The 115,343-nt window shown below is 36.3% G+C and carries 108 protein-coding genes, 1 riboswitch and 2 other annotated features (2 of these 111 cut by a window edge); of the genes, 30 read left to right on the forward strand and 78 right to left on the reverse strand.

Annotated elements, in window-relative coordinates:
- Window positions 1-1,080, reverse strand: partial view of an argininosuccinate lyase gene (gene argH / locus SM124_RS12170; RefSeq protein WP_322446810.1) — the 5' portion only. The gene continues 321 nt to the left of window position 1, outside the view; only the first 1,080 of its 1,401 coding nucleotides appear in the window; its start codon is at window positions 1,078-1,080; the stop codon falls past the left edge of the window.
- Window positions 1,077-2,282, reverse strand: coding sequence for an argininosuccinate synthase (locus SM124_RS12175; protein ID WP_322446811.1), 1,206 nt, complete (start codon window positions 2,280-2,282; stop codon window positions 1,077-1,079). Before SM124_RS12175 ends, argH begins: the two co-directional genes overlap by 4 nt.
- A 242-nt stretch (window positions 2,283-2,524) precedes the next feature.
- Here SM124_RS12175 and SM124_RS12180 point away from each other — a divergent pair, with 242 nt between their 5' ends.
- A complete protein-coding gene (locus tag SM124_RS12180) occupies window positions 2,525-2,839 on the forward strand; it encodes a hypothetical protein (protein ID WP_322446812.1) in 315 nt (104 codons plus the stop codon).
- Between the two features lie 59 nt (window positions 2,840-2,898).
- Here the strand turns inward: SM124_RS12180 and SM124_RS12185 are convergent, their stop codons facing one another.
- From SM124_RS12185 to sppA, 10 genes are all read right to left on the reverse strand, one after another.
- Window positions 2,899-4,077 (reverse strand): metallophosphoesterase, encoded by a 1,179-nt coding sequence (locus SM124_RS12185; protein ID WP_322446813.1) that lies wholly within the window; start codon window positions 4,075-4,077, stop codon window positions 2,899-2,901.
- Window positions 4,078-4,231: 154 nt separating this feature from the next.
- Window positions 4,232-4,744, reverse strand: a complete 513-nt coding sequence (locus tag SM124_RS12190; RefSeq protein WP_322446814.1) for a MogA/MoaB family molybdenum cofactor biosynthesis protein — start codon at window positions 4,742-4,744, stop codon at window positions 4,232-4,234.
- Entirely contained in the window at window positions 4,741-5,580 is an 840-nt protein-coding gene (locus SM124_RS12195) for an EcsC family protein (RefSeq protein WP_322446815.1), read from the reverse strand. Before SM124_RS12195 ends, SM124_RS12190 begins: the two co-directional genes overlap by 4 nt.
- Before the next feature lie 182 nt (window positions 5,581-5,762).
- Complete coding sequence (locus tag SM124_RS12200; RefSeq protein WP_322446816.1) at window positions 5,763-6,950, reverse strand: acetate kinase; 1,188 nt, start codon at window positions 6,948-6,950, stop codon at window positions 5,763-5,765.
- Between the two features lie 314 nt (window positions 6,951-7,264).
- The gene (locus tag SM124_RS12205; protein ID WP_322446817.1) at window positions 7,265-8,248 is read right to left on the reverse strand and encodes a class I SAM-dependent methyltransferase; all 984 of its coding nucleotides are present in this window, start codon (window positions 8,246-8,248) and stop codon (window positions 7,265-7,267) included.
- A gap of 111 nt (window positions 8,249-8,359) precedes the next feature.
- Window positions 8,360-8,860, reverse strand: coding sequence for a thiol peroxidase (tpx, locus tag SM124_RS12210; protein ID WP_322446818.1), 501 nt, complete (start codon window positions 8,858-8,860; stop codon window positions 8,360-8,362).
- Window positions 8,861-9,026: 166 nt separating this feature from the next.
- The gene (gene ytfJ, locus SM124_RS12215; RefSeq protein WP_322446819.1) at window positions 9,027-9,485 is read right to left on the reverse strand and encodes a GerW family sporulation protein; all 459 of its coding nucleotides are present in this window, start codon (window positions 9,483-9,485) and stop codon (window positions 9,027-9,029) included.
- A 15-nt stretch (window positions 9,486-9,500) separates the two neighbouring features.
- Window positions 9,501-10,196, reverse strand: coding sequence for a DUF2953 domain-containing protein (locus tag SM124_RS12220; RefSeq protein ID WP_322446820.1), 696 nt, complete (start codon window positions 10,194-10,196; stop codon window positions 9,501-9,503).
- A gap of 95 nt (window positions 10,197-10,291) precedes the next feature.
- A complete protein-coding gene (locus SM124_RS12225; RefSeq protein WP_322446933.1) occupies window positions 10,292-10,747 on the reverse strand; it encodes an RDD family protein in 456 nt (151 codons plus the stop codon).
- Between the two features lie 55 nt (window positions 10,748-10,802).
- Window positions 10,803-11,813 carry a signal peptide peptidase SppA gene (gene sppA / locus SM124_RS12230; RefSeq protein WP_322446821.1) on the reverse strand — a complete coding sequence of 337 codons (1,011 nt, stop codon included), beginning with the start codon at window positions 11,811-11,813 and terminating at the stop codon, window positions 10,803-10,805.
- Between the two features lie 306 nt (window positions 11,814-12,119).
- Here sppA and SM124_RS12235 point away from each other — a divergent pair, with 306 nt between their 5' ends.
- Entirely contained in the window at window positions 12,120-12,920 is an 801-nt protein-coding gene (locus SM124_RS12235) for an NAD kinase (protein ID WP_322446822.1), read from the forward strand.
- 50 nt (window positions 12,921-12,970) lie between these two features.
- On the opposite strand, the gene rarD is transcribed toward SM124_RS12235, so the two are convergent.
- The 6 genes from rarD to SM124_RS12265 all read right to left on the reverse strand — a co-directional run bounded on the left by rarD (window position 12,971) and on the right by SM124_RS12265 (window position 20,317).
- Window positions 12,971-13,903 carry an EamA family transporter RarD gene (rarD, locus tag SM124_RS12240; protein ID WP_322446823.1) on the reverse strand — a complete coding sequence of 311 codons (933 nt, stop codon included), beginning with the start codon at window positions 13,901-13,903 and terminating at the stop codon, window positions 12,971-12,973.
- A gap of 132 nt (window positions 13,904-14,035) precedes the next feature.
- Entirely contained in the window at window positions 14,036-15,646 is a 1,611-nt protein-coding gene (locus tag SM124_RS12245; RefSeq protein ID WP_322446824.1) for an amidohydrolase, read from the reverse strand.
- A gap of 125 nt (window positions 15,647-15,771) precedes the next feature.
- Window positions 15,772-17,355, reverse strand: coding sequence for an acyl-CoA synthetase MbcS (gene mbcS, locus SM124_RS12250; protein ID WP_322446825.1), 1,584 nt, complete (start codon window positions 17,353-17,355; stop codon window positions 15,772-15,774).
- Between the two features lie 295 nt (window positions 17,356-17,650).
- Window positions 17,651-17,866 carry an alpha/beta-type small acid-soluble spore protein gene (locus SM124_RS12255; protein ID WP_322446826.1) on the reverse strand — a complete coding sequence of 72 codons (216 nt, stop codon included), beginning with the start codon at window positions 17,864-17,866 and terminating at the stop codon, window positions 17,651-17,653.
- Window positions 17,867-17,966: 100 nt separating this feature from the next.
- Window positions 17,967-19,175, reverse strand: a complete 1,209-nt coding sequence (gene thiI, locus SM124_RS12260; RefSeq protein ID WP_322446827.1) for a tRNA uracil 4-sulfurtransferase ThiI — start codon at window positions 19,173-19,175, stop codon at window positions 17,967-17,969.
- Window positions 19,175-20,317, reverse strand: coding sequence for a cysteine desulfurase family protein (locus tag SM124_RS12265; RefSeq protein WP_322446828.1), 1,143 nt, complete (start codon window positions 20,315-20,317; stop codon window positions 19,175-19,177). The genes thiI and SM124_RS12265 overlap by 1 nt, the downstream gene beginning before the upstream one ends.
- 296 nt (window positions 20,318-20,613) lie before the next feature.
- Here SM124_RS12265 and brnQ point away from each other — a divergent pair, with 296 nt between their 5' ends.
- A complete protein-coding gene (gene brnQ / locus SM124_RS12270) occupies window positions 20,614-21,954 on the forward strand; it encodes a branched-chain amino acid transport system II carrier protein (protein ID WP_322446829.1) in 1,341 nt (446 codons plus the stop codon).
- Between the two features lie 48 nt (window positions 21,955-22,002).
- On the opposite strand, the gene ezrA is transcribed toward brnQ, so the two are convergent.
- The gene (gene ezrA, locus SM124_RS12275; RefSeq protein WP_322446830.1) at window positions 22,003-23,709 is read right to left on the reverse strand and encodes a septation ring formation regulator EzrA; all 1,707 of its coding nucleotides are present in this window, start codon (window positions 23,707-23,709) and stop codon (window positions 22,003-22,005) included.
- Window positions 23,710-24,023: 314 nt separating this feature from the next.
- On the opposite strand from ezrA, the gene hisJ reads away from it, so the two are divergent.
- Window positions 24,024-24,818 (forward strand): histidinol-phosphatase HisJ, encoded by a 795-nt coding sequence (gene hisJ / locus SM124_RS12280; RefSeq protein ID WP_322446831.1) that lies wholly within the window; start codon window positions 24,024-24,026, stop codon window positions 24,816-24,818.
- A gap of 277 nt (window positions 24,819-25,095) precedes the next feature.
- Here the strand turns inward: hisJ and refZ are convergent, their stop codons facing one another.
- The gene (gene refZ / locus SM124_RS12285; RefSeq protein WP_322446832.1) at window positions 25,096-25,728 is read right to left on the reverse strand and encodes a forespore capture DNA-binding protein RefZ; all 633 of its coding nucleotides are present in this window, start codon (window positions 25,726-25,728) and stop codon (window positions 25,096-25,098) included.
- Between the two features lie 296 nt (window positions 25,729-26,024).
- Here refZ and msrC point away from each other — a divergent pair, with 296 nt between their 5' ends.
- Window positions 26,025-26,504 (forward strand): free L-methionine (R)-S-oxide reductase MsrC, encoded by a 480-nt coding sequence (gene msrC, locus SM124_RS12290; RefSeq protein ID WP_322446833.1) that lies wholly within the window; start codon window positions 26,025-26,027, stop codon window positions 26,502-26,504.
- A gap of 51 nt (window positions 26,505-26,555) precedes the next feature.
- Here msrC and megL read toward each other — a convergent pair whose 3' ends face one another.
- The 3 genes from megL to SM124_RS12305 form a co-directional block, all read right to left on the reverse strand.
- On the reverse strand, window positions 26,556-27,743 hold the full coding sequence (gene megL, locus SM124_RS12295) for a methionine gamma-lyase (RefSeq protein WP_322446834.1): 1,188 nt from the start codon (window positions 27,741-27,743) through the stop codon (window positions 26,556-26,558).
- A 210-nt stretch (window positions 27,744-27,953) separates the two neighbouring features.
- Window positions 27,954-29,828 (reverse strand): sensor domain-containing diguanylate cyclase, encoded by a 1,875-nt coding sequence (locus SM124_RS12300; protein WP_322446835.1) that lies wholly within the window; start codon window positions 29,826-29,828, stop codon window positions 27,954-27,956.
- Window positions 29,829-29,986: 158 nt separating this feature from the next.
- Window positions 29,987-30,586 (reverse strand): hypothetical protein, encoded by a 600-nt coding sequence (locus tag SM124_RS12305; protein WP_322446836.1) that lies wholly within the window; start codon window positions 30,584-30,586, stop codon window positions 29,987-29,989.
- 407 nt (window positions 30,587-30,993) lie between these two features.
- On the opposite strand from SM124_RS12305, the gene rpsD reads away from it, so the two are divergent.
- Together rpsD and SM124_RS12315 are read left to right on the forward strand one after the other, a co-directional pair.
- Window positions 30,994-31,596 (forward strand): 30S ribosomal protein S4, encoded by a 603-nt coding sequence (rpsD, locus tag SM124_RS12310; RefSeq protein ID WP_322446837.1) that lies wholly within the window; start codon window positions 30,994-30,996, stop codon window positions 31,594-31,596.
- Between the two features lie 150 nt (window positions 31,597-31,746).
- On the forward strand, window positions 31,747-31,944 hold the full coding sequence (locus SM124_RS12315; protein ID WP_322446838.1) for an IDEAL domain-containing protein: 198 nt from the start codon (window positions 31,747-31,749) through the stop codon (window positions 31,942-31,944).
- Between the two features lie 141 nt (window positions 31,945-32,085).
- Here the strand turns inward: SM124_RS12315 and tyrS are convergent, their stop codons facing one another.
- Entirely contained in the window at window positions 32,086-33,345 is a 1,260-nt protein-coding gene (tyrS, locus tag SM124_RS12320) for a tyrosine--tRNA ligase (RefSeq protein ID WP_322446839.1), read from the reverse strand.
- 267 nt (window positions 33,346-33,612) lie between these two features.
- Window positions 33,613-33,846: a binding site (T-box leader), on the reverse strand.
- Between the two features lie 191 nt (window positions 33,847-34,037).
- Here tyrS and SM124_RS12325 point away from each other — a divergent pair.
- Window positions 34,038-36,917 (forward strand): transglycosylase domain-containing protein, encoded by a 2,880-nt coding sequence (locus SM124_RS12325; protein ID WP_322446840.1) that lies wholly within the window; start codon window positions 34,038-34,040, stop codon window positions 36,915-36,917.
- 103 nt (window positions 36,918-37,020) lie between these two features.
- On the opposite strand, the gene acsA is transcribed toward SM124_RS12325, so the two are convergent.
- Complete coding sequence (gene acsA, locus SM124_RS12330) at window positions 37,021-38,739, reverse strand: acetate--CoA ligase (protein ID WP_322446841.1); 1,719 nt, start codon at window positions 38,737-38,739, stop codon at window positions 37,021-37,023.
- 235 nt (window positions 38,740-38,974) lie between these two features.
- Here acsA and SM124_RS12335 point away from each other — a divergent pair, with 235 nt between their 5' ends.
- The 3 genes from SM124_RS12335 to SM124_RS12345 all read left to right on the forward strand — a co-directional run bounded on the left by SM124_RS12335 (window position 38,975) and on the right by SM124_RS12345 (window position 41,530).
- Window positions 38,975-39,607: an N-acetyltransferase gene (locus tag SM124_RS12335; RefSeq protein ID WP_322446842.1), complete on the forward strand. Its 633-nt coding sequence runs from the start codon at window positions 38,975-38,977 to the stop codon at window positions 39,605-39,607.
- A 106-nt stretch (window positions 39,608-39,713) separates the two neighbouring features.
- Window positions 39,714-40,361: an acetoin utilization AcuB family protein gene (locus SM124_RS12340; RefSeq protein ID WP_322446843.1), complete on the forward strand. Its 648-nt coding sequence runs from the start codon at window positions 39,714-39,716 to the stop codon at window positions 40,359-40,361.
- A complete protein-coding gene (locus SM124_RS12345; protein ID WP_322446844.1) occupies window positions 40,358-41,530 on the forward strand; it encodes an acetoin utilization protein AcuC in 1,173 nt (390 codons plus the stop codon). Before SM124_RS12340 ends, SM124_RS12345 begins: the two co-directional genes overlap by 4 nt.
- Before the next feature lie 101 nt (window positions 41,531-41,631).
- On the opposite strand, the gene motS is transcribed toward SM124_RS12345, so the two are convergent.
- The 4 genes from motS to SM124_RS12365 all read right to left on the reverse strand — a co-directional run bounded on the left by motS (window position 41,632) and on the right by SM124_RS12365 (window position 45,751).
- Complete coding sequence (gene motS, locus SM124_RS12350; RefSeq protein ID WP_322446845.1) at window positions 41,632-42,381, reverse strand: flagellar motor protein MotS; 750 nt, start codon at window positions 42,379-42,381, stop codon at window positions 41,632-41,634.
- Window positions 42,371-43,189 carry a flagellar motor protein MotP gene (gene motP, locus SM124_RS12355; protein ID WP_322446846.1) on the reverse strand — a complete coding sequence of 273 codons (819 nt, stop codon included), beginning with the start codon at window positions 43,187-43,189 and terminating at the stop codon, window positions 42,371-42,373. The genes motS and motP overlap by 11 nt, the downstream gene beginning before the upstream one ends.
- A gap of 127 nt (window positions 43,190-43,316) precedes the next feature.
- Window positions 43,317-44,318, reverse strand: a complete 1,002-nt coding sequence (gene ccpA / locus SM124_RS12360; protein WP_322446847.1) for a catabolite control protein A — start codon at window positions 44,316-44,318, stop codon at window positions 43,317-43,319.
- A 362-nt stretch (window positions 44,319-44,680) separates the two neighbouring features.
- Window positions 44,681-45,751 (reverse strand): bifunctional 3-deoxy-7-phosphoheptulonate synthase/chorismate mutase, encoded by a 1,071-nt coding sequence (locus SM124_RS12365; RefSeq protein ID WP_322446848.1) that lies wholly within the window; start codon window positions 45,749-45,751, stop codon window positions 44,681-44,683.
- Between the two features lie 261 nt (window positions 45,752-46,012).
- On the opposite strand from SM124_RS12365, the gene pilM reads away from it, so the two are divergent.
- On the forward strand, window positions 46,013-48,172 hold the full coding sequence (gene pilM / locus SM124_RS12370; protein WP_322446849.1) for a pilus assembly protein PilM: 2,160 nt from the start codon (window positions 46,013-46,015) through the stop codon (window positions 48,170-48,172).
- Window positions 48,173-48,220: 48 nt separating this feature from the next.
- Here pilM and ytxJ read toward each other — a convergent pair whose 3' ends face one another.
- The 3 genes from ytxJ to SM124_RS12385 form a co-directional block, all read right to left on the reverse strand.
- Window positions 48,221-48,553, reverse strand: a complete 333-nt coding sequence (ytxJ, locus tag SM124_RS12375) for a bacillithiol system redox-active protein YtxJ (protein ID WP_322446850.1) — start codon at window positions 48,551-48,553, stop codon at window positions 48,221-48,223.
- A gap of 130 nt (window positions 48,554-48,683) precedes the next feature.
- The gene (locus SM124_RS12380; RefSeq protein ID WP_322446851.1) at window positions 48,684-49,139 is read right to left on the reverse strand and encodes a YtxH domain-containing protein; all 456 of its coding nucleotides are present in this window, start codon (window positions 49,137-49,139) and stop codon (window positions 48,684-48,686) included.
- A gap of 55 nt (window positions 49,140-49,194) precedes the next feature.
- Window positions 49,195-49,692 carry a DUF948 domain-containing protein gene (locus SM124_RS12385; RefSeq protein ID WP_322446852.1) on the reverse strand — a complete coding sequence of 166 codons (498 nt, stop codon included), beginning with the start codon at window positions 49,690-49,692 and terminating at the stop codon, window positions 49,195-49,197.
- A 261-nt stretch (window positions 49,693-49,953) separates the two neighbouring features.
- Between SM124_RS12385 and SM124_RS12390 the strand changes: the two genes are divergently transcribed.
- Window positions 49,954-51,069, forward strand: a complete 1,116-nt coding sequence (locus SM124_RS12390) for an aminopeptidase (protein ID WP_322446853.1) — start codon at window positions 49,954-49,956, stop codon at window positions 51,067-51,069.
- A 53-nt stretch (window positions 51,070-51,122) separates the two neighbouring features.
- Here SM124_RS12390 and murC read toward each other — a convergent pair whose 3' ends face one another.
- The 11 genes from murC to SM124_RS12445 form a co-directional block, all read right to left on the reverse strand.
- On the reverse strand, window positions 51,123-52,421 hold the full coding sequence (gene murC / locus SM124_RS12395) for a UDP-N-acetylmuramate--L-alanine ligase (protein WP_322446854.1): 1,299 nt from the start codon (window positions 52,419-52,421) through the stop codon (window positions 51,123-51,125).
- Between the two features lie 222 nt (window positions 52,422-52,643).
- The gene (locus tag SM124_RS12400; RefSeq protein ID WP_322446855.1) at window positions 52,644-53,294 is read right to left on the reverse strand and encodes a hypothetical protein; all 651 of its coding nucleotides are present in this window, start codon (window positions 53,292-53,294) and stop codon (window positions 52,644-52,646) included.
- Window positions 53,295-53,354: 60 nt separating this feature from the next.
- Window positions 53,355-54,452, reverse strand: a complete 1,098-nt coding sequence (locus SM124_RS12405) for a nicotinate phosphoribosyltransferase (RefSeq protein WP_322446856.1) — start codon at window positions 54,450-54,452, stop codon at window positions 53,355-53,357.
- An 85-nt stretch (window positions 54,453-54,537) separates the two neighbouring features.
- Complete coding sequence (locus tag SM124_RS12410) at window positions 54,538-57,381, reverse strand: DNA translocase FtsK (protein ID WP_322446857.1); 2,844 nt, start codon at window positions 57,379-57,381, stop codon at window positions 54,538-54,540.
- Between the two features lie 169 nt (window positions 57,382-57,550).
- Window positions 57,551-58,153, reverse strand: a complete 603-nt coding sequence (ytpR, locus tag SM124_RS12415) for a YtpR family tRNA-binding protein (protein WP_322446858.1) — start codon at window positions 58,151-58,153, stop codon at window positions 57,551-57,553.
- A 1-nt stretch (window position 58,154) separates the two neighbouring features.
- Window positions 58,155-58,955: a DUF1444 domain-containing protein gene (locus tag SM124_RS12420; protein WP_322446934.1), complete on the reverse strand. Its 801-nt coding sequence runs from the start codon at window positions 58,953-58,955 to the stop codon at window positions 58,155-58,157.
- Between the two features lie 111 nt (window positions 58,956-59,066).
- The gene (locus SM124_RS12425; protein ID WP_322446859.1) at window positions 59,067-59,381 is read right to left on the reverse strand and encodes a thioredoxin family protein; all 315 of its coding nucleotides are present in this window, start codon (window positions 59,379-59,381) and stop codon (window positions 59,067-59,069) included.
- Window positions 59,378-60,400, reverse strand: a complete 1,023-nt coding sequence (locus SM124_RS12430) for a PTS sugar transporter subunit IIC (protein ID WP_322446860.1) — start codon at window positions 60,398-60,400, stop codon at window positions 59,378-59,380. Before SM124_RS12430 ends, SM124_RS12425 begins: the two co-directional genes overlap by 4 nt.
- Before the next feature lie 346 nt (window positions 60,401-60,746).
- Window positions 60,747-61,250, reverse strand: a complete 504-nt coding sequence (locus tag SM124_RS12435) for a hypothetical protein (protein ID WP_322446861.1) — start codon at window positions 61,248-61,250, stop codon at window positions 60,747-60,749.
- Window positions 61,251-61,353: 103 nt separating this feature from the next.
- Window positions 61,354-61,872 carry a DUF84 family protein gene (locus SM124_RS12440; RefSeq protein WP_322446862.1) on the reverse strand — a complete coding sequence of 173 codons (519 nt, stop codon included), beginning with the start codon at window positions 61,870-61,872 and terminating at the stop codon, window positions 61,354-61,356.
- A gap of 61 nt (window positions 61,873-61,933) precedes the next feature.
- A complete protein-coding gene (locus SM124_RS12445; protein WP_322446863.1) occupies window positions 61,934-63,007 on the reverse strand; it encodes a M42 family metallopeptidase in 1,074 nt (357 codons plus the stop codon).
- Between the two features lie 164 nt (window positions 63,008-63,171).
- Here SM124_RS12445 and SM124_RS12450 point away from each other — a divergent pair, with 164 nt between their 5' ends.
- Window positions 63,172-63,483, forward strand: a complete 312-nt coding sequence (locus SM124_RS12450) for a PepSY domain-containing protein (protein ID WP_322446864.1) — start codon at window positions 63,172-63,174, stop codon at window positions 63,481-63,483.
- 33 nt (window positions 63,484-63,516) lie between these two features.
- On the opposite strand, the gene SM124_RS12455 is transcribed toward SM124_RS12450, so the two are convergent.
- A complete protein-coding gene (locus SM124_RS12455) occupies window positions 63,517-64,359 on the reverse strand; it encodes a YtnP family quorum-quenching lactonase (RefSeq protein ID WP_322446865.1) in 843 nt (280 codons plus the stop codon).
- Between the two features lie 124 nt (window positions 64,360-64,483).
- Window positions 64,484-65,122, reverse strand: coding sequence for a tRNA (guanosine(46)-N7)-methyltransferase TrmB (trmB, locus tag SM124_RS12460; RefSeq protein WP_322446866.1), 639 nt, complete (start codon window positions 65,120-65,122; stop codon window positions 64,484-64,486).
- Between the two features lie 282 nt (window positions 65,123-65,404).
- Between trmB and SM124_RS12465 the strand changes: the two genes are divergently transcribed.
- Window positions 65,405-65,683 (forward strand): YtzH-like family protein, encoded by a 279-nt coding sequence (locus SM124_RS12465; protein WP_322446867.1) that lies wholly within the window; start codon window positions 65,405-65,407, stop codon window positions 65,681-65,683.
- Here SM124_RS12465 and SM124_RS12470 read toward each other — a convergent pair.
- The 5 genes from SM124_RS12470 to thpR all read right to left on the reverse strand — a co-directional run bounded on the left by SM124_RS12470 (window position 65,680) and on the right by thpR (window position 71,701).
- Window positions 65,680-66,453: a phosphotransferase gene (locus SM124_RS12470; RefSeq protein WP_322446868.1), complete on the reverse strand. Its 774-nt coding sequence runs from the start codon at window positions 66,451-66,453 to the stop codon at window positions 65,680-65,682. The genes SM124_RS12465 and SM124_RS12470 overlap by 4 nt on opposite strands.
- A 537-nt stretch (window positions 66,454-66,990) precedes the next feature.
- Complete coding sequence (gene pulA, locus SM124_RS12475; protein ID WP_322446869.1) at window positions 66,991-69,135, reverse strand: type I pullulanase; 2,145 nt, start codon at window positions 69,133-69,135, stop codon at window positions 66,991-66,993.
- Window positions 69,122-70,105 (reverse strand): diacylglycerol/lipid kinase family protein, encoded by a 984-nt coding sequence (locus SM124_RS12480; RefSeq protein ID WP_322446870.1) that lies wholly within the window; start codon window positions 70,103-70,105, stop codon window positions 69,122-69,124. The genes pulA and SM124_RS12480 overlap by 14 nt, the downstream gene beginning before the upstream one ends.
- Window positions 70,106-70,127: 22 nt before the next feature.
- Window positions 70,128-71,105 (reverse strand): nuclease-related domain-containing protein, encoded by a 978-nt coding sequence (locus SM124_RS12485; protein ID WP_322446871.1) that lies wholly within the window; start codon window positions 71,103-71,105, stop codon window positions 70,128-70,130.
- A 29-nt stretch (window positions 71,106-71,134) separates the two neighbouring features.
- Window positions 71,135-71,701 (reverse strand): RNA 2',3'-cyclic phosphodiesterase, encoded by a 567-nt coding sequence (gene thpR, locus SM124_RS12490; RefSeq protein ID WP_322446872.1) that lies wholly within the window; start codon window positions 71,699-71,701, stop codon window positions 71,135-71,137.
- A gap of 215 nt (window positions 71,702-71,916) precedes the next feature.
- On the opposite strand from thpR, the gene cysK reads away from it, so the two are divergent.
- Window positions 71,917-72,849 carry a cysteine synthase A gene (gene cysK, locus SM124_RS12495; RefSeq protein WP_407691404.1) on the forward strand — a complete coding sequence of 311 codons (933 nt, stop codon included), beginning with the start codon at window positions 71,917-71,919 and terminating at the stop codon, window positions 72,847-72,849.
- Between the two features lie 59 nt (window positions 72,850-72,908).
- On the opposite strand, the gene pepV is transcribed toward cysK, so the two are convergent.
- From pepV to SM124_RS12525, 6 genes are all read right to left on the reverse strand, one after another.
- Window positions 72,909-74,327: a dipeptidase PepV gene (gene pepV / locus SM124_RS12500; RefSeq protein WP_322446874.1), complete on the reverse strand. Its 1,419-nt coding sequence runs from the start codon at window positions 74,325-74,327 to the stop codon at window positions 72,909-72,911.
- On the reverse strand, window positions 74,327-74,863 hold the full coding sequence (locus tag SM124_RS12505) for an NAD-binding protein (protein WP_322446935.1): 537 nt from the start codon (window positions 74,861-74,863) through the stop codon (window positions 74,327-74,329). Before SM124_RS12505 ends, pepV begins: the two co-directional genes overlap by 1 nt.
- A gap of 12 nt (window positions 74,864-74,875) precedes the next feature.
- Entirely contained in the window at window positions 74,876-75,343 is a 468-nt protein-coding gene (locus SM124_RS12510; protein WP_322446875.1) for a potassium channel family protein, read from the reverse strand.
- Between the two features lie 34 nt (window positions 75,344-75,377).
- Window positions 75,378-76,544, reverse strand: a complete 1,167-nt coding sequence (locus SM124_RS12515) for an ABC transporter permease (RefSeq protein ID WP_322446876.1) — start codon at window positions 76,542-76,544, stop codon at window positions 75,378-75,380.
- On the reverse strand, window positions 76,537-77,250 hold the full coding sequence (locus SM124_RS12520) for an ABC transporter ATP-binding protein (protein ID WP_322446877.1): 714 nt from the start codon (window positions 77,248-77,250) through the stop codon (window positions 76,537-76,539). The genes SM124_RS12515 and SM124_RS12520 overlap by 8 nt, the downstream gene beginning before the upstream one ends.
- Before the next feature lie 99 nt (window positions 77,251-77,349).
- The gene (locus SM124_RS12525; protein WP_322446878.1) at window positions 77,350-78,624 is read right to left on the reverse strand and encodes a M48 family metallopeptidase; all 1,275 of its coding nucleotides are present in this window, start codon (window positions 78,622-78,624) and stop codon (window positions 77,350-77,352) included.
- A 537-nt stretch (window positions 78,625-79,161) separates the two neighbouring features.
- On the opposite strand from SM124_RS12525, the gene SM124_RS12530 reads away from it, so the two are divergent.
- The gene (locus SM124_RS12530) at window positions 79,162-79,383 is read left to right on the forward strand and encodes a DeoR family transcriptional regulator (RefSeq protein ID WP_322446879.1); all 222 of its coding nucleotides are present in this window, start codon (window positions 79,162-79,164) and stop codon (window positions 79,381-79,383) included.
- A 158-nt stretch (window positions 79,384-79,541) separates the two neighbouring features.
- Here the strand turns inward: SM124_RS12530 and SM124_RS12535 are convergent, their stop codons facing one another.
- A complete protein-coding gene (locus SM124_RS12535; protein WP_322446936.1) occupies window positions 79,542-80,261 on the reverse strand; it encodes a pseudouridine synthase in 720 nt (239 codons plus the stop codon).
- A 71-nt stretch (window positions 80,262-80,332) separates the two neighbouring features.
- Window positions 80,333-81,949, reverse strand: a complete 1,617-nt coding sequence (locus tag SM124_RS12540; protein WP_322446880.1) for a putative polysaccharide biosynthesis protein — start codon at window positions 81,947-81,949, stop codon at window positions 80,333-80,335.
- A gap of 476 nt (window positions 81,950-82,425) precedes the next feature.
- Here SM124_RS12540 and SM124_RS12545 point away from each other — a divergent pair, with 476 nt between their 5' ends.
- Entirely contained in the window at window positions 82,426-83,694 is a 1,269-nt protein-coding gene (locus SM124_RS12545; protein WP_322446937.1) for a BaiN/RdsA family NAD(P)/FAD-dependent oxidoreductase, read from the forward strand.
- Between the two features lie 42 nt (window positions 83,695-83,736).
- Here the strand turns inward: SM124_RS12545 and SM124_RS12550 are convergent, their stop codons facing one another.
- The 12 genes from SM124_RS12550 to SM124_RS12605 all read right to left on the reverse strand — a co-directional run bounded on the left by SM124_RS12550 (window position 83,737) and on the right by SM124_RS12605 (window position 96,663).
- On the reverse strand, window positions 83,737-83,919 hold the full coding sequence (locus SM124_RS12550; protein ID WP_322446881.1) for a sporulation protein Cse60: 183 nt from the start codon (window positions 83,917-83,919) through the stop codon (window positions 83,737-83,739).
- A 110-nt stretch (window positions 83,920-84,029) separates the two neighbouring features.
- The gene (locus SM124_RS12555) at window positions 84,030-84,332 is read right to left on the reverse strand and encodes a rhodanese-like domain-containing protein (protein ID WP_322446882.1); all 303 of its coding nucleotides are present in this window, start codon (window positions 84,330-84,332) and stop codon (window positions 84,030-84,032) included.
- A 25-nt stretch (window positions 84,333-84,357) separates the two neighbouring features.
- Window positions 84,358-86,772: a leucine--tRNA ligase gene (gene leuS, locus SM124_RS12560; protein WP_322446883.1), complete on the reverse strand. Its 2,415-nt coding sequence runs from the start codon at window positions 86,770-86,772 to the stop codon at window positions 84,358-84,360.
- Window positions 86,773-86,824: 52 nt separating this feature from the next.
- Window positions 86,825-87,048 (reverse strand) — a binding site (T-box leader).
- A 428-nt stretch (window positions 87,049-87,476) separates the two neighbouring features.
- On the reverse strand, window positions 87,477-88,253 hold the full coding sequence (locus tag SM124_RS12565) for a 3-hydroxybutyrate dehydrogenase (RefSeq protein WP_322446884.1): 777 nt from the start codon (window positions 88,251-88,253) through the stop codon (window positions 87,477-87,479).
- 15 nt (window positions 88,254-88,268) lie between these two features.
- The gene (locus tag SM124_RS12570) at window positions 88,269-89,588 is read right to left on the reverse strand and encodes a GntP family permease (protein ID WP_322446885.1); all 1,320 of its coding nucleotides are present in this window, start codon (window positions 89,586-89,588) and stop codon (window positions 88,269-88,271) included.
- Window positions 89,589-89,964: 376 nt separating this feature from the next.
- A complete protein-coding gene (locus SM124_RS12575) occupies window positions 89,965-91,326 on the reverse strand; it encodes a sigma-54 interaction domain-containing protein (RefSeq protein ID WP_322446886.1) in 1,362 nt (453 codons plus the stop codon).
- 92 nt (window positions 91,327-91,418) lie between these two features.
- Complete coding sequence (locus tag SM124_RS12580; RefSeq protein WP_322446887.1) at window positions 91,419-92,141, reverse strand: toast rack family protein; 723 nt, start codon at window positions 92,139-92,141, stop codon at window positions 91,419-91,421.
- 105 nt (window positions 92,142-92,246) lie between these two features.
- Entirely contained in the window at window positions 92,247-93,542 is a 1,296-nt protein-coding gene (locus tag SM124_RS12585; RefSeq protein WP_322446888.1) for an ATP-binding protein, read from the reverse strand.
- A 104-nt stretch (window positions 93,543-93,646) separates the two neighbouring features.
- Window positions 93,647-94,783 carry a glycerate kinase gene (locus tag SM124_RS12590; RefSeq protein ID WP_322446889.1) on the reverse strand — a complete coding sequence of 379 codons (1,137 nt, stop codon included), beginning with the start codon at window positions 94,781-94,783 and terminating at the stop codon, window positions 93,647-93,649.
- Between the two features lie 91 nt (window positions 94,784-94,874).
- The gene (locus SM124_RS12595) at window positions 94,875-96,059 is read right to left on the reverse strand and encodes an MDR family MFS transporter (RefSeq protein WP_322446890.1); all 1,185 of its coding nucleotides are present in this window, start codon (window positions 96,057-96,059) and stop codon (window positions 94,875-94,877) included.
- Window positions 96,060-96,204: 145 nt separating this feature from the next.
- On the reverse strand, window positions 96,205-96,381 hold the full coding sequence (locus SM124_RS12600) for a glycogen biosynthesis protein GlgD (RefSeq protein WP_322446891.1): 177 nt from the start codon (window positions 96,379-96,381) through the stop codon (window positions 96,205-96,207).
- A gap of 12 nt (window positions 96,382-96,393) precedes the next feature.
- Window positions 96,394-96,663: a YtzC family protein gene (locus SM124_RS12605; RefSeq protein WP_322446892.1), complete on the reverse strand. Its 270-nt coding sequence runs from the start codon at window positions 96,661-96,663 to the stop codon at window positions 96,394-96,396.
- A gap of 290 nt (window positions 96,664-96,953) precedes the next feature.
- Between SM124_RS12605 and mnmL the strand changes: the two genes are divergently transcribed.
- Together mnmL and mnmM are read left to right on the forward strand one after the other, a co-directional pair.
- Entirely contained in the window at window positions 96,954-97,919 is a 966-nt protein-coding gene (mnmL, locus tag SM124_RS12610) for a tRNA modification radical SAM protein MnmL/YtqA (RefSeq protein ID WP_322446893.1), read from the forward strand.
- Window positions 97,916-98,488: a tRNA 5-(aminomethyl)-2-thiouridylate-methyltransferase MnmM gene (mnmM, locus tag SM124_RS12615; protein WP_322446894.1), complete on the forward strand. Its 573-nt coding sequence runs from the start codon at window positions 97,916-97,918 to the stop codon at window positions 98,486-98,488. Before mnmL ends, mnmM begins: the two co-directional genes overlap by 4 nt.
- Before the next feature lie 18 nt (window positions 98,489-98,506).
- Here the strand turns inward: mnmM and tbcS are convergent, their stop codons facing one another.
- A complete protein-coding gene (gene tbcS / locus SM124_RS12620) occupies window positions 98,507-99,601 on the reverse strand; it encodes a tetraprenyl-beta-curcumene synthase (protein ID WP_322446895.1) in 1,095 nt (364 codons plus the stop codon).
- A gap of 214 nt (window positions 99,602-99,815) precedes the next feature.
- On the opposite strand from tbcS, the gene SM124_RS12625 reads away from it, so the two are divergent.
- Together SM124_RS12625 and SM124_RS12630 are read left to right on the forward strand one after the other, a co-directional pair.
- Entirely contained in the window at window positions 99,816-100,337 is a 522-nt protein-coding gene (locus tag SM124_RS12625) for a gamma carbonic anhydrase (RefSeq protein ID WP_322446896.1), read from the forward strand.
- A gap of 67 nt (window positions 100,338-100,404) precedes the next feature.
- Window positions 100,405-101,223 carry a C39 family peptidase gene (locus SM124_RS12630; RefSeq protein ID WP_322446897.1) on the forward strand — a complete coding sequence of 273 codons (819 nt, stop codon included), beginning with the start codon at window positions 100,405-100,407 and terminating at the stop codon, window positions 101,221-101,223.
- 4 nt (window positions 101,224-101,227) lie between these two features.
- Here SM124_RS12630 and asnB read toward each other — a convergent pair whose 3' ends face one another.
- Entirely contained in the window at window positions 101,228-103,123 is a 1,896-nt protein-coding gene (asnB, locus tag SM124_RS12635) for an asparagine synthase (glutamine-hydrolyzing) (RefSeq protein ID WP_322446898.1), read from the reverse strand.
- Window positions 103,124-103,696: 573 nt separating this feature from the next.
- Entirely contained in the window at window positions 103,697-104,899 is a 1,203-nt protein-coding gene (gene metK / locus SM124_RS12640) for a methionine adenosyltransferase (RefSeq protein WP_322446899.1), read from the reverse strand.
- 274 nt (window positions 104,900-105,173) lie between these two features.
- Window positions 105,174-105,379, reverse strand: a riboswitch (SAM riboswitch).
- 312 nt (window positions 105,380-105,691) lie between these two features.
- On the opposite strand from metK, the gene pckA reads away from it, so the two are divergent.
- Entirely contained in the window at window positions 105,692-107,278 is a 1,587-nt protein-coding gene (pckA, locus tag SM124_RS12645; RefSeq protein ID WP_322446900.1) for a phosphoenolpyruvate carboxykinase (ATP), read from the forward strand.
- Window positions 107,279-107,368: 90 nt separating this feature from the next.
- On the opposite strand, the gene SM124_RS12650 is transcribed toward pckA, so the two are convergent.
- On the reverse strand, window positions 107,369-107,611 hold the full coding sequence (locus SM124_RS12650; RefSeq protein WP_322446901.1) for a DUF2584 domain-containing protein: 243 nt from the start codon (window positions 107,609-107,611) through the stop codon (window positions 107,369-107,371).
- Between the two features lie 79 nt (window positions 107,612-107,690).
- A complete protein-coding gene (locus SM124_RS12655; RefSeq protein WP_322446902.1) occupies window positions 107,691-108,482 on the reverse strand; it encodes an alpha/beta hydrolase family protein in 792 nt (263 codons plus the stop codon).
- A gap of 258 nt (window positions 108,483-108,740) precedes the next feature.
- Here SM124_RS12655 and SM124_RS12660 point away from each other — a divergent pair, with 258 nt between their 5' ends.
- From SM124_RS12660 to SM124_RS12670, 3 genes are all read left to right on the forward strand, one after another.
- Window positions 108,741-109,736: an ABC transporter substrate-binding protein gene (locus SM124_RS12660; protein ID WP_322446903.1), complete on the forward strand. Its 996-nt coding sequence runs from the start codon at window positions 108,741-108,743 to the stop codon at window positions 109,734-109,736.
- A 93-nt stretch (window positions 109,737-109,829) separates the two neighbouring features.
- The gene (locus tag SM124_RS12665; protein ID WP_322446904.1) at window positions 109,830-110,609 is read left to right on the forward strand and encodes an ABC transporter ATP-binding protein; all 780 of its coding nucleotides are present in this window, start codon (window positions 109,830-109,832) and stop codon (window positions 110,607-110,609) included.
- Entirely contained in the window at window positions 110,587-111,396 is an 810-nt protein-coding gene (locus SM124_RS12670) for an ABC transporter permease (protein ID WP_322446905.1), read from the forward strand. Before SM124_RS12665 ends, SM124_RS12670 begins: the two co-directional genes overlap by 23 nt.
- A gap of 33 nt (window positions 111,397-111,429) precedes the next feature.
- Here the strand turns inward: SM124_RS12670 and ytkD are convergent, their stop codons facing one another.
- Window positions 111,430-111,900, reverse strand: a complete 471-nt coding sequence (gene ytkD, locus SM124_RS12675) for an RNA deprotection pyrophosphohydrolase (RefSeq protein ID WP_322446906.1) — start codon at window positions 111,898-111,900, stop codon at window positions 111,430-111,432.
- A 180-nt stretch (window positions 111,901-112,080) separates the two neighbouring features.
- On the opposite strand from ytkD, the gene SM124_RS12680 reads away from it, so the two are divergent.
- A complete protein-coding gene (locus SM124_RS12680; protein WP_322446907.1) occupies window positions 112,081-112,962 on the forward strand; it encodes a DUF6612 family protein in 882 nt (293 codons plus the stop codon).
- A 45-nt stretch (window positions 112,963-113,007) separates the two neighbouring features.
- On the opposite strand, the gene SM124_RS12685 is transcribed toward SM124_RS12680, so the two are convergent.
- Window positions 113,008-113,340 carry a hydrolase gene (locus tag SM124_RS12685; RefSeq protein WP_322446908.1) on the reverse strand — a complete coding sequence of 111 codons (333 nt, stop codon included), beginning with the start codon at window positions 113,338-113,340 and terminating at the stop codon, window positions 113,008-113,010.
- 235 nt (window positions 113,341-113,575) lie between these two features.
- Here SM124_RS12685 and SM124_RS12690 point away from each other — a divergent pair, with 235 nt between their 5' ends.
- Window positions 113,576-113,833 carry a DUF6154 family protein gene (locus tag SM124_RS12690; RefSeq protein WP_322446909.1) on the forward strand — a complete coding sequence of 86 codons (258 nt, stop codon included), beginning with the start codon at window positions 113,576-113,578 and terminating at the stop codon, window positions 113,831-113,833.
- 119 nt (window positions 113,834-113,952) lie between these two features.
- Here the strand turns inward: SM124_RS12690 and SM124_RS12695 are convergent, their stop codons facing one another.
- Window positions 113,953-114,390: a Dps family protein gene (locus SM124_RS12695; protein WP_322446910.1), complete on the reverse strand. Its 438-nt coding sequence runs from the start codon at window positions 114,388-114,390 to the stop codon at window positions 113,953-113,955.
- A gap of 170 nt (window positions 114,391-114,560) precedes the next feature.
- Between SM124_RS12695 and ytzI the strand changes: the two genes are divergently transcribed.
- Both ytzI and cls read left to right on the forward strand, forming a co-directional pair.
- Window positions 114,561-114,719 (forward strand): YtzI protein, encoded by a 159-nt coding sequence (ytzI, locus tag SM124_RS12700; RefSeq protein WP_322446911.1) that lies wholly within the window; start codon window positions 114,561-114,563, stop codon window positions 114,717-114,719.
- Between the two features lie 56 nt (window positions 114,720-114,775).
- On the forward strand, window positions 114,776-115,343 hold the beginning of the coding sequence (gene cls / locus SM124_RS12705) for a cardiolipin synthase (RefSeq protein WP_322446912.1). 881 nt of this gene lie beyond the right edge of the window; only the first 568 of its 1,449 coding nucleotides appear in the window; it begins with the start codon at window positions 114,776-114,778; its stop codon lies off the right edge, out of view.

Raw genomic sequence — 115,343 nt, forward strand, 5'->3', positions numbered from 1 at the left:
TGACTGCTCCATTTTAGTTTTGTTTACCTTTATCGTTTTAATCATACCTGTAAAAATTTTAAGAGAACCGGTAATGGTTTTTACCGTATCAAACATTCCTTCTTTGTCTTCTTGCATATCTTTGTTATAAGCAAGGGGAAGACCTTTTAATACAGTCAGCAATCCTATTAAATTTCCATAAACACGACCCGTTTTCCCACGAATCAGTTCTGCCATATCAGGATTTTTCTTTTGTGGCATAATGCTGCTACCAGTTGTGTAGCTATCATCTAATTCGATAAAGTTAAACTCTTGACTAGACCACAAGATAAACTCTTCACTCAAACGAGATAAATGCATCATTAGAATAGAACTAGCTGACATGAACTCTAAAATAAAATCTCGATCACTAACAGCATCTAAACTATTTTCATATATGCCTTCAAATCCAAGTAGTTCCGAGGTAAGCTCCCGATTTATTGGAAAAGTTGTCCCCGCTAAAGCCCCAGCACCTAATGGAGAGATATTAATTCTCTTTAAACTTTCTACATATCTTTCTTTATCTCGCTGTAGCATCCAAAAGTAAGCCATTAAGTGATGAGCAAAAGAGATTGGTTGTGCTCTTTGTAGGTGAGTGTAGCCTGGCATAACGGTTTCAACGTTTTTCTCTGCTTGTTCTAATAATGCAAGCTGCATATCATTTACTAAACTGACGGTTTCTTCTGTTTTGTTACGTAAATATAAATGCATATCTGTAGCAACTTGATCATTACGACTTCTAGCTGTATGGAGTTTCCCTCCAACAGGGCCAATCATATCAGTCAATTGGCTTTCTAAATTTAAATGAATATCCTCTAGTTCAACAGAATAATCTATTTCATCATTTAATGCTTTTTCCTTTAACTGAAGGAGCCCAGATTTAATTTTTTCTCCTTCAAGGGCAGTAATAATCCCACATTGGGAAAGCATGCTTACGTGAGCCAAACTTCCCTCAATATCTTCTAAAACCAATTCTTGATCAAAAGAAATGGAGGCACCAAATTCATCTACCCATTCTTCTGCTGTTTTAGTAAACCTACCACCCCAAAGTTTTTTATTCACACTGTCACCTTCTTAGATTGGACCATACTTTGCACTTTTGTAGGAAGACCCCACAGATTAATAAAGCCAACCGCAGAACTATGATCAAATTCATCTTCAGCTGTATAGGTTGCAAGCTTTTCGTCATATAGAGAGTAAGGAGACTTTCTTCCTTCAACAATGGCATGACCTTTGAAAAGTTTCACTCGAACAGTACCTGTCACATGCTTCTGCGTTTCTTTTAAGAATGCAACTAAAGCTTTTGTTAGAGGTGAAAACCACAATCCATCATATATGACCTCTGTCATTTTCTTCCCGATAATAGGTTTAAAGTGAGCAACCTCTTTAACAAGTGTTAAATCTTCTAGTTCCTTATGTGCTTTAAGTAATGTAATAGCACCAGGACATTCGTAAATTTCACGAGATTTAATCCCAACTAACCGATTTTCTACATGGTCAATACGCCCAACTCCATGTTTTCCAGCTAGATCATTTAATTTTAAAATTAAATCTGACAGTGAATACTCCGTTCCATTTAGTGCTACAGGAACTCCTTGTTTGAACTCAATTTCAACAATATCTGCTACATCAGGTGCATTCTCTAAACTTTGAGTTAAATCATAAGCTTCTTCTGGAGGTGCTGCCCATGGATCTTCAAGTACGCCACACTCACAGCTTCTTCCCCATAGATTCTGGTCAATAGAAAAAGGACTATCTAAATTAATCGGGATAGGTACACCATGCTGTTTAGCATATTCAATTTCTTCTTCACGTGACCAGCCCCACTCACGAACAGGTGCTAATACTTTTAAGTTTGGGTTAAGTGCTTGAATGGACACTTCAAAACGTACTTGGTCATTCCCTTTACCTGTACAGCCATGAGCGACCGCTACTGCACCTTCCTTCTCAGCCACTTCTACTAGCTTTTGAGCAATAAGTGGTCGAGACAAAGCCGAGACTAAAGGATATTTCCCTTCATACAATGCATGTGATTGCAATGCTATTAAAGCATAATCATTAGCAAACTCCTCTTTTGCATCAATTACGTGTGAAGAAACAGCTCCTACTGTTAAAGCTTTTTCTTTAATAAAGTTTAAATCCTTTCCTTCACCTACATCTAAACAACATGCAACCACTGAATAACCTTGATCTTCTAACCATTTAATTGCAACAGAAGTGTCTAAACCCCCGGAATACGCAAGAACTACTTTTTCTTTCCCCATTTATTAAATCCTCCTATATACGAATAAACATTCATTTATGTTTATATTTATTCTTTGTTTATCTGTTTACCAATTTAACAATTATTTGAGGATATTTCAATACTTATTCGTTAATTTGTATAAAAATTATTTTTTCATAACAGCTTTTCAAGTCAGTAATAGGAATTAGCCTATCTGAACATGGTAGAAATTTGAATAGTATAGTAGAATATGAGTAACAAAATGCTGGGGGCTAAAAATCAATGGAAGATTTTTTTTCTTTTAATGAGAGATTAGGTATACTAGTACCGTCCTACCATAAGGACTTTGATGAATATACAGATTCAACTCAACAACAAATACTGTTTAAGTGGGAAAGAATACGTGGAAGTATACCAGACCGCATCGCTGATTTAGAGAATATTATTAATGAAAAACAAGCCCAACTTTCTGATGAAAGCGATTTTAAGTTATCATGCCAATTAAATAGTGAAATTGCTGAATTGGCATCTATTATTAATGACTTATGGCTATGGTATCGTACCAATCAAGATATTTCGGGGAAAGCACATCTTTAAGATATTAAATAAAAAAGGAAGTGGAGTAATCACGAACGGTACTCTCCACTTCCTTTATTTTATGGACTTAATGGAAAGCCCAAATTACTTTCTTCTAAGTACATTAACGTATTTAAATGACTTTCTTCCATTAGGGCATGTATCTCCGGGTCCGGGTTAACATTTGGTTTCTTTTTTCCATTGATGATTCTGAAAATGGACTGGACCTCTGATTGACTATCCATGACTTTCCATTCACCATTAATATGTTGAAGGTTTAAATCAATAATTCCTAAATGGTTTCCCCAAAAACCGGCCTGTACAGCAGCTACTCCATTAATCGTTCCCTTTTCATTATTAATTCCTGGTCTGTTCTTTAAATCATCTCGTCCAGGGAAAACAGAATGGCTATGGCCAAATAGAATAGCATCTATCCCTTTAACTTTGCTTAGGTTAAATAAATTATTTCCTTCTTGATCTTTTAGGCGTTTATCGGCTCCAATTCCCGAATGTGCTAAAACAACAATAACATCGGCACCCTTTTGCTTCATAATAGGGACAAAGTGTTCTGCAGTTTGGACAAGACTTTTGACCTTTGCCATTCCACGAACGTGTTCTATATCCCACGCATAAAAGATAGGAGTGAGTAGTCCTATCACACCCACTTTAATATTGTGTGTTTGACCATTTGTATCAACAACTTGCTTATTTAATATGACGTATGGATTAAAAAAGTTGATGTCATCCACTTCGACATCATTATGGTCATCCACATAGACATTAGCATTGACATAAGGAAATTTTGCTCCCTTTATGCTATCGAGAAGAAAATCCAACCCATAATTAAATTCATGGTTTCCTAGTGTGGCTGCATCATAATGTAAGCTGTTCATTATCTTATAAACAGGATGAAAAAAGTATTTTGGATTTTCCTTATACTTTTTGACTGCATATTCACCAAGGGCATTTCCTACTAGTAAATCTCCATTGTCAAATAATAGGCTATTTTGTACTTCATTACGAGCCTTTTTAATGAGAGTGGCGGTCCTAGCTAATCCAAATTCAATGGTTTCTCTTTTTTTTCGATAATCATAGTCCAGCATGTTTCCATGTAAGTCTGTTGTTTCTAAGATTCTTAAATGGACGGTAGAAGCCGGTAGTTCCTCTGCTTTAACGACTGGAAAGTGACAAAATAAAGCAATGATAGGAACTATAACCGTGAAAAAAATTATTCTTTTTCGTTTATCCATTCCCATCATGAACACCCCTAGAAGTCTTCGTTTTCTTATTTTCTCTAATGTTTACAAATTTAATCCGATTATTTTTTCGTCTTAAACGTATAAAAACATAAATTGATTACGAAAATGACCAAACAAAAAAAACCAAAACTAAAATAGTTTCGGTTCTATCACATTATAGATCTTTCTGTATTTCTCGTACGATATGTCCGACTTCAGGAATAATTAGCTTACTCATAGCCAATTTAACTGCACCGGTTGAGCCAGGAGTGGAGAAAACCGCTTTGTTTTTTACAACTCCAGCAGTGGCTCTAGATAAAATGGCTGCTGACCCAATATCTTCTTGATAACTTAGCATCCTAAAAAGTTCACCAAATCCAGTAATCTCTTTATCAAATATCGATTGCACGGTTTCGATAGTCACATCCCTTTTTGCAATCCCTGTTCCACCGTTTGTCAAAATGACATCTACAAGAGGATCCTCACACCCCTTGAGAACTTCTTGCTTAATGGAGGATGCATCATCTTTTACAATGATATAATCCACAATAGAATGACCTGCATTTTCTAGAAACTCGATCATTGCCCTTCCACTTCTATCTGTTTCTTTTGTTCTCGTATCACTAATGGTGATTACTTTACATCTTATGTTTTTAGGGGCTTCTATTTTATGTTCACTTACACTCATCCTTTACGGTTCTCCTTCTCTAGTAAATATCTCATTTGATAATATTTATGGGAAAACTCTGTTACTTTCCTTGTTAATTGATAATTCGTGCTAGCACCTATCGCCATACTAACAAGTGGTAACCCTTGGAATGATTTATTTTTAAACAATATAATGGCTAACCCTTTTAAAATCTGTTTTATAGGTTGTTCAAACCAAGTGATGTTCGTTAGCTCCTCATTTCCTTCATAAAAATAATAATCTTCCGTTTGATTAAGGTCATTCATCAGTTCTTCCCAACCAAAATTTTGCATCCTTAGAGGCAAGGTGGATGAATGAAATACTTTTAAAGATGTCATCATTTCAAAAGGGCGATTAACTTCAAAACCATAAGTCATTGCTATTAATTGGACAACTCTTAAGTTAATAACAGCCATAGCAGGCATATCAGCACCTAGGAAAATCGTTCCTCCCGTTCCTGATAGTCCACCCTGAGCGAATGAATATAAGCGGTGTCTAGCAATTTGTTGTTCGGCTATGTATCGTAATTGGTCTATATTTAGCATTTTTAAGTCATCTATATTTTCTATGTTTGGGTTAAAGATACGGCCTGATGACAAAATTCGTTGTTTTGCATCATGCTGTAGTTGACTTCCCTGAATTAATGCGTGTAGATGAAAGAGCCAATTATCAAGCATGGAGAAAAATTGCTTTTGTGTCTGTTCTGGAAGGAGTGAGAATGATCTTTCTAAATATTTATCATATGTAAGTTCAAAATCATTAGGCTGATAGCTATAAAGCTTACTTTCCCATTCTTTAATCTCAGATAATACGGTTTGCTCCCGTTCTGTTAACATGGGATGACCTCCTACTCCGTTATATATATTGGTTATAGTATAGCATAATCCATTCTAACAATACTCAAAACGTAAGGGTCATAGTGCATAAAGTAGATAACACCTATATACCCTCCCTACATTAGAATAACACCTATAAAAAAAGAAAGAACAAAAGCAGCAGCCTTTGTCCTTTTAAAAAATTATTTAGAAAGTCTTACTACATCTCGTGCAATCATAACTTCCTCATTTGTAGGGATGACCATTACTTTTACAGGAGAGTGAGGGTAGTTGATGAACGCTTCTTCCCCACGAGTTTTGTTAAGAGCAGGATCCCAATAAACACCCATGAATTCTAAGCCTCTTAATACGTGCTCACGAATGACATCACTATTTTCACCAATACCAGCTGTGAAAATGATTGCATCCACACCATACATACGTGATGCATATGAACCAATATATTTATGAATACGGTTTGCAAACACATCTAAAGCTAACTGAGCACGATCGTTTCCTTCAGCCGCTTGTGTTTCGATATCACGTAAGTCACTTGAAAAACCGGATACACCAAGCATCCCACTCTTTTTATTTAACACATCTAATACTTCATCAGCTGTTTTATTTGTTTTTTCCATAATAAAAGGAATAAGAGCAGGGTCAATATTTCCTGAACGAGTTCCCATAGTAACACCCGCAAGTGGCGTGAATCCCATCGAAGTATCAATTGATTTTCCACCTTCAATGGCAGCAATACTAGCACCATTTCCTAAGTGACAAGAAATTAAACGGAGTTGCTCTACTGGTCTACCAAGCATCTCTGCTGCACGCTCAGAAACATATTTATGTGATGTACCATGGAAACCATATTTTCGAATTCCAAACTTCTCATAATACTCGTACGGTAAGCTGTATAAGAATGAACTTTCTGGCATCGTTTGATGGAATGCAGTATCAAACACGGCCACTGCAGGAACGTTAGGAAGCACCTCTTGGAAAGCTTGAATACCAGTAATATTCGCTGGATTATGAAGGGGAGCAAGCTCTGATAATTCATTAATCTTATTCAATACTTCTTCAGTTATTAAAACAGAATCTTTGAAAGCTTCTCCTCCGTGAACAACACGGTGCCCAATTCCTTCAATCTCGTTTAATGACTGAATAATTCCTGAAGTAGTTAACTTATCGAGAAGCATTTTTACCGCAACGGAGTGATCAGGAATATCTGTTGTTTCTGTCACTTTTTCGCCATTAACTGTGATAGTAAAAATGGAGTCATTTAATCCAATACGCTCAATTAAACCTTTTGTGATGACTTCTTCACTTGGCATTTCAAACAACTGGAATTTCAGTGAAGAACTACCGGCGTTAATTGCAATTACTTTTGCCATAATATATACCGCTCCTTTTATTTAAACATCTGTTAAAATACAGTGATTTTAATACGAAATTGAACTGGATCTATGTATTTGTCTAAAATAAATCCCTTATTAACAATCATTCAGCTACTTCTATATTTTGTACAAATGTATGTAATTCTATCTCTCAATTCCTCATTTAAACACTGTCCACTTTACATTTCAAGATATACCTTTCTTTGTTATCGTTTACATCATAAAGAAAATATTTTCTGACTTTCTGAAAAATAAATTATTATAAAAATTGATGACAAAAAAACCGATGCATCACATACATCGGTTCACCATTATTTATTCTCCGAAATCCAAACGTCAATTTTTCCAAGCATTTTTTCTACTTCTGCAGCCTTTGTTAGACTAGGCAAATTTGCCAGTAAAACTTGTTTTGGCTTTTTAACGTCTATGCCTTTCTTTTGAAGTATTAAAATGCTTTTTGCAGCCTTTTCATTTTTAAATAAAGATAAAGGAAGTTGAAGGATTCCTTGAATATAGGCTTTTTCGTTTAAGTACTGATGAAGTTTTGGTGCTTCTTCACTCTCAAACAAGCCATTCGGAATAATGAAGAACAAGTAACCCCCATCTTTTGTATAGTTGATGCTTTGTTCAATCAATAAATGATGAGCATAGGAATGGCCAGAATCAGCCTTTAACTGGTATTCTGCTGACCTAACATCATTAGGATAATAGCCGTATGGTAAATCACTAACCACTACATCTACTAAATCAATAAATAGTGGCTCTAAGCTGTCCTGATTAAAGAGTTGTACCGGATGACTTTGTAAGTTTGCATTTATATATGCTAGTTTAATTAGAAGGTCATCTATATCAATACCAACTGAATCAATACTCTTTCCACTTTGCTGATTTATAACTGTAGTCAGCAAATTCCCTGTTCCGATTGTTGGATCGAATAGTCTAAAGGAGGGCTGTTTAACAAATTTATTCACTAGATAGCCGACCAGCATCCCAATCGTATCAGGAGTCATTTGATGATTTGCTTGGATATTTTCCTGCATCCCTTTTAAAATGGCTAATTGAAAGGATCTACGAATCTCTTCCACATTATATTTACTTAAGTTTACGGACTCATAGCTTTTCTTAAGCCTCTTAATCGTTAGTTCACTTAGTTCTTCTTGTAGAACAGACTGATGAAAGATATTTTCACCGGTTTCTGCTAATGCTTCTAAATAGGTACAAGAAAGTTCTTCTTGTAAAATTAACGCTGTTTCGTTAAATAAAGTAAATAAGTCTTCCACCGTGCTAATATTCACTTATATTCCTCCTGCTCTTTTTCTATCCTTTATTGTAACGAGGAATGAACTTGTCCTCAAGTTTTGTGAATATATATAAAAGGCCTCGATTAAATCGAGGCCCCTTTTTTATTAGTTAGCTGCTTTAGCTGCTTCAATTGCAGCTTCGTAATTAGGATGATCAGTTGCTTCACTTACATACTCAACATAAGTAACTGTATCGTTAGAATCAATTACAAATACTGCACGAGCAAGTAAACGTAACTCTTGAATTGCTACTCCATAAGCTTCCCCGAAAGAAAGGTCACGGTGATCGGATAAAGTTTGAACTTTATCGATACCTGCAGCGCCACACCAACGTTTTTGAGCAAATGGTAAGTCAACACTTACTGTTAAGATTTGTACGTTATCTAGGCTTGATGCTGCTTCATTAAAACGACGAGTTTGTGCGTCACAAACTCCTGTATCAATTGAAGGAACAACACTGATTAGACGTACTTGACCTTTAGAAGAATCTAAAGTTACTGGTGATAAATCGTTAGCTAAAACTGTAAAGTTCGGTGCTTTGTCCCCAACTTTAACTTCTGAACCTAAAAGAGTTACTGGGTTACCTTTAAATGTGATTGATGCCATTGGGCTCATCCTCCTTAACAACTTATGTACAGTGTAAATCATAGCGTTTAATGGGCATTTTTGCAAATTTTTAGACAGAGTGGCTATTAATAATTCCTAATTACATGAAAAAAGTTAACTCCTTCTTTTAAGAAGTTAACTTTCTTATATAAAACAAATCAATTGATTAGATTTCTAAATCGGTTTTTGGTCCATCATATTCTTCTGGATTACCTGGTTTACTTTGTGTATTGCTATTTCCTTGGCCTTGATCGTTTTTATTTGAGAACATTTGTTGAATTTTATCCACCGCTTGTGGTGCTAAATCAAGAATTTTTTCGTATAGATGAGTACTTTCATCTAAGTGAACCATTTTCACTTCTCTTGAGTTAACGATTAAAAATGCGATAGGTGTTATGGATACTCCACCACCACTACCTCCACCAAATGGCTTTTTATCACCTTGGCCATCAAGGGAGAAGTCACTTCCACCAGCAGCAAAACCAAATCCTACTTTAGAGACTGTAAGAATTACACTTCCATCAGGTGTTTCTACTGGGTCACCTATAATCGTGTTAACATCAATCATCTCTTTAAGATTTTCCATTGCAGTTGTCATTAACCCTTGAATAGGATGCTCCGTCATATACAACTTCCTCCTCTATATCGATTTAGACTTATTATCAGATAAAATTGATAATGGCTTCGTTTTGAAACGGGGTTTTCCGCCCTTCCAAAATTTTAGTAGTTTAATTCCTGCTAACATAGCATGCCCGATTCGAAATTGAATCATACATTTTATAGCCGTTTGAGATACAGCAAATTGAAAGTTTGGAGTGATTGTTACGGTAGGCATTTTTTTCATTACCATATATCGGCTGACAATTCCAAGTAAACTACTCTTTACAGCCCATATTGAGCCTGTTAATACTCCCGTAATGGCTGCATCTCCAACACCGACAACTGAATGCCATTCCAATTCCTTGACTTGCACTTTTCTCAAAAACTTTTTAACAATTTTATGTAAGCCCAATACATGATTAACTAATTGCTTCGTATCGTTAAAGCCCTTTAATAAATCCTCACCAGCCACTTGCCTTTTTCCTTGTTTTACATTCTTTTCTTTTTTTCCCTTTTCGATTTTATCCTTTACTACAATCGTTGGTGAATTCTCATCTACCTTGATCATCGGAATGGTCATTTTATAGCGAACAAGACCAAATAAAGCCTTAAACTTTATTTCAAGGTGGTCATTATCTTGTCCATGATAGTAATCAATATAAACTTTCAATTTAGAAATGATAACAACTAAAAGGATCAATAAAATAATGGCTAATACAATAAGTACCCATTTCAATTACATTCACACCCTTCAGCCTACTAGTATCCACTAAATTGACAAAAATAAACCTGCCAACCAATAGTTGACAGGTTTATTTTTGCTTAATATGATTATTTTTCATGAACAACAGTGGTATCTGCGAAAATATCATGCAACCCTTGTTTTTTTGGTAAGAATGCAACGATCACATAACTGATTAGAACGGTTGTAGAGATGAACCTTCCAATCCATTCCCTAAACAAAATCGTACTCCAAGACAATGAATTACCATCGAGATTAACAACCTTTAATCCAAAAGCCATTTTACCTAGTGTCTGACCGAAGAATTTTGTCATCAGTACGAAATATCCATAAAAGGTAATCGCAGTTGCAATGGTAATAGGTGAAAATATATTTACTTCAAATAAGTTTATGTCCAATGCTCTAAAGGCTGGATTAATGATGATTCTATCAATGCTTCCAATGACAACTAAATCAAGTAAATAAGCCCAAAATCTCATCCAAAAACCTGCGAATTGAGGTTCAATTGAAGACAGATTCTTTGAGGGTTCAGTCTGTTTTTCCATTTGATTGATTTCATTTTCGTACTCAACTTGATTTTCTTCCATAACTTCCCCCTCCTTATTCAGCATATAAGTACATCAAACGTGGAGAGTTCGGCTGAGATAGTAATTTCATTAAACCTGCCATCTCAAAGTCTTCTCCCATGATTTTTTGTGCTCCCATACTAAATAAAGAACCAAATCCAAAGTTTTCTGTATAACTTACTACTTGAGCACCTTTTAAATTGTTATCTTTTTTCATTACATCAATAACATCTTCTAAATATCCGAACTCATCAATCAGGTTAACGTCTTTCGCTTGACGCCCATCATAAATACGACCGTCTGCTATTTTCTTAACCTCAGCTTCAGACATTCCTCTACCTTCCGAAATGACCTTAACAAAGCCTTCATAAGAATTATCAATCATGGATTGTAAAATGTCTCTTTCTTCTTTGGTCATATCTCTAGTTGGGCTCATTATGTCTTTGTATGGACCGCTTTTAATGGTTACAAACTCGACTCCATATTTTTCAGCGAGGCCAGCATAGTTATAACCTTGCATGATTACACCTAGTGAACCAGTTAAAGTTTCAGGACTCGCGAAGATTTTATCAGCAGGTGCAGCTATGTAATATCCTCCCGAAGCGGCCATAGACCCCATCGACACATAAACTGGCTTCTTAGCTTCTTTTTGTATCACAATAATTTTTCGATGAATTTCTGCACTTTCTACTACACCCCCACCAGGAGTGTTTACCTTTAAAACAACAGCCTTAACCGTTGGATCATCTTTTACGTGTTCTAAGCTTTTAATAAAAGATTTATGATTATACCCTGGGCTTGTAAAAAGAGATCCTGCATCAGTTGTATCCTGAATGACCCCATTCACTTCTAAAATCGCAATTTTCTTTGATGAATTTCCCTTTTCTACTACCTCTTCAATAAACGGTGTATCTGCCACTTCAAACATTTCTTTAAATGAACTTTCAAAGTCGGTGAAAGCAAATGCAGATAACATGTTTACCACAATCGAGAAAAATAATAACGCACCAGCAATTCCTAATGCTGCCCAACGTTTCCCATTCATGTTGCCATCCTCCTTATAACTATTAGCCAACTTCGTACTAATTTGGCTCAACTATACCACTAATACATATAAAATTGGAGTACGAAAAAGAACTATATATCCAATTAAGTTATACGTCTCTCCTTTTAAAATGTTTCAAAAAGATGTACACTATTTTCCAATAACCATTTTAACAAAAGGTGAATTTTCCATCTACAAATTTTCTTTTTAATAGTAATTTAAAAAGTTCACTAAAAAGAGCCTAGCAAAAATATGAGAAATTGGGTAAAGATATAATAGAAATCAATTAGTTTGGAGGAAATAACTGTGCCTAATCGTCGTAATCTTTATTTTTATCATAAAAAAGATAAAGACATGCTTGAAAAAATAAAACCTCTTTATGAGCTAGCAGATAATCACGGATTTAACATTGTTAAAGATTTTAAACAAGCAAACATTATAGTGAGTGTTGGAGGAGATGGAACGTTTTTACAAGCCGTAAGAAAAACTGGCTTTAGAGAAGATTGTCTTTATGCAGGCATCTCAACAACAGGAAAATTAAACGTTTATTGTGACTTCCACATTGATGACACGGATAAAATGATAGCTGCAATGACAAACGAAGAGATAGAGGTAAGACGTTATCCTACCATTGATGTGACCATCGATGACGAAATTTCTTTCCATTGTTTAAATGAGTTTAGTATACGTTCAGCTATTATTAAGACGTTTGTTCTTGATGTGTACATAGATCAATTACACTTTGAAACATTTAGAGGTGATGGAATGATTGTTTCCACGCCAACAGGTAGTACGGCTTATAATAAATCCGTGAACGGTGCTGTGGTCGATCCTACTTTGCCATCTATTCAAGTAAGTGAACTGGCTTCCTTAAATACAAATCAGTATAGAACACTTGGTTCTCCGTTTATACTTGGGGCTAATCGTGTCCTAACTTTAAAAGTCGTACAAGATGGTAACGACCACCCAACCATGGGAATGGATAACGAAGCACTTAGTATTCAACATGTTGAGAAAATTGAAGTAAAACTTAGTAATAAACAGATTAAAACGGTAAAACTAAGAGATAACTCCTTCTGGGAGAAAGTGAAACGAACTTTCTTATAATCATGAAAAAAAGAGTTCATCAGAGAATTGATGAACTCTTTTTCCTGTAGCTATACCCCTAGTCCTTTTCCTTTTTTCCACTTTGTTTCTAGATTAATAAATAGCTTTGTCTTAGAAATAGAGTAGATGGTTAGTGCCGTCCAAATACACATGAATGACAGTAAGTGAAGTTTGGTAAAGTGCTCACCGTAGAAAAAGATACCTAGCATTAATGTAAGGGTCGGTGCAATGTATTGTAAAAATCCTAACATGGATAAAGGAATTTTTTGTGCACCCTTAGCAAAATACAGAAGAGGTAAAGCTGTTGCAGCACCCGCTCCTAGTAACAGTAAATCGGTTGTAATCGAAATTGTAAAGAACGATTGTGAACCTTGGATAAACAAATAAATGATATAAATGAGTGCAAGTGGTGTGACAACCATTGTTTCTAATGTTAATCCAATCGCAGAGTCAACTTTAATTAGTTTTTTAGCGAGCCCGTATAAACCAAATGAAACCGCAAGGACAATCGCTATCCAAGGAAAACGGCCATACGAAAAGCTTATAATCAATACGCCAATGAAAGCTAGAATAAAGGAAGCATATTGTGCTGTGGACAATTTCTCCTTTAAGAAAATAACTCCCAATAAAACACTCACAAGTGGATTGATGTAATAGCCCAGACTAGCCTCTACCATCTGGTTACTATTCACTGCCCAAATATAAATAAACCAATTAATACTAATGAGAATGGAAGCTATTACTAAAGCATAGATTTGCGATTTATTTTCTTTAAATGCCTTCAAAGTAGCAACAAATGAATTCAATTTTTTAGTTACCAACAGAATAAAGAGCATGAAAATGAACGACCAAAATACTCGGTTAGCTAATATTTCATCTGCATTAACATGGTCTAGAAGTTTCCAATAAATCGGCAAGAGTCCCCACAGTAAGTAGGAAAATCCCGCATTTATAATTCCCATTCTTGTTTCGTTATTATTCATATCCCATGCCTCAATTCTTTCTAGTTTCGAAATAATTTTATTATAAAGGGTAACGAAACATTCGACCATCTTTTTTCGAAAATAGCCTAAAAAAATGAGCTGTTTAAAACAGCTCTAGATAAATTAGACTAATTATACTACACTTTTATTCTTACTAAAGACGATTTTTCCACCAATCACCGTTCTTTCAACACCAATACTGGCAATATCATGTGGGTTAACCTTAAAAATATCCTCAGTAAGAACCGTAAAATCCGCCAGATAGCCTTCCTTTAATATCCCTCTATCATGCTCGTGACAAGCAGCATATGCACTTCCTTTAGTAAATAAACATACAGCTTCATATACAGTCAGTGCTTCTTTTTCGTTATAAACCATTTTCTCTGGGTCATCAATGTTTGTACGAGTAACTGCTGCATGGATCCCTAATAATGGATTTAATGGTTCAATCGGTGCATCAGAACCACCCGCACATGGTAGATTCTCATTCAATAATGTTTTCCAAGCGTAGCAATAGCCCATATAATCTTCCCCTACACGTTCAACCACCCATGGAAAATCGGATGCCAGGAATCTTGGCTGGATATCTAGAATCAATGGCAGTCCTTTTATCCGTTCAATTAATTCTCTTCTTAAAATTTGAGCATGAATAAGACGGTCTCTTCCTTCTCCTACAAGAGGGTATTCTTCAATTGCATTTAAGACCATCTCAAATGCTAGATCACCAATTGCATGGACGGCAATGGGCATGTTCAACCTTCTTGCTTTTTTTACAATTTCATTTAGTTGTTCTTGTGTATAAATAGCTAAACCGGAAGTAGTTGGATCATCTGCATATGGGTGACTTAATAAGGCCGTTCTTCCACCAAGTGATCCATCTGCAAAAATCTTAATGGCACCAAATTCGATGAATTCATTCCCAGCTTGAAAGCTACCCCCTGCTGTTTGAAAATCATCTGAAACCTCATGATGGACTAATAGATGAGCACGGAAAGGGATATTATCCTCTTCAATCACCCTTCTAAAAGTGTTATATGTCCGTTCAAAACCACCATAGTAATTTAAATCTTCTGTATGTCCACCTGTTAAACCTAGTTTGTGTGCATCTTTAATAGCTAGACTCATAGCATTTCTTAAGTATTCCTCTGTTGCTTGAGGGATGGCTTTTAGTATTAATTCTTGTGCTTGTTCTTTAAATAAGCCATTTACTGCCCCGTTCTTATCTCTGTCAATTACCCCACCTAAAGGAGAGACAGTGTCCTCTGTAATCCCAGCTAATCTCATCGCATCTGAACTAGCTGAAATCACATGCCTACATACTCTTTTTAAAATAACAGGGCGGTTCTGTACGACTTGATCTATATCGAATCTCGTAATTGGCTCTGACACATCCCATAAATTTTCGTTCCAACCTTCTCCTATGATCCATTCACCCTCCGCTATTTTCTTAGCGTATTCTCCTACTGCTAAAAGTAGGTCAGATTTAGATGTGTAAGAAGCAAGGTCTAATTTCATTAACTTTTCACCGTGGCCAATCAAATGCATATGGCTATCAACAAAACCAGGTAGTAATGTAGCTCCTTCTAAGTCATGTTGTTCTACTATTTCATGATGATACTTTCTTTCAAGCTCATCTTTAGAACCTAAATCAACTATCTTATCTCCCTTTGTAAAAAGAGCTTCAACTTTATGTCCCTCAGCTTGTAAGGTATAAATGTGACCATTAAACCAAATTTCCCCCATGTCTTTTCTCCTCCTGTATTTGTCGATCTTTTCCCATAGTATAGCAAACAGTGGAACTTATTGTTGCAATTTAAAATCAACAATAAAGCAAGCTCACGACTTAGGAGCTTGCTCTTCTTCTTTTATTATGCTTGAGCCAATTCTTGCTCTTGTTTACGAAGCTCTACTCTTCGAATTTTTCCAGAAGTTGTTTTTGGTAGTTCTGAAATAAATTCGATTTTACGAGGATATTTATAAGGTGCTGTTAACGTTTTAACATGCTCCTGTAAGTTTTTAATTAAATCCGGGTCATTTTGGTCAACATCTTCTTTTAGCACAACAAATGCTTTTACAATATGTCCACGAATTTCATCAGGGCTACCAACAACGGCACACTCTTTTACAGCTGGATGTTTGACAAGCGCGTCTTCTACTTCAAAAGGACCGATGGTATAACCGGAACTAATGATAATATCGTCACCGCGACCTTCAAACCAAAAATACCCTTCTTCATCCTTTTTCGCTTTATCCCCAGTAACATAGTAATCACCACGGAATTGCATCGCTGTTCTTTCAGGGTCTTTGTAATAGTTTTTGAATAGGGCTGGTGTTTCAACATGTACAGCAATGTCTCCTACTTCCCCAACTTCACAAGGTACCCCATCCTCATTAATAATTTCGACTCTGTTACCGGGAATTGGTTTGCCCATTGATCCTGCTTTTAGTTCCATTCCCTTTGTAATTCCTACTAATAATGTATTTTCTGTCTGACCATATCCGTCTCGAACATCAACATTAAAGTATTTTTTGAATGTATCAATTACATTTCTATTTAAAGGCTCTCCAGCTGATACCGCACTATGAAGATCCGGTAGCTTGTATTGCTCAATTTGATCAACTTTTGCCATTAAGCGGTATTCTGTTGGCGTACAACATAAAACATTTATTTTATAATCTTGAAGAAGTTGTAAGTATTTTTCCGGCTCAAATTTTCCATGATAGACAAAACCTGTTGCTCCTGATCCTAAAACCGACAAGAAAGGACTCCAAATCCATTTTTGCCACCCTGGACCTGCAGTTGCCCAAACCATGTCTCCTTCTTCAATACAGAGCCAATTTGGAGCCGCTGCACGTAAATGAGCATATGCCCAACCGTGAGTATGAACAACCCCTTTAGGATTACCTGTTGTACCAGAAGTATAAGATAGGAAAGCCATATCATCTTGATTTGTCTCTGCTAAAGCTAGTTGGTCTGAAGCGGTTTCCATTACTTCATCAAGATGAATCCACCCTTCAGCTTCTCCACCGATAACAAATTTCAATAAATCATTACATTCTTCAACCTCTGAAAATTGAGGAGCATAAGGGTGATAGCTGACAATCCCTTTCACATCCCCATGGTTAATGCGATACTGAAGATCTTTTGCACGTAACATTTCAGAGCTAGGAATAACTACAAGTCCACTTTTTAGTGCTGCTAGATAGACCTGGTATGCCTCAATTAAACGAGGAACTATTATAAGGATAACATCTCCTTTTTGTAATCCCTTTTCTAAGAAAACGTTTCCAATTTTATTGGCATTTGCCATTAACTCTTGATAACTTACCTCTTGGGTATCTCCCTCTTCATTCTCCCACTTCAATGCCATTCGATTAGGGTCTTGCGCAAATCGTTCTACCTCAGAAACTAAGTTGTACTTTTCCGGTGCCAGTAAATCCTCTCGCTTCATTAAATAATCCCCCTAAACATTATTGTGATGTTTGAAAATTCTATGTATTATCCCCAATGATTATTATACTAAATTATTTAAAAATTTGAAATTATTTATTTTTTAAAAAATATGATTTAGTACATTTGGTATATGAGGAAAAGTTATGTTTAGGGGCTTTTTTTAATGATTTAGAAATTGTTACAATTTTTCAACATGTCTATTTATCAAAAACAAGTATTTATTGTTTTAAGTAAATTGAAAGGAGCGGGCACGAAACCCGCTCCTTGTAGCCATTTTATTTATTTGTTAAGTGTTATTGTTGAGAGAAACCGCCACCTAATTGTTGTTCAGCCATCTGAACTAAACGCTTAGTGATTTCTCCTCCAACTGAACCGTTTGCACGAGAAGTTGTGTCAGCACCAAGGTTAACACCAAACTCACTAGCGATCTCATATTTCATTTGATCAAGAGCTTGTTGTACACCAGGAACTAAAAGGTTGTTTGAGTTGTTGCTTCTGCTGCTTGGCATGTGATATCACCTCCTTGTGAGTATATATTGTGTCATATCACATGCCTTCATTCAGATTTGCTATTGGTAATTGTTCACAAATTTTAAATAGGGTATTTGTCTAAAACAAATCCGCAAATTCATCTTGTTCTTTTTTATCTGGACGTATTTGTATCGTTTCTGTGTTTCGAACGGCTTCTTCTACTAATTCATCAAAATCAACAAAGCTCTCGTAAAACTCCACTTTTTCCTTCTTTGGTTTCGTTTTTGGAGCAGCTGGAACGAAAACCGTACAGCAGTCTTCGTAAGGTAAAATAGAGATATCGTGAGTATCAATTTGTTTTGAAATATCAATAATTTCTGTTTTATCCATTGTGATGCATGGACGAAGCACAGGTGTACTAGTAACAGCATTAATCGCAAACATACTCTCTAATGTTTGACTGGCTACTTGACCTAAACTCTCCCCTGTTATTATCGCTAGACCCTCATGTTTTTGACGAAGAGCATCGGTAATTTTCAACATAAACCTTCTAGTGGTTGTCATCGTATAATTTTCAGGTACCTGTTTTTGAATTAATTGTTGAATCTTAGTAAAAGGAACAACATGTAGGGTAAAATATCCCCCATTATAATGAGCTAGTTTTTTGGCAAGCTCTACTACTTTTTCTTTTGAACGTTCACTTGTGAATGGAGGACTGAAAAAATGAACCGCCTCCACCTCTAAACCACGCTTCATTGATAAATAACCGGCAACTGGGCTGTCGATTCCACCAGAAAGCATTAACATAGCCTTACCGCTAGAACCAACTGGCAAGCCCCCTGTACCTGAAATGTTCTCACACGATAAGTAGGTTGCTTCTTCTCTAACTTCCACTTGTAAGTTTATGTCTGGGTTTTTCACATTTACTTTTAAATTGGGTATATTCTTCAATAAATGAGATCCAAATGCATGGTTTAACTCATTCGTATCTAAAGGGAAAGATTTATCCGATCTTCTTGCCGTAATTTTAAAAGTCTCTCCTTCATTGTGTACTTTAGTAAACAATGCTAAGGCTGCTTCTTTCATTTCATCTAAATCTTTGCTTGTTTTTACCGCGGGGCTAAAAGATTGAATGCCAAAAATCCCTTTCAGCCTTTCAATAATACTTTCTCCGTTTTCACCGTTTAAAACAACGTACATTCGATCTCTAGTTGCCTCAACAAAGGCATTTGGAAAATCGACTAATGAGCGTCTTATGCTTCTTCTTAACTTTTCAACAAATTTGCTTCTGTTTCTACCTTTTGTTGATATTTCACCATAACGGATTAGAATGCGATCATAATTCATTATTTTAGTACCTCACTTAATTTTTGGACTGCCATTTTTAAAGCATTTACAACTTTAGTTGCTTCTTCTAACGTATTTTCGAAGGATAAGCTGATCCTAATCGATCCCTCAGCTAAATCTTTTGGAACATTCATAGCCAATAAAGTGTGGCTTACAGCTTGTTTCTTTGAAGAGCAAGCACTTGTTGTCGAAACATATACTCCAAACTCCTCTAAGGCATGGACAAAAACTTCTCCTCTTACACCCCTAATAGAAAAATTGATGATATGAGGAGCTGAATGCTCCTCAGGTGTGTTCAAGACAATTTGCTCTATGCTATTTAATTCCTTTATTAAAAAGTTCTTTATCGTGGCCATGTCGCTTAATTTATTTTCACTTTGCTCCATAGTCATTCTTAATGCCTTCGCTAATGCCACCATACCGGCCACATTTTCCGTTCCACTTCTCTGTTTCCATTCTTGATTCCCACCACTGAATAAAGGAGAAATGGTAACACCTTCTCTAATATAAAGAACCCCTGTTCCTTTTACACCATGAAATTTATGACCTGATATAGAGCAAAAATCTAATCTACATTGAAAAAAATCTAATGGAACTTTACCGATTCCTTGTACATGATCCACATGAAAAAGAATTTTGGGATATTCTTTTAATAATTTTCCAATCTCTTCAATCGGTTGAATCGTTCCAATTTCATTATTTACATGAATAATGGAAACTAATATCGTGTCATGACAGATCGCATTTTCAAGGTCCAATAGACTAATTCTACCAGACTGATCTACAGGTAAATATGTGATTCTAAAACCAAGGTCACTCAATTGATTCATCGTTTCTTTTACAGAGGCATGCTCAACTGAAGTTGTGATAATATGTCGACCTCGATTTCTATACATTAATGCCGTACCTTTAATGGCTAGATTATTGCTCTCCGTACCACCAGAAGTAAAGTAGACCTCACCTGCTCTGACCTTCAGAAGCTGTGCCACTTGATGCCTAGCTTGACTTAACAGCTTCTCAGCCTGCCCACCAATTCCGTGCAAGGATGAAGGATTACCAAAGTAATCAGTAGATACTTTGACAAAAGAATCAATCACTTCTTTATATGGTTTTGTTGTAGCACTGTTATCAAAATAGATCACTGATTACGCCTCCAAGAAAATTTATAATAGTAAGAACACCTTTTTCAGGTGCAAATCTTATATATTAGTCAAGGCATTGCCAACTAAATATTTTAACATAAGTAACCTTTAAACACCTACAACCACCATCTTAAAATAAGTGTACTTTAACCATTTTAAGAAATGATAAAAAAGTTCATTATAAAACTATTTTAAAATATTAAATATTTAGACTTTTTATATTTTCGACAATTTTTTCATTTCCTATGTTAATATGTTAAATGTTCTAAACATTTAGATTCATCTGGGGGATGTATATGGAAAAAGGTCATTTATCTAACAAGGAGATTTTTACGATTGGCTTAATGCTCTTTGCCTTATTTTTAGGAGCAGGGAATATGATTTTTCCTCCTTTTCTTGGTCAAGAAGCTGGAACCAATGTGTGGATTGCTATTTTAGGGTTTCTCGTTACAGGTGTAGGTTTACCGTTACTAGGAGTTATTGCAATTGCTAAATCTGGGGATTTGCAAACTTTAGCAAGTAGAGTTCATCCTATTTATGGAGTAATTTTTACAGTTATTATGTATTTAGCAATTGGACCTCTATTCGGAATCCCAAGAACAGGAACGGTTTCTTTTGAAATTAGTGTTTCTCCGTTCCTTCCTGAAAGCGTTTCCAGTTCAAATCTTCCTTTATTTATATATACGATTGTATTTTTCGGCTTAACCGCTTGGTTGTCTATGAATCCTACTAAGCTAGTTGACCGTATTGGTAAAGTATTAACACCGGCACTACTAATTATCTTAACTATACTTGTAGTGAAAAGTTTAGTTACACCGATGGGCACGCCTAGCGAGGCAAAAGGACCTTATGTAGATGGCCCGTTTTTTAAGGGCTTTATTGAGGGATACCTCACTCTTGATACCATTGCAGCATTAGTATTTGGAATTGTAGTTATTAACGCGTTAAAAGATAGAGGAGTCACAAGTAAGGCAATCATGACAAAAGCATGCGTATATGCAGGAATGATTGCTGCAACAGGATTAGCATTAGTTTACCTATCTTTAGCTTATATTGGATCAACTGCTCCAAGTGCTATTGGCGTAAAGGAAAATGGCGGGGCTATTCTAGCTGGTGCTTCTAGTTTTCTATTTGGTTCATCTGGAGCCATCATTCTAGGTCTTGCAATCACTTTTGCTTGTATAACGACTTCGGTAGGATTGGTTTCTTCATGTGCACAATATTTTTCTAAGCTATTTAAGAATGTTTCCTATAAAACATTTGTTATTGTCTTATCGGTTTTTAGTATGGTTATAGCAAACTTTGGATTAACCCAATTAATTGCTTTTTCATTACCAATCCTAATTATTATTTATCCATTAGCGATTGTATTAATTTCCTTATCATTTTTCCACAACAAGTTTAACGGATATTCCTTCGTCTATATCGGTGCATTAGTTCCGACAGGGCTTCTGAGCTTAGTAGATGGCTTAAAAATAGCTGGACTAAATGTTAATTCCTTGGTCGAGTTCTTGAGCTTTCTCCCTTTATTCTCACAAGGAATTGGATGGATTGTCCCTGCGATCGTTGGTGCTATATTAGGTTATATCCTTGCAAACCTGGTTGGAGAGTCTAAGAAAAAAGTAACTACTAATTAATTTTATAAGAAAAAGGTTCGCATTGGATGCGAACCTTTTTACTTTGTATTATTGTTTGACTAATTCTTCACTATCAACTAGTAACGATTCAATTTTCTTTAAAGCTCCAGGCTCTATCGCCTCTATAGAAGCCGCTGCCTGTTCAAGCGCTTCACTATATTGGTAGTTTCTAAAAGCTAGTTCTGCCTCTTTTAAAGCTACTTCCACAGAAGAATATCGACTTCTATAACGATTACCGTACTGGATTACTTTTTCAGCCAAACTTACTGTCTCAATCAAATCATTGGTTGTTTCATATACTTTTTCCACTGTTAGTACTGCTACCTCTAAATATTTTTGAACGGATGGTACGTCAAGAGGTTTCTCTTCTAACTTTGTTTGAACGTCTTGTACACTTGATTTGGCATCTTCAAGCAGGTACTTATAGTCCTGAGAAAGTCCAGGTATATTACTCTTTGTTACTAATCGGATAGACTCTGCTATCTTTCTAGATAACTCTTTCACTTTTTCCCTAGCAGCTAATTCATCTTTTCTCAGCGTTTGAAGTTTTTCAGAGAAGCCTTTTTGCTCTTCTTGAATAGCTTCAAGTTGACTCTTAATAGCATTTAGTTCTTCGCTTAAAATCGTCTGTGCCATTTTTTCGCTTCTAACTTTATGTTCTAAGAGCTCAAAACGTTTAAAGAGTTGAGTTATCTTTTTCTCTAGTTGGTTTTGGCTTTCTTGTTCTTTTTCCGTTAAGTGGTAGCTTTGCTTCACATGTTGGATTTCAAATTTGAGTACATTATTCGCCTCCATGGCAGTATGAATCTCATCCTTGATTTTCATTTCATTTTCACTAACAAAATGTTTAGCTAGTACCTCTTTTTCTAATAAATCATACAATAAATCAATACTCTCTCTTATCTGTTCAATCCCTTTTTCTGCTTCCGCTAATTCTGTTTTTTCAATCAAACTTAAGTAGGTACTTAACTCTCCTTCGATACGTTCCACTTCTTTTTCAAAATGGATATGTTCTAGGCTATAGTTTTGGCCAAGCATTTCACGATATCCTTCTTTAACCTCATCCACTTGAGAGGGGATTGTCGATTGGCATTCAACAAGTAAATTAGGGATTGCTTCCATTTTATAAGCAATTTCAGAAAGCTTTGATTGAATGAATAATACGACCTCGCGAGCACTTAGATAATCACCATTTTTCGTTTGTTCTTCGAATTGTAAGAATAATTGAGAGACTTCTTCTAACTGCTCTTCTAAACGATTCTCGGCATGACCAAATGTATGGCGGTGTGCCAATAATGTTTTTCTATGTTCACGATACATTTCTTTAAGTTCTTCTATTTCTGTTCTATTCTTTTCTTCACTACCTACAAGCTCATTTATCTCTGCTAAAAGTTTTTTAATACTGTTTTCCGTATCAGTTAAATGTTTGTCAATCTTTGTTTGTACTTCTTTTGCTTTCTTGAAGCGATATTTATCAATGTATTCCTCAGCATCAAATAAATACTCTTCTACATCAGGGAGTTGTTTGTCTACGATCTCATCCCATTCGTTACGCCATTTTTCGAACAACTCTTCTGTTTGACCTGTCATGTTTAGTTGCTTGACTTTAGACATTTCGTCTAAAATCGGACGATCCATAATTTCAATTTTCCAAGCCTCTAAACGGTCAATTTCTTTATAGTACCTTTTCTTCATTAAGTAACCAATTATGTATAGGCATAGTAGTAAAACTAAGCCACCTATTATGTATTTCATTATTAGCCCCCTGTTCTAAAACGATCGAAGCAATCATCTATGTAAAAAACGAATATATAAATGTTCAATTCAATGTTTTTATGATACCATGTAAACGACATTTTTTGACTAGTATTTTCAAATTTTTTGTTCTAAATAATGTAATTTTTATCAATATAATTGATATATTGCTATATTTCATTATTTTCCATATATTAGTTTAGTAATTTTATCACTATTTGTCCTAGTTTGAAAAACTTTTTGGCAGTAAAACTGGGATATATTAATAAAATGGTAACAATGATTTTACTCACAGTAGAAAAGGATGTCAGACGATGCTAATTAACGGTCACATACATACTCCATTTTGTCCACATGGTACGAAAGATGAACTGCATCAATATGTTGAAAAAGCAATTACACTTGGCTTTGATCAAATCACTTTTACTGAACATGCCCCTTTACCAAAAGGCTTTATTGACACAACCCCAACTCGAGATAGCTCTATGTCTCTTAATGAACTCGGATTATATTTTGAAGAAGTAAATCGTGTTAAGAAAATATATCAAAAACATATTAGTGTCTTAGTAGGACTCGAAGTTGATTATATAGAGGGATTTGAAAAAGAAATCACTTCTTTTCTTAATCAGTTTGGCAATAAGCTTGATGATTCGATTTTGTCCGTTCATTTTTTAAAACGAAATGGTCAATACGAATGCTTAGATTACAGTCCCCAACTGTTTGAAGAAATGATTCATAAGTATGGGTCGGTAGAAGCTATATACGGAAACTATTACAGAACATTATTAATGTCCATTCGCTCAGACCTTGGTGTATACAAGCCAAAGCGTATCGGTCATATGACTTTAATTAGAAAATTCCACAAGAAATTTCCCACGATTCATAAGTATGAAGCAGAAATTTTAGAGATTTTGACTACAATTAAAAATAAGGGCTACGAGCTAGACTACAACGGAGCTGGAACAGCCAAGCCTCTATGTAAGGAGCCATACCCTCCAGAGTGGATTGCATTAAAAGCAATAGAGCTCGGAATCCCACTTATATACGGTTCAGACGCTCACCAAGTAAAAGAGCTAATGCAAGGGTTTGATGAACTGATTAAAATATGAACATAAGAAAAGCGCAAGCGCCCCGTTTAGCGACGTATGGACTGGAGCGCCTCGACTGAGATAAAGGAAACACGAAGAGCGTAAGCGATTCGATGTTGACTTATCGTAGGGAGAGGAGCGAAGTCCACTAGTCGCTGGGCGCTCCTCGGAAAGAAAACCACTTTCCTTCGTGCGAGGTACCGCTTTCGTAGCCTACTCTTCTGGAGCTAGACAGTAGTCTAACTTCAGAAAACATATAATTTCTTACCTAGTAAAAAAACGGCCAAAGGCCGTTTTTTTACACTAATAGTGCATCTCTATTCTGAAAATGCATGTTACAAACTACTCCGTCAATCCAATTGTATATTTCCTCTAAATATTTTCTTTCAAAATAAGGTTCGTGCGGAAAGACATGTAGAACCTCTGTTACATAATAAGAGTTTAAAAAAGGCATGCTTAGTAAGCTTTTTAGCTGAATAATCATATAGTTTACTGATAATGGGCGATATTCTTTAGTTTGTATCCCTTCTTCAAATACACGTTTAAAATAGTATCTCTCTTTCACAAAATAAGTTGACATTATTTCCCTTACAACCTGGGAATCAATCGACATTTCTCGAAGTATGAACCGAGTTAAATGTATATTTTGGCAATGGAAATGGATAATGTTTTTAGTTATCTCTTTTAAGCACTCAGTTGGCCCTTTATTTAAGCTATTGAACCCTCTTTCAATTTCATGTAAATAAGATTCAAAAAAAGTCGTATAGCAGTATTCGAGAAGACCATGCTTATTTTGAAAATAGTAGGCTATATTAGCTACATTGACATTTGCTTTGTTGGCAATATCTCTTATGGACGTTCCATTGAAACCCTTAATATTAAATAACACTATCGCAGAGTCGACAATGGCATCTTTCGAATTTTTCCTCATGGACCTGCCTCCTTTTCGACTTTTTAATTTCTCCAGCTACTTTGAAATGAAAACAACATTCAATGCTTTATGTGAATCATTTGATACTTCTAGCCATAAGTAAATACATATTCTTATGAGCGTAAAAATCGACTTTTAATAAGTTAACCTTTACAATTATCCTTGAAATTTTCTCTATTTATAACATTCTTTTTATTTCTAACAACTCCTTTATAAAAATCTCGACAAAGTCTCCTCTTTTTCCTTTCTTTTTGATAGAATGTAATATAAAATTTAGAAGAAATAGGTGAAAATAGATGTTTAAAGTCGAATCCTATGGTAAAACACGTGAAGAAAATTATGACTTTTTGGTTAAACAATTAAACGCCCTATTAGAAGGTGAACAAAACAAAGTAGCAAACTTAAGTAACGCATCAGCTTTACTTAACCAATTTTTCGACCGAGTTAATTGGGTAGGTTTCTACTTAATGGAAGATGGAGAACTAGTATTAGGCCCTTTCCAAGGACTACCTGCGTGCGTACGAATTCCACTAGGAAAAGGAGTTTGTGGAACAAGTGCTAAAGAATTGAGAACTGTTAGAGTGGAAGACGTTCATCTTTTCCCAGGACATATTGCTTGTGATGCAGCTTCCCAATCAGAAATTGTAGTACCAATGATGAAAGACGGAGAATTAATTGGAGTATTAGACATAGATTCACCTGAAAAGAACCGCTTTGATGAATTAGACCAAGTAAAATTGGAGGAATTTGTTCAAGCGTTGGTTAAGTTTTTATAAAAAACTTTAAAGCAGATAGTTACGTACCTATCTGCTTTTCCTACATTTTTATTATAGCTTATCTAAAGCTTGCTCTATATCATCGCGAATATCTTCCCACGATTCCAATCCAACCGATAATCTAATTAATGTGTCACTAATCCCCATCTTTTCTCTTTCTTCTTTAGGAATAACAGAGTGCGTCATCGTCGCAGGGTGCTGGATCAATGTTTCCGCATCTCCAAGACTTACAGCGATTTTTATAAGTTGCAAATGATCCATAAATCGTTGAGCATCTTCTTTTGTTCCTTTAATGGCAAAAGAGATTAACCCACCTGGTTTTCGCATTTGTTTTTTCATAATTTCATAATCTTTATTTTTTTCATCACCAGGGTAAATAACACTTTCAACTTTTGTATGATTTCCTAAGAAGGTTGCTAATTTCTCAGCATTGTCGCAATGACGGTCCATTCTAACAGCCAGTGTTTTCAGACCTCTTAACAGTAACCAAGCGTCAAAAGGAGAAATGATCCCTCCAATATCTTTTTGAGTTGTCATGGCTACTTCACTAATAAATTCCTTCGAACCAACAGCAATTCCCGCGATTACATCACCATGACCCCCAATATACTTAGTAGCACTATGAATAACTACGTCACAGCCTAAAGCAATAGGGTTTTGCAGATAAGGTGAGCAGAAAGTGTTATCAACTACAACAGGAATTCCCTTTGATTTGGCGACACGGCTAATCATTTCTAAATCTACTAGTTTCATAGTTGGGTTAATAGGAGTCTCCACATATATACAGGCTGTCTCTGGTTGAATGGCTTGTAAAAGATCTTCTTCTGTTTCCATTGTTGAAAAGGCATGGTTTATATTGTATTTCTTCTTCATTAATTGAAGTAATCCAAATGTACATCCATATACACCCTGAGAACATAAAATATGGTCTCCTGTTTTAGTTAGAGCTAACAATATAGCAGATACTGCAGCCATACCTGAACCAAAAGCAAGAGCAGCTTCTCCTTTTTCCAAGGCAGCCATTCGCTCCTCTAACATGGTGACAGTCGGATTTCCTAATCTTGAATAAATATAGCCCTCTTCTTCACCTGCAAATCTTCTTTCTCCTTGTTTTGCATTTTCAAAGGTAAAAGTTGATGTTTGAAAAAGGGGAGGATTAAGACTCCCTTGAAATTGTTTGGAATCATACCCTGTATGAATCATTTCTGTTTCGAATTGATAATTTCTTTTTTCTTCCATAATAGATCCTCCTGACCTTCACTGTAAACGCTTTCATTTTGGAATATTGAAATTACTCTCTATTTACAGGATATGATAATTCCTTTTAAATGGAAAGAAATTTGTACCAGAAATAAGGGAATTAAGACAAAAACTTTTCTCCTACCTTTAATAAAAAAACTCAATCAAGTTTTATCAAGATTGAGTTTTTCCATTTTAAATGTTTATGAGCTATACACTAATATCTTCTTGGACCACCACTTTATTTTTACCTGTTTCCTTTGCTACATAAAGTGCTTTGTCCGCCCTTTTGAATAAGCCAGTAAATGTATCGTTTATCTCCTTATTCCAATAGGAAACTCCACAAGATATCGTCACTTTAGGACGAGAGCTATTTGCCACTCTTTCTACCAAACGTTCTGCAATTGCCACTCCGGTTTCCTCAGATACCCTCGGTAAGTAGATAGCCAACTCTTCTCCACCCCAGCGTGCGCCAATATCTGAATCTCTAATATTACTATTTATAATATCTGCTACCTGTACTAAAACATCATCACCTATTTGATGACCATATGTGTCATTTACGGATTTAAAGTTATCAATATCAATTAAGATAAAGGTTCCTCTCTGATCTTCCTCCATCGATTGATGAATTTTATCATCCAGGTAATTACGTGAATATAGTTTGGTTAGATGATCCGTGATAACCATTTTTTCAAGTTCTTCTCTAAGCATTGAGTTAGTAAATGCCAAAGTTGAATGATGAATGAGTGATTGCAACAGCTTAAAAGTTTCAAATGAAAAATGATATGGTTGATGGTGCATAACTACGGCGAAACCTTTTATAATTCCTGTTTGGACCATAGGTACGGCCATTACAGATTTATATACATTTTCGCAAGAGATTTCCTTTATCGTAAGATCACCTATAAATAAGGAATCCTTTTCAGTTTTAATCTTTTCTCTAATATAGTTCATATATGGAACTACATCATCGGAATATAGAAATGAGGTGCTCCCTTTTAACACCTTAGATTTCTCAAAATCAGGGCTAACCAATATAAATCCAACTTCTTCGGCATCAAATGAATGGATAATTTGTTCTGTCATGTAGTTCATTGTTTCCGTCAGACGTAGGTTTGAGTTAAGGCGGTGTGAAGTCTCATTAATTAACTGTAAATCAGACACTAATCTCTTTGATTGCTGATACAGTTGGGCATTTTCTAACGCTGATCCGGCTGTATTGGCAAGTAACGTAATAAATTCTACTTCATTATTCGGAAACGAAAGTGTGTTTGGAGCAATTACCTGTAACACTCCGTAAACTCCTTGTTTCCCTTTAAGCGGTGCATATAGAATAGATTTTCTTTCTAAAACCGAATCCTCAAATTGAGCAGTACCTGTTACATATGCCTGCATAGCAGCGATATTTTCACTATCATACTCTAAGTCTTTAATAGGTAAATCACTATGACTGTTATTATCATGAGACAACATTAAGTAATACGTAAATGTTGGATAAACTTCCTGTAATGTAAAAATAATTTCACCTAGTACAGCATCCATATCCATTGAAGAATGGAATTTTTCTGTTACACGAAATAATTGCTTATAGCGTTTTTCTTCTACAACTACGTTAGTAAACACTCGTGCCTTATGAAGGAATGTTGTACACTCTTTGCTTAAAGCAAGTAGAAATTCATCAGAGTAGAAATGTTCGCACGTTCCTCTGAATGCCAAGTAACCAAGAGTAGCTTCTCCTCTTTTCAAGGCAATTAAAAGGTCATAATTATTAAAATCAGGGAATGGAATTTTATCCCTAATATGCAATCGATTGGAAAAATAATCATCCAGCTCAAGGGAGGAGATAAATGGCTGATTTAAACTACTGTCCAATAAATGACTCGTGGAAGCTTCCATGTACAATTCCTGCTTCCAAACATTACAGCTATAAAGGACAACCTCTTCGGTCCCAATCACATTTCGGATGGCCAATAACATCTGATTTATTAAATAATCATAATTCAATAGACCATCTTCTATATCAATTAAATCTAGAAAACGGCTTTTTAAATTCAGTATTGTTTGTTTATTCAACAATTCCATCCCTATCATCACCCTATTACCCCAAAGTTTTACCCATTTAGAGCCTCAATTTCAAGCATCACTAAAAAATCCTTATAGATTATTTCGACTGGATTATAAAATTTTCATTATATTTCTATTATATATTTTTCAAATGGGATTTACTGCTAAAATTATGACTATTTCGTTTCAATTGTCGAAATTTTTACACCCATGTCGGTTAGCACCAGCCAAAGTTCATGGTTTTCAGATAAAGACTGTACCTCAAAAACACTTTCTTGTTTCCCAATTTCAATCTGGTGTGTACCTGGAAGATGAATCACCTTTTTATTTTCATCCAAATCAACCGTAAATGGTATGTTCTGGGATGAAATTCTCGCTTTGTTAGAACTTTCTACTGTCTCTAACTTTCTATTAAAGTACACCCAATCTCCATTAAGATTTGCCCATATGCCTTGTCCCTCTTTATCATAAGCTAGCTTTTCAGGGGCTAGTTTTAGTGTTACCGCTTCTAATGTTTTAAATTTGAAAGCATTATTCATTTCAATTTCGTATAATGCTAGTATATGTTGATTTTGTTTATACTCATATAAAATCACAATTGGATTATCTTTTTCATTTGTGCTCTTATGAATGACAAGTGATTGTGGCTTGTAAGTTTCTTTCTTCTGATTAGCAGAATTGAAACCATTATATTTATAGAAAAAACCGATACCTGTTAAACTAATAAAAAATAGCACTAAAAAAAAGCGAATACGCTTTTCTTTTTTTGATTCCATAAGCAGTTCACTCGTCCTAAATTATTTCATTTTAGTAAGCACATCTATTATAGCATTAATAACCTAGGTAATATAGATAGAATCGGCAATACTTTTCGAGAGAAGGCCATCATAGATTAGCCTCCATACTTATTTTTCTAATTAGTGAAGTATCAAGAGAATTAAATATATCCCCTTGACACAACTATATGATAAAGGATATACTGTTCTTTGTGTAAAATATTGCAGCCTATGTGAACACCTTATTGATCTCATTTTGTTCCTCACTAGAGTCAACGAACTCTATGAAGGGGTACTGTGTAACCCGCTGCTGCTAGGGCGAAGGTACATGAAAACAAAATGGTCTTTAAATCGTGGCGCAACTGTTTTTATTTTACCAAAATAAAAACAAAGAGGAGGAGTCATTCATGGCTCGTTATACTGGTCCAAGCTGGAAACTATCTCGCCGTCTTGGAATTTCTCTAAGCGGTACTGGTAAAGAATTAGAAAAGCGTCCTTACGCTCCTGGACAACATGGTCCAAACCAACGTAAAAAATTATCTGAATACGGTTTACAATTACAAGAGAAGCAAAAGCTTCGTCACATGTATGGCGTAACTGAGCGTCAATTCCGTAACCTATTCGATAGAGCTGGTAAATTAGCTGGTAAACACGGTGAAAACTTCATGATTCTTTTAGAGTCTCGTTTAGATAACGTTGTTTACCGTTTAGGATTAGCTCGTACTCGTCGTCAAGCTCGTCAGCTTGTAAACCATGGTCACATTATGGTAGACGGTTCACGTGTTGATATTCCATCTTACCGTTTAGCTCCTGGTCAAACAGTAAGCCTTCGTGAAAAATCACGCAACCTTGATATCGTTAAAGAAGCAGTTGAAGTTAACAACTTCGTACCTGATTTCTTAACTTTTGATGCTGATAAATTAGAAGGTACTTTCACGCGTATGCCAGAACGTTCAGAACTTCCAGCTGAAATTAACGAAGCTCTAATCGTTGAGTTCTACTCTCGTTAATTTTTTCAAAACCTGTCGATTTTATCGGCAGGTTTTTTTCTTTTGCTAAAAACCCGCCTTTTCCAAAAGAATTCAACTTTTTCGAAATAATATTTGAATTATCTGAATATTTATTATATAATTAAAAAAAGCTCAAGGAGTTGATTTCCGATGGAAAAGAAATTGCTAAATTCTCCACAACGATCAGAAGTAAACATCATGCACTCTCTATTTGCAGAAATGGTGCTAGAAAAGGCACTCCGCGACTTCCAAAAAGAGAGAATCCAAGAGGATATCGACCGTGCTTTACAAGAGAGAAATAAAGATGAATTTATTCGATTAACGAACATACTTAAGGAACTTTCTTAACTCACTTCCTTATTATAAAGAAATTAATAATCATATTTCATAACACAGGAAGCCACTCTTTGGCTTCTTTTTTGTATTTAATTTAGAGTACGAAAAAAGTGAACAGCATCACGCTATCCACTCTTTGTATTTCAATCTAGATTAGTATTTTATTAAGAAATACTTCTTCTTACCACGACGAACAATGGTAAATTTTCCATCGATACGGTCTTGCTCACCTACAACATATTCTAATTCAGTCACTTTTTCTCCGTTTACAGAAATAGCTCCGTTAGATACGTCCTCACGTGCTTGTCGTTTCGATGGAGATATCTTTGCTGTAACTAGTAAGTCAACAATGTTCATTTCTTCCCCAGTTGAAAGTTCAAAGGAAGGTACATCTTTAAAACCCTGCTGAATTTCAGTTCCAGTTAAATTCTTTACATCTCCACTGAACAATGCTGCTGAAATTTTAATTGCTTGGTCTAATGATTCTTGACCATGAATTAAACGTGTCATTTCTTCTGCTAACGCTTTTTGCGCTTTACGTAAATGTGGCTCTTCTTGTACGGCTACTTCTAGTGCTTCAATTTCCTCTTTTGATAAGAAGGTAAAGAATTTTAAGTATTTAATTACATCTGCATCAGCAGTGTTAATCCAGAACTGGTAGAACTCGTAAGGAGAAGTTTTTTCAGCATCTAACCAGATAGCACCACTCTCGGTCTTACCAAACTTAGTTCCATCAGCCTTTGTTACTAAAGGAATGGTTACTCCAAATGCTTTAGAACCTTCAGGCATCATTTTTCTAATTAACTCAAGACCAGTTGTGATATTCCCCCACTGATCACTACCACCAATTTGCATTCTACAATTATGCTTTTCAAACAAATGAACGAAATCCATTGCTTGTAAAATCGTGTAAGTAAACTCAGTAAAAGAAATTCCTGTATCTAAACGTGAAGAGATGGTATCTTTTGCTAACATGTAGTTTACTCCTACATGTTTCCCGAAATCACGTAAGAACGTAACGATATCCATTGAACCAGCCCAATCATAGTTATTAACCATAATTGCACCATTTTCTCCACTAAAATCAAAAATATTTTGTAACTGCACCTTTATACTGTCCACATTGTGCTGAACAGCCTCAAGAGTTTGAAGGTTTCTCTCTTCACTTTTCCCGCTTGGATCTCCAATGAGTCCAGTAGCTCCTCCTACTAAAACGATAGGACGATGCCCTGCTTGTTGAAATCTTCTTAACGTTAAGAAGGGAAGTAGATGCCCTATATGCATACTATCTGCTGTAGGATCAATTCCACAGTATAGTGAAATCTTTTCTTTTTCTAGAATTTCTTTCGTACCTACTTCATCTGTTTGTTGGTATATAATTCCACGCCACTGCAAATCCTCAAGTAAGTTCATGTTAATACCTCCTAATATTCTTTTAAAATGGCTCTTTTCTAAAAACTTGTTGCTTCTCACATATAAATTTACCTATAAAGTATACATGCTTTAATGGGCAGATAAGGTTATCAGTTTTAGAAAAAGCCTTACCATCTAAATTTGGTAGCACTCTTTAACTAGCAAGGGGTAAAAATCGGCTTTTGGATTTTTACAAATAACAACAATCATTACCAAAACAGCCTTTAAAATCACCCGGAAAACAAAAAGTCCCTTCGAATTTATATTCGAAGGGACGAAAGATCGCGGTACCACCCAACTTGAATTCATTAACATTCAATAAATTTTATGAATTCCACTTTAATTAGATAACGGATAAACCGTTTACTGCTAATGCTTGAAAAAGGTTCACAGTAAATGCTCAGAGAGGTAATTCATCTTTCTATTTGTACTGGCTCGCAACAACCGCCAGCTTTCTGAAACAGGGATAGAAACACTACTGATTCTCGTCAATGCAAATTCAAGTTATTAAGTTATAGATTTTAGCTTAACAAATTTTTAACATACATCCTGTAGCTTTGTCAATCTGTCTTATCATTAATTCTGTTATTTTTAGGCAAATTAAAAAGGAATTTTTAGAAATTGTCATTGCTTTTCATTCTAATGCCCTTGTTTATGCTATAATGTATGTGATTTTAGGGGGATTGATGTCGATGAAAGACGAGAACCAACAAGAAAAAAATAAATTTAGGTCTGTACTAAACCTATTAACACATAAAAAAACGGTTAAGGGAGCTAGTATAACCTATCAAGTTTTCTGGAACTTAACGCTATTATTTCTTATTATCATAGTTCTTGGTGGAGCATTCGCAGGAGGAGTAGGCGCAGGTTATTTCGCCTCTTTAGTTAAGAAAGAGCCTATAAGATCCTATGACAGCATGAAGAAAGATATATACAACTATGAAGAGACATCGAATCTTTATTTTGCAGATAAAGTCTATCTGGGTAAACTGAGAACGGACTTAGAAAGAGAAGAAATTACACTCGACCATGTTTCAGATCACTTAGTTAAAGCAGTAATTGCTACAGAAGATGAATACTTCTACGAGCATGATGGTGTTGTGCCAAAAGCTATTATGCGTGCACTTTTTCAAGAAGTAACTAACTCTTCAGTCCAGTCAGGTGGAAGTACATTAACACAGCAGTTAATCAAAAATCAGATCTTAACAAATGAAATCTCATTTGAAAGAAAAGCAAAGGAAATTTTACTTGCTTTAAGGCTTGAAAAGTTCTTTGACAAAAAAGAAATCTTAGAAGCATATTTGAACGTTTCTACGTTTGGTAGGAACTCTTCAGGAAGAAATATTGCTGGGGTACAAGCAGCATCAAAAGGTCTATTTGGCGTAAAAGCGAGTGAGTTATCCCTGCCGCAAGCCGCCTTTATTGCTGGTCTTCCTCAAAGTCCATTTGGGTACACACCTTTTACGAATAAAGGACAATTGAAGGAAAATCTTGAACCTGGATTAACTAGAATGAAAACCGTTCTAAAAAGAATGTATGATAATGGTTCAATCTCAGAAAAGCAGTATAATAAAGCATTAGCCTATGATATTACAAAGGACTTTATCCCTTACCGTCCAAGTCCACAGGAGCAATATCCATGGCTAACGGCTGAGATTGAGCAACGTTCTATTGAAATACTGTCTAGAATCCTAGCAGAAAAAGATGGTTATACATTGGAGGATTTAAAGAAGGATAAGTCTTTGCTAGAGGAATACGAAACACTCGCAGACAGAAACCTTCGCCAAAATGGTTATTCCATCCATACAACAATTGATAAAAAGATTTACAATGCTATGAATAAAGTAAAAGATGAATTTCAGTTTTACGGAAGCGACATTTCAGAGGTAGAAGAGGACCCTGAAACAGGTGAAGATGTAACGGTTAGCAAACCTGTAGAATTAGGTGCTGTCTTAATCGAAAATAAAACAGGAAAAATCATCAGCTTTGTCGGTGGACGTGATCACAGTCGTGAACAAACAAACCATGCAACTAACGCAAAACGTCCAAACGGATCGACCATGAAACCTCTTCTTGTCTATGCTCCTGCAATCGAGTTAGGTACACTATCACCAGGATCCATTTTACCTGATGTTGCGTTAAAGCTTAATCCGGCTAGCAGTGAACCTTGGCCGAAAAACTACGGTGGTGGATATAGCGGGTTAACATCTGCAAGAAATGCGCTAAAGAGATCTTACAACGTACCTGCTGTTAAAGCATATGTTGATATTCTTGATAAACGTCCAGCCGAATACCTTTCTAAGATGGGATTCTCTTCTCTAGCTGATGATGACTATACAAACCGTTCAACAGCTCTAGGTGGTTTAACCAACGGGGTCTCAGTTGAAGAGAACGTAAATGCATTCGGTACTTTCGCCAATAGTGGAAAATTTATTGATGCCTATATGATTGAGAAGATTGTAGATAAAAGCGGTAAAGTCATTTACCAACACGAGGTAGAGCCTGTGGATGTATTTAGTCCTCAAACATCCTACTTAGCTATCGATATGATGCGTGATGTTATTAGAAGTGGTACAGCTACAGCACTTAATAGTCGATTAAAATTCAGTTCTGATTGGGCCGGCAAAACAGGAACAGGACAGGATTATAAGGATGCCTGGTTTGTTGCTACAAACCCAAATGTTTCGTTTGGTGTTTGGATGGGGTACGATACTCCAAAGCCTCTTCAATTAAGCTATAGGGGCTTATCTTACGGTGTACGTAATATTTATATTTGGGCTGATTTAATCAATGCTGCATATGATATCAAACCGGAATTAATTGACCCAGCTCAAGGCTTTAAAATGCCTGGTGGAATCGTTCGACGTTCTTTCTGTGCACTATCTGGGCTATTACCTTCTGATGCTTGTTCTAAAGCTGGTTTAGTTGAGACAGATTTATTTAACGCAAAATACGTTCCTACTAAAGTGGACGATAGCTTCATTGAAGGTAAATACGTAACTATTGGAGATAAAAAATATTTAGCCCTTGATTCAACTCCAGATGAATTTTCACAAAAGGGACTAATATTAAATCCTGAGTACATTCAAAAAATATTTGGAGTCACTACGGATACGGAACAACTGATACCTAATAAAGACCGATTCGCAAATTTATTATTACCTGATGATAAACTTGAAGATAACGGTAAATCACCTGCAGCGGTCTCTGTTAAAGTGAGCGGGAAAAAGCTAACTTGGTCTAAACACTCTGAGAACGATGTAATTGGCTATCGAGTGTACAAAGACGGTAAAAAAGTAGCTAGCATTAAAGCGGGAGAAACTCTTCAATACTCAGGCGATAACGGCTTATACACCGTAATAGCTGTTGATATCGCAGGTAAAGAGTCTTCCCCTTCAAATGAGGTACAAATCGGAAGTAAGCAAGAAGAAGATTCCTCTGATAAAAATAACGATAAAAAAGATAAAGATAATAAAGAAGAAAAACCTAAAGAACCTAGTAGCGATCCAGGCACCGGTGATGATGGTCAAGATGATGACCCAGGTGACGGAGATGAATCTGAAAATAATTAAAGAGTATTTAAAAACAAGAGTAGATTTTTACTCTTGTTTTTTTATGCAGTGATGTTTATTTATACAAAAAACCTCTACAAAAGTAGAGGCATTCTTCATATAATTAATCTTCCATTGTTGAAAGGTCACCTGTTGGTAAATCTAGTTCCCAAGCTTTAAGAACACGACGCATGATTTTTCCGCTGCGTGTTTTTGGTAGCTTATCACGGAACTCAATTTCTCGTGGGGCTGCATGCGCTGCAAGACCTTTTTTAACAAATGTACGAATCTCTTCTTTTAATTCTTCTGAAGCTTCGAACCCATCACGAAGAGCAACAAAGGCTTTAATAATTTCTCCGCGTACAGGGTCTGGCTTTCCGATTACACCAGCTTCAGCAACAGCCGGATGTTCAACCAGTTTACTCTCTACTTCAAATGGACCTACACGCTCACCAGAAGTCATAATAACATCATCAATACGACCTTGGAACCAGAAGTATCCATCTTCATCCATATAGGCTGAGTCACCGGAAACATACCAGTCACCAGGCATAAAGTAAGACTCAAATTTAGCTTCATTATTCCAGATCGTATGCATCATGGACGGCCAACCTTTTTTTATCGCTAAGTTCCCCATACGATACGGAGGTAGCTCGTTACCTTGGTCATCAACAATAGCAGCTTTGACTCCAGGAATCGGTTTCCCCATCGACCCTGGTTTAATTTCCATACAAGGGTAATTACAGATTAACTGTGCTCCAGTCTCTGTCATCCACCAAGTATCATGAACTCTTAAATTAAATACTTTCATTCCCCATCTAACTACTTCAGGGTTTAGTGGTTCACCTACACTAAGAATATGTCTTAGATTTGATAGATCGTATTTTTTCACCACTTCGTCCCCAGCACCCATTAACATTCTAAAAGCTGTAGGAGCGCTATACCAAACCGTTACACCATATTCATCTAACATGCTGTACCATGTTTCAGGACTAAATCTTCCACCAACGACTACGTTAGCTGCACCTGTTAACCAAGGACCAAATATTCCGTAAGACGTACCTGTTACCCAACCAGGATCCGCTGTACACCAGAATATATCTTCTTCTTTTAGGTCTAGTACCCATTTTGCCGTTTGATAGTGTTGAATCATAGCATTATGGACATGTAAAACCCCTTTAGGTTTTCCAGTTGAACCAGACGTATAGTGAAGAATGAGTCCATCTGTACGGTCAACCCATTCGATTTTTAAGTGTTTACTAGCTTCAGCAAACTTCTCGTTAAAGCTAACAATTTTCCCCTCTTCTTGAACATCGTTTCCTACTAGGAAAATATGTTTTAAAGCAGGTAGTTCAGATACAGGAACTCTTTCTAATAATTCAGGAGTAGTAACTAAAACCTTAGCTTCACTATTCTCTAGACGGTCACGAACGGCACCTTCCATAAACGCTTCAAAAAGTGGCCCTACGATAGCACCTAATTTAATAGCACCAAGCACCGCGAAATAAAGCTCTGGAGAACGAGGCATGAAGATAAAAACGCGATCTCCCTTTTCTACATCTCCATAAGCCTTTAACACATTACCGGCTTTATTTGAGTATTCTTTCATTTCTTTAAATGTATACTTTTCTTGTCTATTACCATCACGATAATATAAAGCAACTTTATTTTTCCGATGGGATTCAGCATGACGATCAATAGCCTCATATGCCATGTTAACTAGTCCCGTTTCAGACCAAGAAAATTCTTTTTCTGTTTCCTTCCAGTCAAATTGACTGTACTGTTCTTCGTAGCTTTTTAAATTATATTTCCCCTGTGTTGCTGGTAGCGCTTCCACTTTCATTAAACATAATCCCCCTTTTGGTATGTTTATCTCTAATTATATTACAAATATTATTTTTTCTCAATTTTTAAAATATTTACCTAACTTGAGTTATATGACTTTTGTGTAGAAATTGTTCAAAAAGATTTAGAAAAGGGCCTAATAAAAACAGAAAATTTTGTGAAAGCGCTTTAAATTAATAGATTTGATGTATAATAGTAATTATGATTCTTATGATTTTATAGGTGGTGGATCAATGGAACATAAAAAAACATACAATGCAAAAGAAATAAAAACTCCTCACGGCAATATCATTATTGAAGGCCCGATTACACCTGAAAAACTTGCTGATTTAGAGTTTCATGAGGACTTAGTAGCTTTTCGTCCTCCTGCTCAACAACATAAAGCATTAGTTGAAATAGCACGTTTACCTGAAGGTAGAATTATTATTGCAAGACATAGACATACGATTATCGGATATGTGACCTATTTATACCCTGATCCATTAGAACGCTGGTCTGAAGGAAAAATGGATAATTTAATTGAATTAGGTGCTATTGAAGTAATAAGTAAATTTAGAGGCTGTTCAGTAGGAAAAAACCTTCTTGTTGTTTCTATGATGGACGATGCTATGGAAGATTTTATTATTATAACTACTGAATATTATTGGCATTGGGATTTAAAAGGTACAGGCTTAAATGTATGGGAATATCGAAAGATCATGGAAAAGATGATGAATGCAGGCGGACTTGAATATTATGCAACGGATGATCCTGAAATTAGCTCACATCCTGCTAACTGCTTAATGGCTAAAATAGGAAAAAGAGTGGATACAGACTCTATTCAAAGGTTTGACCAATTACGCTTTATGAATCGATTTATGTATTAGCCTTACACGAAGACAGCTTTATAAATTAGTAATTTAGCGTAGTAAACTTCAAGCAAAGAAAGTCAGGCACGCTTGATGTTGAATTTAATATAGAGGGGGACTCATCATGATTGTGGAAGAAATTATGAAAGTTGATATATCCACACTGACTCCAAATGACTCTATTGCTGATGCCATACAACTAATGAAAGAGAAAAAAATCAGACACATCCCAATAGTAGATCAAAAGGAACAAATTGTAGGTATTGTAACTGATAGGGATATTAAGGAAGCCATATCTCCTATTTTTCATTACGAGGAGCATAAAGAAGACTTAACAAAGACGTTAGGAAGTATTATGAGCACAAATATACTTACCGCTCATCCTCTAGATTTTGTAGAGGAAATTGCTGCCCTATTCTATGAGCATAAGGTTGGCTGTTTACCTATTATACAAGAACAAAAACTAGTGGGAATTGTTACTGAAACAGATTTGCTTCATACTTTAGTAGAGTTAACGGGTGCTCATCAGCCTGGTTCACAAATTGAAGTAAAGGTACCTAATAAAGCTGGGATGCTTTGTGAAATTACTTCAGTTATAAGAGACCGTAAAGCCAATATTCAAAGTGTGCTTGTTTATCCTTATAAGAAAGACCCAGCCTATAAAATTCTTGTTTTAAGGGTACAAACCATGAACCCTCTTTCTTTAATTGAAGATTTAAAAAATGCTGGCCATTGTGTCCTCTGGCCGAATTTACCGGGGATGGACTCATGACAAGTGATGCTGTTTTTATCTTCTCTGAAGAACAGCTGAACTATAAATTTAGCGCAAACCATCCTTTTAACCAGATTCGGCTAAAACTGACCCTAGATTTACTAAAAAAAGCGAATGCTATTAATGACCAAGATATCGTTCCTCCACGTGCAGCGACAGAGGAGGAACTTCATTTAATACATGACCCTAATTATGTAAACGCTGTCAGATTGGCTGGACATGGTCAACTAACAAGTGAAGTGGCTGAAAATTATGGTTTAGGAACTGAGGACACTCCTATATTCCCTAATATGCATGAGGCTAGTTCATTATTGGTTGGTGGGACATTAACTGCGGTTGATTATGTTATGAGTGGTAAAGCGAAGCACGCCCTAAACCTAGGCGGTGGCCTTCATCATGGCTTTAGAGGTAAAGCTTCAGGCTTTTGCATATATAACGATAGTTCCGTAGCTATTAAATACTTACAACAAAAGTATAATGCTAGGGTGTTATATGTTGATACAGACGCCCATCATGGTGATGGAGTACAGTGGTCATTTTATGATGACCCCAATGTATGCACATTGTCTATCCATGAAACAGGAAGGTACCTGTTTCCTGGCACAGGAAATGTGAATGAACGCGGACAAGGAAAAGGATATGGGTACTCCTTTAATATTCCAGTAGATGCCTTTACGGAAGATGAATCATGGCTTGATGCTTATACTACTTCCTTTAGAGAGATAGCAGAGTTTTTTAAGCCAGATATTATTTTAACGCAAAATGGTGCTGATTCTCATTATTGGGATCCGCTTACCCATTTATCTGCTTCAATGAACATTTATCGAGAAATTCCAAAGCTTGCGCATCAAATTGCACATGAGTATTGTGATGGGAAATGGGTTGCAGTAGGTGGAGGTGGCTATGATATTTGGAGAGTTGTTCCTCGCGCTTGGGCATTAATATGGATGGAAATGACTGAAAACTCGAACTGTTATGGAGATTTACCTACTGATTGGATTGAAGAATGGAAAACGAAATCTCCTGTCACCTTGCCAGGAAAATGGGATGATCCAGACAATCTCTATACTCCAATCCCACGTAAAGCTGAAATTACCGAGAAGAATGCACAAACGGTGGATAAAGCTCTATATCCTATAAGAAATAGACTTAAAAGTGAATCCGTTTAAGAGGAAGAGGTTTTACTTGTAAACGTAAAAATTAATAATCTAATTTTCAAGATTAATAGAAGAAGAGGCTTCCCTTTTGAATGGGAAAGCCTCTTCTTCTATTAATTATTTAAGTCATTCTCGTCAAACTTCGGATCAGAAATGACTATTTCCACTCTTCTGTTTTTCTTCCAATTTTTTGGTCCTGTGTTTGCAACAATTGGCCTTGTTTCTCCGTAACCAACCGCTATGAATCTAGTACTATCTAATGAATGCTTGTCTACTAGATATCTAATTACACTACTAGCCCTTGCTGAAGAAAGTTCCCAGTTTGATGGATATCGATAAGTTGTTATTGGTCGATCATCTGTATGTCCTTCTACCTTCACCAAGTTCGGTAAACCTTTTAGTAACTTCCCTACTTTATCTAAGAAAGCATTTGAGTCATTGACTATATTCGCCTCTCCTGATTCAAATAAAACTTGTTCCTGTAGAACTAATACAACTCCTCTTTCTGTACGATTAGCAATAATGACATCCTCTAATCCATTTTTATCAAGGAATTTTTCAACCTCTGTTAATAGATTTTGCAGCTGATTTTCTTTCTCCTTATCATCAATATCCTCGTCTTGTTTGTTCACATTTTCATCCTGCTCGGAAGGATGTTCAAACGGCACAACGGAAGGATAAAAATCTAGGAATTGTCTTTCTTTAAAAGATTCAGCAATAGCCTTAAACTTAACGATATCAATCTGAGACATGGAAAAAAGTAATATAAAAAAAACTAGAATTAATGTAACTAAATCAGAAAAAGTTACCATCCATAGCGGGGCACCTTTAGACGGTTCCTGAGGCTTTCTTTTAAACCTCATCTTTTAGCGCCTCCCCGCTCTGTACAACCTTTAAGTCCTCCTTACGCTCAACGGAAGATAAAAAGGCACTCAACTTTTCTTCAAGTATCTTAGGGTTTTGCCCCGACTGGACACCGATTACCCCTTCAATGATAATCTGCTTAAAGAAAACTTCTCTTTCTGATTTTAATGCTAATTTTGCAGCAAGAGGTAGAAAGAATAAGTTTGCTAATAATGAACCATATAAAGTAGTCAATAACGCAATTGCCATGTTAGGTCCAAGCGTTGAAGGGTCATTTAAATTTTTTAACATAAGAACTAAACCAATTAAGGTACCGATCATCCCCCAAGCAGGCGCATACTCTCCAGCTTTTTCTAGAATGCCTCTCCCCTTCTTATGTCTATCTTCCATTGCTGCTATTTCAGCATTCATAATATCATTAATCACTTCGGGCTCTATACCATCAACGGCCAATAAGACACCCTTACGTATAAAAGGATCATCTACCTTTTCAACCTCAGTTTCTAAGGCAAGCAGTCCTTCTCGTCTTGCACGTTCAGATAGGCCGATAAAAGTATTTATTAATCCTCTCAAGTTCTGTTCTTCGTTTGAGAAACCTTGCTTTATTACTGTAAACAAGTGCTTAATATCTTTCAGAGGAAAACTAATTAATAGTCCTGATATTAAACCACCGAAAACAATTAATAATGACGCTGGGTCTAAAAATGAAAGAATTCCCTCAACTCCTCCATTGTAAACGATCCCAAATATCAGCATGACAATACCGATAACTAAACCGATTGGCGTTAGAACATCGAGCTTCTTCATAATCCCTCTCCCCAAACTACTGCATAAAGCAATTCTTTGTACTTGAAGATTTTTCAGTAGGGTATGTGATTTGACATCATGTATAGTTCCTAAGAAAAATTTTCAGTTTATATATATATCGACAAAATTATTGCTTTGTTGAGCTTCTTTGTTCGACTCGGTGGGGAAGAACGACAATATGATCCGTCACTTTTTCTTTATTCATATACTTTGTCAGTAACCTCATGGCTACTGCACCAATGTCATATAACGGCTGAACCACAGTAGTAAGCTGTGGACGTACCATAAGTGCAAGCCTTGTATTATCAGAGCTGATAATCTCTATATCATTTGGTATCTTAAGCCCTCTGTCCTCAGCACCATGTACGACTCCAAGTGCCATTTCATCTGAACCAACAAAAATAGCTGTTGGCTTATTAGGTTGTTCTAATAACTTTTCAATAGCTTCAATACCAGAATCATAAGTATAGTCCCCCTCAACTATCAGGTCTTCCCTATATTCGATATTAGCTTCTGCTAGTGCTCGCTTATAACCAGCTAACTTCTTCAATTGATTAATAGGCTCATGTAAAGGTCCAACGACAAATGCTATCTCTTTATGACCTGATTCAATGAAAGTTTGAATGGCATCATAAGTAGCTTGCTCATAATCAATATTTACAGATGGTATCGTTCCCGATTCTTCAATTGAACCTGCTAATACAATGGAAACGGGGGACTTTTGAAACTCTTCTACATGTTCTTGAGATATATTACCGCCCATAAATACAATTCCATCCACTTGTTTTCCTAACATTGTATTTAATAAGTGTAGCTCTTTCTCTTTATTTTGGTCAGAGTTACTTAAGATAATATTGTATTTGTACATCGTTGCAATATCTTCAATTCCTCTAGCCAATTCAGCAAAGAACGGACTTGAGATATCTGGTATTATCACTCCAACTGTTGTCGTCTTTTTACTAGCTAGTCCTCTAGCAACAGCATTTGGACGATAGCCTAATCGATCAATTACTTCTAATACCTTTTTTCTTGTTGCCGGCTTAACATTTGGGTTCCCATTAACTACCCGAGAAACGGTTGCCATGGAAACGTTTGCTTCACGTGCAACATCGTATATTGTTACGTTCATAAAAAACACTCCTTACTAACAATGTATATTCCAATACTATTTCAATATAAGACAATCCAGCTCTTAAAAAGCGAACATTAGAAAGCAAAAATAGCCTTATGTAAACTTTGTATTTAGCTTAAAAATTGGACTTATTATATTTTACATCAATGTGAAAAACACTAGTCAACTTTTTCTATGTTTGTCAATTACTTTAACGAGTTAATTTATGTATCTAATCATACTTCAATGAGAGTATTGTCGCAATGTGAAGGCATGTTTTTTTAGAAAAAAGTTGAATTTTAAAAACTAAAAAACCTTCCACTGAAAGTAGAAGGTTCGTTTTTAAATTACAGAGTTATAAACAAGGTTTCGCTAGAATTTTACACTCGAACATGGGTTGAAGATTGAAGTTCTGCCATGAAATCATCGAACTGCTTTAAGTTCATTTGTTGAGCTGAGTCTGATAATGCTACAGCTGGGTCAGGGTGAACTTCTGCCATTATACCATCTGCGCCTACAGCCAGTGCTGCTTTCGCCATTGGTAACAGTAAGTCTCTTCTACCAGTAGAGTGTGTCACGTCTACTAGAACTGGTAAGTGCGTTTCTTGTTTTAAAATTGGTACAGCTGAAATATCAAGAGTATTACGAGTTGCTCTTTCATAGGTTCGAATACCACGTTCACAAAGAATGATTTGTCCGTTTCCTTGTGCCATGATATATTCCGCTGCATTAATGAACTCCTCTATAGTTGCCGATAGACCACGTTTTAATAAAATTGGTTTATCAACTGCACCTGCCGCTTTTAGAAGTTCAAAGTTCTGCATATTTCTAGCACCAATTTGAATAACATCTATATATTGTACAGCTGTTTCAATATCTTGAGGGCTAACAATCTCACTAATAACACCTAAATTATATTCATCAGCTACACGTTTTAAAATCTTTAATCCTTCTAGGCCAAGACCTTGGAAATCATATGGAGATGTTCTTGGCTTATAGGCTCCACCACGAAGCAACCTTAATCCTTTTGCTTTAACAGCTTCAGCAACTGTCGCAACCTGCTCATATGACTCAACCGCACAAGGACCGAATATTAGTTGAGGTGTCCCAGTTCCTACTTTTACACCTTTTACATCCACAATCGTGTCCTCTGGTTTTTTCTTACGAGAAACAAGTAATGCTTTTCTATGGTCATCTTTTTGAAGTTCTAAACCGGCTTTAAATATTTCTTTAAATATATGTTCAATCGTTGAGTTTTCAAATGGACCGTCATTGTTATCCTTAATTAAATCAAGCATACTACGCTCACGGACAGGATCGTAACGATATACCCCTTGAGTTTCCTTAACTCGGCCTATTTCTTGAACAAGTCGTGCCCTCTCGTTTATTAATTTTAGAAGCTCTACATTTAGTTCGTCTACACGGTTACGCAACTGATCGAGATTACTCATTTTTTCCCATCCCTTCATTGTTGAAAAATTGTCTCAGGTAAGAAGATGTAAGCTCCAAATCACCCATATATTAAGCTAATTTTAAGTTAATCTTCTTTATCAACCTTATCAAATATGGTACATTTCTGTATAATTAGAGTTATTATATATGAATTGTTTCATGATGTCACGCATTTTTCTTTATTAATTAAACGCTTTTATGTATTAAAGTGAACTATATGCAAATAAATGTAAGATATTACATAAAGAAGGTGTATCGTTTTGCAAGAAAATAATAAACTTTTTGCCCTAGATATTGGTACACGCTCGGTAGTTGGTATCATTTTAGAAGAAATCAACCAACAATATCAAGTTATTGACATGATGACGATTGAGCACTCTGAACGCGCTATGTTAGACGGGCAAATTCACGACGTCATATCTGTATCAAACATTATATCTAAAATTAAAGATGCTTTAGAAAAGAAACATGGACCGTTAAAAAAGGTTTGTGTTGCTGCAGCAGGTAGAGCTTTAAAAACAGAACGTGCGAAAGTTGTTGTTGATATTAAAGGAAAGCCGATGATGCAAAAACAGGATATTCTTCATCTAGAACTAAGTGCTGTTCAACAGGCACAGGCTTCTGTTGCTGAAAAGCATGATGAAGAAAAAAGTCATTACTATTATTGTGTCGGTTATTCTGTTCTTTATTATCGTTTAGACGGGGAAGAAATAGGAAACTTAATTGACCAGCAAGGTGATGAAGCTTCGGTTGAAATTATTGCAACCTTTTTACCTAAGGTGGTAGTAGAGTCCTTGCTATCCGCTTTACACCGTTCGGGACTAGAGATGGAAGCTTTAACCCTCGAACCGATTGCAGCTATAAACGTTTTAATTCCTCCTTCTATGAGAAGATTAAACGTTGCTCTTGTTGATATTGGGGCTGGAACATCTGATATTGCCATTACAGATATGGGTACCATTATAGCTTATGGAATGGTTCCAATTGCTGGAGATGAAATTACAGAGTCAATCAGTGATCAATATTTACTAGACTTCCCATTGGCTGAAAAAGTAAAAAGAGAGCTAAATACACATGATGTAGTTACGGTTACGGATATATTGGGGTTTGAAACAGAAGTACCAAAAGAAGAGGTAATCACACAAATTACTCCCGCTATTGATAAACTTGCTCATTCCATTTGTGATGAAATATTTTTATTAAATAATCATAAATCTCCAAAAGCAGTTATGTTAGTAGGAGGGGGAAGTTTAACACCTGAGTTACCTAAAAAGGTGGCAGAAAAACTAAACTTACCTGAGAACAGGGTAGCTATTAGAGGAATCGATGCAATCTCTTCCTTAACGATTTCAGATCATATTGCAAAGGGGCCAGAACTTGTTACTCCGATTGGGATTGCAATCGCAGCAAAAAAATCACCAGTGCAGTATATAACCGTATATGTGAATGAGCAACCCGTAAGATTATTTGAAGTAAAGAAACTTACGGTTGGGGATTGCCTACTGTCTGCAGGAATAAAAATGAACAAACTATATGGTAAACCTGGAATGGCTATGATCATTTCCCTTAATGGTCAATCCATAACAATCCCTGGGCAGCATGGGACACCACCTACTCTCTTAAAAAATGGACTTCCATGTTCATTAGACGATGAAATTGAAAATGGCGATCAGCTTTCCGTTACAAAGGGTATCGATGGAGAGAAGACAATTCTAAAAATTAATGATTTAATTGATGAAATCCCGCATAAAAAGTTAACGATTAACGAAGATGTATTTACGGTTTCTCCTCAACTTTTATGTAATGGATTCCCTGTTTCACCCGACAAGCTTATTGAAGATCGAGACGAAATTATTTGTAAAAATCCAGATTCCATTGAAGAGTTATTAGTTTCACTTCATTTACAAGCCTTTTTAAGTGAACTTAAACCTTTTCGAATTAAAATAAATGAAAAAGAAACGTTCATACCTCCTTTTTCGGGAAGAATACTTAGAAATGGTCTAGAAGTGAAACCTCATCACAGTTACGATGACGGAGATATTATCACCATCGAGAAAAAGAAAAACCCAACGGTACAAGAGCTTGCGGATATTAAACAAATTATACTGCAATATTCCATACCGGTCCTATTTAATGGGCAAGAAATTTCCTTATCTAAAACCATAACTGAATTCATAAAAGACGAAGAACCTTTGTCTGCTGAAGATACGATTCTTGATGGTGATAAATTAACGATCATCCAAAATCGTTTCGAGCCTTTTATTTTTCAAGACCTATTTAAATTTGTTGACGTAACGATGCCAAAGGACGCAACTGGCAATTTTGTTTTATTAAAAAATGACCAACAAACAAGCTTTCATGACATAATTGAACCAGGGGACCATCTACAAATCGTCTGGCCAACAGCAACCTTGAATTAAATAAACAGAGAGGGTGCTACACTGAAGTGTAACCCCCTCTCTATTTTATCATTGATTTAATTCCTCAAGTGCCTTCGTTAAAGAGCTGTAAGTTATTTTCCAATGAGAAGCATGCCATACCACTTCTCCATTGCTGAAAAGGAGTGCTTGTGGAGACTCGTGTTTTATTTGAAACTTCTCCGCTATGTAATTCGATAATGGGCGTGAGTCTTGAACAGCTAAGTAGTAATTATTAAACTCAGCATTCTCCTCGACAAAACTTTCGTATTCTTCAAACGCTGCATGGCTGATTGGACAGGTTAATGAATGCTTAACTAGTAAAACATTCTTTTCATTCTCTATTAGCGCTTCAAATTCCTCTACACTATCTATTTTTTTCATTATAATCCTCCTCTAATTGCTACAATTTCTCCATTCTTAGCACTGTAATAAAAGACGGTGAAGTAAATCTTATCACTTCACCGATTTTAAAACAAATCCTATTGAGTAGACAATAAATATGTTTCAGTAGCTAGTTTAACTTAGATTCCGTTTGGTCAAATGCTTTTTTCGTTTCTTCTAATTTTCTTTGAATATCTTCGTATTTATTGGAAGAATCAACATCCATTTGTTCATTATGATTTAAAAATTCTTGAATTTTTCCAACCTTAACTTTATTCAATAGTTCGTTTGACTGTTTTGAAACAACATGGCTAATTGAAGTAGTCTTTTCTTTTGCTACTTCGGCTAACTCAGTTCCTTTAGTCATAGCAACATCCTTGATATGCCCCGTCTTCTCTCTTAATGTAACAGCTTGTGAATTCAGGTCACTGCGCAATTCTCTTCCTGATTTAGGTGCAAGGAATAGAGCTGTTGCTGCCCCTACTATTCCACCAATTAGTGCACCAATAATGAAATCCTTTGAATTTATACTTTCTTCTCTTCTCGCCTCTTGATCATAACTTTTTCTCTCTTGACTTGCCATCATATAACCTCCTATTAATTTAGGCTATCTATTGTATTAATAGAATAATTAAATAAAATTAATAACGCCCTCTTCGTCTCTCTCTTTCTAGCTCTCTGTCTCTTCTACCTTCCTCATATTCATATGCGTCCTCCATAGTTGCTGCATTTTTTTTCATTTTCCATCTGTCTTTAAGTTCTAGTAACACATTACTCCATTGGACAATTTGTGAAACTTTATCTTTGTTCTCTTCTACTGAACAATTAACAGAATGAGTAATCGTTTGAATTGATTGATTAAACTTTTGAACAGATTGTCCAACATCTTTTACTGCATCAACTACACTATTTAAGCTATTGGATTTTCGCTGGATATCATCGGCTAAGTTATTGGTCTTGTGGAGTAATTCTGTCGTCTCACGTGTGACACCATCTAATTGCTTTTCTAAACCGATTAATGTGGTTGATACACTGTCTAAAGTAACTTGAAGAGATTTCAATGTTCTTGTTAAGTAAATGACTAAGTAGAAAAAAGCTATAGCAGCAACTGCTGCACTTAAATAAAGAATAATAATCACTAAAGCACCTCCGCCTGACTCTTTATCATTTTTTACCCTATGTATATGGGCCTAAACATATAAATAGACAAATTTCGCCTATACAGAAATATTTAACTACATAAGAAAATCTTAACATTGAAACTCTATTCAGTGAAGATTTTTTTCCTACCTAATAGTTTTGCCAATAAAACGAACAAAAACTAAGCGATATTTTTCAACAAATGATGCTAATTCGGTTACAATAAACAAGTATTAAATTATATCATCGGAGGGATTTAGATGAAGGATCCTCGCATTGAAACTCTAGCTAGGAATTTAATTAATTATTCTGTAAGACTTCAAAAGGGTGAGAAAGTTTTAATTGAAAACTTTGGACTTCAACGTGAACTAGTTAACGCACTTGTAAAAGAAGCGTATGCTGCTGGTGGACAGCCATTTGTTCTATTAAAAGACCAACAAGTGGACCGTGCCTTATTAATGGGTGCTGAGGAAGACCATTTCAACATGATTGCGGATTTTGAAGCAAGTGTTATGAGCAAAATGGATGCTTACATAGGTCTTCGTTCAGGAGACAACATTAATGAACATTCAGATGTACCTGATGAAAAAATGAAAATTCACGGTGCAACCATCGGGAAAAAAGTTCACCGTGACATTCGCGTTCCTAAAACGAAGTGGGTTGTTCTACGTTATCCTAACTCTTCTATGGCTCAATTAGCAAAAATGAGTACGGAAGGTTTTGAAGATTTCTATTTCAATGTTTGTAATTTAGACTATGGAAAAATGGACAAAGCAATGGATAACCTCGTTGAATTAATGAACAAAACGGATAAAGTTCGAATTACTGGTCCTGATACAGACTTAACATTCTCTATTAAGGATATTCCGGCTATCAAATGTTCAGGTCAAATGAACATTCCAGACGGAGAAGTATACACTGCTCCTGTTCGTGATTCTGTAAATGGAGTCATTACATACAATACTCCATCTCCGTACCAAGGATTTACATTCGAAAATGTTAGACTAACTTTCAAAGATGGAAAAATTGTTGAAGCTACCGCTAACGATTCAGAAAGAATTAATAAAATCTTTGATACAGATGAGGGTGCTCGCTTTATTGGAGAATTTGCTATTGGTGTTAATCCTTATATTTTACATCCAATGCAAGATATTTTATTTGATGAGAAAATTGATGGAAGCTTCCATTTCACACCTGGCCAATGCTATGACAATGCGTTTAACGGTAACCACTCGAATGTACACTGGGATCTAGTTAATATTCAACGTGCTGACTATGGCGGTGGAGAAATGTACTTTGACGATGTACTGATTAGAAAAGATGGAAGATTTGTGGTTCCTGAATTAGAGGCGTTAAACCCTGAGAATTTAAAATAATACCGAAAAAAGGTGCAAGCTAAGTTAGCTCGCACCTTTTTTAACAAATAAGATTAGCTTAATTGTTTTTCATAGGCTTCCTGGAACTTCTGAATGTCTCCAGCACCCATAAATAAAATGACACTGTTCTCATGTTTCTTTAATACTGAAGTGTCTTCTTCACTAATAATTTCAGCATTCGTTATTTTCTCTTTTAAGTCCTCGATAGATAACTTGCCGTGATTCTCTCTTGCAGAACCGAATATTTCGCATAAGTATACTTTATCAGCTAAGTTCAAGCTATCTGCAAATTCCTCTAAGAATGTTTGTGTTCTCGTAAACGTGTGAGGCTGGAATACAGCAATAACATCTCGATCTGGATATTTTTGTCGTGCCGCATCAATCGTTACTTTAATTTCCGTTGGATGATGTGCGTAATCGTCAATTAATACTTGAGACCCGACCGTTTTTTGTGAAAAACGTCTCTTTACACCTTCGAAGCTCATCAGTTCATTTTTAATAATCTCAGAGTCGATGTCCTCATAATGGCATAGCGCAATTACTGACAATGCATTTAACACATTATGATCCCCATATGTTGGAATGGAGAAAGATTCATAAAACGTATTACGTACAAATACATCAAAAGTAGTACCTTCAGTCGATTTCACAATATTCCTAGCTTGGAAGTCATTTTCTTCTCCGAACCCATAGAACAATACTGGAACTTTTGCTTGTATCTTTTGTAATTGCTCATCATCTCCGCAAGCAATAATCCCTTTTTTGACTTGCCAAGCCATTTCTTGAAAAGCCGAAAACACATCTTCAATATTCGCAAAATAGTCAGGATGATCGAAGTCTATATTAGTCATGATTGTATAATCTGGAAAGTATGATAAGAAATGCCTTCTATATTCACAAGCTTCAAAGACGAAATACTCAGCATCTTTATCACCCTTACCTGTCCCATCACCAATCAAGTAAGATGTAGGCTTTGCTCCTCTCATGACGTGGGAAAGTAGCCCTGTAGTTGATGTTTTTCCATGGGCACCAGTAACTGCAACGCTAGTAAAGTTTTGCATAAAATCGCCTAAAAAACGATGATAACGAACAACAGGAAGCCCTAGCTTCATCGCTTCCTCAATTTCTTCATGTGAATCTGGATAGGCGTTACCTGCAATCACCGTCATTCCAGGTTGTATATTTTCTTTTTGAAAGGGAAGAATCTTTATTCCTAATTGTTCAAGTGCCACTTGTGTAAAAAAGTGTTTTTCATAGTCTGAACCTTGAACATGATAATCCATATCATGAAGGACTTGAGCTAAAGCACTCATTCCCGATCCTTTTATACCTACAAAATGGTAAATAGTCATATAAAGAACCTCCAACCATCTCTATCTGTAACACAGTATATGACGTTTCTCTTTATTTGCTCATCTGGGTAAAGCATCTGTATTCTAAGAGCAATTGTTTCATTCTTTTATCTAATTAATCAAATCTTATTTATATATATTGACTCATATTCAATCATTATAACATCTTTTAAATATAAAAACTATGTAACAAAGGAACGTGATTTCTAGTACCTTGTACTCCTAGAAAATATACTTCACAGCATTTTTCTTTAGAAAGGCTCTCCAAGTATAGTTTTCTATCCCTTGTTTTTGAAGTAAAAATTCTTTTTGCATCTCATTTAAGATATCAATATCATGGAATGGGTAAACCCCACCAATACCAAAAGACCTAATCATCAAAGGGATTTTTCGAATGAAATATGTACCATTTTCTTTTACCTCTGAAAGCTCCATGTTCCTTTGAACAAGTATATACTCCTCATTCGAATATAAATCTAGGATACTAAGTTCAAATTTATTTTGAATAACTTTCTTTACTTTTACGGGCTCAAAAGTCGAGGTTAAAAAGAGAGCCCCTTGGATTAAGTCAGGCTCTGATAATTCTTTAGCATGATTCCTTAAAAATAAATTAAACATCGTTAACCCCTGAATGGTTTTATAATCATGTAAAAACCATTCTGAATATATTCTTTCTTGAATAGGAGTTAATCTACTGTCTTCTGGGAGAGAAAGTAACTTTCTAAATAGACTTTTCGCTCTTACACTTTCCCTAATATTGGCATATCTTTCAGTAAAGGCTTGAGCTTTTTCTAATAAGTCTGCAGCCTTTTCTTCTCCCTGCATCTGTTTCTGTTCTCGAAACGCATGTAAGTCTAATATTGAATGATCCATTTCAATATAACGCGCTCCTTTGTTTTCCACTTACCATACAATAGGTCATTTGTTTTCACACTAATCTACTTTTTCAAGTCTAGGATTTGGGCGGTATCTTCTGCCCGCTTTTGCTTCGTGTTTACCGTTAATTAATACATTATCTCCCGTAAACCCTAGATTAATCTTTAGTAGACTGCTTCCAACTCCATACATATCAACGGGTACACCTTGTTCTTCAAATTCAAGAATACGCGTTTCGTTAAAACCACCGCTCACGACAATTTTTACATGGTTAAAGCCTTCATCATCCAAAGCCTTTCTCAAAGCAAAAATGAGTTCAGCATTAACACCACGCGGATCAAATGTTCCTAAGAGATGCTGATTTCTTAGGAAATACTGGTCAATCATGGTTCTCGAAGTGTCTACCCTTACACCTTTTAATTCTTCTCCAAACTCTCTAGCAACCTTTAGAGAATCGGTAATGGCATCATTATTATAATCAACCAGTGCAATTAGATCGTCCTCTGGGAAAGTTTCTCTGTAGGCTTTTGTTGCCTCTACAATATCTCCATTGAATAGTTGAATAAGGGCATGAGGCATCGTTCCAATCCCTTTTTTCCCCCACCATTCATTCATGGCATGTGTAGCTTGAGCAGTAGCTCCACCGATATAGGCAGCATAGCCGTCTCCAGCTTGAGTGATATAATGATCATCACGGTCTCCCATGAAAATGACATGCTTTTGAGTCCCCGAAATTCCGGCTGCCTTAACAAGATTATAGACATTGGTCGAAACCGAAGTCCTTCTCGCTAGAATCCCGTCAATGATTCCTTCCAAATATCCAAAGTTTTGATATGGCCCTGTGATCGTAAGAACCGTTTCGAATGGATTAATTTTATCTCCATCCTTTAATGAATAAATTTCTAATTCTTCGGGATTATCAGCGAATGTTTTTATTAGAGCAATAACCTCATCCGTTCCACAAAGAACCCCACTACTCTTCTGGAAAAACTGCATAGTAACTATATTATCTTTGCGGTGTTTTTTAACGATTTCCCTGGTCTTTAAAAAATATACTGCGGAAAACCAGCCATCTTTCACTCGCTCATCAAATTTAAATGTATGATTGGTTAAACGTTTTATTTTACCTTGCAGCTTTAATTCAATTTCTTTCATTCCAAAGCTCCTTAAAAGCAATTCAACATCACTATGATCAAAAAAATATCATAGTAGTAAAACATCACATAAAGAATAACATGTATTAACTTATTGTACTAGTGTCTTGGATGGACTCTAGTTCTGATTGAGTAATTAAAACGTCCCGAGGCTTACTTCCACGAGCTTCAGAAATATATCCTTGTTCCTGCATCATATCAATTAAACGTGCCGCACGATTGTAACCAATCTTAAATCGGCGCTGTAGGCTTGATGTAGATGCACCGCCATTTTCAATCACAAATTCACAAGCTTCAAAAAAGAGTTCGTCCTCTTCTTCAATGGACTGTGACTTTTTCAAAAGTTCTTCTTGTTCGAATAAATAATTAGGCTGCTGTTCCCTTCGCGCGTGAGCAACTACATCGTCGATTTCCTCATCAGATACAAAGGTTCCTTGTAAACGTACAGGTTTAGAAGATCCATTTTCTAAAAATAACATATCTCCTCGTCCAAGTAGGCGCTCTGCACCACTTATATCAATAATGGTACGTGAGTCAATTTGTGATGATACAGAAAAAGCAATACGAGTTGGAACATTCGCCTTTATCAACCCTGTGATAACATCTACAGAAGGTCTTTGTGTTGCAATGATTAAGTGAATTCCACAAGCCCTAGCTTTCTGGGCAATTCGGCAAATCGCTTCCTCTACATCCGCTGGTGACATCATCATAAGGTCTGCAAGCTCGTCGATGATAATCACAATAAAAGGCAATTTATCAGAGTGTCTATTATGGTTTTCCGCTATTTCATTAAATCGATTGATATCTCTTACACCTGTATGGGCGAATAATTCATATCTTCTCTCCATCTCTTCTACTGCCCACTTTAGTGCGGCTGTTGCAGCCTTAACATCTGTAATAACAGGGCTCACGAGATGTGGAATTTGGTTATATGGAGCAAGTTCCACCATTTTTGGATCAATGAGAAGTAGCTTTAGTTCACTTGGATTCGCTTTATAAAGCAAACTTACAAGGATTGTATTAATACAAACACTTTTTCCTGAACCCGTTGCACCCGCAATCAAACCATGTGGCATCTTTCTTAAATCAGTAACAATAGGTTTCCCTGAAATATCCAGACCTAGTACAGCAGTCAATGGAGATTGATTATCAATAAATTCAGGTGTATTTATGATTTCGCTAATCAATACTGGTCGGCTACTTTGATTAGGAACCTCAATCCCAATCGTATGTTTACCAGGAATAGGTGCCTCAATCCTAATATCTTTGGCAGCTAGACTAAGCTTGATATCATCAGATAGATTCGTAATCTTGTTCACTTTTACCCCAGGCTCAGGCTGTACCTCAAAACGAGTAACAGAAGGCCCTTGAGTGACATTTACTACACTTGCTCGAACATTAAAGTTCTTTAATGTTTCGTTTAGTAAATGCTCTTGTTCTGTTATCCATGTAGAATTCTCTTCCACTATAACAGGTGGCTTTAAAAGATCCATTGACGGAAATACATAGTAAGGATTAGATTCACCTTCGTCTAGTGCTTGTGAAGCCGTCTCTATCTCTATATTCAATTCGTTCTCTAGTGTTGTAGCCTGAAATGTTTGAGATGATTCTTCAGTTGCTCTTACCTCAACAACTTCCCCTAGTTCAAATGAAGATTCTTCTAAATGTACAGGATCAAACGGAGTTCCTACTTCTTCATTTAATACAGGTTTTTCGATAGGAGCTTGATTGAATTCTTGTATTTGGTTATCTCCTGTGATTCTTTGTCTTTCAATCTCAAGCAATTTACGTTGTTCAAGCTTTCTTCTGTCTTCCTTCAGCATTAAGACATTAAAAGGAAGATGGTTTCTTTTCGTAGGAGGTGGTGATAACTCAACTATATTATTGTTTTCAAACTCGTTTTCTTCAACATGATTATTTTCAATTATTTCTATACTAGGCTGAGCTTCTTCTTTTACCCCTATATGTTCGTTGCTAGCTTCTTCGTCCATATTCTGTGAATCAATTTCGAGTGTTTCATCTTGAAACTCTATTTCAGTCTCCAAATGCTGAACCGGGACATCGAATTCTTTATACGTCTCTATTACTTCATTTTCTGAATGTAACAATTCTAGCAAAGGAGTTTCGTTAACCGGCTCTAGGTTTTCTTCATTTTCTTCTGCTTGAATGAGCGATTCCTGTAAATGATTTTCCTCTAAAAGGTGATTTGCAAACTCTTCTACTTTTGAATTTACAACTATACTCTTCTCGCTTATATGTTGTTGAGAATTAGTATTTTGTTCCATTTCATGATTCTTAGAATCACTGTTAACATCTAGATGATTGACTTCCACTCCTGATACATCATCTTCTTCAAAATGATTTAGTTCAAATTCCACTACTTCTGGTTCTACTTTTTTAACAGGTCTTTTTTCGTATCCATAAATAGGTGACGGAATCTCCGTTGGTCGAAAAGGTCGCTTTGAATAATTTGGTTTGACTATTTGTTTCTCTTCCGCCTGTCTTCTTTTTGGAGGTTCAACACTTTCTATTCTTTTTTCACGGTTTGGTCTAACTTCTTTCACTCTAGGTGCCGGAGTTTCTTGAACTTGTCTTGGTGTTTCTTGTCTTAATCTCGTCCGATCCCTTTGTGTCCCTTCACGAATCAAGCTTAAATTATCTTCTAGAGTCTGTTCTAGTTGTCGTTCTCTTTTTCTTTCTCTTCTCTCAGGCTTTGGGGCTTCATCGGGTATTAAAGGGAACCTGAACTGTCCCTTTGGATATTGATAGGCAATTCTAGCATCTACATCTTTTTGCTTTTGCTTGTTAGTAATTGTAGTAATTTCACTTTTTTCTATATTCATTTCTTCAAAAGATTCTTCTATGTATTCAACATGTTTTTCTTGCTCTTCATTCTTAAACATGTGAAATAACTTTTTAATCCAACTCATATAATCACTCTTTCTACTTTCTATCTCTTACCTATTTTATCAGTTAATCATAAAATTTCGAGATAAAATAGTAATGAGACCATATAAAGGGGTGATTTACCCATGTATAGTGACTTCTACCAAAAATAAAAAGGACACAAAAGAGACTTTTGTGACCCAAAAATTGCTATTATAAAAATGGTTTACCGATTTCTTGATCGTCAGGAAGTACTAGTATGCCTTTTTCCTGTGGAGCATTTGGTAAGTCTAGTTCCTTAGCTGAACAAATCATCCCGCTAGAGGCGACTCCACGTAATTCTGCATCTTTGATTACTAGACCACTAGGCATAACAGCCCCAACTTTAGCTACCACGACTTTTTGCCCTTCGTCAACGTTTGGTGCACCACAAACGATTTGAAGAACCTCAGTCCCTACGTTTACCTTACAGACACTCAGTTTGTCGGCATTTGGATGTTTTTCCTTTTCCTCTACATAACCAACAACGAATTTTGGTGTGAAATCAGCCTCTAACACTTCTTCAAAGCCATTTTCACGAATCACTTGGTTGATTTTAGTTAGAAGCTCTCCCGTTAAATTAACATTACCATTACCCTCTATTGTCATAAACTTAGATATATTGAACAAATTAAATCCGGATGTTACACCGTTATTCTTGTTAAAAATACGAGTAACGTCTCCATTTTTCTCAAAATCAATATCTAATGTGGGCACATCATTTATAGAGATTAGCAATGTATCCCCTATACCCTCTTTATTATAAAAAACGTTCATATTATTCCCCTTTCCTTTTATTCTTCCCTAGGATAAAGATAGGTTCTAATTCATCATTTTCATATAAAAATGAGAGGGCAGTAATTGGTACCCTACCACTTGCAAAAAAGCTCATCGTCATCTGGGCTAAAATGTCGTATCCTGTGTCATTCTTAATATCCGCAATGATTAATACATCCTGGTGTGGGACGGCTACGGCCATATCACCAGAAAGACGGTTTTTCATCTCTTTCAAGAATGATTCATTTAAAATACGACTCGCATCATAGCCATCATTTTGATTAAGGAAGTAAAATACATTCCCTGCCACCGTATCACTTTTCATACTGGTGGAAAGGGATCTTACATTAAACAGAGCAATTTCCCGAACTTGCTCAAATTCCCAACCTTCTTTTTCTAAAAGCTGTTGATCAATTAAGCGGTACGTCTTTTCTAAATCGAGAGCATAATAAATCCTAGTTTCCGCTGTATGCTCATCGAAAAGTAAGGCTGTTCCCTCACTGTTTTCCGTGGGGAAAGAGGTCGAACGGATTACAGGAAAAATCCTTTTCTCTTTACCCGCCAATTGAACTTGTCCATTCATCGCTTGCAAACCCTGCTCAATATAATAGACAACCTCATCAATAGCCTTTTCTTTTTTCTCTTCCCATTTTGCAATAATAGGAGGTAGGGAAACCGTAATTCCTTTACCTGTCTCTTTATTTTCAACCCTAAGTTCATCCTTTTTACGATCAAAAATAAAACTTCGATTAGGGCTCTTTAATCTATTTTCAAGCTCACTTCTTAATTTATTACTATCCATTTTCATATCTCTTCCTCCTTCATAGGAGCTTCCGTTATTCATTGTACAATAATAAGTCCCCCATCTCAAAGTTGACGGGGGAATCTTAATAACGTATTCGCCAAATTTATTTTAAACTAATTCTTCAATGAATGATTCAATTTGTTCCTGAGTTTTACGATCCTTGCTTACAAATCTTCCAAGCTCGTTTCCATTCTCATATGCAATAAAGCTCGGAATACCAAAAACATCAAGTTCACCACATAAATCGATGAATTCATCTCGATCTACATAAATAAATGTATATTGGCTATATTTTTCTTCTACAGCTGGTAAAAACGGTTCAATGACTCTGCAATCAGGACACCAGTCTGCGGAGAACATAAATATATGTTTACCATTACCTTTTAATTGTTCAAATTGTTCTAGAGATTCAAGCTTTTTCATTTTCTTTCTCCTCCCATTTGAATGGACAAATCACCCTTTTTGATCCATCCCTTTTTCCTCATATATTCTGATAATAACAAGCTTATTACAAGTGGTCCAACAAAATGCAATAGAGCAATTTTGAAAAATACATTTCCACTAAAGCCCATCGTTGTTAATGTCATGATTTGTCCTACAAGTCCACTCGTTCCCATTCCCGCACCAGCTGCGTTATTTTCCATCAAGAATATAGTGGTACCAATGGGAGCGAGTAAAGCACCAGCTACAGTTGGGGGAATCAGAATTAATGGGTTCCTGACAATATTAGGCACTTGTAACATAGATGTACCCAATCCTTGTGCAATCAGTCCACCCCATCTGTTCTCACGAAAACTGATTACCGCAAAGCCAACCATTTGAGCTGCACACCCAATCGTTGCCGCTCCAGCTGCTAGTCCGTGTAAGTCAAGCATCAAGGCAATTGCGGCACTAGAGATTGGTGCGGTTAGAGCTAATCCCATAAGGACAGCTACAACCACTCCCATCACTATCGGCCTTTGTTCGGTTCCCCACATTATGATACTGCCCAGACCCTTAATCAAGTAATTGATTCCTGGACCAATCGTTGCAGCTACTGTATACCCAACAAAAATGGTAGTGAATGGCGTCACAATGATGTCTATCTTTGTTTCTTTACTAATAAGCTTTCCAATTTCAGTAGAAATGAGAGCGGCCACAAAGCTTCCAGCAGGTCCCCCTAATTCAGCTCCAGCTGCTCCACTAACAATGGCTGCAAAAAGAACTAAAGGTGGTGCGTTTAAGCCGTATGCAACAGCAACTCCAATGGCAGCACCGTATAACCCCATCGCCTTTGTACCTATGTCGGTTAGAAATATAACACCCAACTGGTTTCCAATGGTTTGGATGATTAGACCAATGATTAAGGAAGAAAATAACCCTAGTGCCATGCTGCTAAGTGCATCAATAAAGTAAACTTTTGCTGAAAGAGTGACTCCTTTTTTTTGAAGGAATGACTTCATCTGTTTTCCTCCTAGAAACTAGTATGGTTCCATCTATACTATAAAGAGTTATAAATAGCTTTAGTATGTATTTTTATTACTAATAATTTTGTCCGTTGATTTCCGCTCCGGCCACTTGCTTTCCGTAGGGAGCGATGGGAGCCTCCTCGGCGTCCCGCCTGTGGGGTCTCCCATTCCCTCTATTCCTACAGGAGTCAAGTGGCCTCCGCTCCAATCAACTAGGTAGTTAAAATTTTATTTTATGAAGACCTACCTTTATGTTGCACTATTTCTGAAAAAATACAAAAAAACGAAAGGAGTGACCCTTTCGTTAGTTAATGCGTTTTAATAGTAAAGCTAGAACCTATCATTTCACTTTTACCGAACGAACGATATCCATCATTGCAGCCGCTTCACTAGCTAAGTTTTTTGTTTTAACTTCTGCTGAAATTTTAACTCCACCTATACCAACAGTTAATTCGTTTAGGTCATTCTCCATCTTTTTAATTAGCATGAAGCCGAATCGATTATCTTTTTCAAAAGTTTCGTCCACTTCAAATTCTTTTTGCTTAAGAGTTGAAGTGTAAACTACCTTACTGTTTTGTTGTTCTTGTTGGTTATAAAAGAGTATATAAGCTTTAGAGCCATTTTTCATGATCATATTATTTGGTGTTTCGTCTTCTATCTCATACCCAAATGGTAAATAAAACTCTATATCGTTATTTTTATTATTTGTTTCTTTAGGATTTGACTTAAATGCTTCCTCAACCGCGATTTTTGTCTCTGATTGTTCTTTATCAAATGAAGCTTGGCATCCGCTTACTATTAAGAGAGCTACTATATAAAATAGGGTTAATTTGAACACCCTCATCCCTTTTCCTCCTAGCATAGAACGATGTCTTCCATTTTATCATAACTCTAGCCTATTGCTCTGACAAGCTTCATCTATAAAAAAATGGATTAAAGGCTTTATATTATTCTCCTTTATTCATCTTATATTGATATTGGCCGACTAACATCTTGGAGACATGGTTGAACATTTCTTCCCTATTGACTAGACCATTTGTAAATATTCCAATGGCTCCTTCGTTTTTTCGAACATTTTTCTTTTTGGCATAGTCGTCCATTACGGGTCCAAGCTCTTCTCCGTTTAACAACCGTTTTGCTATCTCCTCAGGGAGCAGTATTCTAGCTCCTCCAGCTACTATAGGAGCCATACCAACTGTAACTAAAGCTCCCCAGTTACATAGAAATAATCCATGTTTCGTTTGATGAACTCCACCCTCTAAGCCTATTCCAATATCTCCGTTTCCTAAGTTTATGGCATGATTGGCTCGGTTGATGGCCCCCTGAATAGTCTCTTCATCAGAGAAAGGTTGTTCGCTTACTTCAGAAGGTACATTCAAGCTTTCAAAAATGAGATTTTCTCCGGTAAAAGCGGTTTTAACAGCATGAACTTTTGCTGGATTTTTTGAACCAATAATGATTTTCATAACTAAATTCTCCTTTATTACTTTAAAAGGGGAGACCCTTTTAGGAGTCCCCCTTCTTTTATTAGCTATTTTGTCGAATAGAATCTACCGTTGTACGATCACTTGCTTTTACAAGTTTTACTAGTAACTCTTTTGCTGCAGCATAGTCATCCACATGAATAATAGATGCTGATGTATGGATATATCTTGAACAGATTCCAACTACTGCACTTGGTACCCCTTCATTAGAAGTATGGACTCTTCCTGCATCTGTACCGCCTTGAGAAACGAAGTATTGGTAAGGAATGTTATGCGTCTCAGCAGTATCTAATAAGAATTCTCTCATTCCACGATGAGTAACCATTGAACGGTCTAAAATTCTTAAAAGAGCTCCTTTCCCTAATTGGCCGAATTCATTTTTATCACCTGTCATATCGTTTGCTGGACTTGCATCAAGAGCAAAGAATATATCAGGTTTAATCATATTAGCAGCAGTTTGAGCTCCTCTTAATCCTACTTCTTCTTGAACAGTTGCACCAGAATAAAGGATATTAGGAAGCTTTTCATCTTTTACTTCTTCTAACAATTCAATAGCTAAACCACATCCATAGCGGTTGTCCCAAGCTTTAGCCATGATTTTTTTATTATTTGCCATTGGAGTGAATGGGCAAATTGGTACGATTTGTTGCCCAGGTTTAATTCCAATCTTTAGAGCATCTTCCTTATTGTCAGCACCGATATCAATTAACATATTTTTCATTTCCATCGGTTTGTTTCTTTTTGCTTCATCTAACAAGTGCGGAGGAATAGATCCAATAACCCCTACAACAGGGCCATTGCTCGTAATAATTTGCATTCGCTGTGCTAATAAAACTTGGCTCCACCAACCTCCAAGTGCTTCAAAACGAATCATTCCATTTTCAGTAATACCCGTAACCATAAATCCAACTTCATCCATATGCCCCGCAACCATGACAGTTGGACCTGTCTCGTCTCCTCTTTTAACCCCAAAAATCCCGCCAAGTTTGTCTTGTACAACCTCATCAGCATATTGATTTAACTGTTCACGCATAAATTGGCGTACTAGATGTTCATTTCCAGCAGCACCTGGCAGTTCTGTTAATGTGTTAAAAAGTTGCAAAGTTTTTTTATTCATAAATTTCTACTCCTTTTAAGTTCATTTATTTCATATGACCTATGTATAATAAAAAACGGATATATATAAATTAACATATTCTCATTGTTTAAACACTTAATGAATGGTTCTATTTTTGTTATGATGTAACTAAATCGATTCGGATAAGACTGGGGGTTTTACTATTGAACTGGAAATCCTTCTTGTTAGGATTAGGTATTGGTATTGTTAGCGGCTATGCTACAAAAGAGATTATTTCAGCTAAATCGTACGTTTCTTCTGAAAAAGCTTTAGCAAGTGCAAAGGCGGCTTTTAAAGAACTAGGTCCTATTAGTGGTTCTTGGATTCACATGAAAACAGAGCCTTATGAAAAGGAACATCTCTCATTTACCGTTTATAAAGGCGGTGTGTCCAGAAATATTAATGGGCAAATGGAGCAATACGAGTTCGTCGCTGATGCAAGAACAGGTTCCATCATTGATGCTTATAGGATATAAGCATTTTTAGAAAATGATCCCCTATAACGGGGATTATTTTCTATTCCGATTGATTGACTCACTTATTTTATTCTCTTCGTTCCATTTAACTGCACGATAAACGGCGTCATGGTAGAAGGTAAACCATGCATTTTTCTTCAGTCCATATTCTAACCATTTCTGTTTTGCTGAAATTGAATTCATAGGAAAGTCATCATAGGCCATAACCCAAAGAACATTTTGATGGGCGTGTGTTGGCATAATATCAGCCATATGCACAACGGTTTGGCCTCCATCTTCAATCACGACAATAGCATGTCCATCGCTATGTCCACCTGTATGCACCATTTTAATTGGCCCTAGTTCCCACTCTTGTTCAAAAGTTTCAACTTGCTCAACAATAGCTTCCCAGTTTTCTTTCCAATATGTATTCCTAGACCGGATATTCGGTTCTCTCATTTCATTCCATTCAATATGAGATGCAATAATTTTAGCATTTGGGAAGACCGAAACAAATTGACCATCTACATTTTTCGTTAATCCGCATGCATGGTCGAAATGCAGATGAGTCATTAAAACGTAATCTATATCCTCAAATGTTAGACCTAACTCCTCCAGGTTCGCTGCAATATCGGATTCTTCGAGTACCCCAAAGTTTCTCTTTTGCTTGTCATTTAACTTACCCTTGCCTATTCCGGATTCAATCAATAGGTTTTTTCCTTCAAACTGAACTAGAATTGGATCTGTCCGGAGCTCGATTTGATTGTTTTCATTGTTAGGATATTTAGTAGACCAAAGTGGCTTAGGAACAACTCCAAACATTGCTCCTCCATCTAAATGAGTCACTCCTCCATTTAGCCATGTAAGCTTACAAGTATCTAATTGTAACGTTTCCATCCATATCCCCCTTGGTTCTTTTGCTCTTATTGTAACATTATAAAAGGAACATTTGAAATATTTAGAAATCAATATTTTAGTCATACTAAAAAAAGCCTATCCGATGGATAAGCTTTAATGTTCCTTAACGAAATTGAGCCTCACTACGATAAATTCTGCTTCCTCTTGAAGAGAATTTTTCTTCATATTCCGTCATAATATTTCCTTCAAAATCACTGTTGTGTAGGTCTAAACTAATATATTTTAAAATTAGTCCATATTCTGAGTAGCTCATAAGTGAAGATTCGAACAACCCTTGATTATCTGTCTTAAAATGAATTTCTCCTTTATCTACAAGGATGTCTTCATAGATTTTCAAGAATGATTGATAAGTTAAACGGCGTTTTTCATGACGCTTCTTCGGCCAAGGATCAGAGAAGTTCAAATAAACTCGGTCTACATCCCCTTTTTCAAAAAAGTCTCTTAAATCTACTGCATTAACATTCATCAGCTTGAAATTTGGTAATTCTTCTTCAATCAAGCGATCTAGAGCAGACACAATAACACTTTCATACAATTCAATACCAATATAATTTATATCAGGATTAGCCTTTGCCATTCCTAATAAAAAGCGTCCTTTTCCTGTTCCTATTTCTATATGAAGAGGATGGTTATTCCCAAAAACTTCATGCCATTTCCCTTTATGATCAGCTGGATTAGCAACAACATACTGTGGGTAAGATTCTAATTTATCCTTAGCCCAAGGTTTGTTTCTTAAACGCATGTAGACACCCCTAAAAAATAATATCGTTCAAACAATATCATGCAACTAGAGTTCATGCAACCTAAAATTACAGACAGATAAGCAAAAGGTCCTAAAGATGAATTCAAATTTTATAATGGGGAGAATATATATATAGCTACTGTTAGCATAACCATTTATGTGTATGATATGGCTATAAATCTGCACTAAAATCATGTGTATAATCAAAAAAGGAATCCACAACCTAAATGTGAATTCCTTTTCATAAACTATTAAAACCTGAAAGAAGAGGTGTGCAAACACATGCCAATTAACTCCCAAGATCAAGTGAACTTGTTAAAAGATATATTAAACAATCACCAAACCGATTGTTGTGGGTCGGTTGCAGAATGCGAACAGTTGGAACGATTGGTCAAATCATTAATGATTAATGCAGATGTCAACAATAATGTAAAAGATGTCCTACAGGAAATCTATAGTTATAGCCAACATGGAGTGAACTCAACTGACCTAGACCAACATATTGAATCTCATCAACAACAGCTATCTGAATGGGTTACGAATATTGATCAATTCTCTTAAAAACTGTTCTCTAAATATAAAACCCATCTATTCATTTCTTCAAAGCGAGTTTTATTTTTATACCATTGAATACTAGTTAAAGTTTGACAAATAACATACCACTTCATCCTTAACAATAAATGGTCTGTTAGTTGAATACCATAAAGATTTACCCAATCCTCCCATTTGTCTCGAGGGATATACCAATGCAATAACATCCCTAAGTCTATTGCTGGGTCCCCTATCATGGCTCCGTCCCAATCAATCAAATACAACTGGTTGTTATCAGACAGCAGCCAGTTGTTATGGTTAACATCACAATGACAAACCACTTTTTCCTCACAACGGATTTTTGTAAGTTCTTCATTAAGGAAAGTCATGGATTTTTCAACAACAGGAAGCTCTCTTAATTCAGCATCCAGTTCCAACTCTAATATTTTTAAAAGTTGGTTGGGCTCTAGCGGGGATTTGCCCAGCCTTTTTAACATACCTAACAAAGGTTCAGATCGGTGAATTTTATTAAGTAAGTTGGCCACCATTATTTGATCCATTTCGGAAGGTTTTAGTTCCCTGCCCTCAAGCCACTGTTGTGCTGTGATGACATCCCCGTTTTCCAGTCTTTTTGTCCAAATGAGTTTAGGAACAATACCTTCTGCTGACAAAACGGCAAGGAAAGGAGAGGAATTGCGTTTTAAAAATAGTCTCTGTTGGTCATGTTGAGCAAAAAAAGCTTCTCCGGTTGCCCCTCCGGCAGGGACAATCTCCCATTCTTGTCCAAATAAGTGTTCCAAAATTGTTCACCTTCATTTAAAGCCATTCGTAAACAGCTGTAATTCAACTTTATATTTTTTTATAACAATATATTAAAATAAACTTATTTTTAAAAATGCTTATATGCAAATGTATTCTAGGAATAAAAAAGACAGCTATTGTAGCAGTACAACAATAGCTATCTTTATAAATTTTATCTCCAAATGGCTTTTTTCGTCAAGTACCTCTATGAACTGCTTAATTGTGACATATTTTGCATTGATTGTATGTTAGGTATAAGATGTTTTTTAGGGATAACATTTTTGGTTGTTTCTAGTTTGTCTGTTGATTTCCGCTCCAGGCACTTGCTTTCCGCAGGGAGGAATTAATGAAAAAATCCAAAAACCGATTTTTTCAAAGAGCGAATTCCTCCTCGGGAGGAATGGGAGCTTCCTCGGCGTGCCGCCTGTGGGGTCTCCCATTTCCTCTAATCCTGCAGGAGTCAAGTGCCTTCCGCTCCAATCAACTCAGCTTTTAATTTAAATATACATTAATAAAAAAACGACTTATTAATTCATCTATTTAACTAGAACAAAACTACTTACCGCTTTTACAGGAATAATCTTTGAAGGTTGTTCCCCAATAGGATTCCCACTGGCCTTATTTTCGTTACTTAAAATTTTCCAATCTCCCTCGGGTAGCTCTACCTCTATATCTTCCATTAACGGGTTGAATAAGGCAATAATTTTTTCCCAATTTCCGTAGTCACTCACTTGTTGGAGCATATAACCGATAACAGGTTTTGTCGTTTGGATAAAGGTGAGATGTTTCCTGATTAGTTGAGCGGTAGGGAGTCTGAAAGCTTGGTGTGATTTCCTAATTGCGATAATTCCTTTAATATATTGAACATGTTCATCGTTTTCATCTCTTAAGTCCCAATCTAACCAATTAATTTCGTTAGGTGAGCGATAGCTGTTTCCGATTCCTTTTTTCGTTCGGAAAAATTCTTGGCCACTGTGTAGGAAAGGAATACCTTGGGATAGTAAAACCATGGTTGTGGCTAACCGATGTTGTCTTTTCAGAATGTCCTCCTGTATTCCGTTTCCGCATATTGAAAGCTTATCCCAAAAAGTATGGTTGTCATGAGACTCTATATAGTTCACACTCTGTATTGGTTCTAGAAATAAGCCTTTTTCCTTTTTCCCTAACCCAATACTTCCAGCTAATAATTGCTTGGCAGACTCAAAGTAATGCTCCGTCCCGAGTACATAACCTCGGTCATGGATATTAAATGTACTACCTTTAATCGAATCTCTAAACCAGTCATTAAATTGCCCAATACGAGGGAGCTGGGACTGGTTTCTAATACTAGCCTTCTTTTCGATTGGTATAGGGGTGTTTAAGTCCCAACCCTCACCAATGATAATGGTACTTGGATCGACCTCATCAATGGCTTTTCGAACTGCATTCATTGTTTCGACGTCCAGAATACCCATTAAATCAAAACGAAAACCATCCATATCATATTCCTTTTTCCAAAATCGAACTGAATCAATAATAAATTTCCTTACCATTAATCTTTCTGAGGCAATATCATTTCCAACTCCTGTACCGTTTGAAGGCATTCCATATTGGTCATGCCTAAAATAGTATCCTGGAACAATTTTTTCAAAAGATGAAGTTTCTCGAATATACACATGATTGAAAACAACATCCATGATGACTCCTAGTCCTTGTTCATGGACACCTTGAATCATCTTTTTTAGCTCGATTATTCTCGCATAAGGGTTGTTCGGATTACTACTATAACTACCCTCAGGCACGTTAAAATGCGTAGGATTGTAACCCCAATTATAGTCACTCTTATCTCCTAGCTCGTTTACACCTTCAAAGTCATTAAAGGGCAAAAACTCAATATGGGTCACGCCTAATTCTTTAAGATAGGATAGTCCTGTATTGTGGCCCATTCTAGTTTTAGTCCCTACCTCGGAAGCACCTACATAAGTTCCTTTTTTCCTAGCACCACTGTTTGGATGAATGGTAAGGTCACGTATATGTGTTTCGTATATGATGGCATCTACTGGAGAACACAAGGGAAGGATTGGATTTCTTTTTATGCTAGTCTTATTTAAATCGACAATGACTCCTATTTCACCATTTGCAGTTACAGCGACAGCGTACGGATCTACAGCCTCTCTCCATTCTAGATTGATACAAACTAGAAAACTGTAGTGATAGGATTCTAAGTCCTTCTGAATATTTACAGACCATACACCTTGTTCTTCTCGAATCATATCAACTGATTCATCATGTTTACCGTCTTGGTCCATTAGTTTCAGTTTTACTTTTGTTGCTGTTGGAGCCCATAATTTAACGACCGTTTCCGTTTGGTTGTATTTTACACCTAACCAACCGTCATAATAGAACTGTTCATCAAACTCTTTTGTCCGGATTACTGCCCCAATTTGCAAATCTGTTTTTTCTCCATACTCGTCTATAATTTCATAAGTTTGGCCAATTTCCGGTGGAATAGGGCTAATACATATATATTTGATGGAATCTTCTAATTCTATTTTTTCTTTAATGGTTAATAGTTCTTGATAATCCCTTTGTATTAAATAAAACTTTGAGGATTGTCCGTCATGATAGTTTTTCGGGAGTAATATCGTGATGACTTGGATTTCATCTAAATAAGCGTAAAAAATTCGTTCAATGGCGATCACTTAAGCTCAACTCCTTTAACTCCTCTACACTATGTATTCCCCTTATAACGCAAGGTAACACATGTTTACAAGCCTGAATCTTTAAAGGTGTTTGCCCAATATGTTCACCGTCCGCATGACAATCAAGCGGCTGTGACGACTGAATAGAAATTTGTTTACCTCTTAAAGTTCTTACTTCTTTGAATGTGATATGTCCTCCCCAAAAAACAGTTATAAAAACGAGGAGCAGTTTTATCTTAGAAAGCTTATGCACAACCGTCACATCTAATACTCCGTCCGTAGGAGAAGCATTCGGAGATATTTTCATTCCTCCACCATAAAAAGGTTGATTGGAGACAGTCACAAACCATGTTGAATCAAACTGATAAGGTTCACCATCAATTGTTAAGGTTACTTCTCGGCATTCATAAGTAAACATTTCCCTTAATAAAATGTACACATATACCAGTCTTCCAAGAGACATTCGATTTAACCAGCCTTTTACTTTTGAACAATTCGCTTTTTTCGAAATGAGAGCGTCAAACCCGACTCCCATATTATTAATAAAATAGGTTTGATTTTGCTCTTGGTTGGTTATTTTCCCCACATCTATTGCTAATGGATTTTTTGCTTTTAGTCGTAGTAAAACATCTAAAGCCTCAAGTGGATTTTTGGGGACAGAGAAGCCTCTTGAAAAATCATTCCCCGAGCCACCAGGAATATAGGCAACCAACACATTAGGATGTCCTACTATTCCATTAATCACTTCATGTAAGGTCCCGTCTCCTCCAACAGCGGTAATGATGATTTCATCTCCATCTGACTTTTTGGATAAAGATTCGGCAATTTCCCTAGCATTTCCCCTATACTTGGTGAAAAAAGCAAAATAAGAGACGTTACGTTCACATAACTGCTGCTCTATTTGTAACCAAAGTTTTTGGCATTGTCCGTTCTTAGCTTGAGGGTTAATAATAAAATATAATTTTCTCATTTAGCTATCCCCTCGCCCGTTCTTAATCTTGAATCGGTTTCTCCTTTACGACGTCCCACTCGAGTCTTCTAACACTTGTTGTTTGGCAATATTGCAGCAATGCTTGAGCTGCCTTTAACTGAATAGCTTTAAGAGGAGAACGATGTGCCCTTTTTGATTCAAACCATTTATCATAGTTTCTTTTCTCTATTAGCTGAACATCATACGGGGCTGAAGGATAATCAAAATATCCGTTTCTGCTTAATACTACTTTATGAGTAGGCATCTCAATTTCATACAACTCAAATATTTTCTTAACAATTTTCTCTGTCCGATTTAAAGCTAAAAGAGGATTTAATACTTTTTCCTCTGAGGTTTGATTTCGCTTTGTCCAAAAACGCTCTTTTGAACCAATATATACAGATAGATCTTCTTTTTCTAAAAATGTTATACAATACACTTCTGTTGGCGTTATGATAATGGTTTCAACCTCTACAGGAGCCTTTTTCAACAAGAAAATGGGATGATATAAAACTAGGAAAGTATCAGGGAATCTTTGTAGAAAATATTTTAACCTTTCATCAAAATAAAACATTTTATCGACGAAAGATTGTTCTGTTATCGTAGTACTAGCCCATTTCATTTGAAAACGGAACAATTGGTCTAAAAATTGTTGTTTCAACTCATCTAAAGTATCAGGCTGAGAAGAAAAGTTAGGTGAGAACTGAAACATATTCTCTTCCTCATCATGAGGTTCCTCGATTTGGTAGGTTTCCTCTTCCTCTGCCTCTTTCTTTCCAAACTTTAATAACCCCTTTACTTTATCAAAAAAAGGCTGCTTTTCTTCCTCTAACCATTCAGGTTCTGTTTCTGTTAATTCTTCAAACATCGATTGATTTTCCCATGCTGAATATACTTTATTCCATTGCTGTTTCTTTAACCGAACATAACGAGAGGGATATAAAAAAATATCCCTTTCGTATCTTGAAACATAATCTTGCAATTTGATTAACTGTCCCATTACTAATTTGACCTGCCTTGTAGAATTTCTTATGATCTATTGTGTAGTGAAAAAGTGTGTACAGCTTCATATTTAGGCGTCCTGTCTAAGTGGGTTTGATATAAGACCACCTCTGTCACCTCGAAAGGAATCCCTGCTATATCCATTTTCATTAATGACTCCGGGTTAAAACTTGTTTCTCCTGTCCATTTTCTAGCCAAAGTAAGATGAGGTTTAAACGGTCTTTTCTCTAGTTCAAACCCCGCTTCCACACATGCAGAATAGACTTCGTTTCTAATGTTATGTAGAGCTTGCTTATGCTCTACATCAGCCCAGAAAATTCTTGGAGAATCGTTTCTCCCAAACGTCCCTAGCCCTTGGATCAACAAAGGGAAGGAATGATTATTTTTAAGTTTTTTTTCTATGATAGCGATTGATTTATGTAATTGTTCCTGTGGTGCAAAGCCTAAAAATGCCAACGTTATATGATAATCCTCTTGATGAACCCATCGACTAAAGGACAGCTCCTCCTTAAGGCGATTGGTTTCCTCTTGTAATAAGCGCTTAGCTTCAGATGGTAAACTCACTGCATAAAAATAATGTGTATTCTTACTCATTATAACGTCCTTTCTTGGAACTTTTTTAATTATTTATTAAAAATTTGGATTTTTATAATACTCCAGTCTTCGTCCGGGGCTCTTTATTTGAAAGCATTAGAACTGTTTTGTATCATATGAATAAATCTAATTACTTTTTAAAGCCAGTACTGTTAGATTTCCTTTAATAGGGAAAATTAAACTTATCGTATTTTTGAACAGAGAGGACAATGAACTTGAAGGTTGTTAATAATATATCTAATTTAATCGGTGATACACCACTTGTAAAATTAAATCGTTTAGCACCAGAAAACGGAGCCCAAGTTTATTTGAAACTTGAGTTTTATAACCCCAGTAGAAGTGTTAAGGATCGCGCAGCATTTAACATGATTGTTACTGCAGAGGAGAAAGGGCTCTTAAAAGAAGGCTCTACCATTATTGAGCCTACTAGCGGAAACACAGGCATTGGTATTGCTATGAATGCTGCCGCTCGTGGATACCGATCCATATTAGTTATGCCAGATACGATGACACAAGAGAGAATAAATATTTTAAAAGCTTACGGGGCCGAAGTGGTGTTAACCCCTGGCGATGAGAAAATGCCTGGTTCCATTAAGAAAGCGTTGAAACTGGCTGAAGAAATCCCAAACAGTTTTATTCCTATGCAATTTGAAAATGAGGCTAATCCAGATGCACACCGCCGTTCAACAGCTCTAGAAATTATTGATGCCATGAAGGAAATTGGTAAACCATTAAAAGCTTTTGTAGCTACTGCAGGTACAGGTGGAACGATTACTGGAACGGGGGAAGTTCTAAAAGAAGAGTATCCGGGAATACAAGTTCATGTTGTTGAGCCTGCCGGATCCCCTGTATTATCTGGGGGAAAACCAGGTAAGCACAAATTAGTTGGAACGAGCCCTGGATTTATCCCTGAAATTTTAAATCAAAATGTGTATGATAAAATTCATAAAATTTTAGATGAAGAAGCATATGATATTACGCGTCGACTTGCTCGAGAGGAAGGGATTTTAGTTGGTCCATCTTCAGGTGCAGCTTGCTTTGCTGCAATTGAGGTGGCAAAACAACTTCAGCCTGATGAGGTTGTTATTTGCATTGCTTGTGATACCGGTGAACGTTACTTATCTAGTGATTTGTTTCAATTCGAATAATCTTTCCTTACCAAACAAAAACGCCATGACTACTGTAGTATAGTCATGGTGTTTTAAATTTATCTTGCTAACTCATAAATTGCTTGTGCATAGATAGCAGTTGCTTTTAATAAGTCATCAATGATTATATACTCATCTTTTTGGTGTGCACTATCTGGTCTGCCCGGGAACAATGGTCCGAACGCTACTCCAGATTTTAACGACCTTGCATACGTACCTCCACCTATAGAAAGTAACTCCGCTTTTTCGCCAGTTTGCTCTTCATAAACTTTTTTCAGCGTTTGAATTAAGAAGTCCTTTTCATCCACATGGTGCGGCTTAGAGTTAGAGAAGTTCTCTAAAGTAAAGCCAAACTCTTTTGATACGGTTTCTAATGTCTCTTTTGTTTCATCAATCTTGGTTGTTACAGGGTAGCGTAGATTTAATCCTATCTTACCTCCTGTATTTTTATTGAATGATAGAACTCCAACATTGATAGTTAATTCACCAGTAATATCATCTGAATAAGCAACACCCAGTTGTTTTCCTCTTGAATCTTTAAAGAAATGTTTCGTTAAAAATGAAAAATATTGAGCTGAGTAACGATCAAGCTGCAATTCATTGAGGAATGCACCTAAAAATAAGCCTGCATTTTTCCCATTGTTTGGTTCCATTCCATGAACGGATACCCCTTCTACTTCTAAGATAAGCTCCCCATTATCAACGTGATACTTACCCGTTACTTGATGTTCCTTTAAGAAGTCATCAAAACGCTGAAGAACTGCGGTTTGTTCGCTTAATACATATAGAGAAGCCTTAGCATAATCAGGAACCATATTATATCTTCTTCCTGATTGGAAAGAAATTACTTCTGCATGAGCTTCTTTTTCTACCTCACCTGTCATTTTTCCTAAAACAAAGTCAAAGTCGGCTATTCCCTTTTCAGCATTGATTATTGGAAAATCTGCATCTGGAGCAAAGCCAATTGTCGGCATTTCTTCATGCTCAAAATAATGGTCAACGCATCTCCATTTACTTTCTTCATCTGTTCCTATGATCATTCGAACACGCTTACTTAAAGGTAAACCTAAGTCTTTTACAATTTTCATGGCATAGTAGGCTGCCATAGTTGGTCCTTTATCATCAATCGCACCACGTGCAAAGATTTTTCCATCTCTTATCTCAGCTGCATAAGGGTCACTTGACCAGCCATCCCCCTCAGGTACTACATCAACGTGACAAAGGATTCCAACACTTTCTTCTCCTTCACCAAATTCAATATGACCAGCTAAATTGCCAACATTCTTAGTAACAAAACCGTCTTTTTCACCAAGGTTTAGCATAAAATCTAGTGCTTCTTTAACCCCTTCCCCTAGAGGGGCTTCTTCTGTTGCATTCTCTTCATCTAATAAACTTTTTATATGTAATAACTCTTGAGTATCTTTTATTAGTAACTCTTTTCGATCTTCAACTTCTTTTGACCACTGTATAGAACTCACTAATCATTCCTCCTAATTTTTTCATAAGTATCTTTATTACAAACAATATAAAGGGTAGAATCTGGAGCTATTTTTTCATCTAATCTTCTATTAATGTCTAACGCATCTCCGTCACTAATTAACGTAGCTCCATTCTCTAATAAATCATAAAACGCATCACGGTATGTATTCCACCTAGCTGCTGCAGGTATTTGATATAAATCATCACCCAATTGCCTGCTCATTAATTGAGAATATATTTTTGTTACACCTTTTGCAAGTACAGATTGAGCAGCCATTCTAGATATCATTTCATCAGAGATAATAAATTCATCCACAGAAACATGTCTAAAAAGTTCTATATGTTTTTCAACTTGAATTTCCACGGTAATATGAAGATCTCCCGCCAATCTTTCTATCGCAGTTGCAATAAGCAAAGACTTGCCATCAGATAATTGACTGTCTTTAATAGAGTCATCAGAAAAAATAACAATACTTCTTGCATGTGCTATATTAGCCTTTTGCAACACGTTTTCGTCTGCTGCATCTCCATGAATAAAATGGACGCGTTAATGGGATATGGGGGTTTTTTCTAGAGTATTTATAAGTACTACCTCTAGATTGTGATCCGCTTTTATAATCTCATCTAACGTATATTCTGCCCTTTTGGACCAACCAACAATGACAACATGATGATTACCTTTGTAACTCATCTTACCCTCCTCTTTCTTTGCACGAAACTTTGCAAATCCGTCTACTAATTTTCCAATAACTATCCCGATCAATCCTATTCCAAACAAATATAAAAATACAGCATACAATCTCCCTGGTACGGAAATAGGATAAAAATCTCCATACCCTACTGTTGTGACAGTCGTCATCACCCACCAAAAAGAATCAAAATAAGTAGGAAAGGTATTAGGTTCAATCCATCTCATAACAAGAACACTTACCACAATTAATAGAACACTGGATAGCCCAATAAAGGAAGTTTTTAAGGACAAAATACTCTTAAACAAACGTTGAAATAGTATCATAGAATGTCTCCTTTATAAGATTAGGATTTTCACCTTACATATAAGAGCTTATAATCATCATACCAAAAGTGACGACTACAGCTAATCCTATAACAGCTATACTAATAACTGCATTGACTGTTTTTCTTTTGGCATTGAAGTAACTGTCGTCATTCTTGTATTTTTTAAACAGCGGGTGAGAAACGATTATTCTTTCCCACACAATGGACAGCCAATAATACAACATAAATATAAATCCCCCAAATAAAAGGACTTTTATCCAAATGGGTGGAACGATGATTAAAGCAGATGCCGTGACAAAAATCATTTGTAAAAATGTTTGCCAATACGATTTATTTCGAATAAAGATTTTTATAAATAATTCTATATAGGCATTTCTAGCATTTCTATCCTTAAAAATGGTTTTTGAATGACGGAAGAACAATGGTTTAGACCGGCTAACTTTACTCGTTTTTTCTATTTCATAAGAGAGTTGATAGATAGCACTTATATACTTTAACTTCTCTTCCTTTTCTGTCTGAAGTTGAGTATCAAATAAGCTTGTTCTGTTTAACGTTTTTTTATAATAGAAGATTGCGACAGTAAAAGTAACGATTATGATAAGTAGTAGGAAAAGGAAAAACTTATTAAGCCACAAGCCATAGATGATATAAGAAATGGCTCCAATGGTGAAAAAGTAAAATATCCCTATCACTTTCCTAAATATATTTCGCTGGATATTTCTCAAACAAATTTTCACATACATGAGGAAGACATTTAGCCCGAAGAATAATAGAAAGTAATAGATGATTTCCTCACCGGTAAGCCCGTAATTCTTTATGAAGAATGGAATGCACATAACGGTAAAAAACCCAATCAAGAGAAACTGGATGATTAGTGTATAGTACATCCCCCATTGTTTTAAGCTCAGAAAAAGCTTTCGGTTCTTAATTAAAAACACTCTATCCCCTTCTGAGATAAAAGTCCGAAAACTTCCGCTCCACGCAATTAAATAGCCTACTAAGAAAAATAATGACAGTGGAGACCCAACCAACCATTGTGGAGTTTCTATCCACCACGAGCGATAAACCATCGCTAATACAGCTAACCAAGGGATGAGAATGTATAGAATAATCGTCCAATCGGCAATGGACCTGATCACTCCATATTGAAATTTCCATTCACTTCTAACTCTAGCAAAAAACAATTCTAAACTATTCATGTACTAATTCCTCAGCAATTAAATGAAAGCAATCAAATAAGGATGCCTCACGAAGATTACATTTTGTACGAATTTCTTCGAGAGTTCCTGAGGCTGCAAGCTCGCCATTATTCACGAGTAAAAAACGATCACATACTTTCTCGGCTGTATCTAAAACGTGAGTAGACATGATGATTCCTGCCCCACGCTTTCGCTCTTCTTCTATGGAAGTTAAAAACAACTTCATGGCCCGAGGATCTAATCCTATAAAAGGCTCATCTATAATATAAATATCTGGCTCCGTAATTAAGGCTAATAAAAGCATGGCCTTTTGCTGCATCCCCTTTGAGTAAGTCGCTGGAAGCTGGTGAGCATGTTCTTCTAACTTATATGTACGAAGGAGTTCTATTGCAAACTTTTTATATTTTTCTTGTTCTAATCCTTCAACTGATGCAACAAAATCCAAATGCTCCCATAAGGTAAGCTCATCATAGAAAATGGGTCTCTCCGGTAAATAAGAATAACGTACTTGGTCCGAAAAGGTGATTGTTCCCGTAACATTTTCCATCAGGCCTAATACGGTTTTAATCGTTGTGCTTTTTCCAGCACCGTTAGGTCCAATCAAACCAATTAATTCTCCTTTTTCAAGAGTAAAATTTATATTTCTTATCGTATCAGCATCTTTTTCATACCCTGCTTTATTTATTTGTACGTCTAACAATTTCACACATTTTCCCTCCTGTATGTAAGTATATACGGATAATAATGGAAAAGGTTTGGATTTTTTACGAATAGAAAAAAAAACTGCCCAAATAGGCAGCTTTCATCAGCGGTTTTCTAGCAACTCGATAATATCATTATATTCATATTCTACTGCATAGTCATATGCAGTATAACCTTCTGAATCTACGTAATTCGTATCCACACCATACTCTAGCAATAAACTTACCATTTCAGCGTCTCCCATAAACACAGCACTTATTAACGGTGTAGTATCATAGATGTTTGCTGTATTCGGATTGGCACCTTCTTGCAATAAAAGCTCTACGGCTTCATAACTATAATCTTGAATAGCCCAATGCAGTGGAGTTGATCCTTCATCATCGGCTTGATTCACGTCTTCTCCTTCACTAATGAGCCTTGCAATCTCATCCACATCATTTGTACTAGCTGCATCCATTAAAGGGCTAGCACTTTCTAATCCCATCATCGCTTCTGAGAATAGATCCAATTTTTCTAGTGCTTTTAACCCGACAAATGAGATAACTCCCATCCCAATCGTTGCAGCCATGAGTACGGTCAATCCAATCCATACTTTTTTCTTAGGCTCTTTCAGTTCAATCGTACAGTCGGCATCAAAAAGTTTGCTAATTTCATAGACTCTTTTCGGAAGATGAGGATGTGTAGATAATTTCTCACTCAACCAAACAAAGATTCCTTCCTCTGTTTCAATCTGTTTCATGTAAGCCTCTTGATTCACTTTCCCATATAGCTCTTTACCAATAGCCAGCATAAGTAGAGCATTTTTCGCTGCATTTAAATCCTGAATATAATACGTAGCATAACGATCACAAGTATATTCACAAGCTCGTAAATAAGCATTACCTACGAATGGGATCCACATGGCAGGTAATAGAAGAATGCCGATGGTTACATGTTTTCTTTTAAGATGAGCAAATTCATGAGAGAGGACAAATAGAACTTCTTGATCGGCTCCTCTTTCAACCAATTCGAAAATTCCTGAATATAAAACAACCATGTTTCTTCCAAAGAATCTCGTTGCAAACGCATTTAGTACTCCTTCAGACTCAACCACATAAATATCTGGCATCTTAGATATTCCCATATCTTTTGCTACCATGGTGGCTTTTTCATACAGCTCTGGAAACTGCTCTAAGCTAAGTTTTACGCCATTTCTTCTTATTCCACCCATCATTAAACCATGTAAAATAACGGAAACAAATATCATTAATAATACAATAGCAATTCCAATTACGGATATAGCAAGAAAGATATACGATAAGATGCTAAATAAAACTACAAGTGCAAAGTAAATACTTTCTTTCCGATGAACTAAATGGTCTTTCACTTCAGAATACAATTCATTACCATCCTTTCTAAATTACAAATACTGTGAAATTATATACGATAAGTACCAGTTTAGAATATAGGAAATTCTGTCCTATTTTTAAAATTTTCAAACTAATAATCATAATATTACACTGCATTCCCATATGCTCTATTAAGGGTTAGAAAGGAGGGGGGCAAATTACTTACACATGAGTTATGACTGTGTTCTTATAAGGTGTTTTATTCCTTCTTACTTAACAAAGGTTTAAGGAAACAGCCTTAGCTACACTCAATTTCAAACCAATTGACTAATGAAAATTTTGCTAATTAAAAAAACAAATTAGGTAAACATATTAATAAATTGTAAAAATTCCTTATAAAAGTAGAAATTATTTGAAAATAAGGGTAAAATAATTTTTAAGAGGTATGACATCTAGAAGCTACTATAGGAATTTATAAAGGGGTTGTCTAGAAAAAAGAAAATACATAAGTTTGAAGATTGTATCTTCTAGAGGCTGTCGGTGTAGGTATGTGCCATAGGTTTGAAAAAAGGATAGGGAGTGGTTTTTTGAAACCTTCAACTAACCGGATGTTAAACCGTATCAAATCAATCTACATGTTTATTAGTAGACATGGAACCGTTACAACTCAAGAACTTGTGGAGGAATTTGGTATTACTCCTCGTACCATCCAAAGAGACTTAAACGTGTTAGCTTACAATGACTTAGTGCAAAGTCCGAGCCGCGGCAAATGGACAACAACACACAAGAAAGTAAAAATTTCATCTTAACACACGACTGCTTTTACACTGTGTTTAGATGAAAGGATAAACCAGTAATAAGACAACGCATTAAATATTAATAACCTAATAAATAGACACAATAAAACCTAGATAATCATTGTATTATCTAGGTTTTTTCGGTTTACTTTTGTAGTAACAGAATTGGTTTAGTTCACTTCATAATCCATTAACATTTGAACTTCTTCTTCTGTTAGCTCTCTATATTCTCCCAGTTCAAGAGTTTCATCTAAAGCTAGAGGTCCCATAGTTAACCTTTTTAAATAAATCACTTTTTTGCCAACCGCTTCAAACATTCTCTTCACTTGATGGAACTTACCTTCTGTAATGGTCAACTCAATATCCGATGTGATACCTGATTTTAAAATTTTTAATTCCCCAGGTTTCGTTTCGTAGCCATCATCCAATGTAACTCCCTCTTTAAAAGCCATTACATCGTCCTCTGTCACTTCGCTGTTAATAACAGCAAAGTAAGTTTTCGGAACATGTTTTTTAGGTGAAAGCAATCGATGGGACAACTGGCCATCATTTGTGATTAGCAGTAGCCCCTCTGTATCCTTATCTAGACGCCCAACAGGAAAAGGATTGAATACGCTATCCTCTATCTCAAGTAAATCAATAACTGTTTCATCACGTGTATCTTCAGTTGCAGAAATAACACCAGGCGGCTTATTCATCATTAAATAAATAAACTCCTTATACTCAATCACTTCTCCGTTTAAAGTAACCGTATCATTTTCTGTATCAACATGATGCTTCGGATCCTTAATGACCGTTTCATTGACCTTTACCACACCGTTTTTTAGTAGCGATTTTACTTCCTTCCTACTACCAAAACCTAAATTTGCTAGCATCTTATCTATTCTCATCATATTTCCTCCAAATGATTTAGTCTCCCCATAGGACGAGGAGACTTTAAATGGCTTTAACTATCCGGGAATTAAACTTTTAATCTTAATTTCTTCATGACTTTTTCAATCCTTTGACCGAAAAGGAAGTACATTAATTTTGTTTTAAGACCTAAGTAGAAGTAAACCCCTGCACCCACTACTGCACAGATTCCGATGATCACTAATGATTCGAATGTACTTGCAGGAGATAGGAAAAGTAATAAAACTTTATACGTAACCGCAGCAGCTATAAACATTAAGACTGTAAAAATAATAATTAACAAACTTCTTCTAATCACTAAACGGAATTTATATTTTGAGAAATTCTTAATTACTAATAAGTTAATCAAAATAGCCGATCCGTATCCTAAAGCTGTTGCAAAAATAGCCCCGTTCGTTTCAAATAACTTTATAAAAGGGATGTTTAAAGTGAGCTTCACTAAAATTCCAACAAGTAAACTCAAAATGGTAAATCGTTGTTCATCCAAGCCTTGTAAAATCGCCGCAGTTACAGAGTAAAGAGCAAATAACATAGCAACAGGTGCATACACTCTTAAAACCTCACTACCTAATAGATCATGCTCGTAAAAGACCGTATAAACCGGCTCAGATAATAAAGCTAAACCAACCGCAGATGGTAAAGTTAAAAATAATAGAACTTGAAACGTTTGATTTAACTGTCGATTCAAACTAATCTGATCCTGTTCCATAAAGGCCTTCGTAATACTTGGTACCAGTGTTAAAGAGAAGGCTGTTGCTAATGAAACCGGGATGATTACGAGCTTGTGGGTTTGGACATTTAATATAGATAACGCATCTTTTGCTACTTCAGTAAGTCCTATCTCCGCCATCGCCCTCTGAAAAGTTAAAAGGTCTATCATTTGAAAAAGCGGATTTGCAATTCCAATTAAGACGAATGGTATTGAATAAATCAATATCTCTTTGTACATATCTTTTAAAGATATATCTAGAGTTCCCTTATCTTTTTCAAGTAGTTCATCAAGGTAAGGTTTTCGTTTATACCAATACCAAAATAAGACTCCTAAACTCCCTAATCCACCAATAAACGCTGCAAAAGTGGCAACACTCACAGCTGTAGCAAGGCTTCCTTTCATTATATTTAAAACAACAAAAGCTCCTGCTAATAAAAATATAATTCTAACTAGCTGTTCAACAACTTGGGAAACAGCTGAAGGTCCCATCGATTGATGCCCTTGGAAAAATCCTCTGATTAAACTCATAAAAGGGATGATTATTAATGCAAAACTAACTGCCCTTATTACCACAATTATATCCTGTGGATTAGAGGTTGTATCATTTGACGGGATTACTATGTCCGCAAGTATCGGTGCTGAGAAATAGAGCATTGCAAATGAACTTATCCCTGTAATTGTCATTACAACAAGTCCAGATTTAAAGAGTTTACGCCCTATTGCGTATTCCTCAATGGTATTATATTTAGCAATAAATTTTGAGACTGCCAAGGGTATACCTGCTGTGGCGATCGAAATGAATATTGTATATGGTACGTACGAGTAGTTATATAATAAGGTCCCCTCTTTACCAACTATTTGGTAAAAAGGAATAATATAAAATAACCCCAATACCTTCGAAATCATCGTTCCTAAAGTTAAAATAAAAGTTCCTCTTAATAGCTTTGATGACATATAATCCCTCACTAGTGAAAAAAATCAATTCAGGAAACTATCTATATAATATCCTTATTATTATGTTCTTCGACACGCATAATAAGGCTCTTTTCGTAAAGTTAGTTGCTTTATTTATACACCTGAGTTGATTGGAGCGGAAGGCACTAGACTCCTGGGGGATTAGCGTTTCAGGCGAGACCCCGCAGAAGCGTAAGCGACGAGGAGGCTCGGCGAACGCCCCCCGGAAAGCAAGTGCCTGGAGCGGAAATCAACGGACTAACTTAATGAAACCATCCTAAATCAACGATCAATGCGAAAAGAGACTTAAATAAAAACTTATGTAAGACAAAAAATCACTAATAATTAGTTTACACCTCTCTTTCAGGAAGTGCTAGTTTGAATTAAAGATGTAATGTATTCTTTTCATCTTATTTGAGAATGTTCTATAATATTAAACATGTATTTATGTAATTCGGAAGAAGTTGGTGAATTTATTGAAATATGACGTTATTGTAATTGGTGGCGGTCCATCTGGGCTTATGGCTTCCATTGCAGCAGGAGAACAAGGTGCGAAAGTACTTCTAATCGATAAAGGTGACAAACTAGGGAGAAAGCTAGCCATCTCCGGCGGTGGAAGATGTAATGTAACGAATCGACTACCTGTTGATGAAATTATTAAACATATTCCTGGAAATGGCCGATTTTTATACAGTGCTTTTTCTATCTTTAGTAACGAAGACATTATCCTCTTCTTTGAAAATTTAGGCATAAAGCTTAAAGAAGAGGATCACGGACGAATGTTTCCTGTTACCGATAAAGCCCAGTCGGTAGTGGATGCTTTAATTTCTAAGCTAAAAGAACTCAAGGTTGATATTAAAACAAATACACCGGTTGCAGATATAGTATATGATGACCAGCAAGCAGTCGCTGTTCAGTTAAAAGATGGTGAAAGATATGATACCGGTTCTGTTGTATTAGCGGTTGGAGGAAAATCCGTCCCCCACACCGGCTCAACAGGTGACGGGTATGCTTGGGCTGAAGAAGCGGGTCATACCATCACAGAATTGTTTCCAACTGAAGTACCTATCACTTCAAACGAACCATTTATTAAAGAAAAGACATTACAAGGGCTATCTCTAAGAGACATTGGGTTAAGTGTACTTAATCCTAAGGGTAAGCCTCTTATCACGCACCGTATGGACATGATTTTTACCCATTTCGGGATAAGCGGCCCAGCCGTATTACGCTGCAGTCAGTATGTGGTGAAGGCTATGAAAAAATGGAATTTAAAAGAGGTTGTCATGAGTATTGACGCACTTCCTGACACAAAAGAAGAACCTCTGTTTCAAGAAGTCATTAAAATGATGAAAGAGGACCCGAAAAAAAGTGTAAAAAATATTTTAAAAGGGTTTATGCCTGAACGTTATTTATTATTTCTTTTAGAGAAAAGCGATATAGACCCTTCCGCACAAGGTGGAACGGTTTCTAATGATAAAATTAGAGAATTCGTGAAAAGCTGTAAACAGTTTCAATTTGGAGTTCATGGGACACTCTCTATAGAAAAAGCCTTTGTTACAGGTGGTGGAGTTTCGGTTAAAGAAATTGAGCCACAAACAATGGGATCCAAACTAATGAATGGGCTTTACTTCTGTGGAGAAATTTTAGATATCCACGGCTATACAGGTGGCTACAATATTACTTCCGCTCTAGTTACAGGAAGATTAGCTGGGACAAATGCAGCACAGTTTTCATTAGGTAAATAATAATGGCTGGTTCTATTTTTAGGACCAGCTTTTTTGAACTCTTTATGAGCGATAGATGATCATGGCTGAATAACAATAAACTTGTTCGTCAATGTCCTCTTGAAGTGCTGCAACATGATACTTAATATCAACAATCTTCGCTTCTTCTAGTTTTTGAAGAAACTTATTCATCTCCAACTCCAAATCCTTCTCATGCTCCTGGTCGAATAACTTAACTTGTATCATACTCTCTCTCCCGCTATCTTTTTCCACCATTGTTACCATTTTCAGAAAAATTTAAAACAAAAGGGTCAGACCCCCTTTAGTTAACTAAAGGGGGTCTGACCCCAATACCATTATTTCGTTTCACCTGACCAGTCAAGCATACCGCCTAACATATTACGTACTTTATAGCCTTGGTCCTGTAAGTAGTAGCAAACATTTTCACTTCTGCGTCCAGAGCGACAAATGAAGATGTATTCTTTGTCTTTGTCGAAGTAATCTAGGTTTGCTGGAATCTCGCCCATTTTAATGTGCTTTGCACCAGGAATCATCCCAAATTCTACTTCCTCATCTTCCCTTACATCGACTAATTCAAGGTTTTCTCCTTTTTTTAACTTCTCTTGAAGTTCTTCTGTAGTAATTATTTCAATACTCATAAAAAGTCGTCCTTCCTAAAATAAATTAGTTAGCAACTATATTAACAAGCTTGCCTGGAACTGCGATTACTTTTCGAACGGTTTTCCCATCGATTTGTTCTTTTACTGCATCATCGCCCATGGCAATTTGCTCTAATGTTTCTTTGTTTGCATCTGTTGGAACAAGTAATTTTGCTTTTACTTTACCGTTAATTTGAACAACGATTTCAACTTCATCGTCCACTAGCTTTGCTTCATCAAATGCTGGCCATGTATGATAAGAGATTGTTTCTGTATGGCCAAGTTTTTCCCAAAGCTCTTCAGCAATATGTGGAGCCACTGGTGCTAATAATTTTACAAAGCCTTCTACAAAATCCTTAGGTAGAACCGTTGCTTTATAAGCATCATTGATGAACACCATTAATTGAGAAATCGCAGTATTGAAGCGTAATCCTTCATAGTCCTCTGTTACTTTCTTCACTGTTTGATGGTAAACCTTTTCTAAAGTCGTATCAGTGCTATCCTGAACTTTAGCACTTAAAGTTCCATCTTCTTCAATTAATAGACGCCATACACGGTCTAAGAAGCGGCGTGCACCATCAAGACCTTTTGTTGACCATGCAATTGAAGCCTCAAGTGGTCCCATGAACATTTCGTATAAACGAAGGGTATCTGCTCCGTGGCTGCTAACAATCTCATCTGGATTGACAACATTCCCTTTAGATTTACTCATTTTTTCGTTGTTTTCACCTAAGATCATTCCTTGGTTGAATAACTTTTGGAACGGCTCTTTTGTAGTAACAACTCCGATATCATAAAGGAATTTGTGCCAGAAGCGAGCATATAGTAAGTGAAGAACTGCATGCTCTGCCCCACCGATATAAATATCAACTGGTAACCATTGTTTTAATTTTTCCGGATCAGCTAATGCTTCACTGTTTTTCGGATCAATATAACGTAAGTAGTACCAGCAGCTACCGGCCCACTGCGGCATAGTATTTGTTTCACGACGACCTTTTTTACCAGTTACAGGGTCGACTACGTTTACCCAATCTTCAATATTAGCTAATGGAGATTCTCCAGTTCCAGAAGGACGAATAGCTGTTGTCTTTGGAAGTAATAACGGAAGTTCCTTTTCATCGACTGCTGTCATGGTGCCATCTTCCCAATGAATCACTGGAATGGGCTCTCCCCAATAACGTTGGCGGCTGAATAACCAGTCGCGTAGACGGTAAGTGACTTTCTTCGTCCCAATGCCTTTTTCCTCTAACCAAGCAATGCTCTTTTGAATCGCATCTTCTTTATTTAAACCATTTAAGAAGTCAGAGTTCACATGTTCCCCGTCACCTGTATAAGCTTCTTTTGTTACATCTCCACCAGCAACTACTTCTTTAATCGTTAAGTTAAACTTTTGAGCAAATTCGTAGTCACGCTCATCATGTCCTGGTACTGCCATGATTGCACCTGTACCATAGCTAACAAGTACGTAATCAGCAATCCAGATTGGCATTTTTTCACCGTTTACAGGATTAATCGCATAAGCACCTGTGAAAACACCCGTTTTATCTTTAGCTAAATCTGTACGCTCAAGGTCACTTTTACTCTTAACCTGATCTAAGTATGCATCAACCGCTTCACGTTGGTCAGCAGTTGTAATTTTACTAACTAATGAATGCTCAGGAGCTAATACAGCGTATGTTGCACCGAATAAAGTATCAGGTCTCGTTGTGAAAACTGTAAATGTTTCATCATGACCATCAATATTGAAAGTCACTTCAGCACCTTCAGAACGGCCAATCCAGTTACGTTGCATGTCTTTTAAGCTTTCTGGCCAGTCTAATTCTTCTAAATCCTCTAATAAACGGTCTGCATAAGCTGTAATTTTTAACATCCATTGTTTCATTGGACGGCGCTCAACTGGATGCCCACCGCGCTCACTTTTCCCATCTATTACTTCTTCATTGGATAAAACGGTTCCTAGTGCTGGACACCAGTTAACAGCTACTTCATCAATGTAAGCTAAGCCTTTTTCAAAAAGTTGTAAGAAAATCCATTGAGTCCATTTATAATACTCTGGATCCGTTGTATTTACTTCACGATCCCAGTCATATGAGAATCCTAATGCTTTAATTTGACGACGGAATGTCTCAATGTTTTGTGCTGTGAATTCTGCTGGGTCATTTCCTGTATCTAGCGCGTATTGCTCCGCTGGTAAACCGAATGCATCCCAGCCCATTGGATGAAGGACATTATATCCTTGAGCACGCTTCATTCTTGAGATAATGTCTGTCGCTGTATATCCTTCTGGATGCCCTACGTGAAGACCTGCGCCAGATGGATAAGGAAACATATCTAACGCATAAAATTTGCGTTTTCCTTTTTCTTCGCTCGTTTTGAACGTTTTGTTGTTATCCCAATAATGTTGCCACTTTTTTTCGATATCTTGATGATTGAAGCTCATCTTTTTTTCCTCCTAAAAATCGTTTATAAATATAAAAAACCCCTCGCCCCAAAAAAGGGACGAGAGGATTATGTATGAATCTCCCGCGGTACCACCCACATTAGTGACTAAGTCACCCACTTCATTACACCTTAACGCGGCAAACGGCAAGCATTACTGTTACTTCACACTTGCAACTCAGGAGGCGAGTTCATGATAGGCCTGATTGACTTTCACCAACCGTCAACTCTCTAAAACAGGCTTTAAACCACTACTATTCCTCTTCATAGTCATTAATTATAGGGTTAGGCTTTTCGTATTCAAAAAGCTTTTTAAATTATATCGTTTATTGTATTAAATTTCTCTTACAGATGCAAGTCAATGAAGAGATACTGGCTATTTTATGAGAAAAATTTGTTTTGGTGCCCCTAAAAAAGGTAGTTGATATAAGACTGGTGTACTCTCTCCAGGTTTAGTCCCGAGAAATTTAACTATCCATTGGTAACCTTGTAAGTTTATCCGCGCTTATTCTTATATATCCGCGAAAATTTTAATATATCCGCGCTTTTTTTCATATATCCGCGAAAATTTTAATATTTCCGCGCTTTTTTCCATATATCCGCGAAAATTAACATTTATCCCGGGTTCATCCAAATATATCCGCGAACCGCCCTAAATCTCAACAAGAAAAAAAGGCTCCCCAATTGGGAGCCACCTCTCGGAATTTATTGAATCGTATATCCGCCATCTATGACAACAGCCTGACCTGTTACACCTTTAGCAGCATCACTTGCTAAGAAGATCGCATAATCAGCGATTTCTTCAACAGTTAAAAGTCTCTTTTGCGGTACTAATGGATAAATCACTTCTTCTAACACTTTTTCCAATGGTACATTTCTCGTTTTGGATAGATCAGCTAATTGATTACGCACGAGTGGAGTGTCCACATAACCTGGGCAAATGGCATTAACGGTAATTCCGAATGGTGCACTTTCTAAAGCAGCAACTTTCGTTAAACCGATAACACCATGTTTGGCACTATTGTATGCAGCCTTTCCAGCAAAGCCTACTAATCCATTGATGGATGCCATGTTGATAATTCTGCCAGCTCTTTGCTCCTTCATAATGGGTAGTACATGCTTGATCGCAACAAACGGAGCCGTTAACATGACTTTAAGCATGAACTCAAATTTTTCAGTTGGAAAATCTTCAATATAGGAAACGTGTTGCAGCCCTGCGTTGTTGATTAGGATATCCAGCGTACCATAATGATTTACGGCTTCAGAGATTACCTGTTTCATATCTTCTTCAGATGTCACATCACATTTTAATCCTAATGCATTATATCCCTCTTGTTTAATTTTTTCAGCTGCCTCCACAACGAGGTCTTCTTGTATATCTGTCAAAACTACCTTCGCTTTTTGGGAAGCAAATCTTTTTCCAATTTCATAACCGATCCCTTGAGCAGCACCAGTTATCAAAACAACCTTATTTTCAACCATGATGAACTCCTTTCTCTAAATACCTAAGCCAAATGAGAATAATAGAATCGCAATAGCTACACCGATTAATGGAACAATAACCGTTACAGCTCCAACCGCTCCATATGCGTCTTGGTGGGATTCACCACAAATAGCACGAACGGTTGTAACGACATATCCGTTATGCGGAAGGGAATCTAATGCACCAGAAGATATAGCCACAACCCTGTGAAGTGCCTCTGTATTGACTCCCATGTCTACGTAATGAGGGGCAATTAAAGGTAAAGCAATTGCCTGACCGCCGGAAGCTGAACCTGTCATACCTGCAATGACACTAACGGCAATGGCCCCACCAATTAATGGAGAACCAGGAATACTCGTCATAAAATCTACTGCCACATTGAAGGCAGGTACGGCTTTTGCAACGCCACCAAAACCAACAACAGCTGCCGTATTACCAATCGCAATTAAGGCACCAAGTGTCCCTTCAGAAACAGCATTCCAGAAATTTTTAAAATATTTACGGTTTAATAGATAAGTAGCAATGACCCCACCTAATAAAGCAATAATAAGGGCGGATTGTTTTAGTGAATCATGGAATACAAACGAAATAACAAGAACAACTAGCAATGGAACAATTCCTAATAACGGATTTGGCAATGCACGCTCTTCACTAACAGGATCCGATTCTCTTGAAATAAACGTTTCCCCTTTAGCAACCGCTTTTGTAATCATACGCTTTAACCACCAGTAGCCGAAAATCATCATAAACACAGCTACAATTAAACTTACTTCCCATCCAGCGTATGGTGTTGTATCTAAGTATTGAATAGGAATCCAGTTTTGGATTTCCGGTGAACCTGCAGAAGTCATCGTAAAAGTAACTGAACCAAATGCTAAGGCAGCTGGTATAAACCTTCTTGGTAAATTAGCTTGTTTAAATAAGCTTAGCGCCATTGGATACACCGAGAAAGCAACAACGAATAAACTTACCCCACCATATGTTAAAACAGCACAAGCGATTACAATCGCTAAGACTGCATATTTCATCCCAAGCTTATTAACAATTAGCTTGGATACACTATCTGCTGCTCCACTATCTTCCATTACTTTTCCAAAAATGGCCCCTAGTAAGAACATTAAATACCAAGCAGTAACAAATCCCGAAAAACCAGTCATATAGTTTCCAACTAGATTCGCTTCACCCTCACCCACTAACTGAGGAAATAATGGCATTCCATTTAAAACTGCTACAAATAAAGCTGAAAGCGGTCCTGCTACTAGTAAATTCATTCCACGCATCGTTAAAAATATTAATAAGGCCAAACCACCAACGAGACCAATCATACTAAGCATTTCTTTTCCCCCTTGCTTTTTAAAATAAATTCGATTAATTGAAACCGTTTACAATTTTTTTAAAAAAATTAAATTACCCTGTGAAGTCTGACTCTCCTTTCCACCCCTTAAATGGATTCATTTATATAATGCAAAAAGCGTGCCAACTTTCTGATATTGATTCCTGTTATATTTTTTGAATTTTTCGTGAATATTTTTTCCGGATATTCGGAAAGACTCTTTAAGATTTTATTAATAATAGAATAAGCTTAGCTTGTCCTCCCCACCTGAACCCTTCGCATGACCACATCAAAGATTTAAACAGAAAAAAGTCCAGAATTCCGGACAGATTTCCGAAGTTCTGGACATCTACTGATTGAGTCAAAACTAAAAAGATTTAATCCAATTGGTACTTTTTTAACTTTTCATACATAGTGGATTTACTAATTCCCAATGCCTTTGCCGCTTGAAGTTTATCATCGTTAAACTTAATTAAACTTTGTCTTAAAACTCTCTTTTCTGTCTCATCAAGTATTTCTTTTAACTTCTTTTTACCAAGAGGATACACGGAAGAATCTTTTATATAATCAGGTAAGGAATCAAGGGAAATCACTTCTTCATTAGTTAAGTGGATGGCTGCCTCAACCACATTTTCTAATTCACGAATATTTCCTGGCCAACTATATTCGTTAAACAACTCAATTACACTTTCCTGAATGGAGTGTATTCTTTTACCCGATTTCTTCGTAATCTTTTTAATAAAATAATTGAGTAAAACAGGGAGGTCTTCCATTCTTTCTCTAAGAGCTGGAATCATAAAAGGAACGACATTTATCCGGTAAAACAAATCTTCCCTAAACCTTTTTTCTTCCATCATTTTTTCTAGAGGACGATTCGTTGCAGCAATAATCCTAACATCAACCATGGTTGGGTTTGTTGATCCAACACTTTCTATTTCCCCTTCTTGTAAAGCTCTTAATAGTTTCACTTGCATGTTCATGGGCATGTCCCCAATTTCATCAAGAAACAAAGTTCCCCCATCCGCTAATTGAAACTTTCCTTTCTTTCCACCCTTTTTTGCCCCAGTAAAAGCTCCTTCTTCGTACCCAAATAACTCGGATTCAAGTAAATGTTCAGGTATTGCTCCACAATTTATTTTTACAAAAGGCTGATGACTTCGATTGCTTAATTGATGAATACTATGAGCAATGAGCTCTTTCCCAGTCCCACTTTCCCCTCGAATAAGGACGGATATATCACTTGAAGCAACCATTTTTACTTTTTCTTTTAAACTATGAATCGGTTTCGAATCGCCTAATAAATCTTCCAAGCTATATTTGACACTACGATCAATATCCTGAATATAGTTTTGCATTTTTGATAACATACTTTTAACATGGCTGTTCATTTTCATCCAAGCTTGAGTATCCCTAAAAAAAACCGTTCCAAAAGCACCAATCACATCTCCGTCTTTTTTGATTGGAATGCGATTAGCTATCATATAGTTACCTTTTATGTATTGTAAATCGGCAATTTCTTCTTTCCCTTTCTCTGCTACAATGTGCATGCGGGAATTCTCTATCACTTCTGCCACATGTTTACCGACTACTTCTTCTCTAACAACTTCTAAGAAGTCACAGTAATTTTTATTAATATAAATAATCTTTCCTTGTTTATCTACTACCACTAACCACTCAAAAGCATTCTCAACAATGGTTTCTATGTAATCAACTGGAATCTTCAATAAAGTATCTTTCATAGAACTCCCCTTATAATAAATAATTTATCACTATTTTATCACACTTTTCAGACAATAATAAAAGCTGCATAACTTCTATGCAGCCTTTTTCATTAATCTTCTATTTTAAAATTGATGTCTCCTACACCTAATTCCATGTTTACAGTTAATATAACATCAGCATTTTTATAAGCTTCGTTTACATATACACCATCACCTCGAGAGATGAAACCTTCAAAGTTTGAGCTTCCGATACCTTTAGAGGAGGTTACTTTCACTCCTACATCTTTCGGTAAGATCATGGTTGTATCTCCTACACCCATGGCAACGTTTGTAGAAAAGCTTTCCTTCCAATCTCCGCTTAGGTCAAGGGTTAGATCGCCTACTCCTGAATTGACCTCCAATGATGTTAATTGCAGACCACTTAAATTAAGTTCCGTATCAGAAGCACCATTATTAACTTCTAAATCCATAGGGACATCTTCACTTAGTTGTAAATCCCAATCGTTTTTAAAGTCACCCATGTTTAGATTGCTCGCAAATCCATCGTTCTGTTGATCAATCTTCACTTTCCCCGTTTTCCCACGCAAATCGTACGATACTTCCGGTTCAAGTTTTTTATTACTATATTCCAGTGTACCTTCAATCCACTCATTTGATCCTGCTGTCACATCAAGGTTTCCCACACCAATGTTTAATTCAACTTTCAACTGCTCAGCTGAATCTTTATTTATATTAACCGATTGTTGTTCTCCTTTTTCTGCTGCCATTACGTTGCAGCCTGTTATTAACAGTAATGATCCTAAAGCTATAGTGCCTAATATTTTCTTTTTCATGATTGGTTCCTCCTAAAAAATCGTTCATTTGTTAATTTGATTATAGGGGAACCGCTGTCTTTCTATGAACCGGCTTACGCTTTAATTATAAATAAGACCAGGGACTTAGTTGGAACTAATCCCCAGCTGTCTGTTGTTTGAATGTGTTGTAGATGATTGAATTAGATATTGTGGAATGGATACAGAATAAGTGCTTCCTTTGTCTATCTCACTATTTACCTTTATCGTTCCTTTTAAAGCTTTTACAATACTGTATGCCACCATCATCCCAAACCCCATTCCCTTATCTTCATTGATGGAGTAGTAAGGCTCACCCAATCTATTGATTTCTTCTTTACTAAAACCTTTGCCGGTATCACTAATTATGATATTTATATACTTGTCTGTATGGTTCGTTTTTACTTGTAATATGCCGCCAGATGGCATGGATTCTATTCCATTTTTAATAATATTAAGAAAGCATTGACTGAAACTCTTCTTATCTCCCTGAATCATACCGATTGGCCCGAAGTCTGTCTCAATAACAACCTTTTGAAGTTTGGCCATTGGTTCTACCATTTGAAGCACATGGTTAAGCTCACGATGGATATCCATTTCTTCCACATGATTTAATGTAGGGATCGCATACGCTAAAAAACCATGAATGATTTTTTCTGCTTTCTCTAACTCCAATATGGACACTTTCAATTGTTCGGTAATCTCAGGTGGTAACTTTTTCTCAGCTAATAATGTTTGATTCATATGCTTAGCTTTTGCTATAGGGTTCCTGATTTCATGTGAAATGGCAGCTCCAGTGTGCCCAATTGCCTCAAGCTTTTGAGATTTTACTATTTGTTCCCGCAAGAGCATATTTTGTTTAATCGATTCGAAAGCATAGGCGATCACTCCAATGCTTAAAGCAGGAATGACAATCATTCCAAACAAAATATCAGCTCGTAATATAGAGACGTGAAGTACTTGGTAAATGATAAAAAAAGCAAGAGTGGTTAGAGTGGTAAATCCCATTAAAACAAAGAGTTTTCGTGAAAATGCTTGTTTTATAAACCATGGCCTGATTAGATGAATAGCAATGACCATCATTCCGTAGATTCCAATACTCACCCAAAGGCCAATATCAAAACCCAGAAAGGAGCGAATCAGGATCATGACTAAAGCTAAGATAGGAGCAAAGCCGAAGTATAATCCACCTAAAATTAGAACGACCTGTCTAAGATCGACTCTTACTCCTTCCATAACCGTTACAGAGAAAAACATACATATAAAGAGTGAAACAATAAAATAGAGAAGAAGACCTTTTTTGGAAATTTGATTAATGTGTAAACGCTCAAGAGAGATTTGAACAAAAAACAAAATAACTAGTAGTAGAGAAAGGTTAAAAAGTAGTAATTTTATTAGTTCCATAGTTTGATCATCCGTCACTGTTTTTTCACAAATTTTACCTTTTAAAGTAGAAAAGGACAAGCTTAATTTACAACATATGAAAACTATTTATCTTCTAAACTTTTTTAACCTTTATTCTCTTGAAATTTCAATAACTGAGCGATATTGAAGGCTTGATTGTATAAAAGTTTTTTAGCATGAACCATGCTTTCATCTAAACTGATTGGACCGTTTGTTATAGAAAAACAAGCATCAAAAACGGTGTATAACTCCTCTGTATTTTCTCCTAAACTACCTGATAAAAGAATAGTCTTAACTTTATGCTTTTTGGCAAGGGTGCCTACATATGAAGGAACCTTACCATGTAAAGTTTGTACATCACTCCGCCCTTCGCCGGTAAATAAAAAGTCAGCATCCGATAGAATTTCCTCTAATGCAACAGCTTTTGCAACAACGTTAGCACCCGATTCAAGCTGTCCTCCTAATGCTAACAAAGCAAAACCCAACCCACCAGCTGCACCTGCGCCAGGTGTTTCATGAATATTCCTTTTTAACTCGAGCTCCATTAGCTGTGCATAGTTTTTCATCGCTTTATCAAGCAATAGAATCTGCTCCTCTGTCGCTCCCTTTTGTGGGCCAAAAACATGTGTTGCTCCATTTTTCCCACAAAGCGGGTTATCAACATCTGAAGCAATAATAATAGTACTTTGAAAAATACGAGGGTCAACACGATCTAGTTTAACTTCCCTTATATTTAATAAATCTTTACCAAACACACCTACTTCATTTCCATTCTTATCAAGAAACTTGCCACCGAGAGCCTGTAATAACCCTAATCCACCGTCATTAGTAGCACTACCGCCAAGACCGATAATAAAGGAGCGAAACCCCTTATCTAAACAACTTTTTATTAGTTCCCCTAATCCGTATGAAGTAGTTTTAAAAGGGTTTCTATTTTCGAGTGGAACCATAGTTAAGCCTGAAGTGCTCGCCACTTCTAAAATGACCGTTTCGCTTTTGCCTAATTGACCAAAAACAGTCTTCACCTTATCACCAAGTGGGCCTGTACACATAATATGAATTAACTGACCATTTGTTGCTTTCACAAGAGCTTCAACCGTCCCCTCACCTCCGTCTGCCATAGGTACGGTGAGCACTTCAACATGATCGATAGCCTTTTTTAAAGCCAATTCGATCGTACTGGCTACTTCAGCAGATGTCATACTGCCTTTATATGAGTCTGGTGCAACAACGATTTTCATTTCCGGGGCCCTCCTTACTTCTATATATAATATTATTATAAGGTTGTTGAACAAAAAAAATTAGCCCACCTTTATTAGATGAGCTAATGAGTTAAGAAGTATGTTGAACCAAACTTGCCGTTTCTTTCAATTTTCGGTCATATATTGAAGTTGTAAAAATGGCTATGACAAACAGTGATATTAATACTAGGAATAGCATTGACATACCATAAATGTCAACTAGAAAGCCTCCAAGAAGCGGTCCAATCATTCTTCCACCCGTTGCCGTACTATTAACAATTCCTTGGTAAAAGCCTTCTCTCCCTTTTGGAGCTAACTGATCTGCGATGGTCGGTACTGCTGGCCAGATTAACATTTCTCCTATCGTTAAAATAACCATAGCGGTTATAAATGCAGCAAATTGTTTTGCCGAAGCTGCCACAATGAAAGAACCAATAAAGATGACCATCCCAACAATGATTTGCGATTTTAAACTCTTAAAAGCTTTAACAATAACATTCATAAACGGTTGACCGAGTACGATGATGGCACCATTTATGGTCCATAGAATACTATATTGGGTTAACGAAATATTAATTTGTTGTGTGTACGCAGCAATAGTAGACTGCCACTGAACATATCCAACCCAACATAATAAATAACCGAGACATAATATAAGTAAGGCATATAGTTTGGTGTGATCTTTAACGATTCCTTTTTCCTGAATAAATGACGTCTGTTTGGCTGGTCTTGCTTGTATCGTACGATAACCAAATACAGCAATTAGAAGGAAAATGATATACATTAGAGCGTTAGCTAAGAAGATTAACTGGAATGAATAAGATGCGACTAATCCACCTAATGCGGCGCCCACGGCAACCCCAACATTTTGTGCTACATAGATGGCATTAAATGACCTTCTTCCTCCTTCTTTCCAAACAGAACCTGCCATAGCATACATAGCAGGAAAAACAATTCCTGATCCGAAACCAATAATCGTCAAAAATACAACGTAATATGGCCAGGTGTGCAAGAAAGTTAAACCTACTAGTGAAAACACCGTAATTCCTATTCCTAAAAGAATAGATTTATAGCCTCCTATTTTATCAAAGAGGGTACCTCCAAATAAATTTCCTATGACACTAGCAGCGGAATTTAACATAAGGACCAATCCTGCAACCGTCAAAGACTTCCCTAAATGATCATGAATATAAATCGCATTTAGAGGCCACAAAAAAGAAGAGCCCGTTACATTCACTGCCATCCCTATTATCAACAGCCATAAGGCACGCGGCATGAAAAACGCCCCTTTACACATATTTCGAACACCAAAACAATTTTAGTTCTTTTTTACAGTATCTGCAAGATAAAAATTATTGTACAAACTTATTCAAATTTTTCAAAAACAAAGCCTCAATACATGAAGTATTGAGGCTTTATTTTTATGATGACTGCTCAGGCTCTGGATGGGACTTTGATTTTACAGGCTGCCCTTTTTTCTCGTACTTTTTCTTTGACTCTTTTACAGGATCATATTGACCAAATTCAACATCTTGATTATTGATACCGTTTCGTGTTTTTTGCTCTGGATTATTTTGCTTTGAACGTTTTTTTACCATAATATCCTCTCCTTAGTCTTCGTGATCAAGCAGAATCATATGGTTTTGTAATTGTTGAAGCTGTAATCTCATACGGTGGAGTTGATCTCTTTGCTGTGCATTTGCACTATGAGCTAACCTAGCTAAATCGTTATAAGAATCCTCTAGTGCTTGCAAAGCTTTATCATAATCATCATCGTTATAGTGTTCTTGTTTGCTGCTTTCCTTATATTGATCCTGTGCATTTCTAATTGCGTCTTCACATTGTTGAATTAAGTCTTCTACCGATTGACGAGTAGCCATCTCTTTGACCCCCTATCTAGGTAAGTGGAAAGTGAAGCAGTAAAAATCCATTAACTAGGTTTTTTACTCCATAAATGCTTCTTCATTAGTTTGTTCACATCTGCTCGGGATAACACCATTTGTTTTAAGGCAATATTTTTCATTACTGAGGGTAAAACCATTCGACAAAAATCCTCAAAACTGTCATGAATACCCCTCCAGTTTTCTTCCATATCGCTTACAATTGAATAAGCTGTTTTTGACGTGTTAAAATGTTATTCATGTTCCATTAAATTTAAGGAGGTTTTCTGGTGAATCAGACAAACCCTTTTCTATATGCTTCTGATAATAAAAGGTATCACACTTGGAATTACCATTTACGTAATCACTTTGGCCATAAAGTGTTTAAGGTAGCTTTAGATGGTGGTTTTGATTGTCCGAATCGTGATGGCACGGTTGCTCATGGTGGGTGTACTTTTTGCAGTGCAGCGGGCTCCGGAGACTTTGCTGGAAACCGCGCAGACGACCTTAATAAACAATTCACAGATATAAAAGATAAAATGCACACCAAATGGAAAGATGGGATGTATATGGCCTATTTTCAGGCATATACGAATACCCATGCACCCGTTGATGTTCTTCGAGAAAAATTTGAATCTGTATTACAACAAGAAGGAGTAGTGGGACTTTCGATTGCTACTCGTCCAGACTGTCTTCCAGACGATGTAGTAGAGTATTTGGCTGAGCTTAATGAGAGAACTTATCTATGGGTTGAATTAGGTTTACAAACCGTTCACGAGCGCACCGCATTGTTAATTAATCGTGCCCATGACTATGATTGTTACGTTGAAGGTGTAAATAAACTTCGTAAGCACAATATTCGCATCTGTTCTCATATTATTAACGGCTTACCACTTGAATCGCCGGAAATGATGATGGAGACCGCTCGAGAAGTAGCAAAACTTGATGTTCAAGGAATAAAAATTCATTTACTTCATCTCTTAAAAGGGACACCGATGGTAAAGCAATATGAAAAAGGGATGCTTGAGTTTTTATCCTTTGAAGACTATGTAACCTTAGTATGTGACCAACTAGAAATTTTACCTCCAGAAATGATTGTGCACCGTATTACAGGGGACGGCCCGATTGATTTAATGATTGGACCGATGTGGAGTGTTAATAAATGGGAAGTTCTGAACTCCATTGACCGTGAATTGATTAGAAGAAATAGCTATCAAGGGAAATACTATCATAAGAATTTGGAGGTAAAATCATGAAGTTAGAACGTATACTGCCTTTTGCAAGAAGCTTATTAGAACGTGCCATTTCACCTGGTGATATCGTAATCGATGCGACAGTGGGTAATGGTCATGATACGGTATTCCTTGCGAATTTGGTGGGTTCTAATGGACGAGTTTACGGCTTTGACATACAAGAAGAAGCGATTAACAATACAAAAGTCCGTTTAGAGGAACAGGAATGGTCCGAACAAGTCACTCTTTTTCAAACGGGTCATGAAAATATTCTTGCCACTATCCCTCCGCTTCATCATGGAAAAATTACGGGTGCTGTCTTTAATTTAGGTTACCTTCCAGGTGGAGACAAAGAGATTGTTACTAAACCAGTAACGACAATTGAAGCAATTGATCAGATTATTGAGTTATTAGCACCTGAAGGTATCATTGTCATTGTTATTTATCATGGTCATATAGAAGGCGCTGTTGAAAGAGATTATTTACTCCGATATATTAGACATTTAGATCAAAGTATCGTACATGTTCTTCAATACCAATTTATTAATCAAAAGAATAACCCTCCTTTTATAATCGCCATTGAAAAAAGGTAGCTCCTCGCTACCTTTTTATTATTTTATGAGTGCTCTAACCACACTAGCCGGAACCCATCTCTGCATTTTTCGATACATTTTTCCATTTATATAGAAGAAATAGCTAGTTAGTCCGGCGCTTTTAATCATTTCTCGTGCAAGCTTACGAACTCCCTTTTGACTACCAACTTTGTCATCCGACAAGTAGACACCTAATAATCCTCGATTAATTAATTTGTGAAATCCTTTATGAGGGAGTTGTTCGATGTGTCTATCTGCTTCTTTTACAAAGTGTTGCAAACGTTTGAATAATGCTTGTTCATTTTCATAATAAAAACAGAAATTTAAATCTCCACCTTCTTTGTCTTCTTCTTGATCAATAAAATAATCAAGTAAAATATGGAGACCTTGCACATAGGGGAAGTAGCCATTACGAATACTGCTAGCATGTCTCTCATGAAAGTCGTTGTTCATAGCCGATGAAATTAAGCAGAAAATCCCTAATGTCGAACCCGAGCATGCAGAAAACTCATACCATTCCATTTCTGGAATTTCGTTCTTATAACCATCAAACCACGTTTTTAAGCGAGGAATTCTTTGCTCTACTTCCACATGTTTATGTATTTGTAAGTCACAATAATAACGGCAAAGTTCTCGCAAGTGATCTTTAATACCATGAAAATTATTGATTCCTTCTAAAACAACCTGACATGTTTGAGTAAGATCTCGCAAATAATCCCCATCATCTTGATCAACTCTTTTACGATAAAAATTTTTACTCTCTTTATTTAATGACACCGCGTCCTCCATTGACTCGTGTAGGGCAGAGAAATCTTCTGGATCAAGGGATGTACTCCGGTCACATAAATTATCTAGATAGTCACTAATGGTTTGATAGGCAACAATAAATTTAATGGCTTCCTTATATTTATCTTTTGCCATTAATGCTAAAATTCCGCCACCTTCACAATGAAAGGTTTTTGTATCAATACTAGCTAGTGCCTGTTTTCTGAGTTCCGCGTTTGGAATAGCCTCTGCTCGTTTCCTCCAATAGGAGAGTTCTTTATGAACAGTAGGCAATATTTTACGGTATACTTTAGACATTAAGCTAAATGGCATGGTTGGAATAGACATTGAAACACCTCGCTTAAACGTTCACTATTTTGTATGTACATTATAACCATTAATAACTGTTTCAATAAAAAAATAAGTTTTAATAACATAAATTAGCAAAAAATCTTTTGACAAAAGTGTATTAAATTTCGATAAAATTAGCCTATGGCAAAGTTATACTTTAACATATAGAAGAAAGTATAAGATAAAGCCAACACTATAAGGAGAGATAATAATGATATATCCATATAAAGGTAAACAACCTAAAATTTCAGAGACTGCATTCATTGCAGATTACGTAACTATTTCTGGGGATGTTGAGGTTGGTGAAGAGTCAAGTATTTGGTTTAACACGGTTATTCGTGGAGACATTGCTCCAACTATAATTGGTAATAAAGTTAACGTCCAAGATAACTGCTGCTTACATCAAAGTCCAAACAACCCTTTAATTCTTGAAGATGAAGTAACAGTCGGTCACCAAGTTATTTTACATAGTTGTGTTATTCGGAAAAAAGCACTAATTGGTATGGGTTCCATTATTCTAGATAACGCTGAAATTGGTGAAGGTGCCTTTATCGGAGCGGGTAGTCTCGTGCCTCAAGGTAAAAAAATACCACCAAATACACTTGCTTTTGGCCGTCCTGCTAAAGTCATTCGTGAATTGAATGAAGACGATATTAAAGATATGCAGCGTATTACAAGAGAATACGCGGAAAAGGGACAATACTATAAGTCTTTACAAAAGAATACTTTATAAGACTTACAAACCATAAATGATCCATAACTGAACTTAAATAGAAGTTTTTTAGGTGGTGTTAGCCGCTATGTTGGAAAAAAGGACTAGCCTTTTAAAGATATTCGTATTAATTACTGGTATTATCCTCTTGATCTTATTTGTTTTATTATATCAATTTTCCAATGGCTCCTATATGACAAAAACAGCTGATTCTATAAAAGGATGGGTTCAATCATCCTCTGTTCAGCAAACCAATTCGAAGGTAGAGGAAACTGTTGATTTATCCGTTATTAAGATTAAAGACCGTATATTAATCGATGCACCTGTCATTAATCAGCTGCCAGAGCTCCCTCGTGGATGTGAAGTAACGAGTCTAGCCATGCTACTTCAGTATGCAAATGTTCAAGTTGATAAAATGACTCTTGCCAAAGAAATTAAAAAAGATCCAACACCTTACTTTGTAAAGGAAGGAAAGATTTATTTTGGTAATCCCCATGATGGTTTTGTAGGGAGTATGTATACGTATGATAAGCCTGGATTAGGTGTCTATCATGAGCCTATCAAAGAACTGGCTGACTCATACTTACCCGGACAAGTACTAGATTTAACAGGTGGGAAGTTTAAAGAATTAAAAACCCACTTGTCTGATGGGAGACCAGTTTGGGTTATTATCAATACCACATATAAAAAATTGTCTAAACAATTCTTTCAAACATGGCACACCCCGAGTGGATTGGTAGATGTTACTTTTAAAGAGCATTCCGTTTTGATAACCGGATATGATCAAGATTATGTTTATTTCAATGACCCTTTAACAGGAGAGAAAAATAAAAAAGCACCCAAGAAAGATTTCGAAGAATCTTGGGTGCAGATGGGAAGACAAGCCATTACTTTCCTTCCTCGTTAATGAACTAAATTTGCAAAGCTTTTTCTGTTAAGTATTCCTTTTCGAAGGAATACTTTTTTTCTACATATACTTGGTGCCAAACCATGAACATTAATACAGTCCAGATTTTACGGCTATTGTCAGCCTTACCTTGGCAATGGTCCTCAAGAAGCTTTAACATATAATCTTTGTTAATCAAATGGTCTGTATTGCTTTCGCGGATTATATTTTTAGCCCAATCATTCATTTCATTTTTTAACCAATGACGAATCGGTACAGGGAATCCTAACTTTTTGCGATTTAGGACATGATCCGGAACAACGCCTTCTGCTGCTTTACGTAAAACATACTTCGTTGTATTGTTAGCCGTTTTTAAGCTTGTAGGAATTTTTGAAGCTGTTTCAAACACCTCTTTATCCAAGAACGGTACACGTAGCTCTAACGAATGAGCCATCGTCATTTTATCCGCTTTTAAAAGGATATCCCCACGCATCCACGTATGAATATCAATGTATTGCATACGGTCAACAGGGTCATAGCCTCTGCTTTCTTCATATAAAGACTTTGTAATATCGGTATAGTTTAGACCATCTTTATAAACGTGTAGAAGGTTTTTCTTTTCTTCCTCTGAGAACATTTTCGCGTTACCAATATAGCGCTCTTCCATTGGTGTTACTCCACGCTCAATAAAGCTTTTTCCTCTCATTCCTTCAGGCATTAATTTTGCAATTAAGCGTAAGAAGGATTTAAGAGTAGCAGGTATTTTGTTAAACACCTCTAACGATTGTGGTTCACGATAAATGTTATATCCACCGAACAATTCATCGGCACCTTCACCTGAAAGTACAACTGTAACATGCTTACGTGCTTCACGTGCAACGAAATATAAAGGTACACACGCAGGGTCTGCAAGCGGGTCATCCATATGCCACATAATTCTAGGAATCTCATTCATATATTCCTGTGGCGTGATGACATAACTAATATTTTCAACGCCTAATTTATCTGCTGTCTCTTTTGCAACATCAATTTCACTAAAGCCATTGTGTTCAAAGCCTACAGAGAAGGTTTTAATTGCTGGGTGATACTGTTTCGCAATGGACGCAATAATGGAAGAATCAATCCCACCAGATAGGAAAGAACCAACTGGAACATCACTACGCATATGAATTTTTACAGAATCAAACAGAATATCTCTAATCTCTTTGATGAACTCATCTTCAGATTTTTTAACCGGTTGGAAATGCGCTTTCCAATAACGGTTGATATTCATTTTTTGACCGATTTTTTTTGTAAAATAATGACCTGGTTCTAATTTTTCAATGCCTTCAGACATAGTGTAAGGCTCAGGTACAAATTGATAAGTTAAATAATGCTGTAGGGAATCATAATTGATCACATCATTTTCTAATGCAAGTAAAATACTTTTCTTCTCCGAAGCGAAAAATGTTTTTTCTCCGTCATCAAAGTAGAAGAATGGCTTAATTCCAAAAGGATCTCTTGCTCCATATAATGTTTGCTCTTGTTTATCCCAGATTACAAAAGAAAACATCCCACGTAGCTTTTCTACAGCCTTTTCTTTTATATGACTATATAGAGCGATAATAACTTCTGTATCTGAACTCGTTTCAAAAGTTAAACCTTCCTTCAGAAGCTCTTCTCTTAGTTCAACATAGTTATAGATTTCGCCGTTGAAAATAATCCAATAGCGTTCATTTTCATAAGTTAATGGCTGATGACCACTTTCGATATCAATAATACTTAAACGACGGAAACCGAATTGAATATGGTTATCATAGAAGTATCCATCATCATCTGGTCCACGGTGGGTAATGATATCATTCATATTTGAAAAAAGTTGTTTTTGTTCATCACGAAAGTTTTGCGGTTTTTCGTGAACGCAACCAATAAATCCACACATTTATGTAGTCACCTACTCCGTTTCAATTAATATTTATTTTTAACTAACCGTTTATCACGCATCTTAAACATGGTTTTTGATAACTAATATTATTAGGACCTATGCGCTTTATTTCACAAAGATATGTCCTAAAATAAATTCACTAAATAATACTACCATTATTCAATAGAAAATTGCACTGAGAACTTGAAAAATTAGACGGGAATTTCAGGCAGTATTCTTTTCTTTTTGCAATATCCTTACATCATTCGATAAAGAATTCAATTATTAGACGGTAAGTATTATAGTTTGGTTTCATGTTGTTTATTGTAATCCACCGAATACTGTTTTACCTATATGATTTTGCCCGTTGATTTCCGCTCCGGGCACTTGCTTTCCGCAGGGAGTGACGGGAGCCTCCTCGGCGTGCCGCCTGTGGGGTCTCCCGTTCCCTCTGTTCCTGCAGGAGTCAAGTGCCCTCCACTCCAATCAACTCAGACTTTTAAAGTCATTACTACCTTTCTTTAGAATAAATCCAAAATAAAAATAAAAATAGGAGCTACAATTGAATGTAACTCCTATTGAATCATATTATTATTTTCCTAAAGCTTGTTCACGTAGTGTGCTAGCTTTGTCTGTTCTTTCCCAAGGAAGATCTACATCTGTACGTCCGAAGTGTCCGTAAGCAGCTGTTTGCTTGTAGATTGGGCGACGTAGGTCTAGCATGTTGATGATTCCAGCTGGACGTAGGTCAAAGTTAGAGCTTACTACATCTACTAGTACTTCTTCACTTACAGCGCCTGTCCCAAATGTGTCAATTGAGATAGAAACTGGGCGTGCTACACCAATAGCGTATGCAAGTTGAACTTCAACTTTATCAGCTAATCCAGCAGCAACGATGTTCTTTGCAACATAACGAGCAGCGTATGCAGCAGAACGGTCAACTTTTGTAGGATCCTTACCAGAGAATGCCCCACCGCCGTGACGAGCATATCCACCGTAAGTATCTACGATAATTTTACGTCCTGTTAAACCAGCATCCCCTTGTGGCCCACCGATTACGAAACGTCCTGTTGGGTTAATGAAATACTTTGTATTTTCATCAATTAGTTCGCTAGGTACAACTGGAGCGATAACGTGTTCTTTAAGGTTACGTTGGATTTGCTCTAGTGCTACTTCTGGGTGATGTTGAGTTGAAATAACAATTGTATCGATACGTACTGGTTTGTTGTTTTCATCATACTCAACTGTTACTTGAGTTTTACCATCTGGACGAAGGTAAGGAAGAATATCTTCTTTACGTACTTCAGTCAGACGACGTGCTAATTTGTGAGCTAATGAAATCGGAAGAGGCATCAGCTCTTTTGTTTCATTACATGCAAAACCAAACATTAAACCTTGGTCCCCTGCACCGATTGCTTCGATCTCGTCATCAGACATTTGTCCTTCACGAGCTTCAAGAGCTTGGTCAACACCCATTGCGATGTCAGCAGATTGCTCATCGATAGAAGTTAATACCGCACAAGTTTCTGAGTCGAAACCATACTTCGCACGAGTATAACCAATTTCTTTAATCGTTTCACGAACGATTTTAGGAATGTCTACATAAGTAGAAGTAGTGATTTCACCTGCAACTAAAACTAAACCTGTAGTTACAGAAGTTTCAGCAGCAACACGAGCATTCGCATCCTTTGATAAGATAGCATCTAAAATTGCGTCAGAGATTTGGTCACTGATTTTATCCGGATGACCTTCAGTTACTGACTCAGAAGTAAACAAACGACGTTTTGTTGACATCTGATTTCCTCCTTTAAGTATATTTATAAAACTGAACGAGGTGTTCCTTAGCTAAACGATCTATGTAAACCTCGGTTTGATACGGAACTCATTCCCTAATTAGTATGAAATAAACATGTCGTTTTTATAAGGAAACAGAGTAAATTATCCAAAATTCTTATAAAAACGTTCATATTCTTTGTTGATTTTTTAAAAGGCAACAATAATTTAAAAAATAAAAAACCTTCCCGTTGTTATGAGGAAAGGTTATAAGCAAAATGATTTGCGCCTTTCACTCTTATCGTTCAAGGATTGGATCCTTGCTTCAGGTTTAGCACCTTTGCTCGGAAAATGACCGTGAAGAATGGGATGAATAAATAACTGCACAGACTATTTGACTGGCAAGCAATATATTTCAAACCTTATGTACGGGTCGCTTTCTTCGTTTAGCAGGTTGCTGGGTTTCATTGGGCCTGTCCCTCCACCAGCTCGGGATAAGAGAGTATCCGTTCAAATCCAAATCATACTGGAATGTATAAGTATATGTCAATCATTTTGTTGTATTTTGTCGATGTTTTTTAAAATAGTTAAGTTTATTCAGTTTTAGCCTTCCTATTTATATATGTTTTAAAAAATCTTTAAGATTAAACTTGTCTAAATAAAGTCTTATAAATATGATATAAATGTATCAATTTTTAAAATCACCTTTTAAAAATTTATAAATAGTATAGATTATTAATTTAAATGTGTTATACTATTTGTGAGATAATAACTTATAAAAAACAATAACAAATAAAGGAAGGTATTTATCAGATGAATTCTGTTAGTATTTCCAATCAATTAAATGAATTGTTAAAATCTAATCACGTTCATGTTCAGTTGTCCGTGCCTCAATTAGTGGAGAAAGTATTAACTCGCAACGAGGGAGTTTTAACTTCTACTGGCGCAGTACGTGCAACAACAGGAAAATATACAGGACGTTCTCCTAAAGATAAATATATTGTAGATGAAGCTTCAAATAGAGATAAAATTGATTGGGGTTCTGTTAATCAACCAATCTCTGAAGAAGTTTTTGATAAATTATATAACAAAGTATTAAACTACTTAAAGGAAAAAGACGAACTATTTGTTTTCAATGGCTTCGCTGGTGCTGATAAGAAACACCGCCTGGCTATCCAAGTAGTTAATGAATATGCTTGGCATAACTTATTTGCACACCAATTATTTATTCGCCCGACTGAAGAAGAATTACTTGATCATAAATCAGAGTTCACGGTTATTTCTGCTCCAACTTTTAAAGCAGACCCTTCTGTTGATGGAACGAAATCTGAAACTTTCATTATTGTATCATTTGAGCGTCGTACAGTGTTAATCGGTGGTACTGAGTATGCTGGAGAAATGAAAAAGTCTATTTTCTCAGTAATGAACTACTTACTACCTGAAAATAATATTTTCCCAATGCACTGTTCTGCAAACGTTGGACTTGAAGGAGATGTTGCTTTATTCTTCGGCCTTTCTGGGACAGGAAAAACAACTTTATCAGCTGATGAAAATCGCCGTTTAATTGGTGACGACGAGCATGGCTGGTCTCCTAATGGAGTATTTAACATCGAAGGCGGATGTTATGCAAAATGTATTAATCTTTCACATGAAAAAGAGCCACAAATCTTTGACGCGATTCGATTTGGTTCTGTTTTAGAGAACGTGGTTGTTAATAACGAATCTCGTATCGCTGATTATGATGATGGTACGTTAACAGAAAATACTCGTGCGGCTTATCCATTACAAGCTATAGATAATATTGTTGACCCAAGTGTTGCCGGTCATCCAAATACGATTATTTTCTTAACAGCAGATGCTTTTGGAGTGCTTCCTCCAATCTCTAAACTTTCTAAAGAGCAAGCAATGTTCCACTTCTTAAGTGGTTATACTTCAAAACTAGCTGGAACTGAGCGTGGAATCACTTCACCACAAGCAACATTCTCAACTTGCTTTGGTTCACCGTTCCTTCCACTTGCAGCTACTCGTTATGCTGAGATGTTAGGTGAAAAAATCGATGAGCACAATGTAAATGTTTATCTAGTGAACACAGGCTGGTCTGGTGGAGAGTACGGAGTAGGTAGCCGTATGAAACTAAGCTATACACGTGCAATGGTTCAAGCGGCTTTAGTTGGGGAATTAAACAACACGGAAACAGTTAAAGACTCAATCTTTGGTCTAGAAATTCCTTTACATGTACCTGGTGTACCTGATGACGTTCTTCAACCAAATAAAACTTGGGCAGATCAAGCTGCTTATGAAGTAAAAGCAAAAGAACTAGCTGCTAAATTCAAAGAGAACTTTAAAAAATTCTCTAACGTACCTTCTGAAATTGAAGAAAAAGGCGGACCAATCGCTTAATATAGGTTATTGAAAAACAGACTTAAAAAGGAGACCCAGCTTAAATGTTGGGTCTCCTTCTCTATTTACCTGGGATTCACTCATACTAAATTAGTTTGTTGAATTTAATGCAACCAATTGGTATGTAATCTTTGTTTGGTTATTTTCCATTTCGACTTTTTTTATGACTGCTGTTCCACTAAGTTCCCCATCTAACGTGCGTCTTACCTCAACTGGGATATCAATAGGATATAATCGATAGCCTTCCTTGACTAACGTAAAAACATTCTCTTCTAATCGTGACTCTCTTCCTTTTGTAACGATCAAGGTATTTAGCTCTAAAGGCATTCCCATAGATTTTCTCTCCTTTTAATGTTCGTCCTGTCTACTAAAACGCATTATATTAAAGTAGACTTTCCTTAATAATATATTATCATTTTTGGCTGTGATTTTTCATCCATTTCGTCAAATCACAAACTACTTTCCGATTTGTTACCGGAGGGAAATAATGTGTGAAATGATCAAAGTACCAGCTTTCTACATCTTTGTTCAGTGTCTTTAATCTTTTTTCTAATCGATAAGCATGTTCAACTGACACATTGTGATCATTTACTCCATGTATAATTAATGCGGGGGCTTTTAATTGTTCTAAATGAAATAATGGTGTCCGATATTTATAGCGTTCTGGATACTTTGTCGGAGTTCCCCCAATGACCCGTTTCATCATTCTACGCAAATCTTTTCTTTCAACATAAGTTAAAAACATATCACTAACCCCACCCCAGGTAACAACAGAGGTTGTTTCTGGGAATTGAATGGCTGTCATTAAAGCCATTACCCCACCTCTTGAAAAGCCAAAAATATGTATGTTTTTAACACGCGGGTGATTTTTCAAAATTTCAAAAGCTGAGAAGGCATCTTGTCGATCATCTCCAGCAAAGTCTTCATTTCCCTCCCCACCTTGATTTCCGCGATAATAAGGGGCAAAAACAATAAAACCTTCAGAAGCAAACTGAACAATCCTCGCTGGTCTTACTTTTCCAACATTTTTAATACCGCCTCTTAAGTAGAGAAAACCATCATGAATGTCCATATTCTTTGGTTCTGCTAAGAGTCCCTTCACTTTTAATCCCCCTGAAATATAGGTTACAACGGATAGCTCAATATTCGGATTAGGGGAAGGAAACCTCTGTACTTGAATAACTTGTCCATCTATGAAATCCATCTTTTCACTCCTATTTTTCTCGTCTTTGTATACTAGCCTGAACCTTTATAACTGTTTTTAATAAACTAGCTTAGGGAAGTCCATATTTCCACTCAATTGAGCCAAGTTACTCCGTTTCTACACTGATTACGTCCTAAAAAAAACTCCCTAAATTTAGGCATGGGCATACACACATTTTTAGTTCCATCATACGATATGGTAGGCTCGTGAAGCGTTTATATACATTTTTCTTTATTGAACAATTAGGGAGGTTTATCTATGAAAAAATGGTTAAAAATTAGTTTTTCCTTATGTTTAATTGCCATTCTTATTATACCTCTTGCGGCATGTAACAAGGAAGAAGTGACCAAAGTCAGAATTGCGGAAGTAACTCGTTCCATTTTTTATGCACCACAATACGTAGCAATTGAAAAAGGTTTTTTTGAGGAAGAAGGGTTGGACGTTGAGTTAACAACCACTTGGGGTGGAGATAAAACAATGACAGCCCTTGTATCTGACGGGGCAGATGTTGCACTAGTAGGATCTGAAACTTCAATTTACGTTTATGCTCAAGGTACTAGTGATCCTGTTATCAACTTTGCTCAATTAACTCAAACAGACGGCACTTTCTTAGTTGCTAGAAACAAAATTGATAATTTTTCATGGGACCAGTTAAAAGGATCAACGTTCTTAGGGCAACGTAAAGGCGGAATGCCACAGATGGTTGGAGAATATGTGTTAAAGCAACACGGTATTGATCCACAAAATGATTTGAATTTAATTCAAAATGTTGACTTTGGAAACATTCCAAGCGCTTTTGCGTCCGGTACAGGAGATTTTGTTCAATTATTCGAGCCAACTGCCAGCGTTTTTGAAAAAGAAGGAGTAGGGCACATTGTAGCGTCGTTTGGAACAGAATCTGGAAAAGTACCTTATACGACTTTCATGGCTAAAGAAAGCTTTATGAAAGACAACGAGGAAACCGTTGAGAAGTTTACTAGAGCCATTTATAAAGCACAGCAATGGGTACAGGAAAATAGTACAGAGGAAATTGCCAAGGTAGTTCAGCCTTATTTTGAGGATACAGAATTGGATATTATCGAGATGGTAGTTGATCGTTATAAAAGCCAAGGTTCCTTTGCCGATAACCCGATTTTAGATAAGGAAGAATGGGAAAACCTACAAAATATTATGGATGAAGCGGGAGAACTTCCTAAACGTGTAGACCATGGTACATTAGTAAACACTTCCATTGCTGAAAATGTAATGAAATAGTGGATGGATAAGAGCTCTTCTTTCTAAAAATGTGTTCGAAACTGAACTACATGGATTTTAGTTTAAAAAAAGCCTTAAAAGAGGAGGCCGAAGATGAGTTTATTAAAACTTGATGGAATCCATCATTCTTACTTTACACAAACCACTGCGACCACGGCCCTCTCCGATATTTCACTTGATATCGAGGAAGGGGAATTTGTCTCCTTTCTCGGTCCAAGTGGATGCGGTAAAACAACATTACTCTCCATTATAGCGGGATTAATCAAGCCTACTGAAGGGACTGTCATGTTAGAAGGCCAATCCGTACAAGAATCGGTAAATAAAATTGGTTATATGCTACAACAAGATTACCTTTTTCCTTGGAAATCAATTGAGGAAAACATTCTGCTTGGATTAAAAATCGGAGGTACATTAAAATCCTCTAAAATAGAATATGCTAAAAGCTTACTTGAACAGATGGGGTTAAAGGGCTTTGAAACTCAATATCCAAAGCAACTTTCTGGAGGGATGAGGCAGCGTGTTGCTCTAGTAAGAACGCTGGCAACCGAACCAAAATTACTCATGCTAGATGAACCGTTCTCCGCATTGGATTATCAAACCAAATTAAAACTAGAAGACTTAGTTTCAGATACTTTAAAGTCTTATGGGAAAACAGCTATTCTTGTCACTCATGATATTGGAGAGGCTATCGCCATGAGCGATCGGATTTTCTTATTTTCAGCTCGTCCAGGAAAGCTACACCGTACTTTTTTAGTTCCTGATGAGTTGAGAAAATTAACACCTTTTAATGCCCGTAACCACGAAACCTATTCAGTCTTATTTCAAAAAGTATGGAAGGAGTTGGAATCACTTGAGTCCAGAGAAGAACACTAAACTCCTCCATCAACAATATATTGAATCATTAAAAATAGAAAAAAGATGGGTCCGCTTCTATCAGCTTGTTATTTTTCTCGTCTTTTTTGTTGGGTGGGAAGTGGCAAGTCAGAAACAATGGATTAACCCATTAATTTTTAGTTCTCCTTCAAAGGTATGGACATTATTTTTAGAAAAAATCCAAGACGGTACGCTACTCACGAACCTTGGTTTTACACTAACAGAAACTGTGTTCGGATTTATATTAGGTACCCTCTTAGGAACAATTCTAGCTGCGATCCTTTGGTGGTCACCTATTCTTTCTAAAATATTAGACCCTTATCTAGTCATCTTAAATGCTATGCCTAAAGTAGCCTTAGGTCCTATTTTAATTGTTGCACTAGGCCCTACCTTTACCTCCATTGTCGCCATGGGTGCCATTATTTCCGTCATCATCACTACCATCGTTGTTTACACCTCATTTAAAGAGGTCGATCCCAATTATTTAAAGGTACTCCAAACATTTGGAGCAACTAGGCTACAGTGCTTTAAAGAAGCAATCCTTCCCGCATCTTTTCCAACCATCATCTCAACTTTAAAGGTTAATGTAGGACTATCGTGGGTTGGAGTCATTGTAGGGGAATTTCTCGTTTCCTCAAAAGGATTAGGGTACATGATTATTTATGGATTCCAGGTATTTAACTTCACCCTTGTCTTACTCGCACTTCTTGTGATTGCTGTATTTGCAACCATTATGTATCAGCTAGTGGAATTGCTGGAAAGGAAATTAATTAAAGATGGTTCATAAAAGACAGGCGGTAAAAAACCGTCTGTCTGATTTTTAGTGGCACATTTCCATAATGTAATGGATACTTTTCTCGATTACTTGATCCTTCATGATGAAACTGTAATGACTAGAAAACCTAGTTTCTAATAGGGTATCCTCTACTAATACTGGTCCATCCGTTTCGTGATAATTCTGCTCAATCTCTAAGTGATCAACCACTCCATAAAAAATAGCTTTTACAAACGAATAATCCTCTTCCTTTACCTCATATTCACCTATGTATATTAAATCCTTTAGGACTGCTCCTGTCTCCTCTTTTACCTCACGATAGGCTGCTGCTTCTAGTGTTTCATTGCTTTCTCTCTTACCACCTGGAAACTCCAGCCCCCTAGCTTTATGCTTCGTTAACAGCCACTCTCCATTGTAACGACAGATGACTAATACATGCTCAGGTTTTTGGGAGAAAGAATCCCGCTTGAAAGAAAGGTGAACAGTCTTTCCTTGTGAATCTTTAAAGATTTCCATCTTACACCTCAGTTATATTTAAATTTACCTAGTATTATTGTACCAAGTTTCGTGTTTTTAGAAACCTTTAATGCTCCTGTTCGTATATTACCCGAAAGCATTTTCGGTAGGTGTTTATTGTACTCATAAACCAAACACCCTTCATGAAAAATCAACGAAAAGGCTAAAACAGTAAAAGGAGTGTACGTTTTGAAAAAATTATTCCCAATATTTCTTGGAATCCTTCTCGCCTTTATGCTAGCGGGCTGTAATCAAACAGCAAAAACAGTAGACAAGGAAAGTAGCACTGGTAATAAAGAAGAACAAAAGAAAGAAGAAAAAATCTCTGAACTCACACTCGAGGAAGTACTGAACAAATCGATGGAAGCATCAGAACAATTAAAGAGCTTTACAGTAGCAATGGAGATGGACCAGCAGTTAAGCTCGGACCAAGAGGAAACTTCTATGGATTTAAGCTCTACGATTGATATGCAAGTGGTTACCGAGCCAATGGCATTTTATCAAAAAATGAAAATGACAGAAAAAGCTTCAAAAGAGTCCTTTGAAGTAGAAAGCTATTTCACACAAGATGGTATGTATTTATATGATGCGGCTGCAGGTAAATGGATGAAGTTTCCGACAGAGTTTTCTGATCAGTTACTACAGCTTTCTGATCAACAAACGAATCCTGCGGAGGAATTGAAGAAGCTGCAGAAATTTGTAGATGACTTTACTTTTGAACAAGATGACAAAACATACATTTTGAAATTAAAAGCATCCGGAGATAAATTTAGTGATTTTATTAAAGAAATGGCTCAGCAATCTTTACCACCTCAAATGGGTGCTGGTGAAGAAATTATGGACCAAATGAAAGTAAATCAACTTGAATATGAAATCATTATTGCAAAAGATACCTTTTATCCTACTCATCTAAATATTATGATGGACATGGAAATATCTGCTGACGGTCAAAAAGTTAAGATGGCACAGAGTGTAAAAGGGCAATATTCTAATTATAATAATGTGGGCGAGATAACGGTACCTCAAGAAGTTCTTGATACGGCTGAAGAAATTGAAATGTAAAATAAATAGTTTGAATGGCTGCCTACTTGAGGCAGCCATTTTACTTTAGTTCTTTGTCCAACCGCTTTTTAAGATCCCCATTGTATCGATATGATTTTTTGCTTCTTGATCACCCAATTGATAGATCATCCCATAGACCGCTTGCGTTGTGTTATCATAAGCATCATTTTCTCTATCATAATGATATTGAACATAAGGAACGTGAGCTCTAAAAAAATTCTGCCAGTCGGTTGAATAATTTTGTTCAAACAATTCTCTTAATTGAGTAATTTCCTCATCTGTCGCTTCTATTTTAAAATTCCAAGGCGAATCGGTGCTACTTTGTGAGATTTCGCCGGTACTAACCGCCACATAATATGTTTTCTTTTGATTTTCCACTCGTTACACCCTTTCTTATGGCAAAGGATTCAATTTTTGCAATCTTCAAAAAACCACTTCTCATTATGATTGGTTTTATATATAATAAATCAAATAGTAATAGTCCTCTAACTATAGTCTTACTCATATTACATATATTTTTACATTGTTAATGGAAAAAAATTTCGAATAGTTTTCATAATTTAGGGTATTGAATAAGTATAATGATAAAAATACTTTAGCGGGGGTGGAAGGGATGAAACTGGTCGATGAGATCTATGCTTTTTATCGTGATAAGTTAACGGGTGACGAAGAGGATATTGATATGCTTGCCTTTGCTTTTCTAGAGGAGATGACTCCTGATGATTTGTTAAAAATCATTCAAGACTTGGACACGCAGGAATTATACGATTTAATGGGACTTTACTTAATTGAAGGACTGAAGGGTAAATTTGCTCAAGAAGAGTATGGTCAAAAAAGGGCTCCTTCATTTCATGAAAGAAATTTGCATTAAAAAATAGATTTTTTAATGATACATATTAACATATCGATTTTTTAAAAATAGCCGAATATACAGTTGTTCGGCTATTTTTTTCCAAAAAAACAGGCTGACTTTCCTAGTCAGCCAAAGTTTTAACCTAAGTATGCTTTTAACATCCAAATATGTTTCTTTAAGCTTTGCTTAACCGAAAGTAGCATATCTCCTGTACCTTCATCATTTGCCTTTTCTGCAAGCTCAATTGCATCCTGGAGCTCTTCCACCATTTTTTCAAAGTCTCCACAAATGCTACCTACCATTTGCTCAGCACTTTCATTCCCTGAAGCCTCCTGAACAGAGGCAAGCTCTAAGCATTCTTTCATCGTTGCCACTGGATTTCCTTCAAGTGCTAAAATTCTCTCAGCTAATTCATCAATGTGGACATTGGCTTCGTTATACATTTCTTCAAATTTTTCATGTAGGGTAAAGAAATTTCTGCCCTTTACATACCAATGATAGTTATGAAGCTTAACGTATAATACAGTCCAGTTTGCCACTTGCCTATTAACAGCTTGTACTAATTCGTTTGACATTTATATCATCCTCCCACTGTTATATTTCCCTTTTTAAAGTAGTTAAAACGTAAAAATAATATCGGTTATAGATTCTCAGAATAATGTTTCAAAACGTGCTAAAATGGATTAAAAGTATTATTTTGGTATATAAGTTGAACTCTTAAAAATTTCTATAGGAGGAATGGACAATGAAAATTGTTTTAATCATATCCATTGTCATTATTTTTGTTGTTATTTTATTAGCCGTTTTAACTACATCTAAAGCCTATTCGTACAAGCATACAGTAGACTCATTGGAAGATAATCCTCACTTACCAAAAGAGGGAGAGCAGGAGAAGAAAGAATAGAATAGAATAGAATTAGAATTAGAAATAGAAATAATTATTTTTTGCGAGGAACTTAGATGAGTATAACATCTGTTTTGATAGGACTTATATTTGTTCTAAACATCGGCTTTGCCATGATTGTCATCTTTCTGGAACGTCGGGATCCTGGTGCAACTTGGGCTTGGTTACTCGTATTACTTTTTATACCAGGACTTGGGTTTATTTTATATTTAATCTTTGGTCAAAACTTAAGTCGGAGAAAAATGTTTCTATGGGAAGATCGAAAGAAAATTGGGATAGATGAACTCATACATAGACAAATACAAGATTTGAATTCTGGGCAGTTTTTGTTTCGAAATGAAATTGAAAAGTTTAATCGCGATTTAATCTATATGCACTTAATCAACAATGATGCGGTTTTAACACAAGATAATAGTGTTAAGATTTTCACAGATGGCCAGGAAAAATTTAATTCACTCATAAACGATATTCTTGCGGCCGAAGACCACATCCACCTTCAATATTATATTTATAAAAAAGATAACCTTGGAAAGAAGTTAAAGAATGCCTTAATTGCTAAAGCTAAAGAAGGTGTAAAAGTCAGAGTATTGTATGATGAACTTGGTTCAAGGACAATGACAAAAT

Source organism: Robertmurraya mangrovi (assembly GCF_034427655.1).
Taxonomy (GTDB): Bacteria; Bacillota; Bacilli; order Bacillales; family Cytobacillaceae; genus Robertmurraya_A; species Robertmurraya_A mangrovi.

What these genes read in the sequence shown, in the direction of transcription:
- SM124_RS12175 (WP_322446811.1), bottom strand. Translation starts at nt 2,282, where the DNA reads ATGGGGAAAGAAAAAGTAGTTCTTGCGTATTCCGGGGGTTTAGACACT.
- SM124_RS12180 (WP_322446812.1), top strand. Translation starts at nt 2,525, where the DNA reads ATGGAAGATTTTTTTTCTTTTAATGAGAGATTAGGTATACTAGTACCG.
- SM124_RS12185 (WP_322446813.1), bottom strand. Translation starts at nt 4,077, where the DNA reads ATGATGGGAATGGATAAACGAAAAAGAATAATTTTTTTCACGGTTATA.
- SM124_RS12190 (WP_322446814.1), bottom strand. Translation starts at nt 4,744, where the DNA reads ATGAGTGTAAGTGAACATAAAATAGAAGCCCCTAAAAACATAAGATGT.
- SM124_RS12195 (WP_322446815.1), bottom strand. Translation starts at nt 5,580, where the DNA reads ATGTTAACAGAACGGGAGCAAACCGTATTATCTGAGATTAAAGAATGG.
- SM124_RS12200 (WP_322446816.1), bottom strand. Translation starts at nt 6,950, where the DNA reads ATGGCAAAAGTAATTGCAATTAACGCCGGTAGTTCTTCACTGAAATTC.
- tpx (WP_322446818.1), bottom strand. Translation starts at nt 8,860, where the DNA reads ATGGCATCAATCACATTTAAAGGTAACCCAGTAACTCTTTTAGGTTCA.
- ytfJ (WP_322446819.1), bottom strand. Translation starts at nt 9,485, where the DNA reads ATGACGGAGCATCCTATTCAAGGGTTAATGACAACTGCAATGGAAAAT.
- SM124_RS12225 (WP_322446933.1), bottom strand. Translation starts at nt 10,747, where the DNA reads ATGGAAAAACAGACTGAACCCTCAAAGAATCTGTCTTCAATTGAACCT.
- sppA (WP_322446821.1), bottom strand. Translation starts at nt 11,813, where the DNA reads ATGAATGGGAAACGTTGGGCAGCATTAGGAATTGCTGGTGCGTTATTA.
- rarD (WP_322446823.1), bottom strand. Translation starts at nt 13,903, where the DNA reads ATGAATAATAACGAAACAAGAATGGGAATTATAAATGCGGGATTTTCC.
- SM124_RS12245 (WP_322446824.1), bottom strand. Translation starts at nt 15,646, where the DNA reads ATGGGGGAAATTTGGTTTAATGGTCACATTTATACCTTACAAGCTGAG.
- mbcS (WP_322446825.1), bottom strand. Translation starts at nt 17,355, where the DNA reads ATGAAGCGAGAGGATTTACTGGCACCGGAAAAGTACAACTTAGTTTCT.
- SM124_RS12255 (WP_322446826.1), bottom strand. Translation starts at nt 17,866, where the DNA reads ATGCCAAGCAGCAGAAGCAACAACTCAAACAACCTTTTAGTTCCTGGT.
- thiI (WP_322446827.1), bottom strand. Translation starts at nt 19,175, where the DNA reads ATGAATTATGATCGCATTCTAATCCGTTATGGTGAAATATCAACAAAA.
- brnQ (WP_322446829.1), top strand. Translation starts at nt 20,614, where the DNA reads ATGGAAAAAGGTCATTTATCTAACAAGGAGATTTTTACGATTGGCTTA.
- ezrA (WP_322446830.1), bottom strand. Translation starts at nt 23,709, where the DNA reads ATGAAATACATAATAGGTGGCTTAGTTTTACTACTATGCCTATACATA.
- hisJ (WP_322446831.1), top strand. Translation starts at nt 24,024, where the DNA reads ATGCTAATTAACGGTCACATACATACTCCATTTTGTCCACATGGTACG.
- refZ (WP_322446832.1), bottom strand. Translation starts at nt 25,728, where the DNA reads ATGAGGAAAAATTCGAAAGATGCCATTGTCGACTCTGCGATAGTGTTA.
- msrC (WP_322446833.1), top strand. Translation starts at nt 26,025, where the DNA reads ATGTTTAAAGTCGAATCCTATGGTAAAACACGTGAAGAAAATTATGAC.
- megL (WP_322446834.1), bottom strand. Translation starts at nt 27,743, where the DNA reads ATGGAAGAAAAAAGAAATTATCAATTCGAAACAGAAATGATTCATACA.
- SM124_RS12300 (WP_322446835.1), bottom strand. Translation starts at nt 29,828, where the DNA reads ATGGAATTGTTGAATAAACAAACAATACTGAATTTAAAAAGCCGTTTT.
- SM124_RS12305 (WP_322446836.1), bottom strand. Translation starts at nt 30,586, where the DNA reads ATGGAATCAAAAAAAGAAAAGCGTATTCGCTTTTTTTTAGTGCTATTT.
- rpsD (WP_322446837.1), top strand. Translation starts at nt 30,994, where the DNA reads ATGGCTCGTTATACTGGTCCAAGCTGGAAACTATCTCGCCGTCTTGGA.
- SM124_RS12315 (WP_322446838.1), top strand. Translation starts at nt 31,747, where the DNA reads ATGGAAAAGAAATTGCTAAATTCTCCACAACGATCAGAAGTAAACATC.
- tyrS (WP_322446839.1), bottom strand. Translation starts at nt 33,345, where the DNA reads ATGAACTTACTTGAGGATTTGCAGTGGCGTGGAATTATATACCAACAA.
- SM124_RS12325 (WP_322446840.1), top strand. Translation starts at nt 34,038, where the DNA reads ATGAAAGACGAGAACCAACAAGAAAAAAATAAATTTAGGTCTGTACTA.
- acsA (WP_322446841.1), bottom strand. Translation starts at nt 38,739, where the DNA reads ATGAAAGTGGAAGCGCTACCAGCAACACAGGGGAAATATAATTTAAAA.
- SM124_RS12335 (WP_322446842.1), top strand. Translation starts at nt 38,975, where the DNA reads ATGGAACATAAAAAAACATACAATGCAAAAGAAATAAAAACTCCTCAC.
- SM124_RS12340 (WP_322446843.1), top strand. Translation starts at nt 39,714, where the DNA reads ATGATTGTGGAAGAAATTATGAAAGTTGATATATCCACACTGACTCCA.
- SM124_RS12345 (WP_322446844.1), top strand. Translation starts at nt 40,358, where the DNA reads ATGACAAGTGATGCTGTTTTTATCTTCTCTGAAGAACAGCTGAACTAT.
- motS (WP_322446845.1), bottom strand. Translation starts at nt 42,381, where the DNA reads ATGAGGTTTAAAAGAAAGCCTCAGGAACCGTCTAAAGGTGCCCCGCTA.
- motP (WP_322446846.1), bottom strand. Translation starts at nt 43,189, where the DNA reads ATGAAGAAGCTCGATGTTCTAACGCCAATCGGTTTAGTTATCGGTATT.
- ccpA (WP_322446847.1), bottom strand. Translation starts at nt 44,318, where the DNA reads ATGAACGTAACAATATACGATGTTGCACGTGAAGCAAACGTTTCCATG.
- SM124_RS12365 (WP_322446848.1), bottom strand. Translation starts at nt 45,751, where the DNA reads ATGAGTAATCTCGATCAGTTGCGTAACCGTGTAGACGAACTAAATGTA.
- ytxJ (WP_322446850.1), bottom strand. Translation starts at nt 48,553, where the DNA reads ATGAAAAAAATAGATAGTGTAGAGGAATTTGAAGCGCTAATAGAGAAT.
- SM124_RS12380 (WP_322446851.1), bottom strand. Translation starts at nt 49,139, where the DNA reads ATGATGGCAAGTCAAGAGAGAAAAAGTTATGATCAAGAGGCGAGAAGA.
- SM124_RS12390 (WP_322446853.1), top strand. Translation starts at nt 49,954, where the DNA reads ATGAAGGATCCTCGCATTGAAACTCTAGCTAGGAATTTAATTAATTAT.
- murC (WP_322446854.1), bottom strand. Translation starts at nt 52,421, where the DNA reads ATGACTATTTACCATTTTGTAGGTATAAAAGGATCGGGAATGAGTGCT.
- SM124_RS12400 (WP_322446855.1), bottom strand. Translation starts at nt 53,294, where the DNA reads ATGGATCATTCAATATTAGACTTACATGCGTTTCGAGAACAGAAACAG.
- SM124_RS12405 (WP_322446856.1), bottom strand. Translation starts at nt 54,452, where the DNA reads ATGAAAGAAATTGAATTAAAGCTGCAAGGTAAAATAAAACGTTTAACC.
- SM124_RS12410 (WP_322446857.1), bottom strand. Translation starts at nt 57,381, where the DNA reads ATGAGTTGGATTAAAAAGTTATTTCACATGTTTAAGAATGAAGAGCAA.
- ytpR (WP_322446858.1), bottom strand. Translation starts at nt 58,153, where the DNA reads ATGAACGTTTTTTATAATAAAGAGGGTATAGGGGATACATTGCTAATC.
- SM124_RS12420 (WP_322446934.1), bottom strand. Translation starts at nt 58,955, where the DNA reads ATGGATAGTAATAAATTAAGAAGTGAGCTTGAAAATAGATTAAAGAGC.
- SM124_RS12425 (WP_322446859.1), bottom strand. Translation starts at nt 59,381, where the DNA reads ATGAAAAAGCTTGAATCTCTAGAACAATTTGAACAATTAAAAGGTAAT.
- SM124_RS12430 (WP_322446860.1), bottom strand. Translation starts at nt 60,400, where the DNA reads ATGAAGTCATTCCTTCAAAAAAAAGGAGTCACTCTTTCAGCAAAAGTT.
- SM124_RS12435 (WP_322446861.1), bottom strand. Translation starts at nt 61,250, where the DNA reads ATGAGGGTGTTCAAATTAACCCTATTTTATATAGTAGCTCTCTTAATA.
- SM124_RS12440 (WP_322446862.1), bottom strand. Translation starts at nt 61,872, where the DNA reads ATGAAAATCATTATTGGTTCAAAAAATCCAGCAAAAGTTCATGCTGTT.
- SM124_RS12445 (WP_322446863.1), bottom strand. Translation starts at nt 63,007, where the DNA reads ATGAATAAAAAAACTTTGCAACTTTTTAACACATTAACAGAACTGCCA.
- SM124_RS12455 (WP_322446865.1), bottom strand. Translation starts at nt 64,359, where the DNA reads ATGGAAACGTTACAATTAGATACTTGTAAGCTTACATGGCTAAATGGA.
- trmB (WP_322446866.1), bottom strand. Translation starts at nt 65,122, where the DNA reads ATGCGTTTAAGAAACAAACCTTGGGCTAAGGATAAATTAGAATCTTAC.
- SM124_RS12465 (WP_322446867.1), top strand. Translation starts at nt 65,405, where the DNA reads ATGCCAATTAACTCCCAAGATCAAGTGAACTTGTTAAAAGATATATTA.
- SM124_RS12480 (WP_322446870.1), bottom strand. Translation starts at nt 70,105, where the DNA reads ATGAGAAAATTATATTTTATTATTAACCCTCAAGCTAAGAACGGACAA.
- SM124_RS12485 (WP_322446871.1), bottom strand. Translation starts at nt 71,105, where the DNA reads ATGGGACAGTTAATCAAATTGCAAGATTATGTTTCAAGATACGAAAGG.
- thpR (WP_322446872.1), bottom strand. Translation starts at nt 71,701, where the DNA reads ATGAGTAAGAATACACATTATTTTTATGCAGTGAGTTTACCATCTGAA.
- SM124_RS12510 (WP_322446875.1), bottom strand. Translation starts at nt 75,343, where the DNA reads ATGATACTATTTCAACGTTTGTTTAAGAGTATTTTGTCCTTAAAAACT.
- SM124_RS12515 (WP_322446876.1), bottom strand. Translation starts at nt 76,544, where the DNA reads ATGAATAGTTTAGAATTGTTTTTTGCTAGAGTTAGAAGTGAATGGAAA.
- SM124_RS12535 (WP_322446936.1), bottom strand. Translation starts at nt 80,261, where the DNA reads ATGAGAATAGATAAGATGCTAGCAAATTTAGGTTTTGGTAGTAGGAAG.
- SM124_RS12540 (WP_322446880.1), bottom strand. Translation starts at nt 81,949, where the DNA reads ATGTCATCAAAGCTATTAAGAGGAACTTTTATTTTAACTTTAGGAACG.
- SM124_RS12550 (WP_322446881.1), bottom strand. Translation starts at nt 83,919, where the DNA reads ATGATACAAGTTAAGTTATTCGACCAGGAGCATGAGAAGGATTTGGAG.
- SM124_RS12555 (WP_322446882.1), bottom strand. Translation starts at nt 84,332, where the DNA reads ATGAGTATTGAAATAATTACTACAGAAGAACTTCAAGAGAAGTTAAAA.
- leuS (WP_322446883.1), bottom strand. Translation starts at nt 86,772, where the DNA reads ATGAGCTTCAATCATCAAGATATCGAAAAAAAGTGGCAACATTATTGG.
- SM124_RS12565 (WP_322446884.1), bottom strand. Translation starts at nt 88,253, where the DNA reads ATGGTTGAAAATAAGGTTGTTTTGATAACTGGTGCTGCTCAAGGGATC.
- SM124_RS12570 (WP_322446885.1), bottom strand. Translation starts at nt 89,588, where the DNA reads ATGCTTAGTATGATTGGTCTCGTTGGTGGTTTGGCCTTATTAATATTT.
- SM124_RS12575 (WP_322446886.1), bottom strand. Translation starts at nt 91,326, where the DNA reads ATGAAAGATACTTTATTGAAGATTCCAGTTGATTACATAGAAACCATT.
- SM124_RS12580 (WP_322446887.1), bottom strand. Translation starts at nt 92,141, where the DNA reads ATGAAAAAGAAAATATTAGGCACTATAGCTTTAGGATCATTACTGTTA.
- SM124_RS12585 (WP_322446888.1), bottom strand. Translation starts at nt 93,542, where the DNA reads ATGGAACTAATAAAATTACTACTTTTTAACCTTTCTCTACTACTAGTT.
- SM124_RS12590 (WP_322446889.1), bottom strand. Translation starts at nt 94,783, where the DNA reads ATGAAAATCGTTGTTGCACCAGACTCATATAAAGGCAGTATGACATCT.
- SM124_RS12595 (WP_322446890.1), bottom strand. Translation starts at nt 96,059, where the DNA reads ATGCCGCGTGCCTTATGGCTGTTGATAATAGGGATGGCAGTGAATGTA.
- SM124_RS12600 (WP_322446891.1), bottom strand. Translation starts at nt 96,381, where the DNA reads ATGGTAAAAAAACGTTCAAAGCAAAATAATCCAGAGCAAAAAACACGA.
- SM124_RS12605 (WP_322446892.1), bottom strand. Translation starts at nt 96,663, where the DNA reads ATGGCTACTCGTCAATCGGTAGAAGACTTAATTCAACAATGTGAAGAC.
- mnmM (WP_322446894.1), top strand. Translation starts at nt 97,916, where the DNA reads ATGAAGTTAGAACGTATACTGCCTTTTGCAAGAAGCTTATTAGAACGT.
- tbcS (WP_322446895.1), bottom strand. Translation starts at nt 99,601, where the DNA reads ATGTCTATTCCAACCATGCCATTTAGCTTAATGTCTAAAGTATACCGT.
- SM124_RS12625 (WP_322446896.1), top strand. Translation starts at nt 99,816, where the DNA reads ATGATATATCCATATAAAGGTAAACAACCTAAAATTTCAGAGACTGCA.
- SM124_RS12630 (WP_322446897.1), top strand. Translation starts at nt 100,405, where the DNA reads ATGTTGGAAAAAAGGACTAGCCTTTTAAAGATATTCGTATTAATTACT.
- asnB (WP_322446898.1), bottom strand. Translation starts at nt 103,123, where the DNA reads ATGTGTGGATTTATTGGTTGCGTTCACGAAAAACCGCAAAACTTTCGT.
- metK (WP_322446899.1), bottom strand. Translation starts at nt 104,899, where the DNA reads ATGTCAACAAAACGTCGTTTGTTTACTTCTGAGTCAGTAACTGAAGGT.
- pckA (WP_322446900.1), top strand. Translation starts at nt 105,692, where the DNA reads ATGAATTCTGTTAGTATTTCCAATCAATTAAATGAATTGTTAAAATCT.
- SM124_RS12650 (WP_322446901.1), bottom strand. Translation starts at nt 107,611, where the DNA reads ATGGGAATGCCTTTAGAGCTAAATACCTTGATCGTTACAAAAGGAAGA.
- SM124_RS12655 (WP_322446902.1), bottom strand. Translation starts at nt 108,482, where the DNA reads ATGGATTTCATAGATGGACAAGTTATTCAAGTACAGAGGTTTCCTTCC.
- SM124_RS12660 (WP_322446903.1), top strand. Translation starts at nt 108,741, where the DNA reads ATGAAAAAATGGTTAAAAATTAGTTTTTCCTTATGTTTAATTGCCATT.
- SM124_RS12665 (WP_322446904.1), top strand. Translation starts at nt 109,830, where the DNA reads ATGAGTTTATTAAAACTTGATGGAATCCATCATTCTTACTTTACACAA.
- ytkD (WP_322446906.1), bottom strand. Translation starts at nt 111,900, where the DNA reads ATGGAAATCTTTAAAGATTCACAAGGAAAGACTGTTCACCTTTCTTTC.
- SM124_RS12690 (WP_322446909.1), top strand. Translation starts at nt 113,576, where the DNA reads ATGAAACTGGTCGATGAGATCTATGCTTTTTATCGTGATAAGTTAACG.
- SM124_RS12695 (WP_322446910.1), bottom strand. Translation starts at nt 114,390, where the DNA reads ATGTCAAACGAATTAGTACAAGCTGTTAATAGGCAAGTGGCAAACTGG.
- ytzI (WP_322446911.1), top strand. Translation starts at nt 114,561, where the DNA reads ATGAAAATTGTTTTAATCATATCCATTGTCATTATTTTTGTTGTTATT.